Origin of the sequence: Stutzerimonas stutzeri, from assembly GCF_038561965.1 — a bacterium.
Lineage (GTDB): Bacteria > Pseudomonadota > Gammaproteobacteria > Pseudomonadales > Pseudomonadaceae > Stutzerimonas > Stutzerimonas stutzeri_AA.
This window is the reverse complement of record NZ_CP139348.1, coordinates 689995-803511: the sequence shown is the minus strand read 5'-3', so window position 1 is coordinate 803511 and position 113517 is coordinate 689995. Positions and strand designations below refer to the sequence as shown.

105 protein-coding genes, 3 tRNA genes and 1 pseudogene (2 of these 109 cut by a window edge) are annotated in these 113517 nt (G+C 62.1%); 66 read left to right on the top strand and 43 right to left on the bottom strand.

Features of this window, described 5'->3' with window-relative positions; genetic code table 11:
* Both SM130_RS03570 and SM130_RS03565 read right to left on the bottom strand, forming a co-directional pair.
* Positions 1 to 241: the 5' portion of a TRAP transporter substrate-binding protein gene (locus SM130_RS03570; protein ID WP_181019231.1), read on the bottom strand. 758 nt of this gene lie to the left of the window's left edge; the window shows 241 of its 999 coding nt (coding positions 1-241); its start codon is at positions 239 to 241; the stop codon falls past the left edge of the window.
* A gap of 338 nt (positions 242 to 579) precedes the next feature.
* A complete protein-coding gene (locus SM130_RS03565; RefSeq protein ID WP_181019247.1) occupies positions 580 to 1518 on the bottom strand; it encodes a TRAP transporter substrate-binding protein in 939 nt (312 codons plus the stop codon).
* Between the two features lie 411 nt (positions 1519 to 1929).
* Here SM130_RS03565 and SM130_RS03560 point away from each other — a divergent pair, with 411 nt between their 5' ends.
* From SM130_RS03560 to SM130_RS03550, 3 genes are all read left to right on the top strand, one after another.
* Entirely contained in the window at positions 1930 to 2877 is a 948-nt protein-coding gene (locus tag SM130_RS03560) for an NAD(P)/FAD-dependent oxidoreductase (RefSeq protein ID WP_102824444.1), read from the top strand.
* A gap of 110 nt (positions 2878 to 2987) precedes the next feature.
* Positions 2988 to 4364 carry an L-serine ammonia-lyase gene (locus tag SM130_RS03555; protein WP_102824443.1) on the top strand — a complete coding sequence of 459 codons (1377 nt, stop codon included), beginning with the start codon at positions 2988 to 2990 and terminating at the stop codon, positions 4362 to 4364.
* Between the two features lie 164 nt (positions 4365 to 4528).
* The gene (locus SM130_RS03550; protein WP_102824636.1) at positions 4529 to 8701 is read left to right on the top strand and encodes a CheR family methyltransferase; all 4173 of its coding nucleotides are present in this window, start codon (positions 4529 to 4531) and stop codon (positions 8699 to 8701) included.
* Between the two features lie 350 nt (positions 8702 to 9051).
* Here SM130_RS03550 and SM130_RS03545 read toward each other — a convergent pair whose 3' ends face one another.
* On the bottom strand, positions 9052 to 10611 hold the full coding sequence (locus tag SM130_RS03545; RefSeq protein ID WP_102824442.1) for a sigma-54-dependent transcriptional regulator: 1560 nt from the start codon (positions 10609 to 10611) through the stop codon (positions 9052 to 9054).
* A gap of 250 nt (positions 10612 to 10861) precedes the next feature.
* Here SM130_RS03545 and phhA point away from each other — a divergent pair, with 250 nt between their 5' ends.
* The 5 genes from phhA (at position 10862) to cynS (ending at position 14824) form a co-directional block, all read left to right on the top strand.
* Positions 10862 to 11647, top strand: coding sequence for a phenylalanine 4-monooxygenase (phhA, locus tag SM130_RS03540; RefSeq protein WP_102824441.1), 786 nt, complete (start codon positions 10862 to 10864; stop codon positions 11645 to 11647).
* A gap of 131 nt (positions 11648 to 11778) precedes the next feature.
* Positions 11779 to 12135 (top strand): 4a-hydroxytetrahydrobiopterin dehydratase, encoded by a 357-nt coding sequence (locus SM130_RS03535; protein WP_041108580.1) that lies wholly within the window; start codon positions 11779 to 11781, stop codon positions 12133 to 12135.
* Positions 12135 to 13331 carry an amino acid aminotransferase gene (locus SM130_RS03530; RefSeq protein ID WP_102824440.1) on the top strand — a complete coding sequence of 399 codons (1197 nt, stop codon included), beginning with the start codon at positions 12135 to 12137 and terminating at the stop codon, positions 13329 to 13331. Before SM130_RS03535 ends, SM130_RS03530 begins: the two co-directional genes overlap by 1 nt.
* 197 nt (positions 13332 to 13528) lie before the next feature.
* Entirely contained in the window at positions 13529 to 14290 is a 762-nt protein-coding gene (locus SM130_RS03525; protein WP_102824439.1) for a phytanoyl-CoA dioxygenase family protein, read from the top strand.
* 84 nt (positions 14291 to 14374) lie between these two features.
* The gene (gene cynS / locus SM130_RS03520; RefSeq protein WP_102824438.1) at positions 14375 to 14824 is read left to right on the top strand and encodes a cyanase; all 450 of its coding nucleotides are present in this window, start codon (positions 14375 to 14377) and stop codon (positions 14822 to 14824) included.
* Positions 14825 to 14842: 18 nt separating this feature from the next.
* Here cynS and SM130_RS03515 read toward each other — a convergent pair whose 3' ends face one another.
* Together SM130_RS03515 and SM130_RS03510 are read right to left on the bottom strand one after the other, a co-directional pair.
* A complete protein-coding gene (locus tag SM130_RS03515) occupies positions 14843 to 15397 on the bottom strand; it encodes an ankyrin repeat domain-containing protein (protein WP_102824437.1) in 555 nt (184 codons plus the stop codon).
* Between the two features lie 62 nt (positions 15398 to 15459).
* On the bottom strand, positions 15460 to 16998 hold the full coding sequence (locus SM130_RS03510; protein WP_102824436.1) for a catalase: 1539 nt from the start codon (positions 16996 to 16998) through the stop codon (positions 15460 to 15462).
* A gap of 290 nt (positions 16999 to 17288) precedes the next feature.
* Between SM130_RS03510 and codB the strand changes: the two genes are divergently transcribed.
* Positions 17289 to 18566, top strand: coding sequence for a cytosine permease (gene codB / locus SM130_RS03505; protein ID WP_102824435.1), 1278 nt, complete (start codon positions 17289 to 17291; stop codon positions 18564 to 18566).
* Between the two features lie 14 nt (positions 18567 to 18580).
* A complete protein-coding gene (gene codA, locus SM130_RS03500) occupies positions 18581 to 19816 on the top strand; it encodes a cytosine deaminase (protein WP_102824434.1) in 1236 nt (411 codons plus the stop codon).
* Here codA and SM130_RS03495 read toward each other — a convergent pair.
* Entirely contained in the window at positions 19810 to 20496 is a 687-nt protein-coding gene (locus tag SM130_RS03495; RefSeq protein WP_102824433.1) for a c-type cytochrome, read from the bottom strand. The two genes, codA and SM130_RS03495, sit on opposite strands and share 7 nt — an antisense overlap.
* A gap of 342 nt (positions 20497 to 20838) precedes the next feature.
* Here SM130_RS03495 and SM130_RS03490 point away from each other — a divergent pair, with 342 nt between their 5' ends.
* On the top strand, positions 20839 to 21342 hold the full coding sequence (locus SM130_RS03490; protein WP_102824432.1) for an acyl-CoA thioesterase: 504 nt from the start codon (positions 20839 to 20841) through the stop codon (positions 21340 to 21342).
* A gap of 116 nt (positions 21343 to 21458) precedes the next feature.
* Positions 21459 to 21803 carry a zinc ribbon domain-containing protein YjdM gene (locus SM130_RS03485; protein WP_102824431.1) on the top strand — a complete coding sequence of 115 codons (345 nt, stop codon included), beginning with the start codon at positions 21459 to 21461 and terminating at the stop codon, positions 21801 to 21803.
* Positions 21804 to 21851: 48 nt separating this feature from the next.
* Here SM130_RS03485 and SM130_RS03480 read toward each other — a convergent pair whose 3' ends face one another.
* On the bottom strand, positions 21852 to 22580 hold the full coding sequence (locus tag SM130_RS03480) for a DUF1294 domain-containing protein (protein WP_102824430.1): 729 nt from the start codon (positions 22578 to 22580) through the stop codon (positions 21852 to 21854).
* 136 nt (positions 22581 to 22716) lie between these two features.
* Here SM130_RS03480 and SM130_RS03475 point away from each other — a divergent pair, with 136 nt between their 5' ends.
* Positions 22717 to 23547 carry an NYN domain-containing protein gene (locus SM130_RS03475; RefSeq protein WP_102824429.1) on the top strand — a complete coding sequence of 277 codons (831 nt, stop codon included), beginning with the start codon at positions 22717 to 22719 and terminating at the stop codon, positions 23545 to 23547.
* Positions 23548 to 23557: 10 nt separating this feature from the next.
* On the opposite strand, the gene SM130_RS03470 is transcribed toward SM130_RS03475, so the two are convergent.
* Positions 23558 to 24958 (bottom strand): diguanylate cyclase, encoded by a 1401-nt coding sequence (locus SM130_RS03470; RefSeq protein WP_256044954.1) that lies wholly within the window; start codon positions 24956 to 24958, stop codon positions 23558 to 23560.
* 217 nt (positions 24959 to 25175) lie between these two features.
* Here SM130_RS03470 and SM130_RS03465 point away from each other — a divergent pair, with 217 nt between their 5' ends.
* The gene (locus SM130_RS03465; RefSeq protein ID WP_102824427.1) at positions 25176 to 25574 is read left to right on the top strand and encodes a hypothetical protein; all 399 of its coding nucleotides are present in this window, start codon (positions 25176 to 25178) and stop codon (positions 25572 to 25574) included.
* Between the two features lie 12 nt (positions 25575 to 25586).
* Here the strand turns inward: SM130_RS03465 and SM130_RS03460 are convergent, their stop codons facing one another.
* From SM130_RS03460 to SM130_RS03435, 6 genes are all read right to left on the bottom strand, one after another.
* The gene (locus SM130_RS03460; RefSeq protein ID WP_102824426.1) at positions 25587 to 26513 is read right to left on the bottom strand and encodes an ABC transporter permease; all 927 of its coding nucleotides are present in this window, start codon (positions 26511 to 26513) and stop codon (positions 25587 to 25589) included.
* On the bottom strand, positions 26513 to 27649 hold the full coding sequence (locus SM130_RS03455) for an ABC transporter permease (RefSeq protein ID WP_102824425.1): 1137 nt from the start codon (positions 27647 to 27649) through the stop codon (positions 26513 to 26515). The genes SM130_RS03460 and SM130_RS03455 overlap by 1 nt, the downstream gene beginning before the upstream one ends.
* Before the next feature lie 128 nt (positions 27650 to 27777).
* On the bottom strand, positions 27778 to 29367 hold the full coding sequence (locus SM130_RS03450; RefSeq protein WP_102824424.1) for an ABC transporter ATP-binding protein: 1590 nt from the start codon (positions 29365 to 29367) through the stop codon (positions 27778 to 27780).
* On the bottom strand, positions 29364 to 30467 hold the full coding sequence (locus SM130_RS03445) for a BMP family ABC transporter substrate-binding protein (RefSeq protein ID WP_102824423.1): 1104 nt from the start codon (positions 30465 to 30467) through the stop codon (positions 29364 to 29366). The genes SM130_RS03450 and SM130_RS03445 overlap by 4 nt, the downstream gene beginning before the upstream one ends.
* A 25-nt stretch (positions 30468 to 30492) precedes the next feature.
* Complete coding sequence (locus SM130_RS03440) at positions 30493 to 30879, bottom strand: VOC family protein (protein WP_102824422.1); 387 nt, start codon at positions 30877 to 30879, stop codon at positions 30493 to 30495.
* Positions 30876 to 31886 carry an isopenicillin N synthase family dioxygenase gene (locus tag SM130_RS03435; protein ID WP_102824421.1) on the bottom strand — a complete coding sequence of 337 codons (1011 nt, stop codon included), beginning with the start codon at positions 31884 to 31886 and terminating at the stop codon, positions 30876 to 30878. The genes SM130_RS03440 and SM130_RS03435 overlap by 4 nt, the downstream gene beginning before the upstream one ends.
* Positions 31887 to 32604: 718 nt before the next feature.
* Between SM130_RS03435 and SM130_RS03430 the strand changes: the two genes are divergently transcribed.
* Positions 32605 to 33054, top strand: coding sequence for a DUF2231 domain-containing protein (locus tag SM130_RS03430; RefSeq protein WP_423835155.1), 450 nt, complete (start codon positions 32605 to 32607; stop codon positions 33052 to 33054).
* The gene (locus SM130_RS03425) at positions 33051 to 34343 is read left to right on the top strand and encodes a PQQ-dependent sugar dehydrogenase (protein WP_102824420.1); all 1293 of its coding nucleotides are present in this window, start codon (positions 33051 to 33053) and stop codon (positions 34341 to 34343) included. The genes SM130_RS03430 and SM130_RS03425 overlap by 4 nt, the downstream gene beginning before the upstream one ends.
* Before the next feature lie 92 nt (positions 34344 to 34435).
* On the opposite strand, the pseudogene SM130_RS03420 reads toward SM130_RS03425, so the two are convergent.
* Positions 34436 to 35400, bottom strand: a pseudogene (locus tag SM130_RS03420) (integron integrase).
* 489 nt (positions 35401 to 35889) lie between these two features.
* Here SM130_RS03420 and SM130_RS03415 point away from each other — a divergent pair.
* The 13 genes from SM130_RS03415 to SM130_RS03355 all read left to right on the top strand — a co-directional run bounded on the left by SM130_RS03415 (position 35890) and on the right by SM130_RS03355 (position 43472).
* Positions 35890 to 36585 carry a hypothetical protein gene (locus tag SM130_RS03415; protein WP_146029734.1) on the top strand — a complete coding sequence of 232 codons (696 nt, stop codon included), beginning with the start codon at positions 35890 to 35892 and terminating at the stop codon, positions 36583 to 36585.
* A 472-nt stretch (positions 36586 to 37057) separates the two neighbouring features.
* Positions 37058 to 37345 (top strand): barstar family protein, encoded by a 288-nt coding sequence (locus SM130_RS03410; protein ID WP_102824418.1) that lies wholly within the window; start codon positions 37058 to 37060, stop codon positions 37343 to 37345.
* A gap of 75 nt (positions 37346 to 37420) precedes the next feature.
* Positions 37421 to 37873 carry a hypothetical protein gene (locus tag SM130_RS03405; RefSeq protein WP_146029733.1) on the top strand — a complete coding sequence of 151 codons (453 nt, stop codon included), beginning with the start codon at positions 37421 to 37423 and terminating at the stop codon, positions 37871 to 37873.
* Positions 37874 to 37949: 76 nt separating this feature from the next.
* Positions 37950 to 38261 (top strand): hypothetical protein, encoded by a 312-nt coding sequence (locus tag SM130_RS03400; RefSeq protein ID WP_146029732.1) that lies wholly within the window; start codon positions 37950 to 37952, stop codon positions 38259 to 38261.
* Between the two features lie 83 nt (positions 38262 to 38344).
* A complete protein-coding gene (locus tag SM130_RS03395; protein WP_146029731.1) occupies positions 38345 to 39574 on the top strand; it encodes a hypothetical protein in 1230 nt (409 codons plus the stop codon).
* A 79-nt stretch (positions 39575 to 39653) separates the two neighbouring features.
* The gene (locus tag SM130_RS03390; protein ID WP_146029730.1) at positions 39654 to 39983 is read left to right on the top strand and encodes a hypothetical protein; all 330 of its coding nucleotides are present in this window, start codon (positions 39654 to 39656) and stop codon (positions 39981 to 39983) included.
* Positions 39984 to 40076: 93 nt separating this feature from the next.
* Positions 40077 to 40523: a hypothetical protein gene (locus SM130_RS03385; RefSeq protein WP_146029729.1), complete on the top strand. Its 447-nt coding sequence runs from the start codon at positions 40077 to 40079 to the stop codon at positions 40521 to 40523.
* Positions 40524 to 40609: 86 nt separating this feature from the next.
* On the top strand, positions 40610 to 40918 hold the full coding sequence (locus tag SM130_RS03380; RefSeq protein WP_102824416.1) for a hypothetical protein: 309 nt from the start codon (positions 40610 to 40612) through the stop codon (positions 40916 to 40918).
* Between the two features lie 82 nt (positions 40919 to 41000).
* On the top strand, positions 41001 to 41381 hold the full coding sequence (locus tag SM130_RS03375) for a hypothetical protein (RefSeq protein ID WP_102824415.1): 381 nt from the start codon (positions 41001 to 41003) through the stop codon (positions 41379 to 41381).
* Positions 41382 to 41457: 76 nt separating this feature from the next.
* On the top strand, positions 41458 to 41766 hold the full coding sequence (locus SM130_RS03370) for an NIPSNAP family protein (protein WP_102824414.1): 309 nt from the start codon (positions 41458 to 41460) through the stop codon (positions 41764 to 41766).
* Positions 41767 to 41851: 85 nt separating this feature from the next.
* Positions 41852 to 42166, top strand: coding sequence for a carboxymuconolactone decarboxylase family protein (locus SM130_RS03365; RefSeq protein WP_102824413.1), 315 nt, complete (start codon positions 41852 to 41854; stop codon positions 42164 to 42166).
* Positions 42167 to 42453: 287 nt separating this feature from the next.
* On the top strand, positions 42454 to 42855 hold the full coding sequence (gene gloA2, locus SM130_RS03360) for an SMU1112c/YaeR family gloxylase I-like metalloprotein (RefSeq protein ID WP_102824412.1): 402 nt from the start codon (positions 42454 to 42456) through the stop codon (positions 42853 to 42855).
* A 158-nt stretch (positions 42856 to 43013) separates the two neighbouring features.
* Positions 43014 to 43472 (top strand): hypothetical protein, encoded by a 459-nt coding sequence (locus SM130_RS03355; RefSeq protein ID WP_102824411.1) that lies wholly within the window; start codon positions 43014 to 43016, stop codon positions 43470 to 43472.
* Between the two features lie 80 nt (positions 43473 to 43552).
* Here the strand turns inward: SM130_RS03355 and SM130_RS03350 are convergent, their stop codons facing one another.
* Entirely contained in the window at positions 43553 to 44011 is a 459-nt protein-coding gene (locus tag SM130_RS03350) for a carboxymuconolactone decarboxylase family protein (RefSeq protein ID WP_102824410.1), read from the bottom strand.
* Between the two features lie 94 nt (positions 44012 to 44105).
* Between SM130_RS03350 and SM130_RS03345 the strand changes: the two genes are divergently transcribed.
* The gene (locus SM130_RS03345) at positions 44106 to 44903 is read left to right on the top strand and encodes a helix-turn-helix transcriptional regulator (protein ID WP_102824409.1); all 798 of its coding nucleotides are present in this window, start codon (positions 44106 to 44108) and stop codon (positions 44901 to 44903) included.
* Between the two features lie 98 nt (positions 44904 to 45001).
* Here SM130_RS03345 and SM130_RS03340 read toward each other — a convergent pair whose 3' ends face one another.
* Positions 45002 to 45307: an ArsR/SmtB family transcription factor gene (locus tag SM130_RS03340; protein ID WP_102824408.1), complete on the bottom strand. Its 306-nt coding sequence runs from the start codon at positions 45305 to 45307 to the stop codon at positions 45002 to 45004.
* An 89-nt stretch (positions 45308 to 45396) separates the two neighbouring features.
* On the bottom strand, positions 45397 to 46521 hold the full coding sequence (locus SM130_RS03335; protein WP_102824407.1) for an alkene reductase: 1125 nt from the start codon (positions 46519 to 46521) through the stop codon (positions 45397 to 45399).
* Between the two features lie 332 nt (positions 46522 to 46853).
* Between SM130_RS03335 and SM130_RS03330 the strand changes: the two genes are divergently transcribed.
* Both SM130_RS03330 and SM130_RS03325 read left to right on the top strand, forming a co-directional pair.
* Positions 46854 to 47843, top strand: coding sequence for a GlxA family transcriptional regulator (locus SM130_RS03330; RefSeq protein WP_102824405.1), 990 nt, complete (start codon positions 46854 to 46856; stop codon positions 47841 to 47843).
* Positions 47844 to 47935: 92 nt separating this feature from the next.
* Entirely contained in the window at positions 47936 to 49117 is a 1182-nt protein-coding gene (locus SM130_RS03325; protein WP_102824404.1) for an MFS transporter, read from the top strand.
* 22 nt (positions 49118 to 49139) lie between these two features.
* Here SM130_RS03325 and SM130_RS03320 read toward each other — a convergent pair whose 3' ends face one another.
* Positions 49140 to 49514 carry a VOC family protein gene (locus SM130_RS03320; RefSeq protein ID WP_102824403.1) on the bottom strand — a complete coding sequence of 125 codons (375 nt, stop codon included), beginning with the start codon at positions 49512 to 49514 and terminating at the stop codon, positions 49140 to 49142.
* A 139-nt stretch (positions 49515 to 49653) separates the two neighbouring features.
* The gene (gene rutR, locus SM130_RS03315; protein ID WP_102824402.1) at positions 49654 to 50364 is read right to left on the bottom strand and encodes an HTH-type transcriptional regulator RutR; all 711 of its coding nucleotides are present in this window, start codon (positions 50362 to 50364) and stop codon (positions 49654 to 49656) included.
* Positions 50365 to 50648: 284 nt separating this feature from the next.
* Between rutR and rutA the strand changes: the two genes are divergently transcribed.
* From rutA to SM130_RS03270, 9 genes are all read left to right on the top strand, one after another.
* Entirely contained in the window at positions 50649 to 51731 is a 1083-nt protein-coding gene (gene rutA, locus SM130_RS03310) for a pyrimidine utilization protein A (RefSeq protein WP_102824401.1), read from the top strand.
* The gene (rutB, locus tag SM130_RS03305) at positions 51731 to 52477 is read left to right on the top strand and encodes a pyrimidine utilization protein B (protein ID WP_102824400.1); all 747 of its coding nucleotides are present in this window, start codon (positions 51731 to 51733) and stop codon (positions 52475 to 52477) included. The genes rutA and rutB overlap by 1 nt, the downstream gene beginning before the upstream one ends.
* A 79-nt stretch (positions 52478 to 52556) precedes the next feature.
* Positions 52557 to 52943 carry a pyrimidine utilization protein C gene (gene rutC / locus SM130_RS03300; RefSeq protein WP_102824399.1) on the top strand — a complete coding sequence of 129 codons (387 nt, stop codon included), beginning with the start codon at positions 52557 to 52559 and terminating at the stop codon, positions 52941 to 52943.
* Between the two features lie 59 nt (positions 52944 to 53002).
* A complete protein-coding gene (rutD, locus tag SM130_RS03295; RefSeq protein WP_102824398.1) occupies positions 53003 to 53800 on the top strand; it encodes a pyrimidine utilization protein D in 798 nt (265 codons plus the stop codon).
* 11 nt (positions 53801 to 53811) lie between these two features.
* Entirely contained in the window at positions 53812 to 54402 is a 591-nt protein-coding gene (locus tag SM130_RS03290) for a malonic semialdehyde reductase (RefSeq protein ID WP_102824397.1), read from the top strand.
* 13 nt (positions 54403 to 54415) lie between these two features.
* Complete coding sequence (rutF, locus tag SM130_RS03285) at positions 54416 to 54943, top strand: NADH-dependent FMN reductase RutF (protein ID WP_102824396.1); 528 nt, start codon at positions 54416 to 54418, stop codon at positions 54941 to 54943.
* Positions 54944 to 55259: 316 nt separating this feature from the next.
* Complete coding sequence (dksA, locus tag SM130_RS03280) at positions 55260 to 55664, top strand: RNA polymerase-binding protein DksA (RefSeq protein ID WP_102824395.1); 405 nt, start codon at positions 55260 to 55262, stop codon at positions 55662 to 55664.
* Between the two features lie 9 nt (positions 55665 to 55673).
* The gene (gene zigA / locus SM130_RS03275; protein ID WP_102824394.1) at positions 55674 to 56876 is read left to right on the top strand and encodes a zinc metallochaperone GTPase ZigA; all 1203 of its coding nucleotides are present in this window, start codon (positions 55674 to 55676) and stop codon (positions 56874 to 56876) included.
* Positions 56876 to 57520 carry a DUF1826 domain-containing protein gene (locus tag SM130_RS03270; RefSeq protein WP_102824393.1) on the top strand — a complete coding sequence of 215 codons (645 nt, stop codon included), beginning with the start codon at positions 56876 to 56878 and terminating at the stop codon, positions 57518 to 57520. The genes zigA and SM130_RS03270 overlap by 1 nt, the downstream gene beginning before the upstream one ends.
* 49 nt (positions 57521 to 57569) lie before the next feature.
* Here the strand turns inward: SM130_RS03270 and SM130_RS03265 are convergent, their stop codons facing one another.
* A complete protein-coding gene (locus SM130_RS03265; RefSeq protein ID WP_102824392.1) occupies positions 57570 to 57899 on the bottom strand; it encodes a four-helix bundle copper-binding protein in 330 nt (109 codons plus the stop codon).
* Positions 57900 to 58100: 201 nt separating this feature from the next.
* Between SM130_RS03265 and SM130_RS03260 the strand changes: the two genes are divergently transcribed.
* The 3 genes from SM130_RS03260 (at position 58101) to SM130_RS03250 (ending at position 60366) form a co-directional block, all read left to right on the top strand.
* Positions 58101 to 58688, top strand: a complete 588-nt coding sequence (locus tag SM130_RS03260) for an IMPACT family protein (RefSeq protein ID WP_102824634.1) — start codon at positions 58101 to 58103, stop codon at positions 58686 to 58688.
* 460 nt (positions 58689 to 59148) lie between these two features.
* On the top strand, positions 59149 to 60099 hold the full coding sequence (locus SM130_RS03255) for an adenosine deaminase (protein WP_102824391.1): 951 nt from the start codon (positions 59149 to 59151) through the stop codon (positions 60097 to 60099).
* 102 nt (positions 60100 to 60201) lie between these two features.
* Positions 60202 to 60366 (top strand): hypothetical protein, encoded by a 165-nt coding sequence (locus SM130_RS03250; RefSeq protein WP_181019230.1) that lies wholly within the window; start codon positions 60202 to 60204, stop codon positions 60364 to 60366.
* Between the two features lie 3 nt (positions 60367 to 60369).
* Here SM130_RS03250 and SM130_RS03245 read toward each other — a convergent pair whose 3' ends face one another.
* On the bottom strand, positions 60370 to 61542 hold the full coding sequence (locus tag SM130_RS03245; protein ID WP_102824390.1) for a Bcr/CflA family multidrug efflux MFS transporter: 1173 nt from the start codon (positions 61540 to 61542) through the stop codon (positions 60370 to 60372).
* Positions 61543 to 61746: 204 nt separating this feature from the next.
* Here SM130_RS03245 and SM130_RS03240 point away from each other — a divergent pair, with 204 nt between their 5' ends.
* A complete protein-coding gene (locus SM130_RS03240; RefSeq protein ID WP_102824633.1) occupies positions 61747 to 62394 on the top strand; it encodes a TetR family transcriptional regulator in 648 nt (215 codons plus the stop codon).
* A 4-nt stretch (positions 62395 to 62398) separates the two neighbouring features.
* Here SM130_RS03240 and SM130_RS03235 read toward each other — a convergent pair whose 3' ends face one another.
* Positions 62399 to 62590, bottom strand: a complete 192-nt coding sequence (locus SM130_RS03235) for a heavy-metal-associated domain-containing protein (RefSeq protein ID WP_102824389.1) — start codon at positions 62588 to 62590, stop codon at positions 62399 to 62401.
* A gap of 148 nt (positions 62591 to 62738) precedes the next feature.
* Here SM130_RS03235 and SM130_RS03230 point away from each other — a divergent pair, with 148 nt between their 5' ends.
* The 3 genes from SM130_RS03230 to SM130_RS03220 all read left to right on the top strand — a co-directional run bounded on the left by SM130_RS03230 (position 62739) and on the right by SM130_RS03220 (position 67697).
* Positions 62739 to 65117, top strand: a complete 2379-nt coding sequence (locus tag SM130_RS03230; RefSeq protein WP_102824388.1) for a heavy metal translocating P-type ATPase — start codon at positions 62739 to 62741, stop codon at positions 65115 to 65117.
* A 13-nt stretch (positions 65118 to 65130) separates the two neighbouring features.
* Positions 65131 to 65574: a Cu(I)-responsive transcriptional regulator gene (cueR, locus tag SM130_RS03225; protein ID WP_102824387.1), complete on the top strand. Its 444-nt coding sequence runs from the start codon at positions 65131 to 65133 to the stop codon at positions 65572 to 65574.
* A 200-nt stretch (positions 65575 to 65774) separates the two neighbouring features.
* The gene (locus tag SM130_RS03220; protein WP_102824386.1) at positions 65775 to 67697 is read left to right on the top strand and encodes a methyl-accepting chemotaxis protein; all 1923 of its coding nucleotides are present in this window, start codon (positions 65775 to 65777) and stop codon (positions 67695 to 67697) included.
* A 57-nt stretch (positions 67698 to 67754) separates the two neighbouring features.
* Here the strand turns inward: SM130_RS03220 and bfr are convergent, their stop codons facing one another.
* Entirely contained in the window at positions 67755 to 68222 is a 468-nt protein-coding gene (gene bfr, locus SM130_RS03215) for a bacterioferritin (protein ID WP_102824385.1), read from the bottom strand.
* A 245-nt stretch (positions 68223 to 68467) separates the two neighbouring features.
* Between bfr and SM130_RS03210 the strand changes: the two genes are divergently transcribed.
* The 3 genes from SM130_RS03210 to SM130_RS03200 are packed head-to-tail and all read left to right on the top strand — an operon-like array spanning position 68468 to position 74071.
* Positions 68468 to 69547, top strand: coding sequence for an efflux RND transporter periplasmic adaptor subunit (locus SM130_RS03210; protein WP_102824384.1), 1080 nt, complete (start codon positions 68468 to 68470; stop codon positions 69545 to 69547).
* Positions 69548 to 69551: 4 nt separating this feature from the next.
* Positions 69552 to 72596, top strand: coding sequence for an efflux RND transporter permease subunit (locus SM130_RS03205; protein ID WP_102824383.1), 3045 nt, complete (start codon positions 69552 to 69554; stop codon positions 72594 to 72596).
* Positions 72593 to 74071: an efflux transporter outer membrane subunit gene (locus tag SM130_RS03200; protein ID WP_102824382.1), complete on the top strand. Its 1479-nt coding sequence runs from the start codon at positions 72593 to 72595 to the stop codon at positions 74069 to 74071. Before SM130_RS03205 ends, SM130_RS03200 begins: the two co-directional genes overlap by 4 nt.
* A 155-nt stretch (positions 74072 to 74226) precedes the next feature.
* On the opposite strand, the gene SM130_RS03195 is transcribed toward SM130_RS03200, so the two are convergent.
* Positions 74227 to 75117, bottom strand: a complete 891-nt coding sequence (locus SM130_RS03195; RefSeq protein WP_102824381.1) for a PA4780 family RIO1-like protein kinase — start codon at positions 75115 to 75117, stop codon at positions 74227 to 74229.
* Positions 75118 to 75274: 157 nt separating this feature from the next.
* Between SM130_RS03195 and ada the strand changes: the two genes are divergently transcribed.
* Genes ada through SM130_RS03180 form a run of 3 tightly spaced genes read left to right on the top strand, consistent with a single transcriptional unit; the run spans position 75275 to position 77449 of the window.
* The gene (gene ada / locus SM130_RS03190; protein ID WP_102824380.1) at positions 75275 to 76315 is read left to right on the top strand and encodes a bifunctional DNA-binding transcriptional regulator/O6-methylguanine-DNA methyltransferase Ada; all 1041 of its coding nucleotides are present in this window, start codon (positions 75275 to 75277) and stop codon (positions 76313 to 76315) included.
* A gap of 52 nt (positions 76316 to 76367) precedes the next feature.
* Positions 76368 to 76610: a hypothetical protein gene (locus SM130_RS03185; protein WP_102824379.1), complete on the top strand. Its 243-nt coding sequence runs from the start codon at positions 76368 to 76370 to the stop codon at positions 76608 to 76610.
* A gap of 53 nt (positions 76611 to 76663) precedes the next feature.
* Positions 76664 to 77449 carry a TatD family hydrolase gene (locus SM130_RS03180; RefSeq protein ID WP_102824378.1) on the top strand — a complete coding sequence of 262 codons (786 nt, stop codon included), beginning with the start codon at positions 76664 to 76666 and terminating at the stop codon, positions 77447 to 77449.
* 13 nt (positions 77450 to 77462) lie between these two features.
* Here the strand turns inward: SM130_RS03180 and SM130_RS03175 are convergent, their stop codons facing one another.
* The 4 genes from SM130_RS03175 to nfi form a co-directional block, all read right to left on the bottom strand.
* The gene (locus SM130_RS03175; RefSeq protein WP_102824377.1) at positions 77463 to 79493 is read right to left on the bottom strand and encodes a methyl-accepting chemotaxis protein; all 2031 of its coding nucleotides are present in this window, start codon (positions 79491 to 79493) and stop codon (positions 77463 to 77465) included.
* A 266-nt stretch (positions 79494 to 79759) separates the two neighbouring features.
* Entirely contained in the window at positions 79760 to 80596 is an 837-nt protein-coding gene (gene ampE, locus SM130_RS03170) for a regulatory signaling modulator protein AmpE (protein WP_102824376.1), read from the bottom strand.
* Between the two features lie 16 nt (positions 80597 to 80612).
* A complete protein-coding gene (ampD, locus tag SM130_RS03165; RefSeq protein WP_102824375.1) occupies positions 80613 to 81164 on the bottom strand; it encodes a 1,6-anhydro-N-acetylmuramyl-L-alanine amidase AmpD in 552 nt (183 codons plus the stop codon).
* Positions 81165 to 81275: 111 nt separating this feature from the next.
* The gene (gene nfi / locus SM130_RS03160; RefSeq protein ID WP_102824374.1) at positions 81276 to 82004 is read right to left on the bottom strand and encodes a deoxyribonuclease V; all 729 of its coding nucleotides are present in this window, start codon (positions 82002 to 82004) and stop codon (positions 81276 to 81278) included.
* A 156-nt stretch (positions 82005 to 82160) separates the two neighbouring features.
* Between nfi and SM130_RS03155 the strand changes: the two genes are divergently transcribed.
* On the top strand, positions 82161 to 83150 hold the full coding sequence (locus SM130_RS03155; protein WP_102824373.1) for a GlxA family transcriptional regulator: 990 nt from the start codon (positions 82161 to 82163) through the stop codon (positions 83148 to 83150).
* 177 nt (positions 83151 to 83327) lie between these two features.
* Here SM130_RS03155 and zapE read toward each other — a convergent pair whose 3' ends face one another.
* The 3 genes from zapE to SM130_RS03140 form a co-directional block, all read right to left on the bottom strand.
* Positions 83328 to 84422 carry a cell division protein ZapE gene (zapE, locus tag SM130_RS03150; protein ID WP_102824372.1) on the bottom strand — a complete coding sequence of 365 codons (1095 nt, stop codon included), beginning with the start codon at positions 84420 to 84422 and terminating at the stop codon, positions 83328 to 83330.
* A 169-nt stretch (positions 84423 to 84591) separates the two neighbouring features.
* Positions 84592 to 85950 (bottom strand): tryptophan--tRNA ligase, encoded by a 1359-nt coding sequence (locus SM130_RS03145; RefSeq protein WP_102824371.1) that lies wholly within the window; start codon positions 85948 to 85950, stop codon positions 84592 to 84594.
* A 45-nt stretch (positions 85951 to 85995) separates the two neighbouring features.
* A complete protein-coding gene (locus SM130_RS03140; RefSeq protein ID WP_102824370.1) occupies positions 85996 to 86622 on the bottom strand; it encodes an alpha/beta hydrolase in 627 nt (208 codons plus the stop codon).
* Between the two features lie 138 nt (positions 86623 to 86760).
* Between SM130_RS03140 and SM130_RS03135 the strand changes: the two genes are divergently transcribed.
* A complete protein-coding gene (locus SM130_RS03135) occupies positions 86761 to 87192 on the top strand; it encodes a YhcB family protein (protein WP_102824369.1) in 432 nt (143 codons plus the stop codon).
* Positions 87193 to 87241: 49 nt separating this feature from the next.
* Here the strand turns inward: SM130_RS03135 and nadC are convergent, their stop codons facing one another.
* Positions 87242 to 88090, bottom strand: coding sequence for a carboxylating nicotinate-nucleotide diphosphorylase (gene nadC, locus SM130_RS03130; protein WP_102824368.1), 849 nt, complete (start codon positions 88088 to 88090; stop codon positions 87242 to 87244).
* A 422-nt stretch (positions 88091 to 88512) separates the two neighbouring features.
* Here nadC and SM130_RS03125 point away from each other — a divergent pair, with 422 nt between their 5' ends.
* The 3 genes from SM130_RS03125 (at position 88513) to SM130_RS03115 (ending at position 92405) form a co-directional block, all read left to right on the top strand.
* A complete protein-coding gene (locus SM130_RS03125) occupies positions 88513 to 90762 on the top strand; it encodes a DUF1631 domain-containing protein (protein ID WP_102824367.1) in 2250 nt (749 codons plus the stop codon).
* Between the two features lie 119 nt (positions 90763 to 90881).
* Entirely contained in the window at positions 90882 to 91055 is a 174-nt protein-coding gene (locus SM130_RS03120; protein ID WP_102824366.1) for a DUF3094 family protein, read from the top strand.
* A gap of 54 nt (positions 91056 to 91109) precedes the next feature.
* Positions 91110 to 92405 carry an NAD(P)/FAD-dependent oxidoreductase gene (locus SM130_RS03115; RefSeq protein WP_102824365.1) on the top strand — a complete coding sequence of 432 codons (1296 nt, stop codon included), beginning with the start codon at positions 91110 to 91112 and terminating at the stop codon, positions 92403 to 92405.
* Between the two features lie 113 nt (positions 92406 to 92518).
* Here the strand turns inward: SM130_RS03115 and SM130_RS03110 are convergent.
* The 6 genes from SM130_RS03110 to rluD all read right to left on the bottom strand — a co-directional run bounded on the left by SM130_RS03110 (position 92519) and on the right by rluD (position 97406).
* Positions 92519 to 92594 (bottom strand) — tRNA-Lys (locus SM130_RS03110).
* Between the two features lie 5 nt (positions 92595 to 92599).
* Positions 92600 to 92676, bottom strand: a tRNA-Pro gene (locus SM130_RS03105).
* A 9-nt stretch (positions 92677 to 92685) separates the two neighbouring features.
* Positions 92686 to 92761: transfer RNA gene (locus SM130_RS03100), tRNA-Asn, on the bottom strand.
* Positions 92762 to 92957: 196 nt separating this feature from the next.
* Positions 92958 to 95522 (bottom strand): ATP-dependent chaperone ClpB, encoded by a 2565-nt coding sequence (gene clpB, locus SM130_RS03095; protein ID WP_102824364.1) that lies wholly within the window; start codon positions 95520 to 95522, stop codon positions 92958 to 92960.
* Between the two features lie 175 nt (positions 95523 to 95697).
* A complete protein-coding gene (gene pgeF, locus SM130_RS03090; RefSeq protein WP_256044870.1) occupies positions 95698 to 96435 on the bottom strand; it encodes a peptidoglycan editing factor PgeF in 738 nt (245 codons plus the stop codon).
* Positions 96432 to 97406, bottom strand: a complete 975-nt coding sequence (gene rluD, locus SM130_RS03085) for a 23S rRNA pseudouridine(1911/1915/1917) synthase RluD (RefSeq protein WP_102824362.1) — start codon at positions 97404 to 97406, stop codon at positions 96432 to 96434. The genes pgeF and rluD overlap by 4 nt, the downstream gene beginning before the upstream one ends.
* Positions 97407 to 97612: 206 nt before the next feature.
* On the opposite strand from rluD, the gene SM130_RS03080 reads away from it, so the two are divergent.
* The 4 genes from SM130_RS03080 (at position 97613) to SM130_RS03065 (ending at position 102004) form a co-directional block, all read left to right on the top strand.
* Positions 97613 to 98602 (top strand): outer membrane protein assembly factor BamD, encoded by a 990-nt coding sequence (locus SM130_RS03080; RefSeq protein WP_102824361.1) that lies wholly within the window; start codon positions 97613 to 97615, stop codon positions 98600 to 98602.
* Positions 98603 to 98720: 118 nt separating this feature from the next.
* Positions 98721 to 98951, top strand: coding sequence for a PP0621 family protein (locus SM130_RS03075; RefSeq protein ID WP_102824360.1), 231 nt, complete (start codon positions 98721 to 98723; stop codon positions 98949 to 98951).
* On the top strand, positions 98941 to 100533 hold the full coding sequence (locus SM130_RS03070; protein WP_102824359.1) for a sensor histidine kinase: 1593 nt from the start codon (positions 98941 to 98943) through the stop codon (positions 100531 to 100533). Before SM130_RS03075 ends, SM130_RS03070 begins: the two co-directional genes overlap by 11 nt.
* 133 nt (positions 100534 to 100666) lie before the next feature.
* The gene (locus SM130_RS03065; RefSeq protein ID WP_102824358.1) at positions 100667 to 102004 is read left to right on the top strand and encodes a sigma-54-dependent transcriptional regulator; all 1338 of its coding nucleotides are present in this window, start codon (positions 100667 to 100669) and stop codon (positions 102002 to 102004) included.
* A 41-nt stretch (positions 102005 to 102045) separates the two neighbouring features.
* Here the strand turns inward: SM130_RS03065 and SM130_RS03060 are convergent, their stop codons facing one another.
* Complete coding sequence (locus SM130_RS03060) at positions 102046 to 103104, bottom strand: DUF2333 family protein (RefSeq protein ID WP_102824357.1); 1059 nt, start codon at positions 103102 to 103104, stop codon at positions 102046 to 102048.
* Positions 103105 to 103318: 214 nt separating this feature from the next.
* On the opposite strand from SM130_RS03060, the gene SM130_RS03055 reads away from it, so the two are divergent.
* Entirely contained in the window at positions 103319 to 104914 is a 1596-nt protein-coding gene (locus SM130_RS03055; protein ID WP_102824356.1) for a response regulator, read from the top strand.
* A gap of 146 nt (positions 104915 to 105060) precedes the next feature.
* The gene (locus SM130_RS03050) at positions 105061 to 107022 is read left to right on the top strand and encodes a methyl-accepting chemotaxis protein (protein ID WP_102824355.1); all 1962 of its coding nucleotides are present in this window, start codon (positions 105061 to 105063) and stop codon (positions 107020 to 107022) included.
* A 50-nt stretch (positions 107023 to 107072) separates the two neighbouring features.
* Here the strand turns inward: SM130_RS03050 and SM130_RS03045 are convergent, their stop codons facing one another.
* On the bottom strand, positions 107073 to 109352 hold the full coding sequence (locus tag SM130_RS03045) for a YgiQ family radical SAM protein (RefSeq protein ID WP_102824354.1): 2280 nt from the start codon (positions 109350 to 109352) through the stop codon (positions 107073 to 107075).
* A 168-nt stretch (positions 109353 to 109520) separates the two neighbouring features.
* Here SM130_RS03045 and SM130_RS03040 point away from each other — a divergent pair, with 168 nt between their 5' ends.
* Entirely contained in the window at positions 109521 to 111386 is a 1866-nt protein-coding gene (locus SM130_RS03040) for a diguanylate cyclase domain-containing protein (RefSeq protein ID WP_102824353.1), read from the top strand.
* Here the strand turns inward: SM130_RS03040 and alr are convergent.
* Both alr and dnaB read right to left on the bottom strand, forming a co-directional pair.
* A complete protein-coding gene (gene alr / locus SM130_RS03035; protein WP_102824352.1) occupies positions 111374 to 112450 on the bottom strand; it encodes an alanine racemase in 1077 nt (358 codons plus the stop codon). The two genes, SM130_RS03040 and alr, sit on opposite strands and share 13 nt — an antisense overlap.
* A 138-nt stretch (positions 112451 to 112588) precedes the next feature.
* On the bottom strand, positions 112589 to 113517 hold the 3' portion of the coding sequence (dnaB, locus tag SM130_RS03030) for a replicative DNA helicase (protein ID WP_102824351.1). Its footprint extends 466 nt past the window's final position; 929 of the gene's 1395 nt are visible here — the last part of the coding sequence; its start codon lies beyond the right edge, outside the window — the gene reads right to left on this strand; the stop codon is at positions 112589 to 112591.

Below are 113517 nucleotides of genomic sequence, written 5' to 3'. Positions count from 1 at the left end.
GAGCCTGCATCTCTTCTGCATCGCCCACCAGGGCCGAGTTCGGGTAGACCTCGACCTTCACCTTGCCGGCCATGCGCTCTTCGACCAGCTGTTTGAGCAGCAGCGCGCCCTTGCCCTTGGGCGTGTCATCCGCCACCACGTGGGCGAACTTGATGACGATCGGCTCGCCCTCGGCAGCCAGCACAGGGGCACTCGACCAATACAGGGCTGCGATCAGCGCAGCGACACAAGACTTGTACATCTGACCCCCAACGGGAAAAGCCCGAAGACGCCTCGTGAGCGCCGTCGAGTGGTTTATCGATATTGATAGGCCTGGCTAACGCAACAACGCAGCCGGCCTTTTTTCTGAGGTGGCCAAATCAGTGATCTGCGGCAGTCACTGGCTGACCTTTATTGGAATGTGGCTGGCAGAGAATGCGGCGCCAGGGCCGCCCGCAGCCATACGAAAGTCTTAGTGATCACCGCGCATGGCACAAGGCCGGAAAAGTCCGACCAGCTCTCAAAACGAGACTTTCAACCTGACCGTGGCTGACAGCGAAGTGGCAAACGCAGCGCTGCCAGCCAAACCGGGGCCAGAGATCAGCGACGGTTGACAGTCATCGCCGCGCGCATGATGTCTGCACCGATCTGTGCTTCGAACGACTTCCACACCGGTTGCATCTTCGCTCGCCAGGCCTGGCGCTGCTCGGGAGTCAGGGTGACCAGAGTGGTGCTGCCACCGGCCAGTAGCTGCTCGCGCTCACGCTCGTTGATCGAGGCGGCCTCGGCGTTCACGGTCTGGGTGACCTCGAGCACGATGTTGTCCAGCTCCGAGCGTACGGCGAAGGGAATGCTGGTCCAGAACTCCAGGTTGGTCACCAGCATGTAGTTGAGCACGCCGTGATTGGTCTCGGTGACATAGCTCTGCTTGAGGCCAGCGTTCTGGCCACGGATGTTCGACCACGGCCCCTCGGTGCCCTGCACCTTACCGCTCTGCATCGCCTTGGACACCTCGGAGAACGGCAACCGCACCGCCGTGGCGTCGACCGCGGCGAACTGCGCCTCGAGCACCGGTGAGGGCTGAATGCGGAACGCCAGCCCCGCCGCATCGGCCGGACTCCGCAGTGGCTGATTGGCCGAAAGCTGCTTGAGACCGTTGTTCCAGTACGCCAGGCCGTAGATGCCGCGGCCAGCCATCGAGCGCAGCAGTTCACGGCTTGCTTCACGCTTCTGGAAGCGCGCAACGGCGGCGGCGTCATCGAACAGGAATGGCAGGTCGAATACTTCCAGCTTCGGCGAGTACTCGATGAACTTGGATAGCGAGGGCGCCAGCATCTGCACCTTGTTGTCGAGCAACGCCTGCATCTCGTCAGCGTCCCCCACCAGCGTGGAGTTCGGATAAACCTCGACGTCTACCTTGCCTGCCAGCCGCTCGCGCACCAGCTTCTGAAACAACAGAGCGCCCTTGCCCTTGGGCGTGTCGTCCGCCACGACGTGGGCAAACTTGATGACGATGGGCTCCGCGGCCTGAGCAGCCATTGGCGAAAGGATGACGACCAGCGCCGCGAAAGGCGCAATAACCAGAGACTTGAACACTTCTACCCCCACGGGAAATAAGCTCGGCACGGCGCCTCGTGAGCTCCGTTCGAGTGGTATGCGATTCGATGTGGTTCAACCGTCGCCGGGTGTGGCGCAGCTGACTTTGTAGCGAGGCGACCAGTGCACGGCGAACGGAGTCGCAGACTGGCCTTTCTTGGAATGGCAGTGACCGATCAGTACGGATTGAATCCGCACGGTCACTGAGCGGCGCAGTGTTGGCCATCGGAGGCTCTGGCACAAGGGCTTAAGGTCCGACCAGCTCTCAAAACAGAACATTGCATCCATCGGCTGGGCCGAACTTTCTCTCCGGCACCGCCTTCTATTGGCTAACACCCGCCAGGGCCATCTGTGATGACTAACGACCAAGCGAACCTGCACCCCGCAGTGACCGATTGCCTGATCATCGGCGGAGGGCCAGCCGGCCTGACCGCGGCACTCTATCTGGCGCGCTTCCGGCGCAGCTGCATGGTGGTGGATGCAGGGTCGAGCCGGGCGTCGTGGATACCGCGCTCGCGTAATTATCCGGGCTTTCCGCCGGGCATCACCGGCAACGATCTGCTGGTGCGATTGCGCGAACAGGCCGGCGGCTATGGTGCACGGATAGAGCACGGCCGAGTGGACCATATCGAACCCCATCTAGAGGGCTTCAGTGTGCGCTATGGCGAGCAGACCTGCGTGACGCGGCGGATCATTCTCGCCACTGGCATCGAGGACACACTGCCGGACATGCCCGACGTCGAGACGGCGATCGCCGAGGGCAAGGTGCGGCTCTGTGCGATCTGCGATGGCTATGAAGTCGACGGCGACAACGTTGCGGTCTATGGCGAAGCGGAGAACGCCATCAACCATGCGGTGTTCCTGCGCACCTTCACCGATCAGGTCACGGTGGTGGTGCATGGCGAGCAGGACGCCTGCGACCAGGCCATCGCACTGGCCGAGCATTATGCGATCCGCGTGATCAGCGACCGCGTCGAGTCCATGCAACCTTGCGAAACCGGCATTGACCTGCTGACCTGCCGCGGCGAACGGCACCACTTCGACATCATCTACCCCAATCTGGGGGCGCGCTTTCGCTCCGAACTGGCCATCCAGCTAGGCCTGGACTGTGACGCGTGCGGCGGCGTGAAGGTGGACGAACACCTGCAAACCTCGCTACACGGGCTGTATGCCATTGGCGACGTGACCATGGGCTTGAAGCAGATCAGCGTCGCCATCGGCCAAGCGGCCCAGGCGGCTACCGCGGTGCACAACAGCCTGGAAGCCAACCCCTGGGGCGGGTCCGTACCGGTGGCCAGATAGGCCCGCTGGAAAGCGTATCGGCAGATCGCTGCAGCCCCTGCTGCGTCTAATCAACATTCGTGAGCGTCTGGAGGTCTAGGCTTATATAAGCCTTTTTCCCGGAGCACCTCATGTCACTCAGCGTCTTCGACCTGTTCAAAATCGGCATCGGCCCGTCCAGTTCGCACACCGTTGGGCCGATGCGTGCAGCGCTGCAGTTTGCCGAAGGCCTGCGCAATGACGAACTGCTCGCCGCCACCGACCACCTCAGGGTCGAGCTGTACGGCTCGCTTGGTGCTACGGGCAAGGGCCACGGCAGCGACAAGGCCGTGCTGCTCGGCCTTGAAGGCGAGCGGCCCGAGAGCGTCGATACGGCGAGCATTCCCCAGCGCATGGCGACATTGCGCGAATCCGGCGGACTTCGCCTGCTGGGCGAGAAAACCGTACGCTTCGATGGCGGCAGCGATCTGCAATTCATCCGCAAGCCGCTCGCCTTCCATCCCAACGGCATGATTTTCCGCGCGTTCGATGCCGCCGGATTGCAACTGCGCAGCCGCGAGTACTATTCGGTGGGTGGCGGTTTCGTCATCGACGAACAGGCCACCGGCGGCGAGCGCATCGTCGAAGACACCACACCGCTGCCCTACCCCTTCCACAGTGCCGTGGAACTGCTTGGCCACTGCACGACACACGGCCTCGCCATCAGCCAGCTGATGCTGGCCAACGAAACGGCCTGGCGCCCGCAAGACGATACCCGCGCCGGGCTGCTGCGCATCTGGCAGGTGATGCAGGACTGCGTGGACACCGGCTGCCGTACCGAGGGCGTGATGCCCGGCGGGCTCAAGGTGCGCCGGCGCGCGGCGGGACTGTACCGCCAACTCAGCGAGCACCCCGAAGCCAACCTGCGCGATGCACTCAATGTACTCGACTGGGTCGATCTGTACGCACTCGCGGTCAACGAGGAAAACGCCAGCGGCGGTCGCGTGGTCACCGCCCCCACCAACGGTGCCGCCGGCATCATCCCGGCGCTGCTGCATTACTACATGCGCTTCGTACCGGGCGCGGACGAGGACGGCGTGGTGCGCTTTCTGCTAACCGCCGCGGCCATCGGCATCCTCTACAAGGAGAACGCCTCGATCTCCGGCGCTGAAGTTGGTTGCCAGGGCGAGGTCGGCGTGGCCTGCTCGATGGGCGCCGGCGCGCTGTGCGAGGTGCTTGGCGGCACGCCGCAGCAGGTGGAGAATGCCGCCGAGATCGGCATGGAGCACAACCTCGGCCTGACCTGCGACCCGGTCGGTGGGCTGGTCCAGGTGCCCTGCATCGAACGCAACGCCATGGGTGCGGTGAAGGCCATCAACGCCGCACGCATGGCGCTGCGCGGCGACGGCAGCCACTTCATCTCGCTGGACAAGGTCATCCGCACCATGCGCCAGACCGGCGCCGACATGAAGAGCAAGTACAAGGAGACCGCTCGCGGCGGGCTCGCAGTGAACATCATCGAGTGCTGACACCTCGCTGGACGCTGGTGCTTGTGCGCAGCAATCAACGTGGCGAACCTTTATCATCCGTTCGGCAGCACGCAGCTGAGCGAAGGAATCCGCCCCCGGTATTGCTGTCTGCCTTCTATGCCGCCCGCCCCGGAAGTCCGGAAAACAAGAATACCGAGGAATCGATGAGCACCAGCCTAGAGCCGTCCACGCCCAAAAACAGCAATCTGTGCCGAAGTACACTGGACTTTCCGGTGATCGGAATCGGGGCATCGGCTGGTGGGCTCAAGGCTTTGATGACGCTATTCGAGCACATGCCACGCGATTGCGGCATGGCGTTCGTGGTGATCATGCACCTATCACCCAAGCACGAAAGCAATGCCGACAAGATTCTGCAGAACGTCACCAAGATGCCGGTGCTTCAGGTTACCCAGCCCGTCCCGATCGAGCGTAACCACGTCTATGTGATTCCGCCGGCACTTGACCTGCTGATGAACGATGGCTATCTGCGGCTGGTGAAGCCCGAGCGCGAGCGCGGCGCCCAGGTCGCGATCGATCTGTTCTTCCGTACGCTGGCCGATGTTCACCACACCCATGCCGTCGGCGTGGTGCTGTCTGGCAGCGGCTCCGATGGTTCGGTCGGGCTGTCGCGCATCAAGGAGCAAGGCGGCGTCACCCTGGCCCAGACGCCTGCAGATGCCGAATACGACTCGATGCCGCGCAGCGCCATCGACACCGGCATGGTCGATATCGTGCTACCGGTCGCAGAGATGCCCCAGCGCCTGGTTGAGCTACGCCGTAATCAGGAATTGCTGTTGAAACGGCAGGATCCTATTGCTTCGCCGGGCGATACCGAGCAAGCCGGCGCCGAGCAGAGCGAACTTGAACAAGCCCAGGCCCATGCCCAATCCAAGCCCAACGAATTGGCGTTGCGTGAGATTCTCGCGGCGCTGCGCACGCGCACTGGCCACGATTTCCGGCACTACAAGCAGGCCACGGTGCTGCGCCGTATCGAACGGCGAATGCAAGTCAACGCGCTGCGTGACATGCCCAGCTATGCGCGGTTTCTGCAAAGCCATCCGGAAGAAACCCCGGCGCTGCTGGCCGACATGCTGATCGGCGTAACCAATTTCTTCCGTGATCGCGAAGCATTCGAGGCGCTGGAGCGCGACATCATTCCCGCGCTGTTCGAGCAGAAGCTGGATACCGACGACAAATCGCTGCGCGTGTGGACGGCGGCATGCTCGACCGGCGAAGAGGCCTATTCCTTGGCCATCCTGCTGGCCGATCAGGCGGAAATTTGCGGCGCCCAGGGCGATATCCAGTCACAGGTGTTCGCTACCGATATCGACGACCGCGCGTTGGAAACCGCACGCGCCGGCATCTACCCGGAAGCCATCGTCACCGACGTGCCGCCGACACGGCTGCGGCAGTACTTCGTCAAGGAGCAGAGCCATTACCGCATGCAGAAGGAGCTGCGCGAACGCATCCTGTTTGCCCGCCACAACATCCTGCGTGACCCACCGTTCTCGCGAATCGACCTGATCTCCTGCCGCAACCTGATGATCTACCTGGACCGGGACATCCAGGTCGAAGTGCTGCGCATGTTCCATTTCGCCCTCAACCCCGGCGGCTACCTGTTCCTTGGCAGCTCGGAAACCGCCGATGCCTGTAGCCAGTTGTTCACACCGGTGGACAAGAAGAACCGCATCTACCGCGCCAAGGAAGTGGGCTCTTCCCTGCGCCGTGCGCCGTCGGGGCCGTATCACGGTTTCACCCTCACCGCGCCTAGCCGCCCACCGTTCAGTGAACCGCCCATGCGCAACCGGAAATTCTCTTTCGCGGATGTGCATCAGCGCGCGCTCGAGCAGTACGCACCGCCCAGCGTCATCGTCAATCACGATGCCGAAATCGTGCATATGTCCGATCGTGCGGGCAATTTTTTGCGCTATGTCGGCGGCGAGCCCTCGCTGAACCTGACGACGCTCGTGCATCCGCAGCTGCGCCTCGAACTGCGCACCGCGCTGTATCAGGCGACGCATACCGGGAAGAGCGTGGAGGCACGGCGGGTGCGCCTGGAGCGCGACGGGCGCAGTTACTACGTCAACATGGTGGTTCGTCCGTTCCGCGACAACGAGGCCGGCAGCGATTACATGCTGGTGATCTTCGATGAAGTGGAAGCCTGCATGGACCCCACTACGCTGGAGCATCCGGAAACCAAGGACAGCGTACTGACCCAGCTGGAAGCCGAACTGCAGCAGACCAAGGAGCAGCTGCAGATCACCATGGAACACTCGGAAACCTCAACCGAGGAGCTGCGAGCGTCCAACGAAGAACTGCAGGCGATAAACGAGGAGCTGCGCTCGGCCACCGAGGAACTGGAAACCAGCAAGGAAGAGCTGCAGTCGATCAACGAGGAGCTGACCACGGTCAACTTCGAGCTCAAAACGAAGGTCGACGAAACCAGCAAGATCAACGATGACTTGCAGAACCTGATCTCCTCGACCGACATCGCCACGCTGTTCGTCGACCGCAAGCTGCGTATCAAATGGTTCACCCCGCGCACGCGCGATATCTTCAATGTGATCGGCAACGACGCCGGGCGCTCACTGCTGGATATCACCCACCGCCTCGACTATCCACAACTGCACACGGATGCGGCGAAGGCTTTCGAAGAGCTTCATCTGGTCGAGCGGGAGGTTATGGAACGGGACGGCAGTCACTGGTACCTGGCGCGCTTTCTACCCTATCGAACGCTGGATGATCGTATCCAGGGCGCCGTGTTGACCTTTATCGACATTACCGGCCGACGCCGTGCGGAAGAGCGGCTCGAGGAGGGCGAAGCACATATGCGTCTCTTGGCGCAGAGCACCAAGGGTTACGCCATCATTACCCTGGACTGCAGCGGTTGCATCACCACCTGGAGCCGCGGCGCACAGACGCTGTTCGGCTACACCGAGCAGCAAGCCCTCGGTCAATGCATCGACATGCTCTACACCACGCAAGACCGTGCAGCCAGGGTGCCGGAGGCCGAGCGCAAACGCGCGCTTGAGCTGGGGCAGGCGTCAGACGAACGCTGGCATGTCCGCCGTGATGGCGTGCAGCGTTACTTCAGTGGCCTGGTAAACCCGTTGGTGGACGGTGATGGCAAGATAATCGGCTTCGCCAAGATTGCTCGCGACTTGACCGAAGAACGCCAGAACAACTCCGAAAGGCAGCATGAGCTGGAGACGATCCAGGCAGCGAATCAACAGAAAGACCAGTTTTTCGCCGTGCTGTCTCACGAGCTCAAGCACCCGCTGAACCTCATTCAGCTCAACACCGATCTGCTTTCGCGCTCACCGGCGGCGAAAAACTCGCAGAGTTTGCAAAAGGCGACCCAGGCGATCCAGAACGCCGTGCGCAGCCAGTCACGGATCATCGACGACCTGATGGATGTCTCGCGCATCCGTACCGGCAAACTCAAGTTGCACTTCGCCACGTTGCGCTACCAGGAAGTATTGCGCGGCATCGAAGCAGTGTTCGCCCCCCTCGCCCAAGCCGAGAACGTGATCTTCGAGACCTTCAAGCCGGACGCTCCGCTTTACATTCAAGCCGACCCGACGCGCCTGGATCAGATCATCTGGAATCTGTTGAACAACGCCTGGAAATTCACCAAGGGCGGTGAGCGCATCTGCATGCAGCTCGAACGCGACGGCGACCAGGCACGCCTGGACATCATCGATACCGGCGAGGGAATTTCCGCAGATTTCCTGCCCAAAGTGTTCGATATGTTCGGCCAGGCGGAAATGCAGCATACCCAGCGCGCCAAGCACGGGCTGGGTATAGGCCTAGCGCTGGTCAAGCAGTTGGTCGAGGCGCATAACGGCCGCATCGAAGGCTTCTCAGAGGGCATTGGCCGTGGCGCGCGCTTCAGCGTCTGGCTTCCGGTGCACTTGCAGACCGAGTTCGAACTCAACGAGCTGGCCAACACCGATCAGACCGGCGGGCTTACCGGTATCAAGATCCTGCTGGTGGATGACTCGCCAGACATCCTCGACACCATGCGCGAGCTGCTGGAAAGCGAAGGCGGGGACGTCACCACCGCCGACGGCGGCGCACAGGGCATCGAGCTGGCTGAGCAGACCCGCTTCGATGTGATCGTTTCGGATGTCGGCATGCCGGAAATCGACGGCCACAAGATGATGTCCATCATCCGCCGCCAGGGCGCCAACTCGCATACGCCGAGCATCGCACTGACCGGTTACGGCACCCTGCGCGACGTCGAAAAAGCCAAGGCCGCAGGCTTCACCCTGCACCTGCGCAAACCCATCGATCTGCAAGCGTTGATCGATGCCGTGACCCAAGCCGTGCGCTGAGACCGCACAGGACGCGGCCACAATGGCGATGAGCATCGCCACATAGCGCTAATGCAGCCCCGTCTGATGATTCTGACGGTTCTGATCGTTCTGATCGTTCTGATCGTTCTGATGGTTCCCACGCTCCGGCGTGGGAACCCAATCAGGGCGCTCCCGCGCCCAGCGACGCGGAGCATCGCCAACCACGCCCCCCACGCAGAGCATGGGAGCGATCAGAAATAGAAGTAGCTGGCCTCCAGAGCAGGTCTGTGGCCTGCATTCACCGCGGGGTCGCGCCTCTCACCGCCTCTGCTCTGCGTTGCCATGCAGGCGCTTCAGCAGGGCCGACCGAATACTGACAGCCACAGGCCTCACGCATCTGCCTTGCCCACCCCATGCTCGCGCAGCTTGTTGGCGATGGTGGTATGCGACACACCGAGCCGCTTGCCCAGTTGGCGGCTGCTCGGAAACTGCTTGTACAGCCCTTCCAGCACGGCCTTCTCGAAGCGCCCGACGATGCTCGCCAGATCGCCCTCAACTGAGAAATCGCCCAGCGGTTGCGCTGCGCCGTAGCCCGGCAGGCGAATATGCTCAGGCTTGATGGTGCCGCCCTCGCAGAGCGAAACCGCCTGGAACAGGGTGTTCTCCAGCTGCCGCACGTTGCCCGGCCAGTGATAGCCGGCCAGCCGCTCCAGCGCCTGCGGCGAGAGCGTCGGCAGCGGACAGCCGATCTGCCGGCTGGCCTGATCGATGAAGTGCAGCGCCAGCAGCTGCAGGCCGTCCAGGCAGTCGCGCAGCGGCGGAATGTGCAGCGACAGCACATTGAGGCGGTGATAGAGATCCTGGCGAAACTGGCCGGTGGCGCAGAGTTCGGACAGGTCGAGCTGGGTCGCGCAGATCACCCGCACATCGAGATAGACCTCCTCATCGCTGCCGACCCGACGGAAGCCGCCGTCCTGCAGAAAGCGCAGCAGCTTGGCTTGTAGTCGTGGACTCATCTCGCCGACGCCATCGAGAAACAGCGTACCGCCAGCGGTCAGCTCCAGCAGGCCGAGCTTGCCTTCCGGGCGCGCGCCCTCGAAGGCACCAGGGCCGTAGCCGAATAGCTCGGTTTCGGCCATGGACTCCGGCAAGCCGGCGCAGTTGAGCGCCATAAACGGTGACTGGCCGCGCGGGCTGGACAGGTGACAGGCGCGTGCCAGCAGCTCCTTGCCGGTGCCGGTTTCGCCCTCGATCAACAGCGGCGCATCCAGCGGCGCCATGCGCCGCGCCTCGCGCACCACCGCCGCCATGACTTTCGAACTCTGGAAGATGCTGTCGAAGCCACGCAGCTCCTGCTTGCGCACCTGGTAGATGCGTTCACCGACCCGGTCGGCGCGATGTAGGGTCAGTACCGCGCCGGCCAATGCCTCACTGTCGTCGTGTTCGGATTGCAGCGGCGCAATGTCGGCGAGGAACACGTCGCCCTTGATCTTCACCCGCAGGCCGTTGATCCGCGCTTTGTTGGCGCGCACCAGCTCGGGCAGATCGAAATCCTCGGCGTAGCGCGACAGGCTCATCCCCGGCACTTCGTCGACGCGCACGCCGAGCAGCTGCGCGGCAGCACGATTGGCGGCGACGATGGCGCCGCTCATGTCGATCGACAGCACCGGAAACTCCAGCGCGCCGAGCAACGCATTGAGTTCCAGGGAATGCCGCTCGCTGGGCATCAGGCTGACCTTGCGCAGCTCGAACACGCCGGGCAGTGCCTCGATCTTTGGCCGCAGGGCCTGCAGCTGCAGGTTCATCAGGTTGGGACAGTGCAGGTAAATGGCGTTGCCCTGCTCGCCCCCCACCTCTCCACGGGCGACGTTGATGCCGTAGTCGACCAGCAGGTTGAGCATGTCGCGCAGGATGCCGACGCGGTTCTGGCAGAGAATCTTGATACGCATGACGAAGCCCTGTTGTTTTGTTGTGGGGCTGGCGACGCTTCACTGGAACGCCGCAAATTTCCGTCAAGATTATTTGCCAGATAAGGCGCTTGGCAATGCCGTCGATCCGGCCACTGGCGATAACGTCACGCTTTCCTTACACCGCGCACCGCGCTCGCTGCGACATTCCGCCACATTCGCACTCCCCCGCGGCGCGACTTCGCGTTCGAATGAAGGCAACAACAAGATGCCTAAGCGGCCAGGAGTACCGATGAAGACCACCCGCTACGTAGCCCGCGAACCGGACGCGCAGGGGCGCATTCATTACCCGGACGCCGAACATGCCGTCTGGCAGACCCTGATCGAGCGCCAGCTGAAGCTGCTCGACGGCCGCGCCTGCCAGGAATACCTCGACGGTCTCGACCAGCTCGCCCTGCCCCGCGAGCGCATCCCGCAGCTCGGCGAGATCAACCGCGTGCTGGCTGCCACTACCGGCTGGCAGGTCGAGCGCGTACCGGCGCTGATCCCCTTTCAACGCTTTTTCGAGCTACTGGCGAGCAAACGCTTTCCGGTCGCCACCTTTATCCGCACGCCGGAAGAACTGGATTACCTGCAGGAGCCGGACATCTTTCACGAGATCTTCGGCCACTGCCCGCTACTGACCAACCCGTGGTTCGCCGAATTCACCCACACCTACGGGCAACTCGGATTGAATGCCAGCAAGGAAGAGCGGGTATTCCTCGCCCGCCTGTACTGGATGACCATCGAGTTCGGCCTGGTGGACACCCCGGCCGGGCTGCGCATCTACGGCGGCGGCATCCTCTCCTCGCCGAAGGAAACGCTCTACAGCCTGTCCAACGAGCCGGAGCGGCAATCGTTCGATGCCATGGAAGCCATGCGCACGCCTTATCGCATCGACATCCTGCAGCCGCTGTACTTCGTCCTGCCCGAGCTCAAGCAGCTGTTCGACCTGGCCCAGCAGGACATCATGGCGATGGTGCGCGAGGCCATGCATCTGGGGTTGCACCAACCGAAGTTTCCGCCGAAGGCGGCCTGATTCGGTGCTCGTGGCGGGCTGAAGCCCACCCTACGGGCGCCATCTATTCTGTAGGGTGGGCTTCAGCCCACCACCTTGCCTAAGCTTTCAATCTTCAAACGACGTCAATCATCAAGAAAGGGACCTACACCATGACCGCCCTCGCCCAAGCCCAGTGCGAAGCCTGCCGCGCCGATGCGCCAAAAGTATCCGATGAAGAACTGGCCGAGCTGATCCGCGAGATTCCTGACTGGAACATCGAGGTGCGTGGCGATCACATGGAGCTGGAGCGTGTGTTCCTGTTCCGCACCTTCCGCCACGCCCTGGCCTTTACCAATGCCGTCGGCGCCATCGCCGAGGAGGTCGGCCACCATCCCGCCCTGCTCACCGAGTGGGGCAAAGTGACCGTGACCTGGTGGAGCCATGAGATGCGCGGCCTGCACCGCAACGATTTCATCATGGCCGCACGCACCGACCAGCTCGCCGCCAGCGCGGAGGGCCGCAAGTAATGCACTTCGGCCAGATTCCCCGCGTGCCCGGCGACCCGATCCTCGGCCTGCTCGACTTGTATCGCGCCGATCCCAACCCGGCCAAGCTCGACCTGGGCGTCGGCGTCTACAAGGATGCCCAGGGCCTGACGCCGATCCCGCGCGCGGTGAAGCTGGCCGAGCAGCGCCTGGTCGACAGCGAGCAGACCAAGAGCTACATCGGTGGCCATGGCGACCCGCAATTCGGTGCCCTGCTGCTGCGCCAGGTGCTCGGCAGTCGCGCCATCGCCCTCGGTGAACAGCGCGCCGGCTGCACCCAGGCGCCCGGCGGCACTGGCGCGCTGCGGCTGGCCGGTGAGTTCATCGCCAAGTGCCTGCCCGGACGCAGCATCTGGCTGAGCGACCCGACCTGGCCTATCCACGAAACCCTGTTCGCCGCCGCCGGCCTGCGCGTGCAGCACTACCCCTACGTCGGCGCCGACAACCGCCTCGATGTCGACGGCATGCTCGCCGCGCTGCAGCAGGTGCCGGCCGGCGACGTGGTGCTGCTGCACGCCTGCTGCCACAACCCCACCGGCTTCGACCTGGATCACGACGACTGGCTGCGGGTGCTCGACGTGGTGCGTGCACGCGAGCTGTTGCCGCTGTTCGACTTCGCCTATCAGGGCTTTGGCGATGGCCTGGAAGAGGACGCCTGGGCGGTGCGACTGTTCGCCGAAACGCTGCCGGAAATACTGATCACCAGTTCCTGCTCGAAGAACTTCGGCCTCTACCGCGAACGCACTGGCGCGTTGATCGCCGTCACCAGCGATGCCGAGCGCCTGCTCGATGTACGCAGCCAGCTCGCCTCCCTGGCGCGCAATCTCTGGTCGACACCGCCCTCTCATGGCGCCGCGGTGGTGGCGACGATCCTCGGCGACGAGCCGCTGCGGCAGATCTGGCAGGACGAGGTCGAGCGCATGCGTCGGCGCATCGCCAGCCTGCGCGCCGGTCTTGTCGAGGCGCTGACGCCCTATGGCCTGGCCGAGCGCTTTGCGCATATCGCCCAGCAGCGCGGGATGTTCTCCTACACCGGCCTCACCGCCGAGCAGGTACGGCGGCTGCGCGCCGAGGATTCGGTGTATCTGGTGGAGAGTGGTAGGGCCAACGTCGCCGGGCTGGATGCCGAGCGCCTGGATGCGCTGGCCAAGGCGATTGCACGGGTAGTTTCGAAGTAAGCGAGGTGCGCGCCGGTGACGCCGCTTCTGGCGACGCCGCCGGGTACGCCGGAGCGAGGAGACAGTCGCGCGGCTCGTGACCACGCAGCTGGCTGCCGGAGCAGCGTCGGCACAGTAGCGCGGCAAGCTTTCATCTGGCTTTCAACGTGCGCCCACGCTGCCTATGCTGAGCGATAGTCGTCCGACCGATTACTGCCATGCCTGACTCCGCCACAACCCGCCAACAGCTCGCCGCCCTGCACCAACAGGGTTTCGTCCTGCTGCGCGGGGTGGTCGACCCATCGACGATCACAGCACTGCGTGATGCCATCGACCGGCTCGAACCCATTCACTGGGACTACCAGGGCCTGGTCGACGATCACTTCAAGTGCGTCTTCAACCGCTCACCATTCTGGCTGCGCTTTCTCGACCTGCCCGGGGTGATCGAACTGGCCGAGGCGGCGCTCGGCACCGATTGCCACATCATCGGCCAGACTGCCTGGCGCAGCCGACCCGGCTTTATCGGCGGCGAGCTGCACGCGGACTATCTGGCCATGGAGCTACCGGAAAGCCTGCTGGCCGATCCGGCCTTCGAGCTGCCGATGCAGGTCTGCACCGCGCACCTGTACCTGGACGACATCGACGCCGACCTCTGCCCGACCCGGGTGATTCCCGGCAGCCACCGCGCCGGGCGCAAGCCGCGCCCGGGCGAAACGCAGTGGCACGGACGCGCGCCTGAGCCGGTGCTGTGCCAGGCCGGCGACTTGCTGTTCTTTCGCAGCGACCTCTGGCACGCCGGCAGTCGCAACCGCACCGCCGAGCGCAGCCGCTACCTGCTGCAGATCCACTACGGCCGGCGCATGGTCGCGCAGAAGTTCTCGCCCTACCTGCACTTCAGCTTCAACCCCGAGGTGCTGGCCGCTGCCACGCCGCGCCAGCGCCGCTTGCTCGGCGAGCACGAAGCGGCCGAATACGACTGAAATCCCTGGCACCGAACCTGCATCGACTGAAGCCAGCCGCGCCCGCGCGGCCATTGACTCGCATTCGCCAGATGAGGATTCGTCATGATCAGCAGTCGTGAACAGGTCACCCAGATGATCGTCGCCGCCAAGGTGCGCAAGGGCCTGAAGTGGGCGCATGTCGCCGAAAGCATCGGCATGTCCAAGGAGTGGACCACCGCCGGCTGCCTCGGCCAAATGGCCTTCGACAAGGCCCAGGCGGAAACCCTGGGGCAGCTCTTCGAACTCTCCGACGAAGCCGTCGCCTGGCTGCAGATCGCTCCCTACAAGGGCTCGCTGCCCACCGCGGTGCCCAGCGATCCGCTGATCTACCGCTGGTACGAGCTGGTCAATGTCTACGGCACCACCATCAAGGAACTGATCCACGAGGAATTCGGCGACGGCATCATGAGCGCCATCGACTTCTCCATGGACATCCAGCGCCAGAGCGACCCCAAGGGCGATCGCGTCAATGTGGTGTTGTCCGGCAAGTTCCTGCCCTACAAGAGCTACTGAGGCGCCCGGCCAAACCAGTCAGCGGGTGCGGATCTCCCCGCGCGCCAGGCTTTCCACGTTGTTGCCCAGCGGGTCAGCGGCGCTCAGGTCCGCACCACGTTCGCGCAGCGCTTCGAGCAATGCCTCGCGCTGGAACAGTGCCGCGTACATGGCTGCAGTCTGGCCGGCGGCATTGCGCTGGTTCGGATCGCATTCGGTGGCCAGCAGCCGCTTGGCGATGCGCAGCTCGCCTTTGAAGATCGCGCCGAGCAGCGCCGTATTGCCGCGTTTGTCTTCGGCGCAGGCATCAGCCCCGGCGGCGAGCAGACGCTCCACCGTGTCGCCATGGCCGTTGTAGGCCGCCAGGATGAGGGCGGTGTAGCCCTTGTCATCGGCGGTATTCAGGTCGTAACCGGCCTGGATGAATTCGTCGAGAATCTCGTTATCGCCGAAACGCCCGGCATTGAGGAAGTAGTCGCGCAACTGCGTCTGCACCGCCTCGCGCGTGTCAGCCGCGTTCGCCAGTGGCCCATCATTGGCCAGGGCGGCCCCGCTGCCCAACAGCAGCGCTGCCATCAGCAAAAGACCTTTCATGTTCTCTCCAGCTAAAAAAGACCCGGGCCATCGCCCGACCCGGGTCGAATACAACCGGTTGCTTAGTCCTGCAGTTCGGCAGCCAACGCCTTGACCCGCTTGAGGTCGGCCTTGGCGACTTTGCTCAGGCCTTCGCCGTAGCTCACGTCGGCCTTGTAGAAGAACGACAGCAGGATGTGCTTGGCTTCGTCGTCCGCCTTGGCCAGCTCGCCGCCCAGGGTGTTGACCAGGTCTTGCTGTTCCTTCTTGCTGAACGAGCGATACAGATCGCCGGCCTGCTTGAAGTTCTGCTGGCGCTGGATCGGCGCCTGCTGGGTGGTGCCACTCAGCTCCAGCTTGCTGTACACGGCGCGCGGGGTTTCCTCACGGTTTTCGCGACGGCTCGGCTGGTAATTGACGCTGCTGGTGGTGTGGCCGGCGTTCAGCTGGCCGTCCTGATTGCCGTTGTTGACCGGCACCTTCGGGCGATTTATCGGCAGGCTCATGCCGTTGGCACCGACGCGGTACATCTGGGTGTCGGCATAGGAGAACAGACGGCCCTGCAGCAGGCGGTCCTCGGACGGCTCGATACCTGGCACCAGGTTGGCCGGCGCCATGGCGACCTGCTCGGTTTCCTGGAAGATGTTGTCCGGGTTCTTGTTCAGCACCATCTGGCCGATCTTGCGCTCCGGCACGTCGGGCCAGATCTTGGTGGCATCCAGCGGATCGAAGTCGAACTTGGCCAGGTCCTCTGGCTTGAGCACTTGGATCATCAGGTCCCATTTGGGGTAGTCGCCGTTGTCGATGGCGGTGATCAGATCGCGGCTCAGGTGGCTGTAGTCCTTGCCCTGCATCGCCTCGTTCTCTTTCGGGTCGAGGTTCTTCAGGCCCTGCTGGCTCTTCCAGCGGAATTTCACGTAGTGGGTTTCGCCTTCGTCGTTGACGAACTTGTAGGCGTGCACGCCATTGCCATCCATCATCCGGTAGCTCGCCGGGGTGCCCTGGTTGGAGTACAGCAGGGTCAGGGTGCGGGTCGACTCGGGGTGGTGCGAGAGGAAGTCGAAGCGGCGCGTATCGTCATCCAGGTTGGTGCGCGGGTCCGGTTTGAACGAGTGGACCATGTCCGGGAACTTGACCGCATCGCGAATGAAGAAGGTCGGGAAGTTATTGCCGACCAGGTCCCAGTTGCCATCGGCGGTGTAGAACTTGGTGGCGAAGCCGCGCGGGTCACGCAGGGTTTCCGGCGAATGCAGGCCGTGCACCACGGTGGAGAAGCGGACAAATACCGGGGTGCTGCTGCCCTTCTCGAAAACCTTGGCCAGGGTCAGGTCGGAGATGTCGTCGGTGGCGGTGAACTCACCGTGGGCACCAGTACCGCGGGCATGCACGACACGCTCGGGTACGCGCTCGCGGCCGAAGCGTTGCAGCTTCTGCAGCAGCTGCACGTCCTGCAGCAGTACCGGGCCGTTGGGGCCGGCGGTCTGGGAATTCTGGTTGTTGCCGACCGGCGCGCCGTTGTCGCGGGTCAGCGGGGCAGCGTTGGCGGACAAGGCAAACAGGCTCGCGGAAAGAACGCCGAGCGCAAATCGCGCGGGCGCGGAGCGCAATTGATTCGGGGACATGATGCTTCCTCTTCTGATTTCTAATCGCGTACAGAAACGCGAAGTGGAAGCCTAAGAGCCGCTTGACCGATGCCCCAATTGAATAAGCCGAACGCCGTCATAGAGAAAATGTCGCTCCGCTTGGCGGAACTTCGCGCTAAGGCGCCATCCCGGTGCAGGCAGCCAGGGCTGTGCACCGCCACGAATCAGCGTGAAGACAGCGTTCATCGCCAGCGCGCCGAGTTGGCCGATCGGTCAGCAATGGCATGGCATCTGCAATCCGGCTGCATCCACCCAGCGGAGCATCCACCATGAAACAGCCCGTCGACACCGACTACCCCCTGAGCGAAGTGCCGGCCGGCGCACGCAAGGGGCTGTGGTCGACTTCCATTCTGCTGTTCGGCTTCACCTTCTTCACTGCCACCATGTTCGCCGGTGGCAAGATCGGCCTGGCCTTCGACTTCAAGACCATGCTCTGGGCCGCGGTGCTCGGCAACCTGCTGCTCGGCGCCTATGCCGCCGCACTCGGCCTGATCGCCTGCCGCAGCGGGCTGAATTCAGTGCTCATGGGGCGTTTCTGTTTCGGCGAAGTCGGCAGCCGGCTGTCCGACTTCCTGCTCGGTTTCACCCAGATCGGCTGGTATGCCTGGGGCACGGCGACCATCGCCATCGTCCTGGTGCGTCTGCTGGAATTGCCGGAAAGCTGGACGCTGCCGTTGATGGTGCTGTTCGGTTTCGGCTTCTGCCTGACCGCCTTCGTCGGCTACAAGGGCCTCGACCTACTCTCGCGTATCGCGGTGCCGGCCATGCTGGTGCTGCTGATCGCCTCGCTGTGGACCGCCACCCGTGATGTCGGCGGGCTGGACGGCCTGCTCGCGGTGCAGCCGGCCGACAGCCTGACCCTCGGCATGGCGATCACCATGATCTTCGGCACCTTCGTCAGCGGTGCAACCCAGGCCACCAACTGGACGCGTTTCGCCAGGAGCAGCAAGGTCGCGGTGTGGGCCAGCCTGATTGGCTTCTTCATCGGCAATGGTCTGATGATCGTCGCCGGCGCCTACGGGGCCATCGTTTACCAGCAGCCGGATATCGTCGAAGTGCTGGTGCTGCAGGGCCTGTCGATGGCCGCGGTGGTGATGCTCTTTCTCAACCTCTGGACCACCCAGGACAACACCATCTACAACTTCGCCGCCGCCGGCTGCAACCTGCTGCGCACCGAGCGTCGCCGCCTGGTCACCCTCGGTGGCGCCTTCGTCGGCACGCTGCTGGCGCTCGGTGGCATGTACGAACTGCTGATCCCGTTCCTGATCCTGCTCGGCTCGATCATCCCGCCCATCGGCGGCGTGATCATGGCGGACTATTTCTACCGCCATCGCGGGCACTATCCGAAACTGGCCGAAGCGCGCCTACCCAAGTACAACAGCCTGGGCCTGGCGGCCTATGTGCTGGGCGCCGCCTGCGCCTATTTCTCGCCCTGGGTGGCGCCCATCGTCGGCATACTGGTGGCCGCCGCGGCCTATATTGTGCTGTACGAAGGCCAGCGCCTGGCCCAATCGCGCACGGTGCTGACGCGAACCGACGCACGCTGAACCAAGGAGTCGCCATGAACATCCTCAACGCCCGCCTGCGGGGTCGCAGCGGTCTGTACCGCATCGAACTGGACGGCGCACGGATCGCCGCCATCAGCGCGCAGCAGGCTCCGGCCGAAGCCAACGACGGTGATATCGACGCTGCCAGCAACCTGGTGGTGCCACCCTTCATCGAGCCGCATATCCATCTGGATGCCACCCTCACCGCCGGCCAGCCGGCGTGGAACATGAGCGGTACGCTGTTCGAGGGCATCGAGCGCTGGGGCGAGCGCAAGGCGCTGGTGACCCACGAGGACACCAAGGCGCGTGCGAAGAAGACCATCGACATGCTGGTCGACCACGGCATCCAGCATGTGCGCACCCACGTCGACGTCACCGACCCGACGCTGTCGGCGCTGAAATCGATGCTTGAAGTGCGCGAGGAAACCCGCCACCTGATGGACCTGCAGATCGTCGCCTTTCCGCAGGAGGGCATCGAGTCGTTCAAGGGCGGCCGCGAATTGATGACCGAGGCGATCGCCATGGGCGCCGATGTGGTCGGCGGCATTCCACACTTCGAGAACACTCGCGACCAGGGCGTCAGCTCGATCAAGTTCCTCATGGATCTGGCCGAGCGCAGCGGCTGCCTGGTGGACGTGCACTGCGACGAAACCGACGACCCGCAATCACGCTTTCTCGAAGTGCTCGCCGAAGAAGCGCGCGTGCGCGAGATGGGCGAGCGCGTCACCGCCAGCCACACCACGGCGATGGGCTCCTACGACAACGCCTACTGCTCCAAACTGTTCCGCCTGCTCAAGCTGTCGAAGATCAACTTCGTCTCCTGCCCGACCGAGAGCATCCATCTGCAGGGCCGCTTCGACACCTATCCCAAGCGTCGCGGACTGACCCGTGTGGCCGAGATCGATCGCGCCGGGATGAACGTCTGCTTCGGCCAGGATTCCATCGTCGACCCCTGGTATCCGCTGGGCAACGGCAACATCCTGCGCATTCTCGAAGCCGGCCTGCACATCTGCCACATGCTCGGCTACGAGGACCTGCAGCGCGGCCTTGACCTGATCACCGACAACAGCGCACGGACGCTGAACCTGGGCGAGCGCTACGGACTGGAAGTGGGGCGCCCGGCGAACCTGCTGGTGCTGTCGGCGCCAGACGATTACGAGATGCTGCGCACCCAGGGCCATGCCCTGCTTTCGGTGCGCAATGGTGAAGTGCTGATGCGCCGCACGCCGGCGCAGATTCAGCGTTACTGAGCGGCCGCGGTCGTCTTGCGCAGGCGGTTGATGTTCGCCATCTCCTCGGCGGGAGTCAGCCTGAGGTGCGATAGATAGGTCGCCAGCGCCTCGACGTCCGCAGCGGAAAGATGGCTGGCAACACCAATCATCACCGAACCGGTGCGGCTGGGGTCGTTCTCGCGGAAGCGCGTCAGCGCCTTGCGGATGTATTCGTCCGGCTGCCCGGCAAGCCGCGGCATGGTTTCCATGCCCTCGGCATGCGCGCCGTGGCAGCCGGTGCAAGTGGTCTGGAAGATCTTCTCGCCGGCCTTGCGCAATGCCACATCTGGCGTGCCCTCCGGTGGGCTGACCTTTTGCTGGCTGAAGAATACTGCGATGTTCACCCGTTCCTCCGTGCTGAGGTTCTTCGCCAGCTTGGACATGACGAAGTCGACACGCTCACCACTGGCGAACTTCTCGAAGGAGTGGAACAGGTAAAGCGGATTCTGCCCGGCGAGATTAGGGATGTGCTTGCGCTTGCTGTTGCCTGCTTCGCCGTGGCAGTAGGAGCAGAACACCGCACGCTCCTGCCCCGCCAAGCTGGCCTGCTCGCGTCGTTGCTCGTCAGCCATGACGTAGTTGAAGCGCTCGATAATCGCCTCGCTGGCATGAGAAATGGGTACGAAGCTGGCGAGCAAAGCAAGAACGAGCATACGCATGGGAGGCATCCGTTTACTGAAGTAGCCGGGGGAGAGTTCTTTTTAGGCGACCGACTATAGAAAGCGGCAGGCGCAACGACCCCGGCACAGGTCAACAAAAGTGCTGCGGGCATGCGCAATCAACCTTGTTCGTGATTTCCATCACAACGCAGAAGACTTCCGGACCAAGCTAGAGGACATTAGCGCCATGGCTGGCGCTTTTTCCGCCAAATGACAGAAGTGCGCGCCTTTGCCGCATTGACGATAGAAAAAATCGATGAAGCGATTTGCCAGATAGCCCAGACAGACGAGAGGTATTCGACTAAAGTAGCGACCCTTGATCCCCGAGGAGCCGTAACCCCCATGTTAGATGGACATGCAGAGCTGACCATGACCGTGCTGATGACGCCGGACAAAGCCAATTTCTCCGGCAACGTACATGGCGGCACGCTGCTCAAATATCTCGACGAAGTCGCCTATGCCTGCGCTAGCCGCTACGCCGGGCAGTATGTCGTCACCCTCTCGGTGGACCAGGTGGTGTTCCGCCAGCCAGTGCACGTCGGCGAGCTGGTCACCTTCCTCGCCTCGGTCAACTACACCGGCACCACCTCGATGGAGATCGGCATCAAGGTCATCACCGAAGACATTCGCGAGAAGACCGTACGCCACACCAATAGCTGCTTCTTCACCATGGTCGCCCTCGGCGAGGACGGCAAACCGGTGCCAGTGCCGCCGCTGAACCCGAAAACTGCCGAGCAGCAGCGCCGTTTCGCCCAGGCCTACCAGCGCCGCGAAATCCGCCGCGAGCTTGAGCATCGTTACAGCGAGCTACGCGCAGGCAGCGAGCGCCTCACTGCGGTGAAATAAGCCCCCGCTCTGAGACGGCGTGGAATCCAGCCGGCCTGGATCCACGCCAGCGCCCAACTTGTAACAAAACCTTATACAATGCACGGCCTTCCGCACCCCGCCTTTAAGGACCTGCCGTGAGCACCTTGCCGCCCTGCCCCAAATGCAACTCCGAATACACCTACGAAGACGGCCAGATGCTGATCTGTCCCGAGTGCGCCCATGAGTGGTCAGCCAGCGAAAGCGCGACTGCCGCGAACGAGAGCGACAAGGTGATCAAGGATGCCGTGGGCAACACCCTCCAGGACGGCGACACCGTCAGCGTGATCAAGGACCTCAAGGTCAAGGGCTCGTCGCTGGTGGTCAAGGTTGGCACCAAGGTGAAAAACATCCGCCTGTGCGATGGCGATCACGACATCGATTGCAAGATCGACGGCATCGGCGCAATGAAGCTGAAGTCCGAGTTCGTCAAGAAAGTCTGAGCTGAGACGCTCCCCCGAAAGCCCGGCGCTCGCCGGGCTTTCGCGTTTTCAGAGCAGTCGCAACAGCCAGTCCAGGCGATCACGCGTGAATCCACTGCCGATGAACAGCAAGTCGATCCAGAACGCCTGATGCACCACCACGATCAGCCAGAACGCCAGCTGATAGCTCAGCTTGCGGGTCTTGTGGCGGAACAGCTGCTGCGCCAGCAGCGCGCCCGGCCAGCCGCCCGCCAGTTCGAACATGTGCAGCGTGGTTTCCGGCGTGCGCCAGCGGTCCTTCAGCGCGCTGTGCTTGTCGCGCCAGTAGAGGAAGAAGGTCACTAAGCTGGCCACGGCATAGATCACCAACGGCAACACCGCGCCCAACCGGTATAGGCTGCCTAGCAGCGGCAGCAGACACAGCAGGCCGAAGACCACCAGCTTGGCTGGCAAATATTGGATGCTGCTGGCGAGCAATTTGCGCGACGGCTTGCCGGCGCTTCGCGCAGCGCCAGGTGAGCCGACCTGTTGCTGATTGGTCTGCCGCTGGCTACCCGGACGCTGGCGAATCGCCGGTTGATCCAACGTCATCGGCGCGTCCAGACGCAAATGCTCGGCGCGCAGCCGCCCCTGAGGATCGCGCCCGGCCAGATAAAGCACGCGATCACCCACCAGCGGCCGGCGCTCGCCATGCACAGCAGAGATATGCGCAAACACGTCCTCGCCGCCCTGCTCTGGACGGATGAAGCCAAAGCCCTTCTGGTCGTTCCAGCTTTTCAGCGTGCCCCGCTGTTCCATGCCGAGAATCCATGTAATGAAAGGCGCGCATGCTAACCGAGCCCGCCGCGCTCGGCATGTGTTGGCTGCACGCCGCTATGGCCAGGGCACAGCTGTCGGCGTTAAGGTCGGGCGATCTTCAGCCCAGGGATGAACCATGGCCAGCAAGCCCAGCAGTTCGAACAAGCAGAAACACCTAGCGGTCCTGATCGACGCCGACAATGCGCCCGCCGCCATCGTCGAGGGGCTGTTCGAGGAAATCGCCAAGTATGGCGTCGCCAGCGTCAAGCGCATTTACGGCGACTGGACCAAACCCAACCTGGGCAGCTGGAAGAAGGTCCTGCTCGACTATTCGATCCAGCCAATCCAGCAGTTCGCCTATACCTCGGGCAAGAACGCCACCGACAGCTCGCTGATCATCGATGCCATGGACCTGCTTTACACACGGCGCTTCGACGGTTTCTGCCTGGTTTCCAGCGACAGCGATTTCACCCGCCTGGCTGCGCGCATCCGCGAGGAAGGTCTGACGGTGTACGGCTTCGGCGAGCAGAAGACGCCCTCTCCGTTCGTTTCCGCCTGCGACAAGTTCATCTACACCGAGATCCTGCGCGCCGATGCGCCGAAAGCATCCATCGAAGCAGCGCTGCCGGAGAAGCTTGCCGCCGCAGTACAGGCCGAGGAACCGGGCAGCAAGCCGCCAAAGGCAGCCGATAAAAGCGACACCATCAAATGCCAGCAGGTACCGGTGGACTTCATCGCCAAAGTGCTCGACGACCTGACTGAAGAAGACGACTGGATTCAACTGGGAACGCTGGGGCAGAACATCAGCAAGCTGCGCCCGGCTTTCGACCCACGGCTGTATGGCTGCAAGAAGCTCAGCGACCTGATCGCCAACCAGCCCAAACGCTTCGACCTGGAGTCCCGTGGCAGCAGCGCCACCGGTGGCAAGGACCTCTACGTTCGCCTGCGCAAGCCCGGCAAGCACTGAGCGCAGCGGCTCAGATCGGCCTCTCGTCCGGTGCCTTCCAGCACACCCGATCCCGGCCTTCATGCTTGGCGCGGTACAACGAGGCATCGGCACGGCGCAGCAGACTGTCCACGGTGTCCGTCGCGTTCAGTTCGGCGACGCCCGCGCTAAGTGTCTGGGCTCTGACAGTGCTGAACGGGAACGTCCGTGCCTGTTCGCACAGCCGCTCGGCGAACAAAACCGCCTGTTGCCCACTGGTTTCCGGACACAACACCAGAAATTCCTCACCACCCCAACGACCTACCGCATCGCTACCGCGCAGGCAGGACTGCAGCAGACCGGCAAACTGTTTGAGCACACGGTCGCCCATCTGGTGACCGAACTCGTCGTTGATACGTTTGAAGTGATCGATATCCAGCATGACGACCGAAAACGGCCGGTGATACCGCCGAGCCTGCTCCAGCGCCTTGGCGAAACGCCGATCCAATGCTGCACGATTGGCCAGCCCGGTGAGCGCGTCGGTTTGCGATTTGACTTGTAGCTGCTCGTTCAGCCGGCGCAACCGCCCGATCCAGAACAGACTGGTCAGCAGCATCACCGAGAAAGCCACCACGATCTGGAGGATAAGCCGGTAATCGGTGCCTGACTGCAGGCGCACCAGCGCATGGCTGTTGGCGATCTGGTTCAGCTCGCTCGGGGTGATGGTTGCGATCGCCTTGTTCAGTATGTCGCGCAGCACGGGCTCGCTTTTCAGCACGCCGATTCGGAACTGGTTATCGAAACTCGTCAGCTGGCCAGCGATCTTCAGGTTGAACCAGCCTTCCCGGCGAATGGTGTAAGCGGCCACAGTCAAGGAGCGCACCGTCAGATCCGCCTTGCGATCGTTTACCAGCGCCAGCGCCTGAGCATCCGTGTCGGTGCTGATAACGCGAAGCTGAGGAAAGTCTCGCCGCACGCTTTCCTCCACCGAGGTGCCGGACGGCAACGCGACGGTGGCGCCTGCAAGGGCAGAAAGGTCCGCCACGTACGGATGATCTTCCCGCGCGATAACCACATTGGCGTCAGTGAACAGCGGTTGCGTGAAGATCAGCCAGGCATCACGCAGGGGCGTCTGATTGAGAAAGCTGAGCAGTTGGCAGCGGCCGGCCTGGGAATAAGCAACCGACTCATCCCAGTCGCTGGTTGCCACGATATCCAGTTGCAGCCCCGCGCGAGAGGCAACGAGCCGCAGCAGATCGGCTGCGATCCCCTCATGTTCGCCACGGGCATTGAGAATCTCGAACGGCAGCCAGTCGGGATCGACGCAGATGCTGACGGAGCGATTGTCAGCCAGCCAGTCACGCTCGGCTGCGTTTAGTTCGAGCGCTACATCGGCCGAGGCCGCTGCACCACCCGCAAACGCCAGCAACGCAAGGAGCAAATACCTAGTCACTTCAGCCACCCTAAAAAGGACCGCACGTAACATTGGCGACTGTTGCAGTTCAACACGGCGCAAATGACACGGCAAGACGATAGATAGCTATACGCCATCATTTTTCGTGCCAACGTTTTTTTGACGCTCGCTCATCATTTGCAATCATTGAGTCAAGAAGCTATCGAACCGACTGCAATTGACCACTTCTAACGGGGACCGAATGACGGAGGTTCTTATGAAAAATCAGCTTGCCCTCGCCTGTAGCCTGGTGCTTTGCGCTCCGCTAGCCCTCGCCCAGACGCCCCCGCCTGAAATCATCACGCATCTCAATGGCTTGGATATCGAGGTGAGCCCGATGGGCGTGCCGGCCAAATCCGAGGGCGTGGAAGGCGAATTGCTCGGCGTGCGTGCAGTGAAAGTGATGAATCGCACTGGAAGCCAGGTTTCCTGCGAGTTTCACGTACCGGACGACGCGCGTTCGGATACCTCGGCCTCGCCGGTATTCAGCATTGCGCCAAATACTCAGCGCACCGAGCGAGTGCCGGGCGACTACTCCCCAGACCAGCCCTACGCCGAGATCACTTGCCGTTCAAGTGATCAGAGCCAGAACCAGAACCAGAACCAGGCAGAATGATGAATCGCCGCTTCAGCGGCGTTCCTCACGGATGAAGGGAATACCCAACGCCCCCGGCTGGTTGCCGGCGACGTTCTTGCCACTGGCGACCCAGATCATCACGGCCAGGGTCACGGCGTAGGGTGTCATCAGCACGAAGTATTGAGGCAGGCGCACGCCCGCCGCGGCCAGTTGCGGGATCAGCGCTTCGATGCAGCCGAACAGCAGCGCACCCGCCAGTGCTTTCCATGGTGACCAGCGGGCGAAGATCACCAGCGCCACGGCGATCCAACCGCGGCCGCCGGTCATGTCGGCGATCCACAGCTTGGTGCTGAGCACCGAGATATAACCGCCCGCCAGGCCGATCAACGCTGAGCCGGCGAGAATCGCCGCCAGCCGATAGCCGAGCACGGAAATCCCCGCTGCATCCGCCGCCTGTGGGTTCTCACCGACCGCGCGCAGCCGCAGGCCGGTGGTGGTGCGGGTGAGGAACCAGACCACGGCGAGAAAGATCAGCGGCGTCATGAACACCAACGGGTTCTGCACGAAGATCTTCCCCAGCAGTGGCAACTCCGACAGCGGCCATAGCTCCACCGCGCCCAGGCCCTTGACCGGCTTGTTGGCCCAGTCCAGCAACGTGCCGAGCAATCCGGTCAGCCCCTGACAGAAGAACACCAGCGCCAATCCCGCGATCACCTGATTGATGCGCAGCACCAGCACCATCAGCGCGAACAGCAGCGAGACCACGGCCGCCGCACCCATCGCCAGCAACAGCGACATGCCATGACTGCCGAACGCCAGTTGCGCGCCAATCCCGGCCAGCGCGCCGACCAGCATCAGCCCCTCGGCGCCCAGAGCCAGCACCCCGGCCCGTTCGGTAAGAATCAGCCCCAGCGCCGCAAGGGCGAAGGGCACGGCGAAGTCGGGCGTGTTGCCGAGCCAGTTGGCGATCATGTCCATCAGCTTTCGCCTCCCTGAACGCGGCGGATACGGTGGCGGATAAAGAAATCCGAAGAGGCGACACAGATCACCAGGATCGCCTGGATCAACTGCACCATGGAAAAGGGGATCTGGTAGAACACTTGCAGGCTGCGTCCGGCGACGAACAACATCGCCATCAACAGCGCCACCACCAGCGCTGCTACCGGGTTGTTACGGGCGAGAAAGGCAATGAGAATCCCGGAGAAGCCGTAGCCCTGATAGAACGACTGGGTCAGCCGGCCCTCCTGCCCGGCCGTGACGAGAAACCCGGCAATCCCGGCCATGGCGCCGGAAATCAAAACCGTGCCGATGATCATCTTCTGCACCGGCACGCCTACTGCGCCGGCCACCCGCGGGTTGGCATCGACGAAGCGCAGGTAGAGCCCGGCGCGGGAAATACCGAGAAACCACAGCGCCAGCAACGCCACGACCACCGCCAACGGCACTGCCGCGCTGATGCCGTCGAACAGTTCAGGCAGGCGCTCGAACGGCTGGAACTGCGGCGAATAGGGGAACGAACTCTTCGGGTCCTTCCAACTGCCATAAAGCAGGTGCAGCAGGAAGTTGATCGCCAGGTAGTTGAGCATCAGCGTCGAGATGATCTCGTTGACCTTCAACCGCAGCTTGAGCAACACCGGCGCCAGCGCCCAGAGCAGACCGCAGATGATCGCTGCCGCCAGCATCAGCGGCAGGCGCAGCGCCTGCGGGCCGACCTCGAACAGGGAGATCGCCGTGGCACCGATGGCCCCCCAGATCATCTGCCCCTCAAGGCCGAGGTTCCAGAACTTGGCACGGAACGCCATGCAACCGGCCAGGCCGACAAGGATCATTGGCGACGCCTGGAACAGCACGGCGGTAAGGCTCTGCGCATCGAACACCGTGAGGATGACGAATTCGTTGAGCAACTCGCCGGCCGGTACGCCAGCGGCAATCAGGATGGCGGCGGAAATGCTCAAGCCGAGCACTAGCGCCGCGGCAATGATCAGAGCCTGCCAATGCCAGGCCAGTTGCTGGCGAATCTCCAGTGCGTAACGACGTGACAGCAAGGGTGGCTTCTGAGGTTTCGACGCCTTCGCGGCCTGCTCAAGCATCATCGGGCGTACCTGTTCATTCATGACTCATCTCGCGTCATCCCCTATCTGATTGCCGACCTCTACAGGCGAACTCATTCGCTTCTTCTCTGCACCGCACCGGACGTAGATGTGCCGGACCCTCCCGGCGGCCACCGAAGCCAGAGAATCACTCAACCCACGGCGCTCTGTGATCGTTCCTCGTCATGGCTCAACGCTCCATGCCCTACGTCCCCATGGCTGACCATCGCGCTGCCGATGGCCTGGCGATCCGCGGGCCGGTTGAATTCGGCGACGATGCGCCCGGCGTTCATCACGCCGATGCGGTCGGCCAGGGCCAGCACTTCGTCGAGGTCTTCGCTGATCACCAGCACCGCCGCGCCAGCATCACGGGCGGCGCGCAGGCGGCCATGCACCGCAGCGGTGGCGCGTACATCGAGGCCGCGGCTGGGGCTGTGAACCAACACCAGTTGCGGGTCTCGGGAGAATTCGCGAGCGATCACCAGTTTCTGCGCGTTGCCGCCGGAGAGCAGTGCGGCCTTCTGTTTCAGCGAGCGCACACCCTGTACATCGAACCCAGCCACCGCCTCGGCGGCCTCGGCCTCCAGGCGCTTGCGCCGCAGATTGAAAAAAGAGCCGTAGCGGCCGCTATGCACCTGCCCGACACCGAAGTTCTCTGCCACCGACAGCTCGCCGGCCAGTGCCGTGCCGTAGCGGTCGGCCGGAATCGAGGCGATGCGCAGCTCGCGGCGTTGCTCACTACTAGCCCGGCGCAGATCGCCAAACCCGGTCAATTCCAACGAGCCTTCGCAGCGCTCCGGAAGGCCCATCAGCACGTTCGCCAATTCGCTCTGGCCGTTACCGCCAACACCGGCGATACCGTAGATCTCGCCAGCACGCAGGCTCAGCGTCACGCCATTGAGTGCGCCATGCCCATCCGCGCCGGTCGATCTGAGATCACGCACCTGCAGCCGCACCTCGCCCGGTGTCGCCGGTTGATACTCACTGGCCGGCGCGGACTCGCCCACGGTCAGGCGCACCAACTCTGGCACCGAGACCGACTGCGGATCGAGGGTTTGAATCGTCCGCCCGCCGCGCATCACGGTGACGCGGTCGGCGAAGCGCTTCACATCGCTCATTTTGTGGGTGACCAGAATCACCGCTGCACCCTGTCGGGCAAAGGCGCGCACCGTCTCCAGCAGGCGCTCGGCTTCCTGGTCGGTTAGCACCGCCGTCGGCTCGTCGAGGATCAGAATCCGCGCGCCAGCCAGCAGCACCTTGAGAATCTCCACCCGCTGCTGCTCGGCCACCGAAAGGCTTTCGGTGGTCTGACGCGGGTCGATGGTGAAACCCAACTCAGCCGCCTTGTCGCGAATCCGCTGCTCCAGTGCGGCCAGCCGCTGCCGGTGGCTGCCCGCGAACGCATGATTGCCGGGCCCCAAGGGCAGCCCCAGCTGGATGTTCTCGGCCACGGTGAAGGGTTTCACCAGCTTGAAATGCTGATGAACCATGCCGATGTGGTAGCGGCTCGCATCACGAGGACCGCTGAGCCGCACTGGGTTGTCGTCGATGAATAGCGATCCGCTTTCCGGTGCGTAAAGGCCCGCGGCGATGTTCATCAGCGAGGATTTGCCCGCGCCGTTCTCGCCGAGCAGCGCGTGCACCTCGCCCCACTTGGCGGTGAAATCCGCCTGGGACAGGGCCATGAAGCCGTCGAACGACTTGCTCACCCCGGTCAGCTGGATCGCGTTCAGGTTACTCATTGCTGGGTGATCACTCCCTTGACGAACCAATCCATCTGCCACAACGCCGGGTCGGCCATGACCTCGCCAGCGGCGATGCGCTCGGTGCCGTCGCGGTCGAGCATCGGGCCGGCGTAGATCTTCTTCTCGCCTTTGAGCAGCTCCTCGCGGGCGGCCATGATCTTGGCCTTATCCGCTTCGGAAACCGCCGGGCCGCAGCAGGCCGCATCGGTGCCGCCTTCGGCCATGGACAGCAGCGCACCGTTCTCTGGTGGCGTCCAGTTGCCGGCGCTGATCTTCTTTAGCTCCGGCGCGAGGAACTTGTCCCACACCCAGACCGATGAACAGACGGTGGCGTCCGGGGCGAACTCGCTCATGTCGCGGTGGTGTCCGGTGCCATGCACGCCGCGCTCCTGGGCGACGATTTGCGGCGTCGGGCTGTCGACGTGCTGGCCGAGCACGTCGGCCCCAGAGTCGATTAGCGCCATGGCGGCGGCGCGCTCCTTCACCGGATCATTCCAGGCGCCGGTGTAGACCACGGTGACGGTGGCGTCCGGGTTGATCTGCTGGGCGCCGAGGGCGAAGGCGTTGACCGTCCAATTGACCTGGCCAAAGGGGTTAGCGGCGACAAAGCCGAGCTTGCCGGTCTTGGACGCCGCGCCCGCCGCCATGCCGCACAGGTACTGGCTTTCGTAGGTACGCCCGTAGAAGGATTCGAGGTTGCCGCTGTTGGTGGTGCCCGAGCCGTTGAGGAAGGCCACGTCCGGGTACTTGTCGGCCAGCTCCTTGAAGGTGTCCGAGTAGCCGAAAGCGGTGCCGATGATAACGTTGGCGCCGCGCTGGATCAGCCGGTCCACGGCCGGGCGGATCGAGGAGGCATTTTCCGGCACGCTTTCGACGTACTGGATCTTGGTATCGAGCTCGGTTTCGAGCTTCTGCCGCGCCTCGTCGAAGGCCTGAGTCCAGCCGCCATCATTGCGCGGGCTGATGTAGAGCATGGCGATCTTCGCTGGTTTGTCGAGGGTCAGCCCCTGCCCTTCCTGCGCCGCGGCGACGCCAACAGTTGTTGCCAGGCCGAGAGCCACCGCCGCACACAAGGTCCGTTTCATCTGATTGAGCATTTTTGGTCTTCCTGAGGTTGGCACGTCAAAGCATGTGGTTGATACGAAACACGTTGTTTTCCGGGTCCAGCAGCACCGCCTGATACCAGTGGTAATAGGTTTCGTAGGGCGCCTTGATCAGCGTCGCGCCCATGGCGACGGCAATGGGCACCAGGCGGTCGACTTCCTCTTTCGAATCGGCATCGATGTTCAGCAGGAACTTGCAGCCGCGGGTGTCGGCGAACTCGTTCAGATGCAGCAGTTCATAGGCTTCCGGCGCGTTGAAGCCGATGCAGCTCTTGCCGGTATCCAGCCCGCGAAAGATCGGCGAGGCGATCTCGGGGATGTGCTTGAAGCCGAACAGCTCGCGGTAAAAGCCGCTCAGGGCTTCGATGTCGCGGGCGAACACGTTGACGTATGAAAGCGTGCTCATGCGACCTCCAGGCCTTTGCCGAATGTGGTCTGCTTGACGAACTTGGAGAGCAGGTTGTCGCCGGACGTGACCGGCGCATGACGCGGCGCTTCACCCGCGGCCAGGCAACCCGGCAGGCACTCGATCAGCGCGTCATAGTTGGGCTGGTGGAAGAACACCAGTGACTGGCGGCCGTTGTCGGCAGGGCTGTCGGCCGGCGGATTGACTACGCGATGCAGGGTGGAAATCCACTGATCGTTGGTCCACTGCATCATCAGGTCGCCAATGTTCACGGCGAAGCCGTTCTCCACGTAGGGCACATCCACCCATTCGCCCTGGCGGTTGCGCGCTTGCAGGCCGCCCAGCGCGTTGTCCGGCTTGACGATGGTCAGGCTGCCGTAATCGGTGTGGGCGCTTGCGCGCATCTGCCCCGGTTCGACGTCGTCCTTCACATCCGGGTAGCTGAGGCTGCGGAACATGCTGATGTGCTTGTCGATCTTGTCGTCGAAGAAGGTTTCCGGCAGCGCCAGCGCCAGCGCGAAGATGCGCATCAGCGACTGCGACAACTCGCTCATGGCAGCGAAGTACTCGCGGTAGGCCTGCTCGAAGCCTTCGATGCCGGTGGGCCAAACGTTCGGCGCGAAATGCGGGCCGGCTTCGGCGCAGTGGTAATAGTCCTCAAGCGGCACATCGCTAGGGCCGATGGAAAAGGATTCCTTGAGATCGCCGGGCGCGGCCTCCTCCATCGAATACGACAGGCTCTCTTCGGCGATGGCGCTGTAGCCGCGCACCATTTCCGGGCTGGGCCGGTCGACCTTGCGCTTTTCCGGCAACGGCAAGGCGAAGAACTGCCGCGTCAGCCGCGACACGCGCTCGATCAGTTCGGTGGGGATCTGGTGATTAGTGATGACCAGAAAACCAATGTCGCGGCAGGCCTGATCGACGGCCTTGGCCACCTGGGCCTTGCCCTCCGGCGTGCCGGCGAAATACGGCGCCAGGTCGATGATGGGAACGTATTGCAGAGTCATGGGTGACGCACTCCTCTGACGCAAGGCTGAAACCTGAGCGCGTCGCCAATGGCGCAGGCGCTTCTCTGTATGCATGCCGCAGCGGGCCGGTCGCTCCGTTTGCACGCGAGGGCGACAGCGAGGAAGGAGCAGAAAGCGTGCCACTGATCTGATTCGCTTAAAGATCAGCAACTTAGCGTTTACGAGGAGAAGTAACGGATCAAATGGTCCGCTTCGGAGCACTTGGTTTGTGCGCAAGGCACGAAAACCGGGCCGCGAAAGTGCGTCCGATAAGCGAAAGGCGGTCGGCCGCGAAAAGGCGGCCGACACGTAAACGAATCAGACGGATCAGACGGATCAGCTATGACTTACGCTCTTTATCCGGTAGCCCTGCGGCGTCGGGCGTAACCGCGCATGCTGTCCGCACCAGCTGCCGAAATCGGCATATACCAGGCATACGCTGGCGCTTGTGCATGAGGCAACCTGCAACATTTCATTTCCCTGCAGTTGCCGTAGCCAGGCTCTCCGAATGATCGAACTGAGGCGCCAGTGTGGTCGCTCAGCCATCCGCACACCTGCCGTCTTCACGCCTTGCCTTGCCAAAAGGGAAGCTCGCCGCTCATTGGCAGTGAACTAACGATGCAACGTCACGATCCCCTTTTAAGCACAGTCAGAGCAATCCGGACCGCCAGCGCATCTGCGTCGAGCATGAGGGGTCTCCAGCGATGAGGATATCTACGTGACCGTTATCACCCACCGCACGCAAACCACCACCCACAGCATCTCCCGCCACGTACCCAACCCGCTGCATGGGACGTTGCTTGCGGGCACCGTGCCGCTGTTTCTTGGCGCCATGTTGAGCGACATCGCCTACTTCAAGACTTATGAGATTCAGTGGAGCAACTTCTCCGCCTGGCTGATTGCCGGTGGGCTGGTGTTCTGCGGCTTGGCGTTGCTGTTCGCGGCGGCGAACCTGATCCGCGCGCAACACCGGAAAGGGCGACCACTGGCCTACTTCATACTGCTGCTGGCGGCCTGGCTGCTGGGCTTCATCAATGCTCTGGAGCATGCCAAGGACGCCTGGGCAACCATGCCGTTGGGCCTGGTGCTGTCGGTGATCGTTACCGTATTGGCGTGCGCCGCAACGTGGCTCGGCCTCAGCAACCTGCGCGATGGAGGTGAGGCATGAAGCACTCCAGCGCACTGACCACTCTGGCCATGGCCGTACTGCTGAGCGCATGCGGTGGCGAGCAGGATGCCTCACAGCATTACGGCACCAACCCCAAGCTTCCCGAACCGGAACGCGGCCTGCTGCCCAGCATGAACATCGCCGAGCCCGAGCCCTGGGGCGAACAAGTGCCCACGGTGCCGGAGAACTTCAGCGTGACGGCGATTGCCACCGACCTGAAGATTCCGCGCCAGACCCTGGTGCTGCCCAACGGCGATATCCTTGTTGCCGAAGGCCGCGGCGGTAACGCGGCCAAGCTCAAGCCGAAGGACGTCATCGCCGGATATCTCAAGGCCAAGGGCAACACCTCGGTGGAAAGCGGCAATCGCCTGACCCTACTGCGTGATGCGGACGGTGACGGCACGTACGAGCTGCAGACCGTGTTCGCCGAAGACCTCAACGCGCCCTACGGCCTGGCCTTCCACGACGGCAATCTGTATGTCGCCAATCAGGACGAGCTTGTGCGTTTCGATTATCAGGACGGCCAGACCGAGGCCGCCAGCCCGCCGACCAAAGTGGCGGACCTGCCGTCGGAGATCAACCACCACTGGACCAAGGCCCTGACCATCAGCCCCGACGGCCAGTACCTGTATGTCGGCATCGGCTCCAACAGCAACATCACCGAGCGCGGCATGGAGGCCGAGGTCGACCGCGCGCTGGTCTGGCAGGTCAACGCCGAAACCGGCGCCTACAAACCCTACGCTACGGGGCTGCGCAACCCCACCGCACTGGCAATCCAGCCTGAGTCCGGCCAGCTCTGGGCCGTGGTCAACGAGCGCGATGAACTCGGCGAAGACCTGGTGCCGGATTATCTGACGTCGGTACAGGAAGGCGGCTTCTACGGCTGGCCGTACGCCTACTGGGGCCAAAACGTCGATGACCGCGTACGCCCACTGGACTCGGACAAGGTCGCCGCCTCGCTCACGCCGGACTACGCCCTGGGCTCGCACGTCGCCGCGCTAGGGCTGGACTTCTCATCGGACGTGATGGGCGAACAGTTCGCCGAAGGCGTATTCATCGGCGAGCATGGCAGCTGGAACCGTAAGGAACCGGTCGGCTACAAGGTGATCTTCGTACCCTTCCGCGACGGCCGCCCCGCAGGCGAGCCAATCGACTTCGCCACAGGCTTTCGCACCGACGACGGCAAGACCCGGGGCAGGCCGGTCGGCGTAACCGTCGACCCGCGCGGGGCGCTGATCGTCGCGGATGACCTGGCCAATGTCGTGTGGCGAGTGACGCGAACGCAGTAAGCGCATCGAGAGCGCAGCCAGCGGTCCTATCGAGATCGCTGGCTGCGACATTGCCCGCGGCGATAGTTATTCACCGCATCCGCTGGCGCTGATCACATGCGATCAAGCGGACTGAGCACCGCCAACCCACCCCGGTTGAGCACATGGGTGTAAATCATCATCGTTTTGATGTCAGCGTGCCCCAGCAACTCCTGCACCGTGCGTATGTCCTGTCCGCTTTCTAGCAAGTGCGTAGCGAAGCTGTGTCGCAATGTATGAGGCGTAGCGAGCTTGGTAATGCCGGTCGCGTTGAGTGCACGCTTGAATGCGCGCTGTATACGCTTTTCATCGAAATGATGCCGCCGCACCGCCTGGCTGCGCGGGTCGACCGAAAGGCCTGAGGCCGGGAACACGTACTGCCAAGCCCACTCCCAAGGCGCCCGTGGTTATTTGCGAAAAAACGCATCCGGCAACTAGACGTCTCCCCTCCCCTCCGCCAACTCTTGCTGGTGAATGGACCGAACCCGGGCCAGGTGCTGTTTGAGGGGCGCAACCAACGTCGCCGGCGGTACCGTGACGCGGTCCTTTTGGGCTTTACCGTCTCTAATAATGATTTCGTTACGGCCGAAATCGACGTCCTTGACTCGAAGCCTCCCCCCTCCATCAGACGCATTCCACCCGCCGTAAAGTAGCCTCGCAACAAGTCCGACCTCGCCCTCCAGCTGCGCGAGTATCCGCTGCACCTCGTCTATTGAGAGCACCACAGGCAACCGCGCCGGTTTTTTAGCCCGCACAACCTCACCCAGCCAGGGCAGCTCCTGTTTAAGCACCTGTTTATAAAGAAACAGCAACGCCGCGAGCGCCTGATTCTGTGTTGAGGCAGAAACATCGCGGCGAACGGCGAGGTCAGAAAGAAAGGCTTCAACCTCTTGCGCCCCATATCGAGCGGATGTCGATATTTGTGAAAGCGGACATAACGCTTTATCCACTCGCAATAGACACGCTCAGTTCTGATCGAGTAGTGTTTGAGCCTAATCTGCTCCCGCACCTGATCCAACAGTCGCGGCTTCTCATCCATGGTGTATAACTCCCTTATACATTCATCACTTCCTTGAGAGGCCCAGCCTAGGCAAGGAACGACCAGATGACAAGGAATGTTATACACCACGCCCGTTTGGCGTCTTATACACCATTTGGTGTCTAATTATAGTTAGGCACCTCCGGTACTTTTTATTTAGGCAGCGCTTCAACCGCAACACCGAATCGCCAGTAATTCGTCAAAATTATTGGCCTTATCAAAGGGAGTTGGTTTTATGCAGAGCACCGTAACAATTAACTTGCCGCGTTCGCTTTCCAACTCATCGGCGCCAGCCTTTTCTTTCTGCGTAGCTGCGACTAACGTGTCGAGCAGGCCAGGCCTAACAACCGGCTCAAATCGTTCGCTTCGCTCACTGGGACGGGCTAAAGCCCGCCCCTTAGCCAATCGTTATGCATTAAGGAGTCTCCTCTGAAAGATTACAGATACGATCCTGTCGTCACAGGAGGAATTGTCGGTTTAGGCGCAATTTTGCTTTGGTATTTTTCAGGGTTAGCAATAACCGAGTCTGCGGCACCAAAATGGCTGGAGCCTGCATCAAATTTTTTTACTACTTTATTTGGTGCTTTGGCAGGTGCCTTTTTTGCATTCAAGTTCAGTGACAAAATCGAATCTAGAAAGCGCAAAGCTGAAGAGCAGGAGCGAGTAGGAAAGGAAGTCGCCACTATAAATAGAGCCATATTAAATCTGGCCATTCAATACAACACTATATGCAACATAAAATCAGAACTAGACAAACAGAAGAGCATTCATCACGCAGCCTTTTCAATGCCAGCCTTCACGAATTTTCACGACGGCACAAGAGTTGATGTAGGTGAGCTAGCGCTGATTTTGACCGTCTCTCCACAACTGCTTCTAGATATAAGCATTGAGCAAGATGGCTTCATCCAAGCTATAAAGTCATTGAATGTGCGCAACGAATTTTATGTTGGAATTCTTCAGCCGCAAATGTCTAAGGCGGGGCTACTCGACAGAACCTGCCCGCTGAACGAGTATTCGTCAAAATTAAGCCTTGGAACATTCAAGACAGCATATAGCTCTATCGAGAACGTCATTTCAAATGTGCAGTCAAGCCATGACGGCCTAAAAAGCAAAATCTCTAGCTTACGTTCTGAATCTAAGAGCAAGTATCCTCAATACAAATTCATGAACATTGAGCACGCATAACAAATGGTTCAAATCGTTCGCTTCGCTCACGGGGACGGGCTAAAGCCCGCCCCTTAACCAAACGTTAGGAACCAAAGCATGGATGCGTGCGATCTTCATCTTGAACAGTTGATTAAAAGTGCGATGAATGAATGCCGTCGCATACATGGAAGTGCTGAATCAAATGGGCCTACGTGGCTAGTTGAGTCAACAAATGAAGCCATTTCAGCAATGAGTGGGTATTTAGAGTCGGTATACACAAGTCGACTACCCCGCCCATCTGATGGCGCAGGATTAGGTTTCAGTCGTGGCATCGGAGAATGGGCCGATGACTACAAACCCCTTATGGCACTTGCGTATGAGATTGATCGTTACTATTCAGAAAACTGTAATTGTGCGCGTGTTGTTTCCTAACAAGGCGCTGAAGCCGCTCGTTTCACTCGCTGGGACTGGCTAAAGCCAGCCCCTTAGCTTAATCGTTAGGCAAAAAAATATGTCCCGCGTACAGCTAGTAGAGATTGATCTCCGAGCTATCACTAGCGCAGAAGAACTGCACTCTTTGCTGATGGATTCGCTAAATTTTCCGGGCTGGTATGGTGCTAACTGGGACGCTTTCTGGGACGCCATAACTGGCTTGGTTGAAATGCCATACACCGTTAGGTTCTTAGGCTGGGCGCAGTTCTCACACCGCCTACCTCGTGAGGCTGTGCTACTAAAAGAATGCCTTACTGAAATGCAAGGTGAATATCCGCAGTTCGCAAGCGAGGTGGTTTATGCCTAACAAGGCGCTCAAATCGCTCACTTCGTTCGCTGGGACGGCGTGCCGCCGCCCCTTAGCTTAATCGTTAGGTATCACATGGAAACTAGCTTCTCAGCCAGGGTATGGAACTGGTATGCAGATGATGAGTATGAAAAGCTACTTTCATTCCTACAACTCTGCTATGGGCTAGAGTTTCTTTCACTCGAAGCAAAACAACAGAGTGAATCGATACCATATTGCCCCGCATGCGAAGTGTGGAGCGAAAAAATATTAAGAATTAAAGATTTTGTTGGTTATTACGAAAACGACATTCCAGTCGATATAAAAAACGAGTTGCTCTCAATATTTGAAAGCTGCGACAATTTAAGCAGTGACGCATTCCACTGCGATGATCAATTTATGTTTAGCCATAATGAATGGGCGAGCGTTAGAAGTGCCGCTATTAATTGCTTAGCGCGTATTGAATGGCGTACTTTACAAGAATATGCGCACGAATTTGAAGGCCGAGCTAGAAATGTTCTCTATGGCGTCCCGTACCAAGAAACCTAACTAGTGGTTCAAATCGTTCGCTGCGCTCACTGGGACGGGCTAAAGCCCGCCCCTTAACCAAACGTTATAAGCACACATGAAAATTAAAGTCACACGTCAAGCCTGCTGTTCTCAAGACGACCAACTTGGACCGTTAGAGACTTATATAGATTTACAAGAAGAATCTAAAATCTGGGAGCTCGCGAGAGCAATAGGTGAGTCTAACTTCCTCCAATTCAGCAGCTCTCATAACATTTTAAATGCTTTCTGTGCGGGAAAACTTCTTTTTAGCATCCCTGAAATTGGCTATCACAAAAGCACTGTTGCGTATGCGGTTGGAAGAAATGACGCTGTATCTATTCATCTAGCTGAGCCGGAAATTGAGTTCATTTGGCCGAAAAGCTTATAACTACTGGTTCAAATCGTTCGCTTCGCTCACTGGGACGGGCTAAAGCCCGCCCCTTAACCAAACGTTAGGTCACGGAGAGATCGATGGCCCGCATAGGCAAGATATTCATCGCTGGGAAAGAAAATCTCGACGGGAAATACAAGAGTGGAATATCTTTCTCATTATCAACGAGCTCAACCATCTCATATATTCATGAGACAGCTAATGGAGCCTGGCAGGTAGAATTAACTAAAGGAAGCACTGATGTTGTTACACGTACGTCTCTTGCCGTCTCCTATGATGAACTGCAAACTATAGGCTTTGCAGCAATACAAGAAGCGCTCGATATAATTTCAGTTAAAGGACTGCCTTCATTTACCCTTTCAGATCCTGCGCGCTCTAGCGTTGGCGTTTACCATAAAGATGGGAAGTCTATATTATTCTCATACAGCCTATTTGATTTGGCCATGGGTATGCAGGTTGAAATAACCCAGACTGATGCAGAGGGTAATGAAGTCAAACCTCCACCGCCGCCTGAGCCAGTCTGGAATGAATCATTCCGCTACTATCGACTGTCACAAGCATCGCGCGACTTGTTTGAAGCGTATAAAAATTTATTCCTAGCATTTGAAGCGCTGCTCAATTCCATTTTCCCAAAGAAAAAATTAGAGGGAGAGGCCGCATGGCTAAAGCGATGTTTGACCGCAATAAACAATAATTCTTCACTGGCGCACTACACTCCAACAGGCGTGGAAGACCCTGTTGAATACATAATAAGTTCTCAGTACAAAAATACTCGCTGCAGACTTCAGCATGCGAAATTCCCCGCCGCATCACTTCCACATTCAACGCTTACTCCCTCAGAAGTCCAGCAAGCATATGAAGAGCTAATCCGAATATGGCGCCACATCGCCGGGATTTACTTTAACGTTTCAACTGGCGGCGGAGTCATAACATATACTGGATTTGCTTTGCTAATGAAAAATGCATTCAATGGTGGAGCATCAATACATTACACCACGGATAACTCGCCCCCGCAGAATGAGGATACGCAGGTTAGTCCAAGCGGCCACCCTACCTATGAGCTCACAGAATCGAAGCACTTTGGGCAAGTCAAGCCGGGAGTTGTGCGCACCGTTGCTTATGAAGCCATTGCCAAACCAGAAAAATATTACACCCTAATTCATCGAATCTGCACAACAACTAGCTCGACGCTTATGGGGGTCGCTTACATCAAGTCTGGGTTAATGGTGCTAGGCGTTGACGAATGGCAATGTATTCACGATATTCGACTAATTAATACCTCTCAACCAAAACTCGATTTCACGACCTAACAAGTGGCTCAAACCGTTCGCTTCGCTCACTGGGACGGGCTAAAGCCCGCTCCTTAACCAAACGTTAGAGAATTACCCCATGAAATTCAGCGGAGAAATTGATGTAGCTAATGAAGCCAATCTTTGGATATACCAAATTCCTCGCTGCGTTATCTCAGAAGGGAAAATTAGCTTCGATTTTTTGGGTGTAAAAGACGGCTGTAAATTTACAGGGCACTGCATCGCCAACGAGCGTTCGCCTCAAAAATACTCAGGGCTAGGTAAGTTTCAATATGAAGGGTACGAGGCTTACGAAAGCCCTATTGAAGTATCAATAAAACTTGAAGATCCATTCTTGGTAATATCAGGAAAGTGGCTTGAAGATGGCGTTGAATACAGAATGGATGGCGAGCTTGAGAAAAGCCTATAACAATAGGTTCAAATCGCTCGCTCCGCTCGCCGGGGCGGGCTAAAGCCCGCCCTTAACCAAACGTTAGAGCTTCATCAAACATCCGAGCCCGTCATGATAAAAGCACTAAAATTCATCGCCCCTTTCCTCACATCACACCTGCATAGGGACCCAGCTTCTGTTCATGGCGCATTAAGAGGCATGTCTTACGGGCAGGCCGCCATCGCATTTACCGTTTTTATGGCTGATACATCCGACCAGAGTCATTTCATGGCCGCCTTTGCGTTCATATTTCCTATTTTCATCGCAATGGGCGCCATTTTTGGAGCAATGGCGCAGCAGGAGAACAAAAATGGTCATCTTTTAGTCACGGCAACCCTTGTTTTCGTGCTCTTAACCACCCTGCACTCATCCTTCCTTTTCATACATTTCGTTAGCTTCAACAAGCTTGCTGCTTTAGCATTTGCTTTGAGTTTTATCGCTATCTTCTACATATTTGGCTTTGCCGCAAAGCTATACGGCAACATTTCAAAGAGTGAAACAAACACTGAGCAGCCCTAACAATGCGCTTAACAACGTTCGCTTCGCTCACTGGACTCGCAAAAGCTGCGCTTTTGCTCGCCTGTTAGCTTAATCGTTAGGTATCCATGAGCAGGTCAGAGACAAAAGCTAAGTACGGGATGCTTTTCACTGAAGTAGAAGAAATTCTGTTCAGGCATGACCCTATGGGCATTAATTTCGGTGATAACACCGACGAGTACGCCGCTGAAGTAGAAACAATCTTGCCTCGCCTAGTAGAGGCCAGATCAGAATCTGATGTTCAGCGCATTATCCAGGAAGAGTTCGTACGCTGGTTTGGTTCTCCCGATGCTGGCTTAACTCGCTGCCCCGACTTCAGCGAGGAAGCAAAAGAAATCTGGTGCGCATGGCTCATGCATCCAGCGCCGCAAACCTAACCAGTGATTCAAACCGTTCGCTTCGCTCACTGGGACGGGCTAAAGCCCGCCCCTTAACCAAACGTTAGACATTGTGGGAATTATGGATGTGAACCCAATAAGAGCAGCAATTGCCCTGTGGTATGCCCAGATGGCGTGGGCAAAAGAACTTATTTCCCGTAGCTTCGGTTTGGAAAAGGCAGAGAACATTCTGCGTAGTGAATATCGCGGGCACCGCATCATTCCTGGCACCTCTTGGTACATACGCACTCACAGCATTGGAGTCGATGTCTACAAAACCCTAGATACCGGCGGTATAGACTTCGACTTTAACAAACCACACCCGGATGATTGGCGCATGCGCATATTTGTTCAACGCCAGGTAAATGATGGAAATCTTCCATTCGAGCCTTACCGGGAATTATTAGATAATGAGGAGCTCATGAGCAAGGCTGTAACAGAGGCACTTAGTACCAATGCCTAACAAGTCGCTCACTTCGTTCACTGGGACCGGCTAAAGCCCGCCCCTTAGCTAATCGTTAGGCATATAGGAGAATACTGTGGTTACCTGCCATCTCAGATACATAATTGACCCATATAAACTCAAAGAATTTGAATATTACGGCAAACTGTGGATTCCACTGGTTGAGAAATTCGGCGGCAAACACCACGGTTACTTCTTGCCATCAGAGGGTGCCAATAATGTTGCGCTCGCAATGTTCACATTCCCAAGCTTGGCTGAGTACGAGCAGTATCGGGAAAAGTCCCTTCAAGACACAGCCTGCATAGCTGCCTTCAAATATGCTGAAGAAACAAAGTGTATCATCAGCTATGAAAGAACTTTCTTTAGACCAGCGTTCAATGCCTAACAAATGGTTCAAACCGTTCGCTTCGCTCACTGGGACGGGCTAAAGCCCGCCCCTTAACCAAAAGTTAGGCCCATAGGAACCATCCATGAGCGTGTCAAAAGAATTCGCGTTATTCATGCGGGAAGCCCCGGCCCATGCCAAGGCCTGGATGCAAGCGGCGCAAGCTCTTGATGCTGCTAGCGCTCTGGACAAGAAGACCAAGGAACTAGCGTACATCGCCGTGCTGGGAGCGACAGGGAATACCTCTGGCATTCCATTTCATGTGCTTTCGGCAAAATCGCATGGTGCGTCGAGGCAGGAAGTGTTGAGTGCTGTCCTTATTGGCCTGCCTGCCGCTGGCTCGGTTGTTATTGCCGGCTTCCTTGCTGCGGTGGAGGCTTACGATGGGCAAAACAAATAAGGCATGGCATGAGATGAATCCCATGCCAAGGAACGCAACTGTCCAGCAGCGCGTCGATTGGCATGTTGCTCATGCAAAGGCCTGTGGGTGTCGCCCGATGCCGCCCTCCATACTTCAGCTCCTTGAGGAGCGTAGGGCAGCTGGCGAGGCCTAACCAAACACCACGCCCGAAAACAGCATCCGACGCGGGTACCAAGCCGATGCTGTCTAGGCCCTGCGTCGCCAGCATGTTCGTAGCATCCGCGGCGCAACCAGTCTTGACCTCATCGCCACCGCAGGACCTTTTCATGCTCCGCTCGATCCACCACGCCGCAATCATCTGCTCTGACTATGCCGTCTCTAAGCGCTTCTATACCGAGGTGTTAGGCCTCAGGGGGGTCGGCGAGCATTACCGGGCGTCGCGGCAGTCCTACAAGCTCGACCTGGCGTTGCCGGATGGCGGGCAGATCGAGCTGTTCTCCTTTCCCGACGCCCCGCCTCGCCCCTCGCGCCCAGAGGCGCAAGGCTTGCGGCATCTGGCGTTTGCCGTGGATGACGTCGCTGCATGCAAGACCGCGCTGGAGGCAAAGGGCATCGCGGTTGAGCCGATTCGCACGGATGAGTACACCGGACGCCGTTTCACTTTTTTTGCCGATCCTGACGAGCTGCCGCTGGAGCTTTACGAGCGGGAGCCAGACGCCTGGGCGTGATTGCCATAGAGCGATCCAGGCAGCTGACTGAAGCGCGGTGACTCATGCCGGTGATGCCTCGCCCTCCCTGCATAGAGGCTTGTTTCCCGACGCGACGATCCGCTAGGGTGCGGCCCCACTGAACGGCATCGGAGCATCGAGGATTGATCAGAACAGGGATGTTGGCGCTGGGCTTGTCCCTGGCGTTATCGACACAGGCAGCGGAGCAGCGAGTCTATCTGATAGCGACGGTGCAGCTGGACGGCTCCAGCCTGGCGCAAAGTGTGTTCCTTCACGAGGCGCATATCACCGAGCTGCAGGGCTGCCTCGACGCGGTGCGCGACGGTCAGAGCAAGCGTGACTGGCTCCTGTACCGGCACATCTTTCGCCGCGACCGCTTCAAGGGCTTCTCCGGCCATGTGCGCTATCACTGTGGCTACAGCGAGCAGCGCTTCAGCAGCTGGCACGACGGCCCGCGGTACAACAAGCCCTACCTGATATACGTCGATGACGCCGCCAGGCTCAGCGTGATTCGCACGCCCAGCCAAGCCCAATGCATGACGCAACTGCGTGCGCTGCCAGTCGGCAAGCAGGCGCAGAGCTTTTGCGCCATGGGCAATCAGGAACTCTTGCCTTAAGTCTCCAGGGGCGCTGGCGAGTATTCCTGCCTTTGACGCCAGGCCGCTTACCTATCAGGCCGGGCGGCTTGGCGAGCTTGTCACTGCGGCTGATAACTGCCCGGCACTGGCGCGAAGGACACCCCGAAACGGTTCCAAGCGTTGATGGTGGCGACGGCCAGGGTCAGGTTGGTGAGCTGGGCCTCTGAAAAGTACTCGCGTACCTCGTCGAACAGCGCCTGTGAAACGCCCTGCGGTAGCAGCGTATTGGCCTCGGCCCAGGCCAGCGCAGCGCGCTCGCGACCCGTGAAGAACGGCGTTTCGCGCCAGGCGCTGAGGGCATAGATGCGCTGTTCGGTTTCGCCCCGGGCACGGGCATCCTTGGTGTGCATATCAAGGCAGTAGGCGCACCGGTTGATCTGCGATACGCGGATCTTCACTAGTTCCATGAGCGGTTTGTCGACGCCATCCTCGCCGCGGCTCTGGCGCGCCAGGTAGGTTTCCAGACCAATCATTGCGGTCGTCACGTCGGGGGCGGCGGCTTGGTAGTTCATGCGCATGGTGGTCACTCCTCGGTTTGAATGTGAAGCCAAGGCTACGCAGCCACCGAGCTGGGCTATTGTAGATTTTCGACATCTGCGAAAGCCGCCCGCCATGTCCGCCCTGCATGAACGTCTACCACGCATCGATGGCTTCATGGCTCGCCCTCCGTCCCCGGTGCTAGCAGCCTATGTGCAGCATTTCTGGTGGCTGGAGGGCGGCGCCGCCACCGTGTACGACGAGCAGCTGCTGCATCCGGACGGCGCCAGCGGGGTGATTTTCAACTTCGCCGATCCGCTGGCATTCGATGGAAAGCTGCACGGCCCGCGCGCACTGATCGCCGGGCCGCAGCTTGCCAGTTCGAGGTTGCAACTGGGCGGCCAGGTAAAGCTGATGGGCGTGCGTTTTCGGCCCGGCGTGGGGGCGATTTTCCTCGGCATAGGTCTCGATGAACTGGCGGGCTTTCACGGTGCCGACTGGCCGCAGCCGGGGCTGACCACGATGGCCGATCAACTGAGCGAACTGGGCCATGCCGCGCAGCAGGCGCTGGTCGAGCGCGAGCTGTTGAGACGCTTGCAGGCGACACAGGAGCGCCGCTCGCCGGTACAGCAGCTGCTCGCGCAGATTACGGCGACCCAAGGTAGGGAGCGCCTAGCTGACCTGCTGCAAGCGGTGCCACTCGGCCAGCGCCAGCTGGAGCGCCTGTTCCGCTACCAGGTCGGCCTAAGTCCCAAGCAATTCAGCCGCATCCAACGTGTCGCTTTAGTACGCCAGCAGCTGCAACAGGGAGGCGCCCTGCTGGACACCGCCCTGTCTTGCGGATACAGCGATCAGGCGCACTTCATCCATGACTTCAAGACGGTAGTTGGGATGACGCCGGGGCAATATCGGGCGAGCAGGATAAGGCGATAACGGCCGCAAGCCCTGCCGAGCCAGCGTGTCACCACCTGCGGGAAGGGATCGGCCGGGGTGGCCCTGAACGGGAAACGCTCAAGGCTCTGCTAGCCCGCTCAGATGGCTTTGCTGAGCGCTTCGAGCAACTGGGCGACCTTCTCTTCGTTTCGCTTGTAGTAGGTCCAGGGACCGATACGCTGCGATGTCACCAACTGCGCGCGCTGCAGCGCCGCCAGGTAATTCGAGACGGTGGACTGCGATAACCCCACACGCTCCTGGATGATGCTGACGCACACACCCAGCTGTTCGGGATCGGCTTCCTGCTCGGGGAAGTTGGTCTTCGGGTCCTTCAGCAGGGTAAGGATGGCCAGGCGTGTGGGGTTATCCAGGGCCTTCAGCGCTTCACTGATGTCTATGCTCATATCCCGCGGCAGGTAATGGGTTTTCGCGATCTTACGATACTTTGTCGGTGCTGGCTGCGCGCACTCCACGGGAGCGCACGCATGCCGACTCAGTGCGCGTACGTCGGGTAGTCGATGTACCCCTTTTCGGTGCCGCCGTACATGGCGCTGGCATCCAACGGATTCATTGGCCAGCCATGGGCAATACGGGCCGGCAGGTCCGGGTTGGCAATGAACGGACGGCCGAAGGCGATCAGGTCCGCCCAACCGGCTTCGATCGCCGCGGTGGCCCGCTCCGGGGTGTACTTGCCTGCGTAGATGATCGTACCGCTGAACGCCGCACGAACGGCCTCTCTGAAGCTGATGGGCAGTTCGGGCGCGGTGTCCCAGTCAGCCTCGGCCAGTGATACGTACGCGACGCCGATGGTTTGCAGAATCTTCACCGCTTCGATGTAGGTCTCATGCGGGTCTTGCTCCACCAGGCCGAGGTAGACGCGCTCCTCGTCCGTGCTGGCAAACAGCGGCGCAAAGCGAACCCCCACGCGCTCGGCACCTATGACGTCGGCTATCGCCTGGACCGCTTCGCGCAGAAAACGCAGCCGGTTCTGCAACGAGCCGCCGTATTCGTCGGTCCTGCTGTTGGTGTGAGCGGAGATGAACTGGTTGACCAGATAGCCATTGGCGCAGTGAATTTCGATGCCATCGAAGCCTGCTTCCATCGCATTGCGCGCGGCCTGGGCATAGAGCTGCACCAGCTCTTTGACTTCAGCATTGGACAGCGCCCTCGGCATTGATGGCTCGACCAGCGCACCCTCGCCGGGCGCCGTCTCGATAAAGACTTTGACGTTGGTCGCCGGAATGGCGGACGGCGCAACGGGTTGCGCACCACCGGGTTGCAGCGAGGTGTGCGAGACACGGCCGACATGCCACAGCTGGGCGAAAATCACGCCGCCCTCGTCATGCACCGCCTGGGTAACGGCCTTCCAGCCTTCGACCTGCTCCGGGCTGTGAATCCCGGGCGTCCAGGCATACCCCTGCCCTCTCGGCTCGATCTGGATGCCTTCCGTCACCATGAAGCCTGCACTGGCTCGTTGCTGGTAGTAGGTCGCCATTACGGCGTTCGGAATATTGCCTGGCTGCGAACTGCGCGAGCGTGTCAGCGGTGGCAGCACGATGCGGTTACGTAGCGCGAAGGAGCCAAGTGAGCCACGTGTAAATAGTGCTTTATGATTCACAACGTAATATTTCGATATCGTGATTTATAGATATTAAAGACCGAGGCTACCTCACCACAATGTGAGTACCGCCCCGTGAGGGCTGTGCAGTCCGGTAATACCGTCACTGCCGAGTGGATGATCCTCGGCCTCATATCTATAAATGTCAATATATAGATCCGCATACGAGAACATCGGCGCCGGAACCCCGTTCCAGGGGATCTCATGCGATGGCTGCGAATGAACCAGTAAGAATGGCGTCTGCAGCATTGGCAAGATCCGTGGGAGCCTTGTCATTGTGACAACACCTGGGCCGCCGCACACTGCATGCATCTTCCCGCAGAGGTGCACCCATGGACGCCATTCGCACCATCGCTTGCCTTGTTTATCCAGATGTCATGAGCCTGGACGTCACCGGTCCGCTGCAGGTATTTGCCTCGGCCAATGTGGAGCGGCAGCGGCAGGGTTGGCCGGCTGCTTACGAGCTTCTTCTGCTTGGTGAGGCGCGAGGCACCGTTGCCACTTCGGCGGGGTTCAAGTTGGTCGCCGATGCAGCCTGGCCCGAGATCGATCCTGGATCGTTGGATACCCTGCTGGTTCCGGGTGGCCTTGGCGTCACGGCGCAGATGCACAACGGGCCGCTGCTGGCTTGGCTTAGAGCCGCCGAGCAACGGGTGCGGCGGCTGGGGTCGGTGTGTTCCGGCGCATTGATCCTCGCCGAAGCCGGGCTGTTCGACGGGCGCAAGGCGACCACCCACTGGGCAGACCTCGAAGCCCTTGGCGAGTACGCCGCCGTAGAGGTGCATGGCGACAGTCTGCATACCTTTGACCCGGCTGATTCTGCGGCGGCGCATCTGTTCAGCTCGGCTGGCGTCACGGCGGGCATTGATCTGGCGCTGGCCCTGGTCGAGGCGGATCTTGGGCGTGCGCTGGCACTCTCGGTCGCCCAGCGGCTGGTGATGTTTTTGCGCAGGCCCGGCGGGCAGACGCAGTTCAGCCCGATGCTCGCAGCGCCCAACAGCGCAGTGGGCCGCCTGACCACGCTACTTGAGTGGCTGCCAGGTCATCTGGGTGACGATCTCTCCATCGAAGCCCTGGCCGAGCAGGCGCACATGACGCCACGCACCTTGTGCCGGCTGTTCAATCAGGAAGTCGGCATGGGGCCGGGGCGCTATATCGAGCGGCTGCGTCTGGAAGCCGCGCGCAGCTTGCTGCTGAGCGCCGAAGCCTCGATCACAACGGTGGCGCGGCTGACCGGTTTCGGGCATCCGGAAAACCTGCGGCGCAGCTTCCAGAAACACTTGTCGGTAAGCCCACGGGACTTCTCACAGCGCTTCGGCTGAGCCCGACGCGCCACACCTTTCGCTCACAGCAGGCCCTTGGCACATCGCCGGGCACGGCTGTGCCTGTTTTCCAGCGTCGCGAGGCGATCTTCATGCATCTACTTTTCCGCAACCCCCAGGTGTTTCGCTTGTTCATGGCTCAGGCGCTGTTCTGGTCCTGTTCGATGACCGGCATCATCCTCACTTCAATCGTCGGCCTGCGCTTGGCGCCCTTCCCGAGCCTGGCATCGTTGCCGCTCGCGGTGCTGATGCTTGGCGGCCTGCTCGCACTGCAGCCGATCGCCTGGCTCATGCAGCGCCATGGACGCAAAGTTGGCTTTCTGTTCGGCGCGCTGGCCGGTGTGCTTGGCGGGCTGATAAGCGCGCTATCGCTGCGGCTCGACAGTTTCATCCTGCTCTGCCTCGGCTCGCTGTTGATCGGCGGTTATCAGGCATCGGCCATGTACTACCGCTTTGCGGCGATGGAGGCCGTTAGCGAAACCTTCAAGGGCCGCGCCACGGCGTGTGTGATCGGCGGCGGCGTGATCGCCGCGCTGGTCGCCCCTTCGCTCGGCAATACCGCTCGCGGACTGATCGATACACCCTTCGCTGGCGCCTATCTGCTGATCGCTGCGCTGGCGGCAGTGGGTGTAGCGGTACTTTCCGGCCTCAGCACGACTGGCACGGCAAGCGCATCACCGAGCGCACCGTCGCGGGTGTCGTGGCGCGAACTGCTTTCTCGGCCGACCATCAGGGCCGCGGTGCTGACCACCGCCGCCGGTCACGGGTTGATGATTCTGGTGATGAACGCAACGCCTCTGGCGATGCATGGCGAGGGGATGGATCTACAGGCCAGCGGCCAGGTGATCCAGTGGCACATGCTCGGAATGTTCCTGCCGGCCTTCATCGCCGGGCCGTTGGTAGACCGGCTGGGCAGCCGCATGGTGGCCTGCGTGGGCGGTGGCCTGCTGATCGCAAGCGCAGTCGTCGCCCTGCTTGGCGTCAGCCACTGGCACTTCATGGTCAGCAGCTGCCTACTCGGTATCGGCTGGAACCTCATGCTCGTCGCCGGCTCGACGCAGCTGGGGCAGGGCCATGCGCCAGACGAACGCGCCCGGGCGCAGGGCTTGATGGAGCTGAGCAACGGCAGCGTCGCGGCAGTGATGTCGTTCGCCTCCGGCGCGCTGATTGCCCAGGCAGGCTGGGCGGCAGTGAACATCGGGTTACTGCCGATCGTTGCGCTGGTGGTACTGGTGCAGATTTCGCAGGGCTATCGGCAGCGGCAGGTGGCTTGAATGAGCGAGGCTCATTGCGCGATCAGGGCATCGCTCGTTCGGAAACCAGATGGATGATATTGGCCGGACTCGAGATCCAGAAAGCCCTGAACCCTTCCGGCAGGGATTCGATTTCATCCCGCCGAGCGCAGTCGTGTCCCTCAAGGTGGGCGGCGGCACCTTCCAGGTCATCCGTGACGACCTCCAACCATATCTCCGCCTGGCTGATGCCCGGCACGCAATCCAGCCAGAGCACCTTGTCGCCAAAATCGAAGCGCGGCGTGTGCTCGCCTTCAGCGCCAGCAGGGGTGAGTTCTTTCAGTGCGAGCATTTCGCGGTAGAACGCGACGGTGTGCTGGTACTCATGGGCGGGCACCTTCATCGCGATGTTTCGGCCGGGCTGGAATGTCGGTTTCATCGTTTCGCTCCAGGGTGCGCTGGCCGGAGGATGACTCACCCAAGGCACTCCGGCCCGCGTGTGGGTTGATCAGCCAGTACAGACAGCAGCGGCCGATCGCGCAAGCGAGGAGCGTGCGCTATCGCTACCCGCCCAAGCCTCAGCGTGGCCTGACGCCATCGAGTATCAGCGCCTGCAAGCTCTTCAGCGTTTCCTCGAAGAACGCGGGATCATCCAGCGTCTTGCCAGCCACCGCCTCGACCTGCACGCGGAAGTCGGCGTAGTGCTGGGTGGTCGCCCACAGCGAGAAGATCAGGTGATGCGGCGCGATGGGAGCGAGCTTGCCGGCGTCGATCCAGGCTTGGATGACGGCGACCTTGTTTTCCACCAGATCGTGCAGCGGCTGTTGCAACTCCCCCAGCAACAGCGGCGCGCCCTGCATGATCTCCATGCAGAACAGCCGCGATTCGGCGGGATGGTCGCGGGAGAGTTCGAGCTTGACCCGCAGGTATTCGCTGATCGCCTCGACTGGGTCCTGTTCGACGCTGAATGCTTGCAGCGGCTGTAACCAGACCTCCAGCAACTGCCGCAGGACGTTGGTGTACAGCTCTTCCTTGTTGCCGAAGTAGTACAGCAGGTTGGTCTTGGAGACGTCTGCCTGGGTCGCCACCTGATCGAGGCTGGTGCCGTGCAGGCCAAAGCGCGAGAACAGGTCGAGCGCGGCCTGGAGGATGCTGGCGCGCTTGCTTTCGATCATGCGCAGGCGACGGTCCTGGGCGCTGGCGCTCGGTACGCGAGCTGCGCCCTTGAGCCGAGGTGTCTTGCTGGCGGTGAGACGCTTGCGAGGGGGAACGGGGGGTTGGTCTGTCACGGGATTACCGGGTGGGTTCGAACGAGTCATCTACTGTAGCGCGCTGAGCCTGCGCCGCACGAGCAACGAAGTCAGCCAGCCGCTGTTGCACGATCTTCGTGCGCCGCGCACAAACCAGGTGCTCCGATTCAGACCAATTGGTCCACTTGATATTGACTAACTAACTCATCTTATTGATTTCAAAGCCAAATGCATTTCTGGCCTGCATCCTGCTAAAGCACCTTCGACCCTGCCCGTCACGTTCGGGCAGCGCTTTCTAGCCATTGCGTACAGAGGTGCTACCCATGGATGTTGGTGTTTTCATTCCGATCGGCAACAACGGCTGGCTCATTTCCGAAAATGCGCCGCAGTACATGCCGACCTTTGAACTGAACAAGGCCATCGTGCAGAAGGCCGAGGGCTACGGCTTCGACTTCGCGCTGTCGATGATCAAGCTGCGCGGCTTCGGTGGTAAGACCGAGTTCTGGGAGCACAACCTGGAATCCTTCACGCTGATGGCGGGCCTGGCCGCGGTCACCAGCAAGATCCAGCTGTTCGCGACTGCCGCAACGCTCACTCTGCCGCCGGCCATCGTCGCGCGCATGGCCTCGACCATCGACTCGATCTCAGGCGGGCGCTTCGGCGTGAACCTCGTCACCGGCTGGCAGAAGCCGGAATACAGCCAGATGGGCATGTGGCCGGGCGACGAATTCTTCGGCACGCGCTACCAGTATCTCGGCGAATACGCCCAGGTACTGCGCGACCTCTGGGCCACCGGGCGTAGCGACTTCAAGGGCGAGCACTTTCAGATGGAGGACTGCCGCGTCAGCCCAAAACCCCAGGCAGACATGAAGATCATCTGCGCGGGCTCATCCGATGCCGGCATGGCCTTCTCGGCGCAGTACGCCGATTACAACTTCTGCTTCGGCAAGGGCGTGAACACCCCCACCGCCTTCGCCCCGGCCACCGAGCGGCTGCTCAAGGCCACTGAAAAGACCGGCCGCCACGTCACCTCCTGTGTGCTGTTCATGGTGATCGCCGATGAGACCGACGAAGCCGCCCGCGCCAAGTGGGAGCACTACAAGGCCGGCGCTGATCAGGAAGCCATCGCCTGGCTTGGCGAGCAGGGGTCCGCCGACAAGGGCGCCGACAGCAACATCCGGCAGATGGCCGACCCGACTTCGGCAGTGAACATCAACATGGGCACGCTGGTGGGTTCCTACGCCAACGTGGCGAGGATGCTCGATGAGATCGCCACGGTGCCCGGCATGCAGGGCGTGATGCTGACGTTCGATGACTTCCTCGAGGGCGTCGAAGCCTTCGGCCAGAAGATCCAGCCGCTGATGCAGAGCCGCCGGCACGTCACCGCACTGAAGGAATCGGCCTGATGAACGCCGTCGAACAGATCTCCGGCTACGGCCTGAGCGCCACGGACGAACCTGTGCAGCTACCGGCACGCCCCGAGCCGCTCGCGATGAAGGCGAGCGAAACCGCGCTGATCGTGGTGGACATGCAGAACGCCTACGCCACCCGTGGCGGCTATCTCGACCTGGCGGGCTTCGATGTGTCGGCGACCAAGCCGGTGATCGAGAAAATTCGCCAGGCGCTGAGCGCAGCTCGTGCCGCCGGCATGCAGGTGATCTTTCTGCAGAACGGCTGGGACAGCGGGTACGTCGAGGCCGGCGGACCGGGCTCGCCCAACTGGCACAAATCCAATGCGCTGAAGACCATGCGCAGACGCCCGGAGCTGGCCGGCACGCTGCTGGCCAAAGGCGGTTGGGATTACGCGCTGGTGGATGAACTGGCACCGCAGCCCGGCGACATCCTGGTGCCCAAGCCGCGCTATAGCGGTTTCTTCAACTCGCAGCTGGACAGCACCCTGCGTGCCCGTGGCATCCGCAACCTGGTGTTCACCGGCATCGCCACCAACGTGTGCGTGGAATCGACCCTGCGCGACGGCTTTCACCTGGAGTATTTCGGCGTGGTGCTGGCCGATGCCACCCATCAGGCCGGGCCGGAATTCGCCCAGCAGGCCGCGCTGTACAACATCGAGACGTTCTTCGGCTGGGTGTCCAGCGTCGACGCCTTCTGTCAGAGCTTCGCGACCGCACCCAGCGTGGCGGTCGCCAGCTGATTTCATCCCCATACCTGATCGCGGTGCCCGCAGAGGCGCCCGCCGGGTTCGCCTGAATGCCTTGCAAGGAATCAACGATATGCCCAAGCAATCCATCATCCCCGCCGGCTCCGGCAAACCGCTCGCCCCGTACGTTCCAGGCTCCATGGCCGATGGCGTGGTCTACGTCTCCGGCACACTGCCGTTCGACAAGGACAACAACGTGGTCCACGTCGGCGACGCCGCCGCGCAGACCCGTCATGTGCTGGAAACCATCAAGGGCGTCGTCGAGGCTGCCGGCGGCAGCATGAACGACGTCACCTTCAACATGATCATGCTCACCGACTGGGCCAACTACGCGAAGGTCAACGAGGTGTACGCCGAGTATTTCCCCGGCGAGAAACCCGCGCGTTACTGCATCCAGTGCGGGCTGGTGAAGCCCGATGCGCTGATCGAGATCGCCAGCATCGCCCACGTCGGCCAATAGCGCCTGCCGGGCCGTCCGGCGCGCCGGCGGCTTGCACTTCGACCTCGCGGAGGTATGACATGCACTACGAACTTCATGGCCGCATGGAGCCGGATGCTCCGACCCTGGTGCTCAGCTCCGGCCTCGGCGGCGCCGGTGCCTTCTGGACGCCACAGCTGGCGGCACTGACGCAGGATTACCGGGTGCTGGTCTACGACCAGCTGGGTACCAACAAGAGCCCGGCGAACCTGCCGGCGGGCTATTCCATCGAGTCCATGGCAGTCGAACTGCTGGAGTTGCTGGATACCCTGAGCATTCGCCGCTGCCACTTCATCGGCCACGCCCTCGGCGGGCTGGTGGGGTTGCAGATCGCCCTGCTGCGGCCGCAACTGCTGCAGAGCCTGGTGCCGATCAATGCCTGGGGCAGCCCCAACCCGCACAGCGTGCGTTGTTTCGCGGTGCGACTAAAGCTATTGCACGACAGCGGCGCAGCGGCCTACGTGCAGGCGCAGTCGCTGTTCCTCTATCCGGCCGACTGGATCGCTGCCAACAGCGAGCGACTGGCACGCGACGATGCCCATGCCCTGGCGCACTTTCCGCCGACGATGAATCTGGTGCGGCGCATCGAAGCGCTGCAGGCCTTCGATATCGAAGCCGAGCTGCCGCGCATCACCACCCCGACCCTGCTGATTGCCAATCGCGACGACATGCTGGTGCCCTGGCAACGCTCGCAGCACCTGGCTGATGTCATGCCCAACGCCCAGCTGGCGCTGCTGAACTACGGCGGCCACGCGTCCAGCGTCAGCGACAGCGACCCCTTCAACCAGATCCTGCTGGACCATCTTGCCGAGCAATGCGGCCAGGTCGCAGCAGCCTGAGGAATCCGACCATGCACGCCCCTATCGACTCGAATGCTCTCGCGACGCTGTTCAGCGAGGCGCGCACCCACAGCGCCTGGCTGGACAAGCCGGTGCCGGACGCACTGCTCGAACAACTCTACGAGCACGTCCGCCTGGGCCCCACCGCGGTGAACAGCTGCCCGGGACGCTTTGTCTTCGTACGCACGCCGGAGGGAAAGGCAAAGCTCGCGCCCTGCCTGTCCAAGGGCAATCTGGACAAGACCATGGCCGCACCGGTCACGGTGATCGTCGCCTATGACGAGGACTTCCCGGAAACCCTGGCGGAGCTGTTTCCCTTCGCCGACGCCCGCAGCTGGTACGCAGGGCAGCCGGCACTGATCACCGAGAACGCACTGCGCAACAGCTCGCTGCAGGCCGGCTACCTGATCCTCGCCGCCCGCGCCCTGGGACTCGATTGTGGACCGATGTCGGGCTTCGACGGCAAAGCGCTGGACGAGGCCTTCTTCGGCAGCACCCGTTGGAAATCGAATCTGCTGATCAACCTCGGCTACGGCGATGCCAGCAAGCTGCGCGACCGCCTGCCACGCCTGCCCTTCGACCGGGCCTGCGTTATTGCCTGATGGAGAAACGACCATGCAACTGGCTCAATGCGAAACCACCAGTCAATTCAGCGCTCCAGTGATTCGTGAGGACTACCGCGACGCCATGGCGCGCCTGGCCGCGGCGGTCAATATCATCACCACCGACGGGCCCAGCGGGCGCGCCGGCTTCACCGCCACCGCGGTGTGCAGCGTTACCGACGAACCGCCGACCCTGCTGGTGTGCCTGAACCGGACCGCCTCGGCGCACCCGATCGTCACCGCCAACGGACAGCTATGCGTGAACACCCTTGCCGGCGCACAGCGGGACTTGTCCAACCTGTTCGGCGGCAAAACACCCATGGCCGAGCGCTTCGCCGCGGCGCAGTGGAGCACCGGCATGACCGGCTCACCTCTGCTCGACGGCGCCACAGTGTCGTTCGACTGCCGCATCAGCCACAGCGCCAGCGTCGGCACCCACGACATCCTCTACTGCGAAGTCGTCGCCGTGTACCGCCGCGACAGCAGCGATGCGCTGGTGTACTTCGGTCGCAACTACCACGGCCTTTCAAGCACCAGCTGAGCAAACGAATGCGCTCCCATCGGGCGGGCTTGGGCGCATCCGCGGTGGTGAATGCGGTGGGCTGAAGCCCACCCTACAAAACCTCAAAGCCTTCTGTGCCTGCGCTCCACGTCGCATCCCTCGTAGGGTGGGCCTCAGCCCACCACAGCGCGCCAACTCGTCCCATGCCTGCGACAAGACCGCTATCGCAACATCCTCGTAACCCGATCAAAGCTACCCGTCCCTTGCGCAATACCTGGCACTACCCGATACGTACTCGTATCGATCATAAATGTTATGTTATAACTCACTAATCAACCTTGCCGGGCACCCGCTCATGACCGAATCCGACCTCCTCGCGCAACCCGCCGATGCCTATATGAGCGCCGAGCAGCAGGCCTTCTTCCGCGACCTGCTGCTGCGCCAGCGTCAGGAATTGCAAAGCCGCATCGCCGAAGAATTCACCGCCTTGCGCGAAGTCGAGCCGAGCAGCGATCCGGCGGATATCGGCAGCGCCGAAGAACAGCGCCAGTGGCAACTGCGCGTGCTGGAGCGTGAGAAGAAGCTGCTGGACAAGATCGACGACGCGCTGGATGCCATCGCCCGCGGCGAATACGGCTGGTGCGCCGAAACCGGCGAGCCGATCGGTCTGCCGCGGTTGTTGCTGCGCCCCACCACGACGCTGTCCATCGAGGCGAAACAACGCCAGGAACAGCGCGAAAAACACCAACGATCCGCCTGAGAGACCGCCATGAATCGCCTCCCCGTTACCGTTCTGTCCGGCTTCCTCGGCGCCGGCAAGAGCACCCTGCTCAACCACATCCTGAAGAATCGCGAAGGCCGTCGTGTCGCGGTGATCGTTAATGACATGAGCGAGATCAACATCGACGGCAACGAGGTGCAGCGCGGTGTCAGCCTCAATCGGGCCGAGGAAAAACTGGTCGAGATGAGCAACGGTTGCATCTGCTGCACCCTGCGCGAGGACCTGCTCGAGGAAGTCGGCAAGCTTGCCCGTGAGGGTCGCTTCGACTACCTGTTGATCGAGTCCACCGGCATTTCAGAGCCACTGCCGGTGGCCGAAACCTTCACCTTTCGCGACGAGCAGGGCCAGAGCCTGGCCGACCTGGCACGGCTGGATACCATGGTCACGGTGGTCGACGGGGTGAATTTCCTGCGCGATTTCCAGGAGGCCGAGAGCCTGGCCAGCCATGGTGAGAGCCTCGGCGAGGACGACGAGCGTTCGGTCACCGAGTTGCTGATCGAGCAGGTGGAATTCGCCGACGTCATCCTGATCAGCAAGATCGACCTGATTTCCACCGCCGAGCGTGAAGAACTGACCGCCATCCTCGGTCGCCTCAACACGCACGCCGAGATCCTGCCGATGAGCATGGGCCAGGTGCCGCTCGAGCGCATCCTCGATACCGGCCGCTTCGACTTCGAGCGCGCCGCCCAGGCGCCGGGCTGGCTCAAGGAAATGCGCGGCGAGCATGTCCCGGAAACCGAAGAATATGGCATCGCCTCGACCGCCTACCTGGCGCGCCGGCCATTCCATCCGCAGCGCTTCTATAACTTCCTCAACCGTGAATGGAGCAACGGCAGGTTGCTGCGATCCAAAGGCTTTTTCTGGCTGGCCACCCGGCCAGAGGAAGCAGGCAGCTGGTCGCAGGCCGGCGGGCTGATGCGCTACGACTATGCCGGCCGCTGGTGGCATTTCACGCCTGAATCAGCCTGGCCGAGCGACAGCGAAAGTCGCACGGCAATCCTGGCGAAATCCCGTGGCGAGTTCGGCGATTGTCGTCAGGAGCTGGTCTTCATCGGGCAGAACATCAATTTTGAACAGCTACGCAGGGAGCTGGATGCCTGTTTGCTGAACGACAGCGAATGGGCGGTTGGCACCGATGGCTGGCTGCGCCTGCCCGACCCGTTCGGCCCCTGGCATGAGCAGGTCGCCTGATGCTGGCGCAGCAAACTATCCGACCACAACCCCGACAGTTGCTTGGCGGGACACCGGCGGTGCTTGGCGAAGCGCTGAACGACGGCATCAACCTGGCGGTATGGCAGCGCCAGCTGCCGCTGCACATTGCCGGCTTTGCCGAGGCACTGCTGGCCCTGGGCGAGCCGCTGACGGAATCGCTGACCCTCGAACCAGTCGGCGAGGACGAGGTGCAGCTACCAACCCTGGCCGCTGCTTATCGGGACCTGTCCGGCCACGCCGGTTTCGTCGCGGACGTCGCCTGGCTGGTGCGGGCATTCGCCTGCCTGGTCGATGCGCGTCGCATCGGCCTGCGCCTGCGGGTGCTGGGCAAGCCAATGTGTCCGCGCTTTCACGTCGACCACGTGCCGCTGCGGCTGATTACCACCTATGCCGGCGCGGGCAGCGAATGGCTACGCGAGGGCGCGATGTCGCGTCGACGCCTGGGTGATCCGACAGCCGAACCGGCTGACCCGAACGCTATCGAGCAGCTCGGGGCTGGGGACGTGGCCTTGTTCAAAGGGGAGAAATGGCTGGGTAACGAAGGCGCCGGCATCATTCACCGCTCGCCGCAGGCGACAACTGCCGAGCGTCGCCTGATCCTGACGCTGGACTGGCTGGCCTGACGCCAGAGGGCCAGCAACCGCCGCTGCGACCCTCCCTGGCAGCGGCCGATCAGGCTGCCATTTTTTCGCACTCTTCAGCGCAGTTGCGACAGGCTTGGGCGCAGGCCTGGCAATGGTCGTGTTTGTGCTTGCCGCACTCCTCGGCGCAGTCGCGACAGACCTGTGCGCAGAGCTTGCAGAAGGCTTTCGCATAAGGGCTGTCGCGAGTCATCAGCGCCGCCGCAACTGCGCACATGTCCGCGCAATCACGATCAAGCTTGATGCAGCGCGCCATCATCTTCACGTCATCCTCGCGCAGGCACGACGCCGCACAGGACTCGCAGACCAGCGCGCAGTTGGAGCAGGCCTGGATGCATGACTGGTAACTGGAATTGAGCATGGAAAGTCCTCCATCTGGTTGGCCAGCAAAGCGGTTCACCCGGCTCGTACGAAGCCGTGCGCGAACCGCACCTACCTAGATAAGGGGCCAACCGATCCGGGGAAGTTCATACCATTCGCCGGACGGCCCGGCCGCACGGGCACAGCGCAGCGGCCGTTGCGTCGCTACAATGGCCGCCCGCAAACCAACACCGTATCTGCCATGCCCTTCACCCTCTCCGCGCCGTGCGAATTGCTGGAAGTGATCAGCAAGAGCCGCTTTCTGGCCAAGGCTGCGCCCGTGCAAAGCCCGGAAGAAGCGCAGGCTTTCATTCAATCCGTCAGCGATCCTAGCGCGACACACAACTGCTGGGCCTGGAAGATTGGCAATCAGTACCGCTTCAGTGATGACGGCGAACCGGGCGGCACCGCGGGGCGACCGATGCTCACCGCCATCGAAGGGCAGGACTTCGATCAGGTCGCGGTGGTGGTGATCCGCTGGTTCGGCGGTATCAAGCTCGGCACCGGCGGCCTCGCCCGCGCCTATGGCGGCAGCACGGCCAAGTGCCTACAGGCCGGTGAGCGCCGCGAATTGATCTCCCGCTCGCGCTGCCGCTGCCATTGCCGCTTCGCCGAACTGGCCTTGTTCAAGGCTCGCCTGGCGGAGTTCGAGGCGTTGCTGGAGGCCGAGCATTTCGATGCTGAAGGCGCGACTCTGGAGATTGCCCTTCCCGCCGCTCAGCTGAAACCGCTGGAAAGATTGCTCGCTGACATCAGTCGCGGGCGCAGCCAGCTGAAAGCCCTGGAATAGAGCCTGCGTTGCCCACAAATACTGTGGACGCAATTGTGGATAACAATTGTATGGCCGCCTGGAAAGCACCTGCCGCGGGCCCTGGAGAGAACTGCACACTTTTTGATCAATTCGCCTTAGGCGCCCCACCGAGGTGCGTTAACCACTTGAATTGCTGCGTTTTTTAGACTGAACAGTCGGCTAATGACGTTTTGCCATCAATCGCGTTCTGCCACTCAAAGGTTATGCCCGAATTGAGTGGAGAACTTTGTGGATAACATTGGGAACAACCTCGCCAGCGCCCGCCAGAACTGGGCTGCAGACCGCTGATCAATTAATCGCCAAACCGCCCATTTGGCAATCTTTCAGTCATTCGACTGTCATGCAACATTGCTAGGCCGGCCAAACTGGTCAGCTGGCATATCCGTTGCTGCACCCCGTCGATAGAATGCCCGCACACCCGAAAGACGAGAACTTCGCGATGCAAGACTGGCTCAACAATCTGCCCAAGGCCGAACTCCACCTGCACCTGGAGGGCTCGTTGGAACCCGAACTGATGTTCCGCCTCGCCGAGCGCAACAAGATCGCCCTGCCTTGGAACGACGTCGAAGCCCTGCGCAGCGCCTACAACTTTGGCAACCTGCAGGAATTTCTCGACCTTTATTACGCCGGTGCCGACGTGCTGCGTACCGAGCAGGACTTCTACGACCTGACCTGGGCCTACCTGCAGAAGTGCGAAGAGCAGAACGTGGTGCACACCGAGCCCTTCTTCGACCCGCAGACCCACACCGACCGTGGCGTACCGTTCGAGGCCGCGCTCAACGGCATCAGCGCGGCGCTGGCCGACGGCCGTGAGCTGCTGGGCATCAGCAGCGGGCTGATCCTCAGCTTCCTGCGTCACCTCCCGGAAGAGGAAGCCTTCAAGACCCTGGACCAGGCGCTGCCCTATCGCAACGCGTTCTTCGCCGTCGGCCTGGACAGCTCCGAGCTGGGCCACCCGCCAAGCAAATTCCAGCGGGTGTTCGACAAGGCGCGCGCCGAGGGCTTGCTGGCCGTTGCCCACGCTGGCGAGGAAGGCCCGCCCGAATACATCTGGCAGGCGCTGGATCTGCTCAAGGTCAGCCGCATCGACCACGGCGTGCGTGCCGCCGAAGATCCAAAGCTGATCGCCCGGCTGATCGAGGAGCAGATTCCGCTGACCGTCTGCCCGCTATCCAACACCAAGCTCAAAGTGTTCGACGACATGCGCCAGCACAACATCCTCGACCTGCTGGAACAGGGCGTGAAGGTCACGGTGAATTCCGATGATCCTGCCTACTTTGGCGGCTACGTGACGGAGAATTTCATCGCGCTGCACGAGAGCCTGGGGATGACCGAGGAACAGGCCCGCCGCCTGGCACAGAACAGCCTGGACGCACGCCTGGCCTACTGAGGACCGCCCGTCGCCGCGTGATCGACTGCGACACCATGGCCCCATCCCGCGGGCCATGGCAGCGCCTAGACTGTGCCGCGTCGACCACACGAGGCGATCGCCATGAACATTCTCGTCCGCCCTTTGACGCCCTATCCCGACAGCGCCTGGCAGGTAAGCCTGGATCGCCAGCGTGTCACCTTTCGCAGCGAAGCCGAGGCGCGAGCCTTCGTCGAGACCCTACGTCGCCGCCTGCAGGCACCGCATCCTCTGCCGCTCAGCGCCTGAACCTCACTCCGTGCTGGCACGCGCAGTGGTGTAAGCCACGATCGTTGCCAGCAAGCCGCACAGACTGATGATCGCCGCCAACGGCACCGCCGTGCCGTTGTGCAACGCCCCCACCGCGGATGCGGCAATGGCCGCTATGGTGAACTGCATACTGCCGAGCAGGGCCGAGGCGCTGCCGGCATTGGCCCGCTGGTCAGCCATGGCGCAAGCCGTGGCATTCGGCAGTAGGCAGCCGAGGCAGGACACGCAACAGAACAGCGGAATCAGCAACGGCCAGAGTGACTCAGGCTGCGCGGCCGCAACCGCCAGCAGCGCCAGTGCACTGCCAAAGAAGAACCACACCCAACGCCGCACCCAGAACTCCGGCCCGCGCAAACGCACCAGCCGTACGTTGATCTGCGCCATGAGGATGAAGCCCGCTGCATTGACGCCGAACAGCCAGCCGAAGTGCTCTGGCTTGACGCCGTACAACTCGATGAAGACGAATGGCGAACCGGTGATGTAGGCGAACATTCCAGCCATGCACAGCGCGCCGGTCAGCACGTGGCCAATGAAGAAGCGATCGCGGAACAGGCGGACGTACTGGCCGAGCGCACCAGACATCGGCTGGCGCGGCAGCCCCGCCGGATAGGTTTCCGGCAGCCACAGAGTGACCGCCACCAGGCACATCGCACTGAATAGCGTCAGCAGGATGAATATCGACGGCCAGCCGAACGAGGCCAGCAAGGCGCCGCCCGCCACCGGTGCAAGGATCGGCGCCAGACCCATGACCAGCATCAGCTGCGAGAACACCTTGGCGCTGGTCATCGGGTCGCACAGGTCGCGCACCACGGCACGCGCCACCACCATGCCCGCACAGCCGCCAAGCGCCTGCACGAAACGCACACCGATCAGCCACTCCATCGAAGGCGCAAAGGCACTGGCCAACGACGCCAGGGTGAACAGCACTACGCCGATCAACAGCGGCCCGCGCCGGCCGTAGCGATCAGCCAGCGGCCCGTAGACCAGCTGGCCGATCGCCAGACCGATGAAATAGGCCGCCAGTGAAAGCTGCACATGGTCAACGCTGGTATCGAAGGATTCCGCCAGCATCGGGAAGGCTGGCAGATACATGTCGATGGCCAAAGGACCGAACGCGCTGAGCGCGCCCAGTATGAGAAGAATCCGAAGAGACATCAGAAGCTCGCAAACAGGGGGAAAAAGAGGTGCCGAGGTCTGCTGTTGGACATCGACCTCACCCGGGCATTTGCACCGGCGTGCAAGATGCTGTTACATACACCGCCGATTGTAAACATGCATCACGACGAGATGCGCCGTTACACTGGCCGCCTCCATCGCTGCTGGACGCCCGAAGCAGCCGTCACCTGCCTGAACCTGCCCATGCGCCGAACCAAAGAAGAAGCCGAGAAAACCCGTATCGCCATCCTCGCCTCTGCCGAGCGCCTGTTTCTGGACAAGGGGGTGGCCCACACCAGCCTCGACCAGATCGCCCGTGACGCTGGAGTGACGCGCGGCGCGGTGTACTGGCATTTTCAGAACAAAGCGCACCTGTTCCACGAGATGCTCAATCAGATTCGCCTGCCACCGGAGCAGATGACCGAGCGCCTGTGCAGCTGTGATCAGCAGCAACCGCTGCAGGCATTGATCGCCCTGCGCAACCTGACGGTCGAGGCCATCAGCACCCTGGCTAGCAACGAGCAGAAGCGCCGCATCTTCACCATTCTGCTGCACAAGTGTGAGTTCACCGATGAACTGCGCGAAGCCGAAGAACGCCATCACGCGTTCATCAATCAGTTCATCGATCTGTGCGAGAACCTGCTGCGCAAGGCTTCGGCCTGCCTGCGTCCAGGCGTAACGCCGCGACTCGCCGCGCTGTCGCTGCATGCAATGGTGGTGGGGCTGTTCACCGACTGGACGCGGGATACCGAACTGTTCGCGCCAGAGGTCGACACCAAGGCCTTGATCGACCCGTTGTTCCGCGGCCTGGTCCGCGACTGGCCGGACGATCCCGACCAGTTCGCCGGTTGAGCGATCAGCTCACCTGATAGCCCTCTTCGCTGATCGCCTCACGAATCGCCTGCTCACTGGCGCTGCTCTGTACCTGCACCGTTCCGGCCGCCAGATCCACCTGCACCTGCGCCTGCGGGTCCAGCGCCTGAATGGCCTGGGTTACGGCGCGCTCGCAGTGGCTGCAGGTCATTCCGCTCACGTTGAATATTTGCATCGTCTCTCTCCTCGGCTGGTGAATGCACTGATTCTCGACCTTGCCACCTGGGCAAGGTCAAGGCACCCGCTGTCGCAGATCATGGTCTTGACCTTGCCATAGGGTTAAGGTCGATTCTGCAGCTATCGCAATCCGAGGAGTCACTGCCATGTCCAGCGCCACCCATACGCTGCCAGTCAGCGGTATGACCTGCGCCAGTTGCGCCGGGCGCGTCGAACGCGCCCTGCTCAAGGTGCCGGGTGTCGCCGCAGCCAACGTCAACCTGGCCAACGAACAGGTGCGCATTGAAGGCGTGGACCTTGGCATGGCGACGCTGATCGCGGCCGTGCAGAAAGCTGGCTACGGCGTACCGCTGCAGAACATCGAGCTGAACATCGAAGGCATGACCTGCGCCAGCTGCGTCGGCCGGGTCGAACGCGCCTTGCTCAAGGTGCCAGGCGTGCGCAGCGCAGCGGTGAATCTGGCCAGCGAGCGTGCGCATGTCGAAGTGATCGGTACGCCGAACCCCACCGAGCTGATCCGGGCCGTCGAGGCTGCCGGCTACAAGGCCAGCGCCGGCGACCAGCAGCGCCCGGAAGAGGATGCCGAACGGCGCCTGCAGCGCGAACGCTGGGCCGTGATTGCCGGCCTGCTGCTGGCCGCACCCTTGGTGTTGCCGATGTTTGCCGAGCTGTTCGGGGGGCACTGGATGCTGCCGCCATGGATCCAGTTTCTGCTCGCCACGCCGGTGCAGTTCATCCTCGGCGCACGCTTCTACGTGGCTGGCTGGAAGGCGGTGCGCGCTGGTTCCGGCAATATGGATCTGCTGGTCGCCATCGGCACCAGCGCCGGCTACGGCCTGAGCCTCTACCAGTGGTGGGCGACGCCTGCCGGGCAGATGCCGCACCTGTATTTCGAGGCCTCGGCAGTAGTGATCGCCCTGGTGCTGCTGGGCAAGTACCTGGAAAGCCGTGCCAAACGCCAGACCAGCGCGGCGATCCGCGCACTCGAAGCCTTGCGCCCGGAGCGCGCGGCCCGGGTGATCGACGGCCGCGAAGAAGATGTCGCCATTGCCGCCCTGCGCCTGGACGACCTGGTGCTGGTCAAACCCGGCGAGCGCTTTCCGGTAGATGGCGAAGTGATCGAGGGCGAAAGCCAGGCCGACGAAGCGCTAATCAGCGGTGAGAGCCTCCCGGTGAACAAGGCGCCGGGTGATCGCATCACCGGCGGCGCGATCAATGGTGAGGGCCGCCTGCTGGTGCGCACCACCGCGCTCGGTGGCGAGACCGTGCTGGCGCGGATCATCCGTCTGGTGGAAGACGCCCAGGCGGCCAAGGCGCCGATTCAGAAACTGGTGGATAAGGTCAGCCAGGTGTTCGTCCCGGCGGTGTTGGTGATTGCCGTGTTCACTCTGATCGGCTGGCTACTCACGGGTGCGCCGGCCGAGGTTGCGCTGATCAACGCGGTGGCCGTGCTGGTCATCGCCTGCCCCTGCGCCCTCGGCCTGGCCACGCCGGCAGCGATCATGGCCGGAACCGGCGTGGCGGCGCGACACGGCATCCTGATCAAGGACGCCGAGGCGCTGGAAGTTGCCCATGCGGTCACGGCCGTGGCCTTCGACAAGACCGGCACGCTCACCTCGGGCAAGCCGCAGATCATCCATTTGCATGCCGTGGACGGCGACGACTCTCGAATATTGCGCCTGGCCGGTGCCCTGCAGCGCGGCAGCGAACACCCGCTGGCCCGTGCGGTGCTGGAGCGCTGTGAAGCTGAGGGCATCGAAGCGCCAGATATCGAGAAGAGCCAAGCCCTGAGCGGCCGCGGCATCGCCGGAGCACTGGAAGGTCAGCAGTTGGCGCTGGGCAACCGGCGCATGCTTGCGGAGTACGGCCTGCAGCCGGGCGAGCTGCTGGAAACCGCCCAGCGCTGGGAAGCCGAAGGCCGCACCCTCTCCTGGCTGGTGGAACGTACGCCAGCGCCGCGCATTCTCGGCCTGTTCGCTTTCGGCGACAGTCTCAAGGACGGCGCCGCAGCGGCCATTGCCGCACTGGCGGCGCGGCACATCCGCAGCCACCTGATCACCGGCGACAACCGCGGCAGCGCCCGCGTGGTGGCCGAAGCGCTGCATATCGACGACGTACATGCCGAAGTGCTGCCGGCGGACAAGGCCGCCACCGTGGCGCAACTGAAAAAGGGCGGCGCAGTGGTGGCCATGGTTGGCGACGGCATCAACGACGCACCGGCGCTGGCTGCGGCAGATGTCGGCATCGCCATGGGCGGTGGTACCGACGTAGCCATGCATGCGGCCGGCATTACCCTGATGCGTGGCGACCCACGCCTGGTGCCGGCGGCGCTGGAAATCAGCCGACGCACCTACCGCAAGATCCAGCAGAACCTGTTCTGGGCCTTCATCTACAACCTGGTGGGCATACCACTCGCCGCATTCGGCTTTCTCAGCCCGGTGGTAGCCGGCGCGGCGATGGCCCTGTCCAGCGTCAGCGTGGTGAGCAACGCGCTGCTGCTGCGTTCCTGGAAACCGGAAGAATGATCGGAGGCAGGTAATGAACATCGGTCAGGCAGCAAAACACAGCGGGCTCACGGCGAAGATGATCCGCTACTACGAATCCATCGGCCTGCTCATGCCCGCCGGGCGCGGGGCCAATGGCTACCGCCACTACAACGAGCGTGACCTGCACCAGCTGGCGTTCATTCGTCGCGCCCGTGACCTGGGCTTCTCGCTGGAAGAAGTCGGCAAGCTGCTGGCTCTGTGGCAGGACCGCCAGCGCGCCAGCGCCGATGTGAAAGCCCTGGCCGGCGCGCACATCCACGAGCTGAACCGCAAGATCGCCGAGCTGGTCGGCCTGCGCGACACGCTGCAGCAGCTGGTCGACCACTGCCAGGGCGACGACCGACCCGATTGTCCGATCCTGCAAGGCATCGAAAGCGGCTGCTGCGCTGCACCGGCAGCCCGCACCAGCTCGATCACACGGCTGGAAAAGCGCTGACCACAGCGCGAGGCCGATACCGGTCACGCTCTCCAGCTGTGCGTTCCGCCCAGTATTTGCGACGGTCGTCCGATATCGCAGTCGTTTCTCGACCCGCCATTCAAGATCATGCGCACGCAGCCGACAGTGAAAGCGAAGACACAGCCGGGCCGCCTGCATAAGGCGCCCAGCTCGAATCGCACTCATTAGATTGGACTGCTATGAATAACTGGTTTGCAAACATCGGGGTCAGCAGGAAGCTCGCACTGGGCTTCGCCACCGTACTGGCCCTGACCATCATCCTCGCCTGGAACGGTTGGGGCAGCCTCGGCAGCGTCATCCAGCGCAGCGGCTGGATGACTGAAATCTCGCTGCTGAACAAGACACTGACCGACCTGCGTATTGCCCGCCTGCAGTTCATGCTGGCCAATGGCGACGCCGAGTCCACCGAGCGCCTGGACAAGAACCTGGGTATCTACCTCGCGCAGCAGACCAAACTGCTCAATTCGTTCAAGAACCCGATCAACGTCGCCCAGCTCAAGGAGCAGGCCGGCTACAACGCGCAGTACCAGAACTCGCTGAACGACATGCGCAAGGCCTACACCCAGGCCAACGGTTCCCGGCAAGTCATCGATGGCGCCGCCAGCCGTCTGGGTGAGCTGACTGCCGGTGTCGCCCGCCAAGTGCTGCAGCTCTCGGAATACGATGAAGAGCGTTTCGCACAATTTCAGGCCATCACCCAAATCGAGGACGACGTGCAGCGCGCGCAGTACCTGCTGCGTGTGTACATCAGCGCGCCGGGCAGCGAGGCGGCGAAGGCCATCTATGCCCAGCTAGACGCCGCGCAGGCCTCGCTGGGGCGCCACGCCGGTGTGCTGGATGCTGACGGCGGCGCTGCGCTGCAACAGATCCGCGCAGCGCTCGACGAATACCGCGGCGCCATCCAGGCCTTGGAGACGGCCACCCAGGCGATTGCCAAGGCCCGTCAGGAAATGACCGATCAGCAGAAGGAAATCGTCCGCATCAGCGATTCGCTGTATCAGTTCCAGCTCGACCGTCTCGATGTCGAAAGCAGCGATGCACGCAGCCGCCTGATCGTCAGCACCCTGCTCGCACTGGTGCTCGGTGTGCTGGCCGCTTGGGTCATTACCCGGCAGATCATCCTGCCACTGCGCGCGACCCTGGCTGATGTGGAGCGCATTGCTTCAGGTGACCTGAGCGAAACCGCGCAGATTCATCGTCGCGACGAACTCGGCGTGCTGCAGCGTGGCATTCAGCAGATGGGCTCGACGTTGCGCGAGCTGATCGGCGGCATCCGCGATGGCGTCAGCCAGATCAGCGCAGCTGCCGAAGAGCTGTCCGCGGTGACCAAACAGACCAGCGCCGGCGTGAACAGCCAGAAAGAAGAGACCGATCAGGTCGCTACGGCCATGCACGAAATGTCGGCCACCGTTCAGGAAGTCGCACGCAATGCCGAACAGGCAGCGCTGGCGGCCACCGAAGCGGACAGTGAAGCCCGTGAAGGTGATCACGTTGTGACCGAGGTGGTAACGCAGATTGAGCGCATGGCCACCGCGGTGCTGCGCTCCACCGAGGCAATGACCGCTCTGCAAGGCGAAAGCGACAAGATCGGCAGCGTGATGAACGTGATCCGCGCCGTGGCCGAGCAGACCAACCTGTTGGCGCTCAACGCAGCCATCGAGGCTGCCCGCGCTGGCGAGGCGGGTCGCGGTTTTGCCGTGGTCGCCGACGAGGTGCGCGGCCTGGCACAACGTACGCAGAAATCCACCGAGGAAATCGAAGGCCTGGTTGCTGCGCTCCAGAACGGCACGCAGCAGGTCGCTTCGATCATGCACACCAGCCGCGACCTGACTGACAGCGGTGTCGAGCTGGCGCGCCGTGCCGGCGTTTCGCTGAGCAACATTACCCGCACCGTTTCGAATATCCAGGCGATGAATCAGCAGATCGCTGCGGCTGCCGAAGAGCAGAGCGCGGTGGCCGAGGAAATCAGCCGTAGCGTGGTGAACGTGCGTGATGTGTCGGAGCAGACCGCCGCCGCCAGCGAGGAGACCGCCGCGTCGAGCTCGGAGCTGGCCCGCCTGGGCGGTCAGCTGCAGATGATGGTGAGCCGCTTCCGGCTCTGATCGAGTCTGGCTGGTTACCGCGAGACGGGCAGCGTCTGCCTCGCGGTAACTGCCGTATCAGCTGGCTTGCGTTTGCAGGTAGTTCTGCAGGCCGATGCGGTCGATCAGGCCGAGCTGCTGTTCCAGCCAGTAGGCGTGATCTTCCTCGGTATCCTGCAGTTGCAGCGCCAGTATGTCGCGGGTCGGATAGTCGCCGTGCTGTTCGGCCAGCTCGATGCCCTGCGCCAGCGCGGCGCGCACCTTGTACTCAAGCGCCAGGTCGTTGCGCAGCATATCCGGCACGGTATGGCCCGGATTGATCGGCTCCGGCGTCATGTCCGGCGTACCTTCGAGAAAGAGGATACGCTGCAGCAGTGCGTCAGCGTGCTGGGTCTCCTCTTCCATTTCGTGATTGATGCGCTCGTAGAGCTTGGTAAAGCCCCAATCGGCGTACATCCGCGAGTGCAGGAAGTATTGATCGCGTGCCGCCAATTCCCCGCGCAAAAGCTCTTTCAGATAGTCGATTACCGGTGCCTGGCCTTGCATTGCGTATTCCCCATGACTGATGCGTCTTCAACAGCAGGCAAGCATCCCCGCTGAGTCTGTGTCGGTCAAGCGCTGCGCCGCCGCAGCCGTGCCATCTCAAGTGTGGCAGAGCCTGGGCAGAAATCGACCGCCCAGTCACGTCATTGGTAACAGATGCCGCCGAACTCCTGCGCTGGCGCGGGGCTCTATTGTGGGTCCCAGCGCGCGCCCATAGCGCTAGCAATGCCAATCAGACAGGAGCCCCGATGACGTCAACGCCAGCATTCCCAGTGCCCAAGACCTGGTTGACGGTCGTCGTCTGCGCGCTAGCACTGCTCGGCGGTTGCTCGTCCGGGGAAGAGCCGGCGCCTGAACCGCCGAGGATGGCGCTGGTCGAGCCCTTGCAGCCCGCCGAACCAAAGACCGAAGCCTTGCGTTTCTCCGGCGTGGTACGCAGCGTGACCACCACCCAGCTGTCCTTCGAGGTGGCCGGGCGCATCGAGCGCATCATGATCGACGAAGGCACCCGCGTTCGTCGTGGTCAAGCACTGGCCCAGCTGGATCGCACCGACTATCGCCTGCAGATGCGCGAGGCCGAGGCGCGTTTGCGGCAGCTGGAAGCCGATCTGGCGCGCAAGCGCACCCTGCTCGCCGAAGGCATCCTCGCTCCGGCCGCCATTGAGGCTCTGCAGGCAAACACCGTGGCCGCCCGCGTGGCCCGCGATAGCGCCCAGCGCAATATCGATCACACCACCCTGACTGCACCGTTCGATGGTGTGGTGGCTCGCAGGCTGGCCGAACCTGACATGGTGGTCGCAGTCGGCACGCCGGTATTCGAAATGCAGGACAACCGTCATATCGAGGTCAGTGTCGACCTGCCGGAAAGCGCAGCGCTGAGCATTCCACTCGGGCCCGAGCTGCAGGCCGAGGCTGAACTGGTGATTGCCGACCTGCGCCTGCCGCTGCGCTACAAGGAACACAGCACCCAGCCACGCGAAGGCGCACGGACCTATCGACTGGTGCTGCAGGGCGAACCGCCGGAGGATTTCAACCTGCTGCCCGGCATGGCGATGCGCGTCAGCCTAAAACGCCCGCCACGGCCCCAGATGACCGACGCTGGCTTCCGCCTGCCGCTGTCAGCACTACAGACCGACAGCGACGGCAAACACTTCATTTGGCAGGCTGACGATGGCCGCGCGCGGCGCCATCCGGTTCAACTGCAGCGAGTCGATGGCGATCAGGCGCTGATTCACGGCGATGCTCTGCAGGCGCAGATGCCGATCATCGTCGCTGGCGGCAGCAAGCTGCACGACGACCAACCGATCGAAGCGCGGGAGCGGAACTGAGCCGATGGATTTCGCCCGTTACGCCATCCAACGCCCGGTCAACATCTGGATTCTGGTACTGATCTGTCTGCTCGGCGGCATCCTCGCCTTCTTCGAGATCGGCCGCCTGGAAGACCCTGAGTTCACCATCAAGCAGGCCATCGTCAATGTGCAGTACCCCGGCGCCACGGCGCTGGAGGTCGAGCAGCAGGTGACCGAGCCGCTGGAAAGCGCCATCCAGCAGATGTCGCAGATCAAGGAGATCCGCTCACGCTCGATGCCCGGCATCGCCGAAATCCGCGTGGAAATGCAGGACCGCTACGACGGCGATGCGCTGCCGCAGATCTGGGACGAGTTGCGGAACAAGGTCGATGACGCCTTGGGCGACCTGCCTCCGGGCATCGAGCCGCCACAGGTCAACGATGATTTCGGCGACGTTTACGGCATCTTCTACGCGCTGACCGGTGACGGCCTGACGCTCAAGGAGCTGCATGAAACCGCCAAGGACCTGCGTCGCGCCCTGCTCACCGCCGACGGCGTCGGCAAAGTGGAAATCGCCGGCGTGCAGGAAGAGCGCATCCTCGTGGAAGTCGACCAGGCACAGCTGGCGGCGCGTGGCGTCGGTCCGGACGAGATCGCTGCGGCGCTGGCCGACACCGATGCGGCGGTAGATGCCGGCGGGGTCAGTGCCGGCGAGTTCTTCGTACGATTGCGCCCGAGCGGCGCCTTCGATTCGCTCGACGAGCTGCGCGCGTTGCCGGTCGGCCAGGGGCCACAGCGGGTCGAGTTGGGTGCGATCGCCACACTCTCGCGCGACTACGCCGAACGGCCGCGGCAGATCATCCGCCACAATGCCCAGCCGGCACTGACGCTGGGCATCAGCGGGGTTTCCGGGGCGAACATCGTCGAAGTCGGGCACAGCGTCGAAGCGGTGCTGCAGGCCAACGAACACCGCATGCCGCTGGGCGCCGAACTGCATCCACTGTACGAGCAACACCAGATCGTCGACGAGTCGGTGAACAGCTTCGCGCTCAACGTATTCCTTTCGGTGGCCATCGTCGTCGGCGTGCTGTGCATCGCCATGGGCATGCGCGCCGGTTTCATCATCGGCGCGGTGCTGTTTCTCACGGTGCTCGGCACGCTGCTGGTGATGTGGGTGGTGGGTATCGAGCTGGAGCGGATCTCCCTCGGCGCACTGATCATTGCCATGGGCATGCTGGTGGACAACGCGGTGGTGGTTTGCGATGGCATGCTGGTGCGCCAGCGCCAGGGCAAGAGCATCCTCGAGGCGTCGCAACAAACACTGCAGCAGACGCAATGGCCGCTGTTCGGCGCGACCATCATCGGCATCCTCGCCTTCGCCGGCATTGGCCTGTCCCAGGACACCACCGGCGAGTTCCTCTTCTCGCTGTTCTTCGTCATCGCCGTATCGCTGCTGCTCAGCTGGCTGTTGGCGCTGCTGCTGGTACCGCTGTTCGGCCACTACCTGCTGCGCAAAGCCGATACCGACGAGGACCCCGACGCGGCTTACAACGGCCCTTGGTACAACCGCTATCGCCGGCTGGCCGGAGGTGTGCTGCATCGGCCCTGGCTGACCATCGGCGTGCTGGTGCTGCTGACCGTGGTCAGCGCAGTGATCTTCACGCGGCTGCCGCAAAGCTTCTTTCCGCCTTCGAGCACGCCGCTGTTCTACGTCAACCTGTTCATGCCGCAGGGCACGCATATCCGCGATACCGCGCGCACCGCCACTGACGTCGAGGAATACCTTGCCGAGATGGAAGGCGTCAGCGGAGTTTCCAGCTTCATCGGCGCCGGGGCCTCGCGCTTCATGCTGACCTACATGCCGGAGCAACCGAACGCCTCGCTGATGCACTTTCTCGTGCGCACCGAGGATGCCGAGCTGATCGACGGCCTGGTGCGGCAGATCAACCAGGAGCTGCCGCAGCGCTATCCCTCGGCCGATGTGACGGCCGCGCAGTTCATGTTCGGCCCCAACGCCGAGGCCAAGCTGGAGGCGCGCATCAGCGGCCCGGATATTGACGTGCTGCGAGCCATCTCCGCCGAAGGTCGCAAGCGGCTGCAGGATGAGGGCAAGGTGTTCAACGTGCGCGACGACTGGCGTCAGCAGGTTCTGGTGCTACGCCCGCAGTTGGCGCTGGATCGCCTGGCCGACGCTGGTCTGACGCGTCAGGCCGTGGCCCGCGCGCTGGCCGCTGGCAGCGAGGGCCAGCGGGTCAGCCTGTTACGCGAGCGCGACGAACTGATCCCGGTGCTACTGCGCGCCGCGCCTGAGGATCGCGTCAGCAGCGACGACCTGCTGCAACGACTGATCTGGAGCCCGGCAGGCAACGACTACGTGCCGCTGGCGCAAGTCGCCGACGCTATCGAGCCGACCAGCGAGGACAGCATCATCGTGCGCTACGACCGCGAGCGGACGATCTCCATTCGCGCCGAGCCGCGCGATGGCGAGAACACCAACGAGGCACACGAGCGCATTCGCCCGCTGATCGAAGAGATCGAACTGCCGGTCAACTACAGCCTGAAATGGGGCGGCGACTACGAGCAGTCCTCCGATGCCCAGCAGGCCCTCGCCAGTACGCTCGCGGTGCCCTATCTGGCAATGGTGCTGGTCACCGTGCTGCTGTTCGCCAAGGTACGTCAGCCGCTGATGATCTGGCTGGTGGTGCCCATGGCCATCTGTGGGGTGAGCTTCGGTCTGCTGCTCACCGGCCAGGCCTTCGGCTTCATGGCACTGCTCGGTCTGCTCAGCCTGACCGGCATGCTGATCAAGAATGCCGTGGTATTGGTAGACGAGATCGACCGGCAGATCGACGACGAAGTGCCGCGCCTGACCGCCATCATCGAGGCCTCGGCGTCACGCCTGCGTCCGGTGATGATGGCCGCCGGCACCACTGTGCTGGGCATGGTGCCGCTGCTGTTCGACCCGTTCTTCGCCAACATGGCCGTCACCATCATGGGCGGGCTGGGCTTCGCCACGCTGCTGACGCTGCTGGCGGTACCGTGCCTGTACCTGCTGTTCATGAAAGTGCGACCGGAGGAAACCGCATGACTGCCAAGGCCCTGGCCGCCCCGCTGCTGCTCGCCCTGGCTCTGAGCGCCTGCTCCAGCGCACCGCAGCATGCCGAGCCGCAGCTGCCGGCAAACTGGTTCAGCGCCGCCGGTACAAACGCGGCGGATGCCGAGACGCTAGCCGCCTGGTGGCGCCAGTTCGATGACCCACAGCTCACCGCACTGGTCAGTCGTGCCATGCAACAGAACCACGATGTACGCCTGGCCATGGCCCGCGTCACCTCGGCACGGGCACAACTGCGCCAGTCGCGTGCCGGCTTGCTGCCCAGCTTCGACCTACCCGGCTCGGCCAGCCGCCAGTGGGTCGAGAACGACCAGGACGCCGAACCTGGCAGCCCGCTGGCCGATTTCATCCCCGACGATGACGTGATCAGCGTCGACACTTGGGAGCTGGCGCTGCAGGCGACCTGGGAGCTGGACCTGTTCGGCGCGACCCGCGCGCGGCGTGACAGTGCCGCCCAGCAATTGCGCTCAGCCGAAGCACAAACAATCGCCGCACGACTGGCGGTGGCCTCGAACACCGCGCAGGGCTATCTACAACTGCGCGCCCTGCAGGGCCAGCGCGCTTTGCTGGTCGAGGGCATCGAGGTGGCGCGCGAGCTGGAGCGCATCGCCGGACTGCTGTTTTACGCCGGCGAGGTGGCCCGACTCGACGTGGAAGCCACATCGGCCGAACGCACGTCGCTGGAAGCCGATCTGGACGAACTGGACATTCACCTGGCCGAGGCGCAGCTGGCGCTGGACACCCTGCTCGCCGAACCACCTGGCAGCACGGCTGCGCGCCTCGCCGCTGGCACGCCGGTTCCGCTGGCCGAGCAGCACATCGCACCCGGCCAGCCCATCGATCTCCTGCGCCGCCGCCCGGACCTCATCGCCGAAGCCGCACGGCTGGACGCCGCAGAGCTGCAATCACTGGCCGCGCGCCGCGACCTGTTCCCCAAACTGGCAGTGCAGGCCGCAGTGGGCCGCTCCGGCTTCGCCCTGGGCGATGCCATCTCCAGCGCCTCGAACTTCGCCCGAGTCGGTGCCACCTTCGGCCTGCCGCTGCTGGACTATCCACGCCGCGGCGCCGCCATCGACCTGGCCGATGCGGAGGGCGAGACGGCTTACATCGCCTTCGAACAGGCGCTGGCCCGCGCTCTGGAGGAAGTCGAACGCGGGTTGACGAGAATGGCCGGCCAGCAACGCCGGCACGTATCCCTCAGCCGCACCCGCGAGCATCGCGAACGCGCGCACCGGCTGGCGCAACGGAGCTATGAGTTGGGCGAGGCCAATTTGAGTGAGGTACTGGATGCGCAGCGTGGCGCACTGCAGGCCCGACAGCGCGCGCTGGAAGGCAGGACCGCGCTGGCGACGGCGCAGGTGGCGTTGTATGTGGCATTGGGGGGCGGGTGGCAGGCAGGGGCCGCGGATGCCGCAGATGGCGGAGCCAGGTCTGCGGAGAAAACACCCTGAAGACCTTGGCAGCAGCCGAAGCTGTTGGGGCTTCTAGCCACGCCGATTGCCGAGTCACTCGATAGCCTGGTGTCGCCCAGCAGGGCGGAAACCAGACCATCAGACAGTTGGCTAATCAGCCCGGCCGCAGCGGGCCGGCTGAGTAGCCAAATCCATCAACCTCTCATCCATGGCGGCTCAGGCGGCTCATCCTTCGGCGCATCATCCGCCCCTCGCAAGGCCTCGCGCCGCTCCTGCTCAGCCAACGTCGCCTTGATCTCCCGCATCACCGCATCGATATCCGCGGCATCTTCGGGCTCGGCAAACTCCCCGGTCAGCTCGGTCTCGGTGGTCAGCTTGCCCTGCTCGTACAGTGCCCACATTTCCTTGGCATAACGGGTGAACCTGAGTTCCGGCGCGAACTGACCAAAATAGGCCGACATGTTGCCGACATCGCGCTCGAGCATTTCGAACGCATGGTTGTTGCCGGCAGCATCCACCGCCTGCGGCAGGTCAATGATCACCGGGCCATGCTGGTCGAGGAGCACGTTGAATTCCGACAGGTCACCGTGCACCAGCCCTGCGCAAAGCATCTTGACCACTTCGTGGATCATGAAGGCGTGGAATTCCCGGGCATCGTCCGGATGCAGGTCGACGTCATTAAGACGCGGCGCCGCATCGCCATCCTCGCCAGCGATCATTTCCATCAGCAGCACACCATCGAGGAAGTCGTACGGCTTGGGCACCCGCACGCCCGCATCAGCGAGGCGGAACAAGGCCGCAACCTCGGCGTTCTGCCAGTTGTCTTCCTTCTCCTTGCGCCCGTGCTTGGAGCCCTTGGCCATGGCGCGGGCGTCGCGGCTGCTGCGGACCTTGCGGCCTTCCTGGTATTTCACGGCCTGGCGGAAGCTGCGCTTGTTGGCTTCCTTGTAGACCTTGGCGCAGCGCAGCTCTTCACCGCAGCGCACCACGTATACCGCTGCTTCCTTGCCGCTCATCAGCGGCCGCAGCACCTCGTCGATCAGGCCATCCTCGATCAGCGGTTCGAGTCGTTTAGGCGTTTTCATCAGCGGCTTGCAGGTCCTTCTCGGTCAGGGCGATGCTGCAGGTTACGGCAATCGTCAGTCGGCTTCCATTCTCCCCATCGACTTTGAAAGCACGCTTTGGATTGGCGCACGGCCTGCTTAGGTCCGACAATCGCAGCATCAACCAGGGAGTCGCGCCATGCTCGACCAGAACCGCTGCTGGCAAGCCCTTTGCGAACGTGATGCTGCCTTCGATGGGCGCTTCGTATTCGCCGTGCGCTCGACCGGCATTTTCTGTCGGCCCAGCTGCCCGGCACGCCGCCCAGCCCGCGAGCGGGTGGTGTTCTATGCCGAGGCTGCCACGGCCGAGGCGGCGGGCTTCCGCCCTTGCCGCCGCTGCGCGCCCTGCGGTCCCAGCCCGAGCGAGCAACTCGATGCGCTGGTGGTTGCCGCCTGTCGCCTGCTCGATGCGAGCGAGGCGCCGTTGCCGCTGCAGCAGCTGGCCACGCGCATTGGGCTGTCGCCGGCCTACCTGTCGCGGGCATTCAAGGCACGCACCGGCATGACTCCGCGGGCGTGGTCAGCAGCGCGCCGCCGCGAACGCCTGCAAGCCCATCTGGCCGAAGCCGACTCGGTACTCGATGCCGCCCTCGCCGCCGGCTACTCCGGCACGCGGGCACCCTATGCGGACGCGCAGGCGCTGACGCCGGCCCAGCGCCGACGCAAAGGCGCCGGCGAAACCCTGCGCTATGCCCTGACACCCTGCCCGCTCGGCCTGCTACTGGTCGCTGTCAGTGGCAAGGGCGTCTGCGCGCTGCTGTTCGGCGACAGTGAAGACGCCCTGGAAGACGAGTTGCGCTCACGCTTTGCCGCCGCGCAGCTGCAGCGCGACCAAGACGGCCTGGGTGAGTGGCTGCAGGCAATCGTCGGCCAACTGGAGGAACCACAGCGGGCCGCCGGCCTGCCGCTGGACTTGCGCGGTACGGCCTTCCAGCAGCAAGTCTGGCTGGCGCTGCAACAGATTCCCGCCGGGGAGACGCGGCGCTATGGAGAACTGGCAGCGACACTTGGCAGCCACGCCCGCGCCGTAGCCCGCGCCTGCGCCAGCAACCCCGTCGGATTGCTGGTGCCCTGTCACCGCGTGGTCGGTAGCCAGCAGGCGCTGACCGGTTATCGCTGGGGGATTGAGCGCAAGGCCGCGCTGCTCAAGCGCGAAGCACAGGACGAACCGGGAGCCTGAGCGGTTTTTGGCGGTCGGATGTATCAGTGCCGCCAACCGCAGGACGCCCGCCATGACCGATCTGAAACGTTATCGCATCCACTACCGCATCAACGGCGAGCCCGCATCGCTGCTGATCAGCTCATTCGAAACACCCGGCCTCGAGCAGGCCGAGCTGGAGATCCTGCTGCATCACGTTCGCGAGCCGCGCGCCGCCGTCGACGCCCCCTGGGAAAACCCCGTCCGCCCCAGCGAGGCCAGCCGGCTGACCGAACTGGGTGTCAGCGACATCCAGATCGAAGAGGAAAGCCGCTGACAGCCATGTAGCATTACCTGCCCGCCCACCGCCGACCTACATGGAGTCTGCTCGTGCAGCTGATCGACACCCACACCCACCTCGACTTCGAAATGTTCGACGACGACAGGGCGCAGGTAATTGCCCGCAGCCAGGACGTTGGAGTCGAGCGCATCGTGGTGCTCGGTGTGCATGAAGCGAACTGGGAGCGGGTTTGGCGGCTGGCCTGCGAGCAGCCAAGCGTTCATGCCGCGCTGGGCCTGCACCCGGTATTCATTGAAGATCATCGGAACGACCATCTGGGCCACCTGCGCGCCTGGCTGGAGCGGCTGCGCGGTGAACCCAAGCTCTGCGCCATCGGCGAGATCGGCCTGGACTATTACGTCGAGGACCCCGACATCGAGCGCCAGCACGAGCTGCTCGAAGCGCAGCTGACACTGGCCGCTGAGTTCGCCCTGCCGGTGCTGCTGCACGTACGTCGCGCACATGCGCCGATGATTGCCTCGCTCAAGCGACACAAGCTGGAACGCACGGGCATCGTGCATGCCTTCAGTGGCAGCTGGGAAGAGGCTCGGGAGTATCTGCGCCTGGGTTTCAAGCTCGGCCTCGGTGGTGCCGGCACCTGGCCGCAGGCGCAGCGCATGCACCGGGTGCTGAAACAGCTGCCACTGGGGGCCATCGTGCTGGAAACCGACGCGCCGGACATTCCACCGGCCGGCCATGCTGGCGAGCGCAACAGCCCAGAGCTGCTGCCGGAGATCTGCCGGATGCTGGCCGACCTGAAGGGCGTCAGCGCCGAAGAGCTGGCCGCCGCCAGCTATCGCAACAGTTGCGAGCTGTTCGGCTGGCCGCAGCCCTGACCTGTCGCCCTGCTCAGACGCGGAACGCGCCGATCAGCTGCTGCAGACGTCCGACCAGCTGGGACAATTCACGGCTCGCCTGCTCGGTATGCCCGGCACCCTCGGCGGTACGCTGGCCGGCCTCGTTGATCGCGACGATGTTGCGATCGATATCGTGCGCCACGGCAGTCTGCTGCTCGGCCGCTGCCGCGATCTGCTGGTTCTGATCGACGATCAGCCCCACGGCACCGAGGATGTTCTCCAGCGCCTGCTCGACCTGTCCTGACTGGCCCACGGTATCTTCGGCAAGCGTATGGCTGGCATGCATGGTCTTCACCGCCGCGCCGACGCCATTCTGCAAACGCGCGATCATCTGCTCGATTTCTGCCGTCGATTTCTGCGTCCGCTGCGCCAGCCCGCGCACCTCGTCGGCCACCACCGCAAAGCCGCGCCCCTGCTCACCGGCACGCGCAGCCTCGATGGCTGCGTTGAGTGCCAGCAGGTTGGTCTGCTCGGCAATCGTCTTGATCACGTCGAGCACCTGACTGATCGCCTTGCTGTCGCCGGCCAGCTGATTGATCACTTGCACCGACTGCTCGATTTCACTGGCCAGACGCTGGATGCCACCCACCTGTGCCACCACCAGCGCCCGTCCGCTGACGGTTTCCTGGTTGACGCTCTGTGCACTGCCCACGGCCGCCTCGGCACTGCTGGCAACCTCCTGGGCCGTGGCAGACATCTCGTTCATCGCCGTCGCAACCTGTTCGATCTGGCCACGCTGCTCGGAGACGGTCTGGTTGCTCTCGCCGGAAACGCTTTCGACCCGCTGCGCCTGGCGCTCGACCTCGGCCACCGTCTGGCCGACCCGCTCGATCAGCTCACGAACCTGCGCCACGGTGGTATTGAACACCTGCCCCAGCTCGCCGAGTTCATCGCGGCTCTGCACCTGATAGCGCACAGTCAAATCGCCGGCCGCAACCTTGCCCATGATCTTGCCCAGACTGTGCAATGAGGCGCGCGTTGACGCATAGAAACCGGCGTACAGATAGGCAACCAGGCAGAGCACGATGGCCACTGCCGAGATCAGCAAGGTCATCAACAGGCGCTTCTGCTCCAGCCGTTCGGCAAGCTCAACGTCGAGGAACTCCAGGATGGCGTCGTTCAGCTCGTAGGTCTTGGCCATCTGTGCGCTGATGCGCTCGTAGAACTGTTCCCAAGGACGATCCAGCGCATCGGCCATGATCACTTCGTCCTGCAGGATGTCGCTGCTCGCCTGCAGCGACTCGCGGCTGGCAGTGGCGAAGGAGTCGAGCTTACGACGCGCGGCCTCGCTGGCGCCGAAAGCATCCTGCAGTTGCGCGGCGTATTGCGCCTGCTGCTTCTCCAGCTCGAGCACGAGGTTGTCCAGCGTGTTGCTGGCATCAGAGTTCAGATACCCCTGCCCGAAGGTGTACGAGCCCACCGCACGCCCCTCGCCGAGCGATGCACTGATGGCCGGGGTCACCGTAGTCAGCAGCTCGGCCAGCAGGCGCACCTCACGCTCGAGATCTTGACTGAGGCCCGACTGCCCAGCCACGAGCTTGATCATCACTTGCGACTGCCCCAACAGCGTTTCCGCCATGGCGGCCTTGGACTGCAGCGATTGCTCGGCCTGAGCGGCGCTCAGCCCCGCAACCAGCTCATCGCGGCGCGCATTGAATTCGGCTATCTGCTCTGGCGCATCGCCAACCGGCGCAAGGGCCTGCAGCTGTGCTGCCAGCTCGCCTTCAACACGGTTCAGGCGGGTCTGCAAGGCCTCGACGTTGCCGGTCTGGCCGATGATCGATTCGATCCGCACGAGGTCCTTCCAGTCCTCCATGCTACGCCGCACCAGCAGTGTCGAGCCGAGCAGCTCCAGGCTCTGCAGCTCGGTGCGGGTACCAACGAACGTCCGATACGAATCACGTACCAGATAGTAATTGCTCAGCAGCATGGGAACGAAGAACAGGACACTGACCAGGCTGAACTTCATGCCGAAGCTCAGGCGGTTCATGAACGCGATCGCGGGATACAACAGACTATTCACACGACGTCTCCCAATTTTATTGGTTTTGGCTTACACGCAATTGCAGCGCGCAGCAGGGCTCGTCAGAGAGTGCATCTGCCCGGGTTATACGGGATATCGGTAAGGGAATTTGTAACTTAAGGTAATGGCTAAATGATAGCCAGCAGACCCATGCCCTCCATTCGCTCAGCGAGCTGTCTGGCCCGCGGGTTGTAGCGCTTGGATAGAGAACGGCCATACAGCGATTTTATGGCCGCTTATTCAGCTATGCCGGCGCTTTGCTCGGCTCAGGCGAAGATGGTCAGGACGGCGATCACGGCGTACCAGAACACCCGGGTGCGTACCAGCAACGCGGCGATTTCGTCGAGCCGGGCGATACCCGCCTCGCCATCGATCACAGGCGACAGGTCAGCAGCCATAGGACCAGCATCGGCCAGCAGCCGACGCGCCGGCGCGTCCCAGCTGAGCAGTTCGTGCAGTAACGCTCGGTTGACGGCGACGAAGTTGCCGACCAGGGCGAAGCTGCCCAGCAGCACCCGCACCGGCAGCCAGTCGAATGCATGCCGCAGCTGATCGGCGCGCTCGCGCAACCCTTCGCGCTCGGCATGTTCGCCGCACAACGCCAGCAGCCGGTAGGCCAGCGCCGCCATCGGCCCCAGCAACAGGTACCAGAAGATGACGGCGAAGAAGCCCTCGTAGCTCTTCCATAGCAGCCGCGTTTGCACCGCCTGCAGCAGACTGGGTGGGTCCTGACCCAGCAAGCCGAGATCACGTTCGGCGGCCAGCGCCGCGGCCTCCTGATCGCCGCGCCGCCAGGCATCGCGGAACGCGCCCAGTTCGGATTTCGCGTGGCCGCGACCGAGGCTGTAGAGCAATACCAGCAAATGCAGCGGAAGGCTCAACCAGCCGTACGACAAGGGCTCCAGTGCTGCCAGCAACAGCCCGAGCAGCAGCACCGGCAGGAGCACCAGCAGGAGCAACGCAAGCCAGGGCGAATGCTGTAAGCGCGGGCTGGTCTCGGCTTGGCGCAGCCGCGCCAGCAAGGGCCCGTCATGTTGCAGGCGTGGCCGCCAATCGGAAAACTTGTCCACCAGCAGCACGAGCAGGATTACCAGAAAACTCATCAATCTTTTCCTTTCGTCAGCAGGTAATGAAAGCTGCGCGCAACCGCTGCCAGTCGAATGCCGGCCCGGGGTCGGTCTTGCGTCCGGGGGCGATATCGCTGTGGCCACATACCCGCTCGGGCGTGATGGCCGGATAGGCGCTTTGCAGAATCCGGCAGAGTTCGATCAGCGCCTGATACTGCGCCTCGCTGAAGGGTTGATCGTCGGTCCCCTCCAGCTCGATGCCGATCGAGAAATCATTGCAGCTCTCGCGTCCGTCAAAGCACGACACACCGGCATGCCAGGCACGATCCAGAGAAGAGACGAACTGAGTGATCGCGCCATCACGCTCGATGAGAAAATGCGCCGACACCTGCAGCTCGGCAATCTCTTCGAAGAAAGGATGCTCAGAGCGCTGCAGTACGTTCTGGAAGAACTGCTGAACCTTGCCGGTTCCGAACTGCCCCGGCGGCAGGCTGATGTTGTGAATCACCAGCAGGGATATCTCGCAGGCCGGACGCTGGTTGAAGTTCGGTGACGGGCAGTGGCGGACGCCATGACACCAGCCGGTGGCGCAATCCAGATGCATTGTGAAGGTCCATGCTGACGGCAGGCCCGCAGGCTAGCGCCTGCAAGACGACGCCTGCAAGCGCAGCCGCAGCAGTTGGCAATTGCAGTTACAACCTGAGTGGCGCGCCGGTTACTCGCCGCTGCCGGCCAGGCGGCGTGCAGCAGCCTTTTCCTCCCGCCGCGAGGCCAGCCGATCGGCCAGACGAGTCGGTTCGGGCAGGCGATAGCGCGTCAGGTAGCGCATTACCAGCTCGGGGGCCGTGGCGATGCTGACGCGGTTGCCAGGCGAGATGATCAGCGGCCGCACCTTGTCCTTGCTGCGCAGTACGCAGCCGATCACTTCGCCAGTCTTCTTGTCGCGCAACGCCACCTGCGCACCGCGCATCAGGTCGAGTTCATCATGCTCGCCTGTGAGCAGCTTCTTCGCCACGCCGATGGTGGGCAGGCCGGTCACCACGCCCAGATGCGCGGCGATCCCCAGGCGCCGAGGATGGGCAATACCGTGGCCGTCGGAAAAGATCAGATCGGGGACTGCAGGCAGTTCGGCGAGCGCTTGCAAGACTGCCGGTAGCTCGCGAAACGACAGCAGGCCGGGAATGTAGGGCATGTTGGTCGGAACTCGCGCCAGGCTGCTGCCGACCAGTTCGAGTGTATCGGCATCCAGCAGCACCGCGGCTGCGCGGGTAATGCTGCCGCCTTCTTCAAAGCCCACATCCACCCCGGCAATCAAGCGCAATGGGGGAAAGTCGTCCTGCAGCCGCACCTGCGAGGCCAAGCCCTGTTGCATCGCTCGGGCGGCTGCCGGGCTGCCATCCCAATCGCCGAACGGGGCAACGGGATACGAATTGGTTTCGCTCATGATTTGCTCCTGTGCATCAGCGGTTCGACGCTATGCCGGTGCAACGGTTCAGCCTCGCCGTAGCAGTTCAGACTGGACAGCGCTGTGGAAAAATAGGACGCTCCAGCCGCCGAACGGCCGTTTTACCCTGTTATTCCACACAATAATTAGAATCGCATGCCCAACCTCGCCTCGATCAAACACGTCAGCATACTGGCCACCGAAGGAGTGTTCGCCTCGACGCTCATGCAGGCCAAAGATTTCTTTCACATGGCCAGCCTGCGCTATGGCAAGCAGCTCGGCCTTGACCTCACCCCTGCTTTCGAAACCCGCCTGGTCAGCCCCGACGGCCATGGCGTAAACACCTTCAGCGGCACAGGCATAGCGGTGGACGGCCTGCTGAATGCAGCGGATATGGTGATCCTGCCGGCCTTCTGGGGTGATTTCGATTCGCTCTGCGCGCAGTACCCGGAAGTCTCCCCCTGGCTGCGTGAGCGCCACGCTGCCGGCAGCGTCATCTGCGGCGAAGCCACCGGAGTCTTCTGGATGGCCCAGGCTGGCCTGCTGGAGGGTCGGGAAGCAACCACGCACTGGCGCTTCGCCAATGACTTCGCCGGACGCTTTCCCGGCGTGACCTTCAGCGCCGACAAGCACCTCACCGACAGCGACAACCTCTACTGTGCCGGCGGCACGACCTCGGCCTGCGACCTGTACATGTACCTGGTGGAGCGCTTCTGCGGCGCGCATGTAGCCCAAGGCATGGCCCGCGATGTGCTGTTCGAATTGCAACGCAGCTACAGTCCGGGCCGGCTGGGTTTCGGCGGGCAGAAGCTGCACCTGGATACGCGAATCCTGCAGATCCAGGAGTGGCTGGAGGCGAACTTCGCTGAGAAATTCCGCTTCGAGGATGTTGCCCGTCAGCATGGCATGAGCATTCGCAATTTCATGCGGCGCTTTCAGGCAGCCACTGGTGACAAGCCGCTGCATTACCTGCAGCGGCTGCGCATCGAGACGGCTAAAAGCCTGCTCGCCACCACAGGCAAGAGCATCAAGACCATCAGCTACGAAGTGGGATACGACGACGCCAGCTTCTTCGCCCGCCTGTTCCGCCAGCACACCGAGCTGTCGCCCAATCACTATCGGCAGAAGTACCGGCCAGAGTCATAGGGACAGACGCGGAAAGCCAAGGGGCTGCTATCTCGTAGAGGTGACGTCGAGCGGGATGGCTTACAGAAGCAGTCTTCCAACCGCTCGCAGCCGATTCGCGGTCGAGACGGCTGCTACAAAGGCGAAGTGCCGATGCTCCGTGGCCGCGAAGAACTGCTCCTCGCGGCCAAAGTCTTGTCAGGGCTTGTGCGGCCGCGACAGGTATTCGTGGGATTGCATCTCCAGCAAGCGGCTCAAGGTGCGCTGGAATTCGAACTCCAGGCGGCCACCGGTATAGAGGTCCTTGAGTTCGACCTCAGCGGAGATGATGAGCTTGACGTTGCGGTCGTAGAACTCGTCCACCAGATTGATGAAGCGGCGCGCCATGTCGTCCTTGGCCACGTTCATCTGCTCGACGTTGGCCAGCAGGATCGCGCCGAATATCTTGCCCAGTTCGATGTAGTCGTTCTGGCTGCGGGGTCCGTCGCACAGCTCACGGAACTCGAACCAGGCCACGTCGTTGCCGGTCTTCACCGCGCGGATCTCGCGGTTTTCGATCATCAGCCCGTCATCGTTGACCACCCGGCAGTTTTCCGGGAGCAGGCTCTTGAAGCTGCGCTCCAGGCTCTGCTCCGCCTCGGTGTCGAGCGGAAAGTGGAACAGTTCGGCCTGTTCCAGGGCTCGCAGGCGGTAGTCGATGCCACTGTCGACGTTGACGATCTCGGTGTGCTTCTTCAGCAGCTCGATCGCCGGCAGGAAGCGCGCACGCTGCAGGCCGTCCTTGTACAGACCGTCCGGGACGATGTTGGATGTCGCCACCAGGCTGACGCCGTTCTTGAACAGCTCGTCGAGCAGCGTGGCGAGGATCATCGCGTCGGTGATATCGGACACGAAGAACTCGTCGAAGCAGATCACTCGCGACTCATCGGCGAAGCGTTTACCGATGATGGTCAGCGGGTTCTTCTCGCCCTTGAGGGTTCTCATTTCCTCGTGCACGCGTTTCATGAAACGGTGAAAGTGCGTACGCGTTTTCTGCTTGAACGGCAGCGCATCGAAGAAGGTATCGACCAGGTAGGTCTTGCCGCGGCCAACGCCGCCCCAGAAGTAGATGCCTCTGATCGGCTCCTGCTGTTTCTTGCCGAACAGCTTGCCGAGCAGGCCGCTCTTGCTGCGATCGTCGGCCACCAGGTCGTCATACAGACGCTGCAGATGACGCACCGCGTTTTCCTGGGCCGCATCGTGGAAGAAGTCAGGACGTTTCAGGTCGGCCTGATAGCGCTCAAGAGGGGTCATGGCGGAGTCTGGGTAGTGAAACGGGGCCGACACTTTAGCCGCGCCCTCGGTGGTTGGCAATTTACTCAGGTCGTTCAAGCGTCAGCCCTCGTGGCACACCCGTTCATGGAGATCGTCGCGAGGCAGCGGAACGCAGCCAGTCGGTGCGTTCCGCCTTGGCAGCAGCGCCTTACTCGACCAGTGTGGCCAGCGCTTCGCGCACCCGCAGCATGGCCGCATCGAGCGCCTCGGCGCTCGCGTAGTGCGGGCTGTCGGCGACGCATTCGTCGTCCAGCCACAGAGTGAATTGATCGCCTTCGTCCTCGCGAAGTTCCAGCGCATCCGGTCCGCCGGCGATCAGCCGCTGGGTCAAGCTGCCGATCGCCTTCGGATTGCTCAACGGACGGGACAGCAGCAATTCTTCGCCATCGGCCGCGAAGAACCGGAAGCGGAAGGCACCGTCGGGCTCGCGGAAGCTGGCGAAGCGCGCGACCTTGCTCGACTTCTTCTTGGCTGGCGCTGCGCTATTCAGTTCACTGCGGAAGTTGCGCAGCCCGACTGCCTCACGCAGCTCGCTGAGGAAGGGCGTGGCGATCCGGCGCGCTTTGGCAGCGCCCGCCTGGAGGATGTCCTCCAGCTCGGCGGGCTTGGTGATGAGCTGGTGATACAGCTCACGCGCCTCGCCCAGCTCGTTGTCGAGCAGCTCGAACAGACGTTGCTTGGCATCGCCCCAGGCCAGCCCGCCGACCAGCTCCTGGCGGAAATCGGCCTGCTGCTGCGCGGTGGCGAATGCCTGGTACAGCGTGAACAGGTGCGAGCTGTCCGGATCTTTAGGCTCGCCCGGCAGCCGCGAGTCGGTGACGATGCGTGCGATTGCCGCCTTCAGCTCTTTGGCGCTACCGAATAGAGGAATCGTATTGTCGTAACTCTTCGACATCTTGCGCCCATCGAGGCCGGGCAACGTCGCGACGCCCTCCTCGATCACCGCTTCCGGCAAGGTGAAGAACTCACGTCCCTGACCGAACAGGTGGTTGAAGCGCTGGGCGATGTCACGTGCCATTTCCACGTGCTGAATCTGATCGCGGCCAACCGGCACCTTGTGTGCGTTGAACATGAGGATGTCCGCTGCCATCAGTACTGGATAGCTGTAAAGCCCCATGGTTACGCCAGCATCCGGGTCCTCGCCGTTCTCGACGTTCTTGTCCACCGAGGCCTTGTAAGCATGCGCGCGGTTGAGCAGGCCCTTGGCGGTGACGCAGGTAAGCAGCCAAGTCAACTCGGGAATTTCCGGAACATCGGACTGACGATAGAAGGTCACGCGCTCGGCATCGAGGCCACAAGCCAGCCAGGTCGCGGCAATCTCCAGGCGCGAACGCTGAATGCGCAGCGGGTCGTCGCACTTGATCAGCGCGTGGTAGTCGGCCAGAAAATAGAAAGAATCGGCAGCCGCGTCACGGCTTGCGCGGACCGCCGGGCGAATCGCACCGGCGTAGTTGCCCAGGTGCGGTGTGCCGGTGGTCGTGATACCGGTAAGGATTCGGGTAGTCATTCAGCTGTATCTCGATCGTTGCGCACTGAAGAACGAAAGCAGCGGCTAGAGGCGTGGTGCGACCAGCGCTTTCAGCTCAACCAGCTTGCCGTGAAAAAAGTGGCCGCATTCTGCCACTTTCAGCAGCTCGTGGGGGTGCTGCAGCGCGGCGGAAAAGGCATACACCGACTCGGCATCGATCACCTCGTCCTGCTCCGGCTGGATGACGGTCAGTTGGCAATCATCGGCCAACACCAGCGCGTCAAGCCGTGTAACGGCCGGCGCCACCATCAGCAGACGTTGCACTTTCTGACCTTCGGCTTTCAGGCGCGACGCCAGACTAGCAGCGACGAAGCCACCGAACGAGAACCCCAACAACGTCAATGGCAGGTCGGGATGCTGCTGCCGTAGCCAGCGCAACACGGCCTCGGCATCATCCACCTCGCCCTCGACCATATCGTGGGCACCGGCACTGGCGCCCACGCCGCGATAGTTGAAGCGCAGCGTGCTGTAGCCAGCATCCCGCGCAGTGCGCTGCAGGGTCGATACGACCTTGTTCAGCATGGTGCCGCCCTTGACCGGGTTCGGATGACAGATCAGCGCCAGTCCAACAGCCTGCGGTTGATCGAAGTACAAGGCTTCCAGCGCCCCGCAGGGGCCGTCGAGAGAGAGAGGGGTTTCACGTTTCAACAAAGCAGGAACTCCGTGACCTTGGGACGAGTCGACTCGTCTTGCTAACTAGCTGCCAACAACCGCCGCCTCGCGTTGCGGTATACAGAGCAGGTACGAGACGTTAACGTAAGCACAGCCGTTTATATAGAGGAAGGACTCGTGGAACAGACCCTCGCGACCTGGTTGCTCCCGATCGTCGGCCTGATCGCCGGCATCGCCATCGGTTACCTGGTGGCGCGCAACAGCGCACCCAACCGTACACAGAGTCAGGTCGATGACCTGCAAGAGCGCTTCGACACCTATCAGAGTGAGGTAGTTACTCACTTCAACACCACGGCCAGCCTGCTACGCAAACTGACCAACAACTATCAGGACATTCAGGATCACCTGTCCGACGGCGCCAATCGCCTTGCGCTCGACGAGCAGACCCGCCAGCGCCTGATGGCAACCTTGCACAGCGAGGAAAACCATGGCACCCGCGAGCGCCTGTCATCGCCTGCGTTCACCGAGCCGCCCAAGGACTACGCGCCGAAAGGCGACGACACCCCTGGCACACTGCACGAAAACTTCGGCCTGAAGAGCCGCCAATGACCGCCTCGCCTGGCGCAGTTGCTGCGCCAGGCACCGCAATGCGCCCCGCCTACTGACGCAACCGCATCGACAGATCCACGGCACGCACATGCTTGGTCAGCGCGCCGATGGAGATGTAATCCACGCCTGTTTCCGCCACGCTGCGCAGCGTCTCATCGCTGATGCCGCCCGACGCCTCCAGTTTGGCCCGGCCTGCAGTAATCGCGACCGCAGTGCGCATGTCGTCCAGACTGAGCTCATCCAGCATGACGATATCGGCGCCAGCTCGCAGCGCCTGCTCGAGCTCATCCAGACTCTCCACTTCTATCTCCACCGGCTTGCCCGGCGCGATGCGTTGCGCAGCGGCAACCGCCTCGGCGATACCGCCGCAAGCGGCAATGTGGTTTTCTTTGATCAGGAAGGCGTCGTGAAGACCGATCCGATGGTTATGGCAGCCACCGCAGGTGACCGCATACTTCTGCGCCAGACGCAGGCCAGGGATCGTCTTGCGCGTATCGAGCAAGCGCACGCCAGTGCCTTTGACCATATCGGCATACTGCCTGCAGCGCGTCGCCACTCCGGAGAGCATCTGCAGGAAGTTCAAAGCGCTGCGCTCGCCAGTGAGCAATGCGCGCGCAGGGCCCTCGAGATGGAACAACACCCGATCGGCTTCGACCCAGTCGCCATCTGCAACCTGCCAATGGACCGCGACGCGCGGGTCGACCTGCCTGAACACAGCGTCAACCCAAGCGGTACCGCTCACTACTGCCGCCTCGCGGGTAATGACCGAGGCGTGAGCCAAGCGCTCGGCTGGAATCAATTGCGCGGTGATGTCGCCGCTACCGACATCTTCGGTTAGCGCTCGGCGCACGTTGGCCTCGATTTCGGCAGTTAGATCGGCAAGGGTAAGATTCGGCATGACTGACTCCTCAAGATTGCGGCGAGTATAAAGGCTGAATTCGACCGAGGCAGCGCCAACATGCAGAGACGGCCCGGGCAATCAGCGCGCTTTTTTTACCTCCTGGCGGAAAACCTGCGAGTATCTGTGAGCCAGGTCATGTCCAATAAAAAACTGAGCTTGGCGCCCGAGCCGGATGCTTATAATGCTTCCAAGAATATTGACGCCACCTGAATGACGAGCCTGGGCTGACGAGGCGTCGTTGAAAAACCAAAGCGCTCGGCTATGCTGCGCCTGGTTCCGGTTCGATAGAAGAATCCCGCACACGATTGCGGGCTCGCCCGGTGCCTTCCGCCTTGCCCTGCCGACTTGGTTACCTATATAAGACGCTGCTTACATCTGGCGTTGTGACCGCCTAAGCAGGCGACCGCAGGAGAGTCTCGATGCGAACCGATGCGAAAGTGGTGCACCTGAACAAGGCCGCCCCTGAGCACAAGCCGTCTTCACCAGCAGGCCGCCTGCCAGTGGCGCTCATCAGTGTGCGCGACAAGACCGCTCAACAGTTGCGCCAGGCTCTGCAGTCGCTATTCGACAACGCCGACGACTCGCTCTTCGAAATTGCCGATCGCGCGACCAGCAACGTCGAACAGAACGCATTCTTCGAAGCCATGCGTGATCTGCGCATGAAGCGCCGCAATATCGAACGCGGTTTCCTGCAGCAACTGTTCGAAGCATTCTCAAAGCTCAATCAGTACGAGATCGGCAAGCCTCCTGCGCTGGATAACGTCTCGTTCGATAGCCTTTCTCTGGTACAGAACGACGAACTGGAAGAGTCGGTCGCCATCGACACGATGGTCGCCAAGGTGATGAGCCGCGCCGCGCAGCCGCTGGGCCACCTGACCACGCGCATGAACGCCCTGATCAGCAAGAAGCTCGACGACAAGACCAACCCGCTCGGACCGCACGCACTCTGCGACTACTTCATTGAAGCCAGTAGCAGCCTTGGCGTGGACATCAAGGTCAAGCTGATCATCTTCAAGCTCTTCGAGAAATATGTCCTTGGCGATCTCGACCAGTTGTATGCCGAAGCCAACCAGACCCTGGTAGCGGCCGGCATCCTGCCTGAACTCCAGTCGGCACCGCCGCGCCGCCAGCAGCGCCCTGGCGCCCCGGCTGCCAGCCACACGCCGCCAGCACCGGCCGGCCAGCCAATCTACGCCGATGAAGGACTGCAGGAAGCCGCGTTCAGTGCCCTGCACAACTTGCTCTCTGATCTTCGCGGCAGCAGCGCGCTCCCGGCTCGCAGTATTCCGAGCGACGCCATACCGATATCCAGCGGCGATCTGCTTCGCTTGCTGTCACACATGCAGACACGCGCACCGCAGACGGTCGATGATTTCGATCTTCAGGAACAACTGGCCAGCCTGTTGAGTCGGGTCAGCGCGAAAACAGGCAAGTCGCGTGTGGTCGGCGAGATTGATGACGACGTAATCAACCTCGTCTCCATGCTGTTCGAGTTCATCCTCGACGATCGCACCCTGCCGGATTCGCTCAAGGCGCTGATTGGCAGACTGCAGATTCCGCTGCTCAAGGTTGCTGTACTGGACAAGACCTTCTTCAGCCGCGGAAGCCATCCCGCTCGACGACTCCTCAACGAGATTGCATCCGCATCGATGGGCTGGGGCGATCAGGATGAGGCACAGCGCGACAGCCTGTACCAGAAGATCGAGCAGATCGTGGCGCGCCTGCTCAACGACTTCGTTGACGACCCCGCCATTTTCTCCGAGCTGCTGGCTGACTTTCTGGCCTTCACCGGTGACGAGCGCCGCCGCAGCGAGCTACTCGAACAGCGCACCCGCGACGCCGAAGAAGGCCGCGCCAAGGCTGAAATTGCCCGCCAGGAAGTAGAACACGCACTGAACCAGCGCCTGTTTGGCAAGACGCTACCGGAAGTCGTGGTGCGCCTGCTACAGGAAGCCTGGAGCAAGGTTCTGCTACTGACATGCCTTAAACATGGCACTCAGTCCGAAGAATGGCAGGCTGCGCTCGACACCATGGATGACCTGGTGTGGAGCGTTACGCCGCATGAGGATGAAGCGTCGCGCGCGCGCCTGCTGGAACTGGTCCCGAGCCTGCTTAAAGCACTGCGCGACGGCCTGGTCAGCGCGGCCTTCGACCCGTTCTCCACTGGAGATTTCTTTACCCAGCTCGAAGCACTCCACGTCCAGACCCTGCAGCGCTTCCAGCAAGCGTCGACCCGGCCTGGGGAGGCCACCACAGATGACGCCTCCTCCGCACAGCCAGGTACCGCCGAAGCGGCGCCAGCAATGGTCGAAGTGGTAGACGAGATCGTGTTGCTCGCCCCTGGCGAAAGCCGCGAGCAGGAGCCAGAGATCAGCCTGCCGGACAACGACGAAGCGCTGATTCAGGTCGACAACCTGCGAGTCGGCAGCTGGGTCGAGTTCCAGGAAGACGAAGAACACAAGCTGCGCTGCAAGCTGGCTGCAGTGATCAAGCCCACTGGCAAGTACATTTTCGTCAACCGCACCGGCATGAAAGTCCTGGAAAAGACCCGCATGGGCCTGGCGACCGAGTTCCAGCGTGGGGCCATACGACTGCTCAACGACACCCTGCTGTTCGACCGCGCCCTGGAGTCGGTGATAGGCAATCTGCGCAAGCTGAAGAACGCCTGACCCACCAATGGGCATGCCATTCAGCATGTCCATTCCTCACCACGCGGCAATGCGCCGCACTTCGCGCTTGGCTTTTGACCCTGCACAGCTAGAATGCCTGCATTGCATTCGAGGTGCCTATGCCCAGCCGCCTGAACCCCGAAGACCAGCAGCGCGTCGATGAATACCTCCGCGCACCACAGCACCAGGTCGAGCGCCAGCCGTTTCGCCCGTGGATCCTGCTGCTCGTCGTGTTGGCCGTGGTTCTCGGCCTCGGGCTTTTGAGCCGCCTCTTGAGCCGCCTGGTGCTTTGAGCCCCGCTCGCCCAGTCCCGCCGCCAGATTTCCTTGCAGCTATGAGTCATTCCCATGTCACATCGAATCGTAATCGTCGGCGGTGGCGCCGGCGGTCTGGAGCTTGCTACCCGCCTGGGCAGAACTCTCGGCAAGCGTGGTAGAGCCCGGGTCACGCTTGTCGATGCCAACCTCACGCATATTTGGAAGCCGCTGCTGCACGAAGTCGCCGCAGGCTCGCTGAACTCGTCCGCCGACGAGCTCAACTATGTCGCCCAGGCCAAGTGGAATCATTTCGAGTTTCAGATGGGCCGCATGGCCGGCCTGGATCGGACCAACAAGTGCATTCGACTGAACGCCACTCGCGATGAGTTCGGCGTGGAACTGGTGCCTTCGCGCGCACTGAATTACGACACCCTGGTAATCGCGGTCGGCAGCACGACCAACGATTTCGGCACCCTGGGCGCCGCCGAGCACTGCATCTTCCTCGACACCCGTGAGCAGGCCGAGCGCTTTCATCGGCAGCTGCTTAGCCATTACATGCGCGCCCACGCCGGCGAAGCCGCGCCAAGCGACATCAGCATGGCCATCGTCGGCGCAGGCGCTACCGGCGTTGAACTTGCTGCCGAGCTACTGCATGCCGCCAAGGAACTGGCCGCCTATGGTCTGGACGGCATCAAGCCTGAGGATGTGAACATCACCCTCATAGAGGCTGGCCCAAAGGTGCTGCCAGCACTACCCGAGCGAATCAGCCAACCGGTGCACCAGACGCTGCTGGATCTGGGCGTCACAGTCCTGACAGGCGCCGCGGTAAGCGAAGTGACCGCCGAAGGCCTGCACACCAAGCAGGGCGAATTCGTCCCGGCCAGCCTCAAGGTGTGGGCTGCCGGAATCAAGGCTCCAGCCTTCCTCCACGAGCTCGACGGCCTGGAAACCAATCGCATCAACCAGCTGATTGTGCACCCGACACTACAGACCACACGCGACGACAACATCTTCGCGTTTGGCGACTGTGCCGCATGCCCCCAGCCGGACAGCGACCGCAACGTCCCGCCCCGCGCGCAGGCAGCGCATCAGCAAGCCTCCATGCTGGCTCGTTCGATTCGCAACCGGCTAGAAGGCAAGCCGCTGCCAACCTATCGCTACAAGGATTACGGCTCACTGATTTCGCTGTCGAGCTTCTCGGCGGTCGGCAACCTTATGGGCAACCTGACCGGCAACGTCATGCTCGAAGGCTGGCTGGCGCGGATGTTCTACATCTCCCTTTACCGCATGCACCAGATCGCCCTGTACGGCGTGCCTCGTACGCTGCTGATGATGCTCGGCGACAAGTTGAGCCGCTCCACCGAGCCCCGCCTGAAACTTCACTAATGTCGAAGCGGCGCACCTTCGGGTGCGCCTGCAACAGGCGCTAAATCGCGGGCAAAAAAAAGCTGGATATCCGTGAAGATATCCAGCTTTTCATGCTTCCAGAGAAGCTCGTATGGTGGGTCGTGTAGGATTCGAACCTACGACCAATTGGTTAAAAGCCAACTGCTCTACCAACTGAGCTAACGACCCAAAAATGGTCGGGGTAGGGGGATTCGAACTCCCGACATCCTGCTCCCAAAGCAGGCGCGCTACCGGACTGCGCTATACCCCGATTGGAATTTGGCTCCGCGACCAGGACTCGAACCTGGGACCCAATGATTAACAGTCATTTGCTCTACCAACTGAGCTATCGCGGAACAACTACAATTCCAGCTCTTCAGCGTTAAGTTACCGCCTCAGAGGCGCGCCATTTTACGGTTCCCGGCCCGCCTGTCAACCCTAAAAATGCGATTCTTTACAACACTTTGCATTCACCCTACAGCGCCGTCGAAAACACGGTGCCGTCAAGCGTTACCTGCAGGGCACACTGCGCCCTGCAGGTAACCGACTCACTCAATCGAAAACGATCTGTTCGCCATCGACCCGCGCCTTGACGCCGCTGCCCGGCGCGAACTGGCCGGAGAGTATCTGCTGCGCCAGCGGGTTCTCGATCCAGCGCTGGATTGCACGCTTGAGCGGTCGCGCACCATAGACGGGGTCGTAGCCGACAGCGACCAGCTTGTCCATCGCCTCCTGACTGAGCTCCAGACTCAGCTCGCGTTCGGCCAGGCGCTTGCGCAGGCGGCCCAACTGAATGTCGGCGATACCGGTGATCTGCTCGCGACCGAGCGGATCGAACACGACCACTTCGTCGATGCGGTTGATGAACTCCGGCCGGAAATGATGAGCCACCGCATCCATCACCGCAGCCCGCTGCGCATCCGGGTCGCCAACCAGCTCCTGAATCTGTGCCGACCCCAGGTTCGAGGTCATTACAATCACGGTGTTCTTGAAGTCCACCGTGCGGCCATGGCTATCGGTCAAGCGACCGTCCTCAAGCACCTGCAACAGCACGTTGAATACGTCCGGATGGGCTTTCTCCACCTCATCCATCAGCACCACCGAGTAGGGTTTGCGGCGGACCGCTTCGGTCAGGTAACCGCCCTCCTCGTAGCCGACGTAGCCCGGCGGCGCACCGATAAGACGGGCAACAGAGTGTTTCTCCATGAACTCGGACATGTCGATGCGGATCATCGCCTCCTCGGTATCGAAGAGAAACTCGGCCAGCGCCTTGCACAGCTCGGTCTTACCGACCCCGGTCGGACCAAGGAAGAGGAACGAGCCACTTGGCCGGTTCGGATCGGCCAGCCCTGCACGCGAGCGGCGCACAGCGTTGGAAACCGCTACGACCGCCTCATGCTGACCGATAACGCGGGTATGCAGCATGTCTTCCATGCGTAGCAGCTTGTCACGCTCGCCTTCGAGCATCTTCGACACCGGAATACCGGTCCACTTGGAAACCACCTCGGCAATTTCCTCGTCAGTCACCTTGTTACGCAGCAGCTGGTTCTCTTTCTTGCCATGCTGAGCAACCATCTCCAGGCTGCGCTCGAGATCCGGAATGATGCCGTACTGCAGCTCGGCCATGCGCGCCAGATCGCCCTTGCGCCGCGACGCCTCGAGCTCAGCCTTGGCCTGCTCGATCTTCTGCTGGATCTGCGCCGAGCCCTGCACCTCGGCTTTCTCCGACTTCCAGATCTCGTCCAGATCGGCGTACTCCCGCTCCAGCTTGGCGATGTCGTCTTCCAGCTTGGCCAAGCGCTTCTTGGTGGCCTCGTCGTCCTCTTTCTTAAGCGCCTCGCGCTCAATCTTCAGTTGGATCAGGCGGCGATCCAGGCGATCGAGCTCTTCCGGCTTGGAGTCGATTTCCATGCGGATCCGACTACCTGCCTCATCAATCAGGTCGATGGCCTTGTCCGGCAGCTGCCGGTCAGTGATATAGCGGTGGCTCAGCTTGGCCGCCGCGATGATCGCCCCATCGGTGATGGTCACCCCATGGTGCACCTCGTAACGCTCTTTCAGGCCACGGAGGATGGCAATGGTGTCCTCCTCGCTCGGCTCGTCCACCTGAATCTTCTGGAAGCGTCGCTCCAGAGCGGCATCCTTCTCGATGTACTGGCGGTACTCGTCCAGCGTGGTAGCACCAACACAATGCAGCTCGCCGCGTGCCAGGGCCGGCTTGAGCATGTTGCCGGCATCCATGGCGCCTTCGGCCTTGCCTGCGCCGACCATGGTATGCAGCTCATCGATGAACAGAATGACGCGCCCTTCCTGCTTGGATAGCTCGTTCAGCACGGCCTTCAAACGCTCTTCGAACTCGCCGCGGAACTTGGCACCAGCAATCAGCGAGCCCATGTCCAGGGCAAGCAGACGCTTGTCCTTGAGCCCATCGGGGACTTCACCATTGACGATGCGCTGGGCCAGCCCCTCGACGATGGCCGTCTTGCCGACACCCGGCTCGCCGATCAGTACGGGATTGTTCTTGGTGCGCCGCTGCAGGACCTGAATGGTGCGCCGGATCTCATCGTCGCGACCGATCACCGGGTCGAGCTTGCCGTCCTCGGCGCGCTTGGTCATGTCGACGGTGTACTTGTCGAGCGCCTGCCGTGATTCCTCGGCATTGGGGTCGTTGACGGCATCGCCACCGCGCAGGTTGCTGATGGCGTTCTCCAGCGCCTTCTTACTGACGCCCTGGGCCAGCAGCAACTTACCCAGGCGGGTATTGCTATCGAGTGCGGCAAGCAGCACCAGTTCGCTGGAAATGTATTGGTCGCCCTTCTGCTGCGCGAGGCGATCAGCCTGATTGAGCAAACGCGCAAGATCCTGCGACAGGTTCATGTCGCCGGTAGGATTCTGCAGCTTGGGCAGCTGGTCGAGCTCCTTGGTCAAGGCCTGACGCAGCGCAGCAAGGTCGAAGCCGACCTGCATCAGCAATGGCTTGATTGAGCCACCCTGCTGCTCAAGGAGGGCCTGCATAAGGTGCAGCGGCTCAATGGACGGGTGATCAAGGCCGACGGCAATGGATTGGGCATCGGAAAGTGCAAGCTGAAGCTTGCTGGTCAGTCGATCGATACGCATGGAAGTTCATCCTCAAGTAAAGCGGGCCGGCACAATGAACCGCGCCATACAAGAACCCGCGAGATGCAGCATAGATGAGGATGATTGTTGGAGATTCAAGGCGGACGAAATTGATGCAGGTCATGCCAAGACGGCAGAGTCACTGCCTGACCTGGCAGCACGGAAGGTGCGAATGCTATCGGTCCAGCCAGATCAGCGTGGCGAAGCGGCCCGTGCGAGAAGCACGACGGTAGGAATAGAAACGCTGATCACTGAAGGTGCACAGCCCACCGCCGTAGACCGCATGAACGCCAACAGCTGCCAAGCGGATACGCGCCAGCTGATAGAGATCAGCCATGAAGCGCCCGTCATTACGGCTCGGCACGAAAGCGACGACAGCCGCCGGATGCTGCGCCACGAATGCGTCGCGCACCTCAGGACCGACTTCGAATGCCGCCGGCCCGATCGCCGGCCCCAACCAGGCGAGGACCTCGCCGGAAGGAATCGCCAACGCCTCGAGTGTCGCCTCGAGAATGCCACCGGCCAGCCCTCGCCAGCCGGCATGAGCAGCAGCGACGCGTGTCGCGGCGCGATCACAGAACAACACCGGCAGACAGTCGGCCGTCAGCACCGCACAGGCCTGGCCAGGAGTCTCGCTCCAGCTGGCATCGGCGGTCACGCAGGTTCTTGGCGTCGCACGTGTTGCCACGCTCGAATGCACCTGCGCCAGCCAGGCGGGCTGACAGCCGAGCGCGTCCTGTAGATGTTGTCGATTCCAGGCCACTGCCGCCGGATCATCACCGACATGATCGCCCAGGTTGAGGCCATCGAACGGCGGGGTACTGATGCCACCTAGACGCGTGGTCACACAGGCGCGGACACCCGCCGGGGCGGGCCACTCGGGCACGAGCCAGTCCGCACCGCGGGTGTTCACCCGACGAAGGCCTCGCGGTCCTGTTGCAGCAGCGCCAGGAGCCAGACGAAGTCGTCCGGAAGCGGCGACTCCCATTTCATTCGCTCGCCCGTCACCGGATGATCCAGTTCGAGAAAGCGCGCATGCAGCGCCTGCCGAGGAAACTCACGCAGGGTTTGCACCATGGTCGGATTGGCCGCTGGTGGGATACGGAAACGCCCGCTATAGAGCGGATCGCCGACCAGCGGATAACCCAAATGGGTCATATGCACGCGAATCTGGTGGGTACGCCCGGTTTCCAGCTTGACCCGAACGTGCGTATGCGAGCGGAAGCGTTCCAGCACGCGGTAGTGGCTGACCGCCGGCTTGCCGCCCTCCACCACCGCCATACGTTGACGCTGCTGGCCGTGACGGCCGATCGGCGCATCCACGGTGCCGCCCGTGATGATCACGCCGATTACGATGGCCTCGTAAATACGGCTGACACTACGCGCCTGCAGCTGCTCGACCAGACGGGTTTGCGCCTGCAGTGTCTTGGCGACGACCATCAGACCCGTGGTGTCCTTGTCCAGGCGGTGGACGATGCCGGCACGCGGCACGTTGATCAGGCCAGGGACATGGTGCAGCAGCGCATTGAGCAGCGTGCCGTCGGCATGGCCGGCCGCAGGGTGCACAACCAGTCCGGCTGGCTTGTCGATCACCAGGATCTGATCGTCCTCATAGACGATCTCGAGCGGAATGTCCTGGGCCACCCACTCGCCCTGCGCCTGCTGCTCGGCACTCAATTCGAGCACGGCGCCCGCATGCACGGTGTCACGGGGGCGCAGCACGGCGCCATCGACGGTCAGCAGACCATCCTTGATCCAGGCGGAGAGGCGCGAGCGCGAGTGTTCTGAAAAGAGCTGGGCCGCGACCTGATCGAGACGTTGCCCGCCAAGGTCAAACGGCACCTCGGCACGGAGTTGGATGGCCTGTGTGGAAGTCGTGGACATACGGCGAGATAGGTTCGTCTGAGAGAGGCAGGCAGCGTCCATTGGTAATGGAAGCACCTAGGGGACCGCAGATGGCGGAGCGGCCTTTGGTTTCGGCTACACGCTTGTGTTTAAATACGGCGTCTTTGTCCCGGCGCACCGGGGCGCTCATCATAACAGGACGGCTCCGCGCGAGACAGCCAGCCGTCACAGGGACGCAAGCCGCCATGCAAGTGAAACACCTGCTGCTGATCGCCATTCTCGCCCTTACCGCCGCCTGTTCATCTAACGAAACCGTCGACGAGAACCTGGGCGAAGTCGAGCTTTACCAGCAAGCACAGGCCGACCTGGACAACAAGAGCTACACCAGTGCCATCAGCAAGCTCAAGGCTCTGGAGTCGCGCTACCCGTTCGGTCGCTTCGCCGAGCAGGCGCAGCTGGAGCTGATCTACGCCTACTACCGCAACGTCGAGCCAGAAGCCGCGCGCTCGTCGGCAGAGCGTTTCATTCGTCTACATCCGCAACACCCCAACGTCGACTACGCCTATTACCTCAAGGGACTGGCCTCGTTCGATCAGGATCGCGGCCTGCTTGCCCGCTTCCTGCCGCTGGACATGACCAAGCGCGACCCGGGCGCCGCTCGCGACTCGTTCAATGAGTTCGCCCAGCTCACCAGTCGCTATCCCAACAGCCGTTACTCGCCGGATGCCAAGGCGCGCATGATCTACCTGCGCAACCTGCTGGCGGCCAACGAGATCCACGTCGCCCACTACTACCTCAAGCGTCAGGCATATGTCGCCGCTGCCAACCGCGGCCGCTACGTGGTGGAAAACTTCCAGGGCACGCCCGCCGTGGCCGACGGCCTGGCGGTAATGACCGAGGCCTATCAGCGCCTCAGCCTCGATGACCTGGCCGAAACCAGCCTGAAGACCCTGCAGCTCAACTACCCGGATCATGCGACCCTGGAAGGCGGCAAGTTCACGCCTGTCGAGCGCGAAGATGACAACCGCAGCTGGCTGAGCAAGGCCACCCTCGGCTTCATCGAAAGCGAAGCACCGCGCCCGGACACCTCCCGCGCCAACCGCGACGTACTGCGCCAGTATGAAAATGCCTCGCGCGACCTGCCTGAAGAGCTGCGTCCGGTGCTAAGGGACGTGGAGCAGCAGGAGCAGAAGCGCTCTTGGTGGAGCCGCCTGACGTTCGGTCTGTTCGACTGATGCACTGAGCCGGCGCCGGAGCGACAAGTACATGCGCGGCGCCTGCGCTACCTAGGGCCAGGACAGGCCCCGGCTCGACCGCTCCGTCGGTCGCCACGCTTAATGGGAAGGAATCGATATGGGTCTGATTCGACTGTTGTTCTGGGTCGCGCTGATTGCCGCCGCGTTCTGGCTCTGGCGCCGCCTGTCGCAAAAGAAGGCCGCAAAGCCTCAACAGACCACCCTGCCGATGGTCCGCTGTGCCCAGTGCGGCGTGCACGTACCACAGGATCAGGCCCTGCAGTCGCAGGACCGCTGGTATTGCAGCCGCGCTCACCTGGAGCAGGACAGCAACGCTGGTGGGCTCTGAAAATCTCACGTTCTTTGGCGACCAGGGACGGCGGATCCTTCGCCTGTATCACCTTTATCGCCTGACCATCGGTCTGGCGCTGGTCCTGCTGATAAGCAGCGACCTGCACAACGACCTGCTGCAGATGAGCAATCCGCAGCTGTTTCAGTACGGCGCCTGGCTCTACCTGATAGTCAACATACTTGTCGCCGTGCTGGTTCAGAGCCCGGAGCGCGATCTGCCCGTGCTTGGCCTCGCGTTGATGGACGTGATTCTGCTGTCGGGATTGTTCTATTTCGGCGGTGGCACACCGAGCGGAATCGGCAACCTGCTGATCGTCGCCGTCGCCATCGCCAACATCTTGTTGCGAGGCAAGGTGGGCTTCTTCATCGCGGCAGTGGCGGCGACGGGGCTGATCTATCTGACTTTCTACCTCAGCATCAGCCGCCCCGAAGCCAGTAGCCAGTACGTACAGTCCGGCGCGCTCGGCACGCTTTGCTTTGCCGCGGCGTTTCTCGTGCAAGGACTGACCCGACGCCTGCAGGTCAGTGAGACGCTGGCCCGCCAGCGTGCTGAAGAGGTTGCCAACCTCGAAGCCCTCAACGCGCTGATTCTTCAGCGCATGCGCACCGGCATCATGGTCCTGGACCCCCAGGAACGCGTGCTGCTTGCCAACCAGGGCGCGTTGCAGCTGCTCGGTCAGGAATCGCTGACTGGCGAACGCCTTGCCCCGCGCTGCCCGGAACTGCTCAAGGCCCTGCAGCAATGGCGTGGCAATCCAACCTTGCGCCCGCACAATCTCAAGGCAACGGCGGACGGCCCAACGCTGCAGCCGAGTTTCGCTGCGCTGCAACACGGTAACAAGCTCGATACGCTGGTGTTTCTTGAGGACATATCGCAGATCGCGCAGAAGGCGCAACAGCTCAAACTCGCCTCCCTTGGTCGACTGACCGCCAGCATCGCCCACGAGATCCGCAACCCGCTGGGCGCGATCAGCCATGCCGCGCAACTGTTGCATGAGTCCGAAGAGCTGGACGGCCCCGACCGACGCCTGGCGCAAATCATTCAGGATCATTCACGACGGATGAATCTGGTGATCGAGAACGTTCTGCAACTCTCGCGACGACGCCAGTCCGAGCCGCAACTGCTTGACCTCAAGTACTGGCTGCACCGTTTCGTGAGCGAGTACCGCCAAGGACTCAGCGCGCAACAAACCGTGCACCTGGAAACCATCGGCAGCTCGCTGCAAACCCGCATGGACCCCAACCAACTGACCCAGGTGCTTACGAATCTGGTGCAGAACGGCCTGCGCTACAGCGGCCAGCAACACGAGCGTGCGCAAGTCTGGCTGCGCCTGTTCCGCGAGGAGAGCAGCGATCTGCCAGTCGTCGAAGTACTCGACGACGGCCCGGGTATCGCCGCCGAGCAGCTGCATAACCTGTTCGAGCCCTTTTTTACCACTGAAAGCAAGGGCACCGGATTGGGCCTGTATATCTCGCGCGAGCTGTGCGAGAGCAATCAGGCGCGCCTGGATTACCGCGAGCGCAGCGAAGGTGGCAGCTGCTTCCGCATCGTCTTTGCCCACCCGCGCAAGCTGAGCTGAGTCTCGCCGAGCGGTTGCCGGCAACACATCACACATCGACCAAAGCGACAGCCACGGCGGGCTCTGGCGGAGTTAAGATGCTCTCCAGCCGCTTCGCCGGCAACACATCGCATCACGAATCAAGAGCAAGACCATGACCGCGCGCCAGAAAGCACTGATCATCGACGACGAGCCTGATATCCGCGAGCTGCTGGAAATCACCCTCGGCCGCATGAAGCTCGATACGCGCAGCGCGCGCAACCTCAAGGAAGCGCGCGAATGCCTGGCCCGAGAGCACTATGACCTGTGTCTGACCGACATGCGCCTGCCCGATGGCAGCGGTCTGGAGCTCGTGCAGTACATCCAGCAGCAGCATCCGCAACTGCCCGTTGCCATGATCACCGCTTACGGAAGCCTGGACACGGCGATCGGCGCGCTCAAGGCCGGCGCATTCGACTTCCTCACCAAGCCCGTGGACCTCAATCGTCTGCGCGAGCTGGTCAGTACTGCATTGCGTCTGCGTGCTCCGGCCGCGGAAGTGCCGGTGGACAGCCGCCTGCTGGGAAGCTCACCGCCGATGAAGGTGCTGCGCAAGCAGATCGGAAAGCTAGCTCGTAGCCAGGCACCGGTCTATATCAGCGGCGAGTCCGGAAGCGGGAAGGAGCTTGTGTCCCGCCTGATCCATGAACAAGGCCCGCGTAATGAAAAGCCCTTCGTGCCGGTCAACTGCGGCGCAATCCCTTCCGAGCTGATGGAGAGTGAGTTTTTCGGCCATAAGAAAGGCAGCTTCAGTGGCGCCATCGAAGACAAGCCAGGTCTGTTTCAGGCAGCCAACGGCGGCACGCTGTTTCTCGACGAGGTAGCCGATCTGCCGCTACCGATGCAGGTCAAGCTGCTGCGTGCCATTCAGGAGAAGGCGGTCCGAGCGGTGGGCGGCGCGCAAGAAGTGATGGTTGACGTCCGCATCCTCTGCGCGACGCACAAGGATCTGGCCGCCGAGGTTGCGGCGGGTCGCTTCCGTCAGGATCTGTACTACCGACTGAACGTCATCGAATTGCGCGTACCACCACTACGCGAGCGCCGCGAGGACATTGGCCTTCTCGCCGACGCCATGCTCCGTCGCCTGGCTCAGGAGTGTGGCGACAGCGTCGCTCGCCTGCATCCGGAGGCCTTGACCAAGCTGGAGAACTACCGTTTCCCTGGGAACGTGCGCGAACTGGAGAATATGCTTGAGCGCGCCTATACGCTCTGCGATGGCGACGAGATCAAAGCGGGAGACTTGCGACTTGCCGATTGCCCTGGTCTGTCGGAAAACGGTGAAGCCAGTCTGGCGCAGATCGACAATCTGGAGGATCACCTGGAAGAGATCGAACGTAAGTTGATCATGCAGGCGCTCGAAGAGACTCGCTGGAACCGCACAGCAGCGGCCCAGCGGCTCGGCCTGACCTTCCGCTCGATGCGCTATCGACTGAAAAAGCTCGGCCTGGACTGAGCGACGGGCTAGTGCTCGTCGCCAACAAAGCACCGGCTCGGCTAGCCCTGCGACAGCAGATTGCGCAAATCAATGATCGCCGCGTTGGCACGCGATATGTAGTTGGCCATCACCAGCGAGTGATTGGCCAGCACGCCGTAACCACTGCCGTTCAGCACCATCGGGCTCCAAAGCGGCTCCTGCGCAGCCTCCAGTTCACGAATGATCTGACGGACGCTGACCGTCGCGTTCTTTTTTGCCAGCACATCGGCGAAATCCACCTCGATCGCACGTAGCAGATGGGACAGCGCCCAGGCCTGGCCACGCGCCTCGAAAAAGACATTGTCGATCTGCATCCAAGGCGTCTCTACGACTTGCTCCTTGACCTGTGGAACGAGACCCGCCCGCTCTTGTTCAGGTGCGATATCAATGTCCAGGCGAACCCGACCTACGCTGGCGGACAAGCGCTGCGACAGCGAACCCAGCCGGGTGGCGGCGTCACCAAGCCAGTTATTCAGGTTATCCGCGCGGGTATAGAACAGCGCCTTGGGCTCGGGATCGCTGAGACGGGCCAGATAGCGATCCAGACCGCGGATAGCATTGCGATATTCGGACTCTGACGCTGGCAGTGCCCAACTGCGGTTGTCGAAGTTGAACAATGGCTCGGCCTTGGCCAGGTCAATATCTTCCGTGGACTGCGACTGTGAGCGGGCAAAGTCTTTGCGCAGCGCACGCGACAGGTCACGAACCTGCACCAGCACGCCGTATTCCCAGCTCGGCATGTTGTCCAGCCAGAGCCCCGGAGGTGCGATATCGTTGCTCAGGTAGCCGCCTGGTTTATCCAACAGCGTACTGGCAACGCGCTTGAGGGTTTCCACCGTCGTATACCCGCTGACCAGCTGTCGCTGTGAAGCTTCGGCGGCCTGACGAGTATGCTGCTGTACTGGGAACAGGTCCGGCTCGCTGCTCCAGTACCAGCCGAGTATCAGCGTAACCAGCAGGTATGCACCCAGAAGGCCGGCAAGAATCAGCAGAAGCGGGCTGCCTGTCCCATTGCCGGTCGCCCCAGCAGAGCCATTCGAGCGGCCGCGACGGGCGAAGCGATTCTTCCAGTCCAACATGGGCAATGTGTCCTTCTCGGGTTCAGGAGTTCGACCGCAGCATGCCAGAGACGTTGCGGCGACATGCCCTTACTATAACGCAGGGCCCCCAGGCTGCTCAGTGTCAAATTGAGAACCACTACCGCGAGGCAAGCTTCCAAAGCGTACCGGCAGTGATAGCATGCCGCCATTAAAGCACCAGGGCAGTGCACCTGGCGCACCAGGAAAAAACGCGATGTCGGATCAGGAAGAGCTAAAACAGCATTTTGCCCAGCGGGTCATCCACCAGGCACGGGAAGTGCTGGAAGTCTGGCAACAGCTACAGCGCAATGAATGGAACGAGAGTTACCACGCAGCGCTTACCGAAGCGACGACCCGACTTCGACGCTTCGCCGACCGCTTCGAGCAGACCGAGCACAGCGAACTGGCGCTGAACATCGAAGACTGCCTGAGCGATATCCGCGACAATCGCGGCCGTCTTTCCAGCAGCACCATTTCCACCCTCAGCCAGCTGATCTACCGCCTCGCGCGGACCGGCCTGCGCCACAGCGATCCGCACAATCAGTCATTCCTGCCGCCGCTAAGCAAACCGGTGTACATCGCGCTGCAAGATCAGGAACGCGCCGAGCACCTGGTGCGGCAGCTCGATTTTTTCAGCATGTCTGCTCAGGCATTCAGTAGCGTTGCCGCCTTCCGCACCGCCATGCATCGACGCCACCCCGCTGCGATCGTCATGGAAGTGGATTTCAACGGACCCGGCGAAGGGCTACGCCTGGCTGAACAGGTGCAACAGGGCTTGGAACCGAAGTTGCCGATGCTGTTCTTCAGTCACGCCGAAACCGACACCCCGACCCGACTGGCGGCGGTACGGGCCGGTGGTCTGGAGTTCTTTACCGGCACCCTGGATGCCAGCAGTCTGCTGGAGAAGATCGAGATATTCACGCGAACGGCGCACTACGAACCGATCCGCGTACTGATCGTCGATGACTCCCGGGCCCAGGCCACCCATACCGAGCGGGTATTGAACAACGCCGGCATCGTCACCCAGACGCTGATAGAGCCGATCCAGGCCATCGGCGCGCTGGCCGAGTTCCAACCGGATCTGATCATCCTCGACATGTACATGCCCGAGTGCCTGGGCACCGAACTGGCCAAGGTGATCCGCCAGCATGAGCGTTACGTCAGCGTGCCGATCATCTACCTTTCTGCCGAAGACGACCTGGACAAGCAGCTCGACGCCATGGGCGAAGGCGGCGACGACTTCCTCACCAAGCCAATCAAGCCCAGCCACCTGATCGCCACCGTGCGCACCCGCGCCACCCGCGCCAGAAGCCTCAAGGCACGCATCGTGCGAGACAGCCTGACCGGCCTCTACAACCACACCCACAGCCTGCAACTGCTCGAGGACTCGCGCTTCCGTGCGCGTCGCGACAACAGCCCGCTGAGCTTCGCCATGCTGGATATCGACCACTTCAAGCGGGTCAACGACACCTTCGGCCACCCCATGGGCGACCGGGTTATCAAGAGCCTGGCACTGTTTCTGAAACAGCGCCTGCGCAAGACCGACCACATCGGCCGCTACGGCGGGGAAGAGTTCGCCGTGGTGCTGCCTGATACGCCGGCGGACGCGGCCTGTAAGGTTCTCGATGAAATCCGTCAGCGCTTCGCGGAGATTCACTTCCCCGCTCAACCACACGACCTGAGCTGCACCTTCAGCTGCGGCATCACCGAGCTGTCAGACGACGCCGAGGTCAAGACGCTCACCCAGCAAGCCGACGAGGCGCTGTACCGGGCCAAGCACGGCGGCCGCAACCGCGTTGAGCGCTACTGATCCGCAACCGCTCAACTCCACGGCCTGGACAAGCCGGCTACCCACGCTGTCTAGCCGGCCCATCACTGCAGGCCCGCTCGCTGTAACGCCAATGACATCAAACTGCCATACCTTGCAGGCCTCCTGATCTGTCCTGCGAGGCGAGCATGCGCCTGAAGTCGTTCACAACTCTCAATACGTTACTGCTCGTCGCGGTCTGTCTGGCGCTCGGTGCCACCCTCTGGTGGTCCGAGCGCGCCATGGAACGTCCCTACCTGCTCATGGCGCATTACCTAGGCCTGTCCCAGCAGTTTCAGCACCAGGCCGCCGAGAACATCCGCGGCTATCTCGCCAGCGGCGATGCGCTGCGCCATAGCCTGGCGCAGCAGGTACTTGCCGATCTGCAAGGCGAGATAACCGAACTGCCCCATGGGCTGGTCGATCGACTGCGTCCGAGCCTGGACGATCTGATCCTGTTCAGCGCAAATGACTTGCTCGCAGCCGGCAAACTGGCGGGAGATCCTCAGGGCCTGCTCCTGCAGGCAGAACGCGAAATGGCCGGGGCGCTAGCGCAACTCGACGACTACCGGGCCGAGTCCAACCACCCCGCTGCCCAGCATTACCAGCAGCCGCTGTTCATCACAGGGCAGCGGCTGCTACGACTCAGTCATGCGCGGGGAAAACTGGTAGCTTCCGGCCGGGACGAACTCGCCAGCGAAGTTGAACAGGCGTTGCACCAGCTCGAACAGAGTGCAGCGAAGATCGACGGCTTGCCCCTCCTTGGGGTCGTCGCAGCCGAGAAGTCCGCCGCCAGCAATTTTGCAGCTCTGCTAGATCTGGGAGATGCCGCAAACCAGGCCAGCGAAGACAAAGGCATTGCTCTGAAACGCGAGCTTTCCAGCCTGATCAAGCGCTATCCCGCCGAACTGCAGCGCACACGCCAGTTGATCCGCCAACGCAACGAGCTGCTGGAAAGCAGCGCTCGCAAGATCAACGCCGTGCAACAGGCACTGGCAGAGCTGGAGCCGGCGGTGCGAGCCGAACATGGCCGCATTCAGGCTGAGGTGCGCCTGTTGCAGGGCGGCATCATCGTCCTGATTCTGCTCATTGCCCTGACCATTGACCGCCTGCAGCGTCAGCTCACCCGCGCACTTTCCCAACTGGTACCCGCGCTCTCGGCATGGGCTGAGGGAGATTTCACAAGCGATGCGCGTATCGCGTCGAAGATTCCCGAGATAGCCGATATCGAAAGCTCGCTGAACCGCCTGCGCAGCTATTTGCTGCAACTGGTCGGGACCTTGCGCCAACAGGCCACTCAGGTTGCCGTCAGCAGCCGCAGCCTCGATGAGATGAGCAGTGACCTGCATGATGGCGCCCAGCGCCAGACCGGCGATACGGCACAGATTCGCGATTCGCTGGGCGAACTGGAAGCGACCATCCAGCAGGTGGCCGATGGCGCCGGAGAAGCCGCCGAGGCGAGTCGCGCCGCAGCGCGCGCGGTGCATCACGGCCAGCAGGTAATAGGCCAGAGCCTGGCCGGCCTGCACGGGCTGGTCAGCGAAGTGCAGGACAACGCCATAGCCATCGAACGCCTGGCCGACGAGACCACCACCATCGGCAACGTACTGACGGTGATCCGCGCCATTGCTGAACAGACCAATCTGCTAGCCCTCAACGCGGCCATCGAAGCCGCGCGTGCCGGCGGTCATGGCCGCGGGTTCGCGGTGGTCGCCGATGAGGTTCGCTCACTGGCACAGCGCACCAGCGGTGCCACCGAGGAGATCCAGCAATTGATCGGTCGTCTACAGCAAGCGGCGCGCCAGTCAGTCGAGGCGATGCGTAGCCAGGTCGAGCATGCCGAAAGCACGGCGAATCTTGCGCAGAGTGCCGATCAGGCACTCGATGAAATCGTCTCGACGATCGCAACCATCAGCCGCATGGCCGAGCAGATTGCCCAGGCCACCGCACAGCAGGGTGAAGCGGCGGGCGAGATACGTGGACACAGCGAACGCATCCACCAACTGGGCGATACCAACCTGAGCCATATCAGCCGTGGGCGGGAACAAAGTGCGCAGATGCTGCGCCTGGGCGGCGAACTGGATCGAGCGACCCAGGCGTTCAGGTTCTAAAAAAAACGGAGCATGGCGCTCCGTTTTCTTATATCGGCGAGCCTCGTCGGCTAGCGGGGTGCGACGGGGCGCTGCGACTTGCCGCCTTTGCCAGCCGGCTTGCCCATCTTTTCCGCCTTGCGCCGCGCCTCGGCCGCCGCCTTGGCCTGCTCGCGCTTGTCCCAGGCGTTGCCGTCGTGACTGCGTGGTGGCAACCCGTTGTGCTGGGTAAGGATCTTGCCACCCTGCCCGGCTTTCTTGCTGCCAACCGGCGTGGAGTTTTTGCGTCGAGCGCTCTGATAGCCCTCGGTAGCAGGCTGATGCGCCGGGATCAGCTGATGCTTGCCGTTACCAATCAGGTCGGCGCGCCCCATGCTGATCAGCGCCTCGCGCAGCAGCGGCCAGCCCTTGGGGTCGTGATAACGCAGGAAGGCTTTGTGCAGACGCCGCTGTTCCTCGCTCTTGACGACGGTGACGCCCTCACTCTTGTAGGTCACCTTGCGCAGCGGGTTCTTGCCGGTGTGGTACATGGCGGTGGCCGAGGCCATCGGTGACGGATAGAAGGCCTGTACCTGGTCGGCGCGGAAACCGTTGGCCTTGAGCCACAGCGCGAGGTTCATCATGTCCTCGTCGGTGGTGCCGGGGTGCGCAGCGATGAAGTACGGGATCAGGTACTGCTCCTTGCCCGCTTCCTTCGAATACTTCTCGAACATCCGCTTGAAGCGATCGTAGCTGCCGATGCCCGGCTTCATCATCTTGTCCAGCGGGCCACGCTCGGTATGTTCCGGGGCGATTTTCAGGTAGCCGCCCACATGGTGGGTGACCAGCTCCTTGACGTACTCCGGCGACTCCACGGCGAGGTCATAACGAAGACCGGAGGCGATCAGGATCTTCTTCACGCCTGGCAGCGCACGTGCCTTGCGATACAGCTCGATCAGGGAGCTGTGGTCGGTATTGAGGTTCTCGCAGATGCCAGGGAACACGCAGGACGGCTTGCGGCAGTGCTTCTCGATCTCTTGGCTCTTGCAGGCCAGGCGATACATATTGGCCGTCGGGCCGCCGAGGTCGGAGACCACGCCGGTAAAGCCCGGAACGTTCTTCATTTCCTCGATCTCATGCAGGATCGACTCATGGGAACGGCTCTGGATGATGCGGCCTTCATGTTCGGTGATCGAGCAGAAGGTGCAGCCACCGAAGCAGCCACGCATGATGTTCACTGAGAAGCGGATCATCTCGTAGGCCGGAATCTTCGCCCCGGCATAGGCAGGATGCGGCACGCGCGCGTAGGGCGCCGCGAAGACGTAATCCATTTCCTCGGTCGTCAGCGGAATCGGCGGTGGGTTGAGCCACAGTTCGCGATCATCGTGACGCTGTACCAGCGCGCGGGCGTTGCCGGGGTTGGTTTCCAAATGCAGCACGCGGTTGGCGTGGGCATACAGCGCAGGGTCGTTGCGCACTTTCTCGAAGGACGGCAGGCGAATCACCGTGCGGTCACGCTCGAGCTTCGGGTGTGGTAGCAGCTCGACCGGCTTCGCCTCGTTGGGATCATCCTGCGGCCCCTTGTCCTTTTCGATCGCGCAAGCAGAAAGGTCCTGAGTATTGACGTAGGGGTTGATGATCTTGTCGATCTTGCCCGGACGGTCGATACGCGTGGAGTCGATCTCGAACCAGCCTTCCGGCGCATCCTTGCGAATGAACGCGGTGCCGCGCACATCGGTGATGGCTTCGACCCGCTCACCCCGAGCCAGGCGCTGCGCTACCTCGACGATGGCGCGCTCGGCGTTGCCGTAGAGCAGGATATCGGCCGTGGCATCCATCAGGATCGATCGGCGCACCTTGTCCGACCAGTAATCGTAATGGCCGATGCGGCGCAGCGAGGCCTCAATGCCACCGAGCACTACCGGCACGTGCCTGTAGGCCTCCTTGCAACGCTGGCTGTAAACCAGACTGGCGCGATCGGGCCGCTTGCCGGCCAGGCCGCCTGGCGTATAGGCGTCATCGGAGCGCGCCTTGCGATCGGCGGTGTAGCGGTTGATCATCGAGTCCATATTGCCGGCAGCGACGCCGAAGAACAGATTCGGCTCGCCGAGCTTCATGAAGTCGTCTTTGCTCTGCCAGTCGGGCTGACTGATGATGCCAACGCGAAACCCCTGCGCTTCAAGCAGACGGCCGATGATCGCCATGCCGAAGGATGGGTGGTCGACGTAGGCATCACCGGTGACGATGATGATGTCGCACGAATCCCAGCCGAGCTGATCCATCTCCTCCCTGCTCATCGGCAGGAATGGCGCCGGGCCGAAACACTCGGCCCAGTACTTGGGATAGTCAAACAGCGGCTTGGCAGCGTGCATGGCGAAAAACCGGGACATCGAAAACGGGCGCGGAATATAGCACAAAAAATAACCAAGTCCGACCACCACGCAAGGTCTTTATCGGGCTATGCGACAGGCGCGCACGCTGTCACGGCTGCCCGCTATACTCGCGCCACTCAACCATAGCCCTGAGCCCGGGAGTGTCTGGTGCACGCCGTTCTTTTCGCCCTGCTTCTCGGACTTTGCAGTGTGGGCTCGGCCCATGCCGAAACCGCCCGCCTGAGTGCCAATGACAGCGGCCGCGGCCTGAATGCGCACGTCGCGCTGCTGGCCGATCCCGGCGCCGAGCTGAGTATCAATGACCTGCAACGCCCGGACATACAGGCACGCTTCGAGCCGGCGCAGGGCAAGGCCAGCGTCGGACAGAGCCCTCACCCATGGTGGATTCGGGTCAGCCTGCAACGCGAAAGCGACGCGCCATTGCAATGGTGGCTGGAGGTTGGCTCGGTGACGCTGAAAGATCTGCGCCTCTACCTCCAGGACGAAAACGGTGCCTGGGCAGAGCGGCAATCCGGCGAGCTGGTCGGTTTCAACGACGGCCGCGACCATGCCTACCGGCGAATGCTATTCCGGCTTCCACAACTCAGTGACCAGGCGCCGGTGACCTTCTACTTGCGCAGTCATGATCCCGCCGGCAACTCATTTCCTCTCAAGGTTTGGCAGCTGGATGCGCTGCAGGAGCAGGCCGTAGGAGAAAATCTGTTTCTGGGGCTGATCTACGGCGTCATCCTGGCGATGCTGTTGTACAACCTGTTCATCTTCCTCAGCCTGCGTGACAACGCGTACTTCTGGTATGTGATGACCACCAGCGGCGCGCTGCTGATGATCCTGGCGATGACCGGCCATGGATTCCAGTACCTCTGGCCAAACGGCCCTGTGCCCTTCTGGCTCGACCGCATCAGCATTCCGGCACTCTGGGGATTCAGCGCCTGCCGCTTCACCCAGACCCTGTTGCAGACGCGGCAGTTCGTTCCCTGGGCACACCGCCTGCTGACCTTCGCGTTGACCCTCTATGTTTCAGCCATACTGCTCAACGCGTTCGGCTGGCGCGCTTTCGGTGCCTGGGTGTTCGTAGTCCTGGCGCTCACAGCCATCCCCGCGTCGCTATGGGCTTCATTCCGCCGCTGGCGCCAGGGTTATTTTCCCGCACTGCTGTATCTGCTCGGCTTCGGGGTGATCCTGGGCAGCGTCAATCTGCTGCTGCTACGCGCCACGGGCGTGGTTCAACCGGCCCCCTGGAATGCCTACATATTCCCGTTGGCGGTTGCCGCCGAATCGATCCTGTTCTCCTTTGCGCTGGCTTATCGCATCCAGATACTCAAGCAGGAACGGGCAGCGGCTCTGGAACACGCCGACCAGGAAAAAACCGCACGGCTGAAGCACGCTCAGGCCAGCGCCGAGCAACTGACTATTGCGGTGGAAACGCGCACGGCCGAACTCGCCGAAGCCAACCGGCATCTCAGCGAACGTGAAATAGAACTCAAGCAGGCCGCTTTCCATGACCCGCTGACCGAACTGCCCAACCGCCGCTACCTCGTCGAACGCGTCGAGATGGCGCTGAGCGATGCCGGGCGCCGCAACGAGTCCATCGCCCTACTGCTCATCGATCTGGATCACTTCAAGCCGATCAACGACGAGCACGGCCACGACGCCGGCGACCAGCTATTGCGCACTCTTGGCCAACGCCTGCGCAATCTGGTACGCAGCAACGACATGGCGGCACGGCTCGGCGGCGACGAATTCGCCGTCCTGTTGACGGGGCCTGACGTCGAGCTCGATGCCGCCCACATTGCCGAGCGGCTACTGCATGAGCTGTCTCAGCCAGTTACCTACGGGGATATCAGCTTGGCGGTGACGATCAGCGTCGGCGCTGCGTTCTTTCCTCGCCACGCCGACGAGTTTGCACAGCTCTATAAGGCTGCGGACGAGGCGCTCTACCGCGCCAAACACCAAGGCAGAGGCAATTGGGTTAAACAGGACGGGCTGCGAACGCCGGCAGATCAGCCGACGTAGCGACGCGGGACCCGCCCGGTGACCTTGGTCAGCAGCTCGTAGCCGATAGTCCCACAGGCTTTCGCCAGCTCATCGATCGGCATCTGCGCGCCCCACAGCTCCACCGCATCGCCGAGCTGTGCCTGCGGCAGGTCGGTCAGATCGACGGCGAGCATGTCCATCGACACCCGCCCAGCCAACGGCACGCGCTGGCCTTGGATAACGACCGACGTACCAGACGGCGCCGTACGCGGGTAGCCATCGGCGTAGCCGCAGCTGACGGTGCCGATTCGCGAAGCGCGCTGCGCCACCCAGCTGGCGCCGTAGCCGACGCTTTCACCTGGCTGCAGCTCACGAATAGCGATCAGCGCGCCAGTCAGTGTCATCACCGGGCGCAGCCTGAGTTCTTGCGCACTCAGCTCTGCGAACGGTGTAGCGCCGTAAAGCATGATGCCAGGGCGAATCCATGCCATATGCGCCTGTGGCAGCGTCAGCACTGCCGCGGAGTTGGCCAGCGAGCAATTGTCGAACTCCAGCGCCAACAGTTCGCCATAACGCTCCAGCTGCAGTTCGGTCAGCGGATGGCCGCGCTCGTCGGCGCAGGCGAAGTGGCTGATCAGGTTCAGTTCGCCGACCTGCGCTCGGCCTTTGAGCCGCGCATGGCATTCCCGCAGGCCTTCCAGCGTGAAACCGAGCCGATGCATGCCCGAGTCCAGCTTCAGCCAGATGTTCAGCGGCCGACCAAGATCGGCGTCGAGCAACCAGTCGGCCTGGCGCTGATCCTGTATGGCGACGTCCAAGCCCAGTTCAGCGGCGCGCAGATATTCAGCCGGCTCGAAACAGCCTTCCAGCAACAGGATGCGCGCGTCCGGGGCGCTGAGCCGAATGTCTTCCGCTTCTTCCAGGCAGGCCACGGCGAAACCGTCGGCAATCTCGCGCAGCGCCGTCACCGCTTCGCGCGCGCCGTGGCCGTAGGCGTTGGCCTTGACCACAGCAAATGCCTGGCGCTGCGGCGCGCATTGCTTGGCAAGCAGATAGTTGTGACGAAGCGCGGTCAGATCGACCGTAGCAACCAGCGGACGCATGGGACTCTTCCTGTACAACAGCGGGTGGGTGAAATCTTACTCCTGTCGACAGGGCCGCGCAGGCCGAGGTTCTGCCGAAGGCGGGCGGGACGACATGCTGTCGGCGGCGAAAACGCCAATGCGCACGCCCGCCCCGGCTTACTCGTCGTCGAACTGGTAACTGCCGGGCGCCAGATTCTCGAAACGCGAATAGCGACCGAGGAACGCCAGGCGCGTGGTGCCGATCGGACCGTTCCGCTGCTTGCCAATGATGATTTCGGCGACGCCCTTGTACTCGGTTTCCGGGTGATACACCTCGTCCCGGTACACGAACATGATGATGTCCGCGTCCTGCTCGATTGCTCCCGATTCACGCAAGTCGGAGTTCACCGGCCGCTTGTTGGGACGCTGCTCGAGCGAGCGGTTGAGCTGCGACAGGGCAATAACCGGACAGTTGAATTCCTTGGCCAGGCCCTTGAGCGAGCGGGATATCTCGGAAATCTCGTTGGTACGGTTGTCGCCACTCGATCCTGGGATCTGCATCAACTGCAGGTAGTCGACCATGATCATGGCGATTTCGCCGTGCTCGCGAGCCAGGCGCCGGGTTCGCGCACGCATCTCCGACGGGCTGATGCCGGCGGTATCGTCGATGAACAGCTTGCGGTCGTTGAGCAGGTTCACGGCCGACGTCAGCCGAGGCCAGTCGTCGTCCTCGAGCTTACCGGCGCGGACCTTGGTCTGGTCGATACGCCCCAGCGAAGCGAGCATACGCATGACGATAGAGTCAGCGGGCATTTCCAGGGAGAACACCAGTACCGCCTTGTCGGTGCGTAGCACGGCATTTTCGACGAGGTTCATGGCAAAGGTCGTCTTACCCATGGAGGGGCGACCGGCGACGATGATCAGGTCGGCCGGCTGCAGCCCATTGGTGGCTTCGTCCAGATCGGTAAAGCCAGTGGACAGGCCGGTGATCGCCTCACCTGCATTGAACAAGGTATCGATGCGATCGATCGCCTTTACCAGGATGTCGTTGATGCCGATCGGGCCGCCGGTCTTGGGCCGCGCTTCGGCAATCTGGAAGATCAAAC

Bases quoted from the DNA above. Each gene is read 5' to 3' on its own strand.
- SM130_RS03055 (WP_102824356.1), top strand. From the start codon at position 103,319: ATGTCGGATCAGGAAGAGCTAAAACAGCATTTTGCCCAGCGGGTCATC.
- rutB (WP_102824400.1), top strand. From the start codon at position 51,731: ATGAACGCCGTCGAACAGATCTCCGGCTACGGCCTGAGCGCCACGGAC.
- codA (WP_102824434.1), top strand. From the start codon at position 18,581: ATGAACATCCTCAACGCCCGCCTGCGGGGTCGCAGCGGTCTGTACCGC.
- SM130_RS03400 (WP_146029732.1), top strand. From the start codon at position 37,950: ATGAAAATTAAAGTCACACGTCAAGCCTGCTGTTCTCAAGACGACCAA.
- SM130_RS03115 (WP_102824365.1), top strand. From the start codon at position 91,110: ATGTCACATCGAATCGTAATCGTCGGCGGTGGCGCCGGCGGTCTGGAG.
- SM130_RS03435 (WP_102824421.1), bottom strand. From the start codon at position 31,886: ATGACTCTGCAATACGTTCCCATCATCGACCTGGCGCCGTATTTCGCC.
- SM130_RS03380 (WP_102824416.1), top strand. From the start codon at position 40,610: ATGAGCAGGTCAGAGACAAAAGCTAAGTACGGGATGCTTTTCACTGAA.
- ampE (WP_102824376.1), bottom strand. From the start codon at position 80,596: ATGAGTTTTCTGGTAATCCTGCTCGTGCTGCTGGTGGACAAGTTTTCC.
- SM130_RS03290 (WP_102824397.1), top strand. From the start codon at position 53,812: ATGCACGCCCCTATCGACTCGAATGCTCTCGCGACGCTGTTCAGCGAG.
- ada (WP_102824380.1), top strand. From the start codon at position 75,275: ATGCTCGACCAGAACCGCTGCTGGCAAGCCCTTTGCGAACGTGATGCT.
- zapE (WP_102824372.1), bottom strand. From the start codon at position 84,422: ATGACCCCTCTTGAGCGCTATCAGGCCGACCTGAAACGTCCTGACTTC.
- cueR (WP_102824387.1), top strand. From the start codon at position 65,131: ATGAACATCGGTCAGGCAGCAAAACACAGCGGGCTCACGGCGAAGATG.
- SM130_RS03425 (WP_102824420.1), top strand. From the start codon at position 33,051: ATGAAGCACTCCAGCGCACTGACCACTCTGGCCATGGCCGTACTGCTG.
- rutF (WP_102824396.1), top strand. From the start codon at position 54,416: ATGCAACTGGCTCAATGCGAAACCACCAGTCAATTCAGCGCTCCAGTG.
- ampD (WP_102824375.1), bottom strand. From the start codon at position 81,164: ATGCATCTGGATTGCGCCACCGGCTGGTGTCATGGCGTCCGCCACTGC.
- SM130_RS03145 (WP_102824371.1), bottom strand. From the start codon at position 85,950: ATGACTACCCGAATCCTTACCGGTATCACGACCACCGGCACACCGCAC.
- SM130_RS03545 (WP_102824442.1), bottom strand. From the start codon at position 10,611: ATGCGTATCAAGATTCTCTGCCAGAACCGCGTCGGCATCCTGCGCGAC.
- SM130_RS03450 (WP_102824424.1), bottom strand. From the start codon at position 29,367: ATGAGTAACCTGAACGCGATCCAGCTGACCGGGGTGAGCAAGTCGTTC.
- SM130_RS03565 (WP_181019247.1), bottom strand. From the start codon at position 1,518: ATGGCTGCTCAGGCCGCGGAGCCCATCGTCATCAAGTTTGCCCACGTC.
- SM130_RS03245 (WP_102824390.1), bottom strand. From the start codon at position 61,542: ATGTCTCTTCGGATTCTTCTCATACTGGGCGCGCTCAGCGCGTTCGGT.
- clpB (WP_102824364.1), bottom strand. From the start codon at position 95,522: ATGCGTATCGATCGACTGACCAGCAAGCTTCAGCTTGCACTTTCCGAT.
- SM130_RS03075 (WP_102824360.1), top strand. From the start codon at position 98,721: ATGGGTCTGATTCGACTGTTGTTCTGGGTCGCGCTGATTGCCGCCGCG.
- SM130_RS03210 (WP_102824384.1), top strand. From the start codon at position 68,468: ATGACGTCAACGCCAGCATTCCCAGTGCCCAAGACCTGGTTGACGGTC.
- SM130_RS03185 (WP_102824379.1), top strand. From the start codon at position 76,368: ATGACCGATCTGAAACGTTATCGCATCCACTACCGCATCAACGGCGAG.
- SM130_RS03050 (WP_102824355.1), top strand. From the start codon at position 105,061: ATGCGCCTGAAGTCGTTCACAACTCTCAATACGTTACTGCTCGTCGCG.
- SM130_RS03475 (WP_102824429.1), top strand. From the start codon at position 22,717: ATGGCCAGCAAGCCCAGCAGTTCGAACAAGCAGAAACACCTAGCGGTC.
- bfr (WP_102824385.1), bottom strand. From the start codon at position 68,222: ATGCAAGGCCAGGCACCGGTAATCGACTATCTGAAAGAGCTTTTGCGC.
- SM130_RS03480 (WP_102824430.1), bottom strand. From the start codon at position 22,580: ATGGAACAGCGGGGCACGCTGAAAAGCTGGAACGACCAGAAGGGCTTT.
- dksA (WP_102824395.1), top strand. From the start codon at position 55,260: ATGACCGAATCCGACCTCCTCGCGCAACCCGCCGATGCCTATATGAGC.
- SM130_RS03365 (WP_102824413.1), top strand. From the start codon at position 41,852: ATGAGCGTGTCAAAAGAATTCGCGTTATTCATGCGGGAAGCCCCGGCC.
- SM130_RS03330 (WP_102824405.1), top strand. From the start codon at position 46,854: ATGGACGCCATTCGCACCATCGCTTGCCTTGTTTATCCAGATGTCATG.
- SM130_RS03325 (WP_102824404.1), top strand. From the start codon at position 47,936: ATGCATCTACTTTTCCGCAACCCCCAGGTGTTTCGCTTGTTCATGGCT.
- SM130_RS03065 (WP_102824358.1), top strand. From the start codon at position 100,667: ATGACCGCGCGCCAGAAAGCACTGATCATCGACGACGAGCCTGATATC.
- SM130_RS03460 (WP_102824426.1), bottom strand. From the start codon at position 26,513: ATGGACATGATCGCCAACTGGCTCGGCAACACGCCCGACTTCGCCGTG.
- SM130_RS03255 (WP_102824391.1), top strand. From the start codon at position 59,149: ATGCAAGACTGGCTCAACAATCTGCCCAAGGCCGAACTCCACCTGCAC.
- rutD (WP_102824398.1), top strand. From the start codon at position 53,003: ATGCACTACGAACTTCATGGCCGCATGGAGCCGGATGCTCCGACCCTG.
- SM130_RS03550 (WP_102824636.1), top strand. From the start codon at position 4,529: ATGAGCACCAGCCTAGAGCCGTCCACGCCCAAAAACAGCAATCTGTGC.
- SM130_RS03530 (WP_102824440.1), top strand. From the start codon at position 12,135: ATGCACTTCGGCCAGATTCCCCGCGTGCCCGGCGACCCGATCCTCGGC.
- rutA (WP_102824401.1), top strand. From the start codon at position 50,649: ATGGATGTTGGTGTTTTCATTCCGATCGGCAACAACGGCTGGCTCATT.
- SM130_RS03270 (WP_102824393.1), top strand. From the start codon at position 56,876: ATGCTGGCGCAGCAAACTATCCGACCACAACCCCGACAGTTGCTTGGC.
- SM130_RS03220 (WP_102824386.1), top strand. From the start codon at position 65,775: ATGAATAACTGGTTTGCAAACATCGGGGTCAGCAGGAAGCTCGCACTG.
- SM130_RS03080 (WP_102824361.1), top strand. From the start codon at position 97,613: ATGCAAGTGAAACACCTGCTGCTGATCGCCATTCTCGCCCTTACCGCC.
- SM130_RS03320 (WP_102824403.1), bottom strand. From the start codon at position 49,514: ATGAAACCGACATTCCAGCCCGGCCGAAACATCGCGATGAAGGTGCCC.
- nfi (WP_102824374.1), bottom strand. From the start codon at position 82,004: ATGAGCGAAACCAATTCGTATCCCGTTGCCCCGTTCGGCGATTGGGAT.
- cynS (WP_102824438.1), top strand. From the start codon at position 14,375: ATGATCAGCAGTCGTGAACAGGTCACCCAGATGATCGTCGCCGCCAAG.
- SM130_RS03515 (WP_102824437.1), bottom strand. From the start codon at position 15,397: ATGAAAGGTCTTTTGCTGATGGCAGCGCTGCTGTTGGGCAGCGGGGCC.
- SM130_RS03265 (WP_102824392.1), bottom strand. From the start codon at position 57,899: ATGCTCAATTCCAGTTACCAGTCATGCATCCAGGCCTGCTCCAACTGC.
- SM130_RS03045 (WP_102824354.1), bottom strand. From the start codon at position 109,352: ATGCACGCTGCCAAGCCGCTGTTTGACTATCCCAAGTACTGGGCCGAG.
- SM130_RS03375 (WP_102824415.1), top strand. From the start codon at position 41,001: ATGGATGTGAACCCAATAAGAGCAGCAATTGCCCTGTGGTATGCCCAG.
- SM130_RS03250 (WP_181019230.1), top strand. From the start codon at position 60,202: ATGAACATTCTCGTCCGCCCTTTGACGCCCTATCCCGACAGCGCCTGG.
- phhA (WP_102824441.1), top strand. From the start codon at position 10,862: ATGAAGACCACCCGCTACGTAGCCCGCGAACCGGACGCGCAGGGGCGC.
- SM130_RS03355 (WP_102824411.1), top strand. From the start codon at position 43,014: ATGTTGGCGCTGGGCTTGTCCCTGGCGTTATCGACACAGGCAGCGGAG.
- SM130_RS03235 (WP_102824389.1), bottom strand. From the start codon at position 62,590: ATGCAAATATTCAACGTGAGCGGAATGACCTGCAGCCACTGCGAGCGC.
- SM130_RS03510 (WP_102824436.1), bottom strand. From the start codon at position 16,998: ATGTCCCCGAATCAATTGCGCTCCGCGCCCGCGCGATTTGCGCTCGGC.
- nadC (WP_102824368.1), bottom strand. From the start codon at position 88,090: ATGCCGAATCTTACCCTTGCCGATCTAACTGCCGAAATCGAGGCCAAC.
- SM130_RS03120 (WP_102824366.1), top strand. From the start codon at position 90,882: ATGCCCAGCCGCCTGAACCCCGAAGACCAGCAGCGCGTCGATGAATAC.
- rluD (WP_102824362.1), bottom strand. From the start codon at position 97,406: ATGTCCACGACTTCCACACAGGCCATCCAACTCCGTGCCGAGGTGCCG.
- SM130_RS03440 (WP_102824422.1), bottom strand. From the start codon at position 30,879: ATGAGCACGCTTTCATACGTCAACGTGTTCGCCCGCGACATCGAAGCC.
- SM130_RS03385 (WP_146029729.1), top strand. From the start codon at position 40,077: ATGATAAAAGCACTAAAATTCATCGCCCCTTTCCTCACATCACACCTG.
- SM130_RS03350 (WP_102824410.1), bottom strand. From the start codon at position 44,011: ATGCGCATGAACTACCAAGCCGCCGCCCCCGACGTGACGACCGCAATG.
- rutC (WP_102824399.1), top strand. From the start codon at position 52,557: ATGCCCAAGCAATCCATCATCCCCGCCGGCTCCGGCAAACCGCTCGCC.
- gloA2 (WP_102824412.1), top strand. From the start codon at position 42,454: ATGCTCCGCTCGATCCACCACGCCGCAATCATCTGCTCTGACTATGCC.
- SM130_RS03395 (WP_146029731.1), top strand. From the start codon at position 38,345: ATGGCCCGCATAGGCAAGATATTCATCGCTGGGAAAGAAAATCTCGAC.
- SM130_RS03230 (WP_102824388.1), top strand. From the start codon at position 62,739: ATGTCCAGCGCCACCCATACGCTGCCAGTCAGCGGTATGACCTGCGCC.
- SM130_RS03345 (WP_102824409.1), top strand. From the start codon at position 44,106: ATGTCCGCCCTGCATGAACGTCTACCACGCATCGATGGCTTCATGGCT.
- SM130_RS03240 (WP_102824633.1), top strand. From the start codon at position 61,747: ATGCGCCGAACCAAAGAAGAAGCCGAGAAAACCCGTATCGCCATCCTC.
- SM130_RS03340 (WP_102824408.1), bottom strand. From the start codon at position 45,307: ATGAGCATAGACATCAGTGAAGCGCTGAAGGCCCTGGATAACCCCACA.
- SM130_RS03205 (WP_102824383.1), top strand. From the start codon at position 69,552: ATGGATTTCGCCCGTTACGCCATCCAACGCCCGGTCAACATCTGGATT.
- SM130_RS03465 (WP_102824427.1), top strand. From the start codon at position 25,176: ATGAAAAATCAGCTTGCCCTCGCCTGTAGCCTGGTGCTTTGCGCTCCG.
- SM130_RS03535 (WP_041108580.1), top strand. From the start codon at position 11,779: ATGACCGCCCTCGCCCAAGCCCAGTGCGAAGCCTGCCGCGCCGATGCG.
- alr (WP_102824352.1), bottom strand. From the start codon at position 112,450: ATGCGTCCGCTGGTTGCTACGGTCGATCTGACCGCGCTTCGTCACAAC.
- SM130_RS03125 (WP_102824367.1), top strand. From the start codon at position 88,513: ATGCGAACCGATGCGAAAGTGGTGCACCTGAACAAGGCCGCCCCTGAG.
- SM130_RS03390 (WP_146029730.1), top strand. From the start codon at position 39,654: ATGAAATTCAGCGGAGAAATTGATGTAGCTAATGAAGCCAATCTTTGG.
- SM130_RS03155 (WP_102824373.1), top strand. From the start codon at position 82,161: ATGCCCAACCTCGCCTCGATCAAACACGTCAGCATACTGGCCACCGAA.
- SM130_RS03525 (WP_102824439.1), top strand. From the start codon at position 13,529: ATGCCTGACTCCGCCACAACCCGCCAACAGCTCGCCGCCCTGCACCAA.
- SM130_RS03410 (WP_102824418.1), top strand. From the start codon at position 37,058: ATGTCCCGCGTACAGCTAGTAGAGATTGATCTCCGAGCTATCACTAGC.
- SM130_RS03445 (WP_102824423.1), bottom strand. From the start codon at position 30,467: ATGCTCAATCAGATGAAACGGACCTTGTGTGCGGCGGTGGCTCTCGGC.
- SM130_RS03560 (WP_102824444.1), top strand. From the start codon at position 1,930: ATGACTAACGACCAAGCGAACCTGCACCCCGCAGTGACCGATTGCCTG.
- SM130_RS03200 (WP_102824382.1), top strand. From the start codon at position 72,593: ATGACTGCCAAGGCCCTGGCCGCCCCGCTGCTGCTCGCCCTGGCTCTG.
- SM130_RS03490 (WP_102824432.1), top strand. From the start codon at position 20,839: ATGTTAGATGGACATGCAGAGCTGACCATGACCGTGCTGATGACGCCG.
- codB (WP_102824435.1), top strand. From the start codon at position 17,289: ATGAAACAGCCCGTCGACACCGACTACCCCCTGAGCGAAGTGCCGGCC.
- zigA (WP_102824394.1), top strand. From the start codon at position 55,674: ATGAATCGCCTCCCCGTTACCGTTCTGTCCGGCTTCCTCGGCGCCGGC.
- SM130_RS03195 (WP_102824381.1), bottom strand. From the start codon at position 75,117: ATGAAAACGCCTAAACGACTCGAACCGCTGATCGAGGATGGCCTGATC.
- SM130_RS03060 (WP_102824357.1), bottom strand. From the start codon at position 103,104: ATGTTGGACTGGAAGAATCGCTTCGCCCGTCGCGGCCGCTCGAATGGC.
- SM130_RS03260 (WP_102824634.1), top strand. From the start codon at position 58,101: ATGCCCTTCACCCTCTCCGCGCCGTGCGAATTGCTGGAAGTGATCAGC.
- SM130_RS03405 (WP_146029733.1), top strand. From the start codon at position 37,421: ATGGAAACTAGCTTCTCAGCCAGGGTATGGAACTGGTATGCAGATGAT.
- SM130_RS03555 (WP_102824443.1), top strand. From the start codon at position 2,988: ATGTCACTCAGCGTCTTCGACCTGTTCAAAATCGGCATCGGCCCGTCC.
- SM130_RS03455 (WP_102824425.1), bottom strand. From the start codon at position 27,649: ATGAATGAACAGGTACGCCCGATGATGCTTGAGCAGGCCGCGAAGGCG.
- SM130_RS03495 (WP_102824433.1), bottom strand. From the start codon at position 20,496: ATGCGTATGCTCGTTCTTGCTTTGCTCGCCAGCTTCGTACCCATTTCT.